Origin of the sequence: Exiguobacterium sp. s26 (genome assembly GCF_018618235.1) — a bacterium.
In the GTDB taxonomy this organism is placed as follows: Bacteria; Bacillota; Bacilli; order Exiguobacteriales; family Exiguobacteriaceae; genus Exiguobacterium; species Exiguobacterium chiriqhucha.
Genome location: NZ_JACSLS010000004.1, coordinates 284,208 through 365,861, shown reverse-complemented (window position 1 = coordinate 365,861; position 81,654 = coordinate 284,208). Strand labels below are relative to the sequence as shown.

Below are 81,654 nucleotides of genomic sequence, written 5' to 3'. Positions count from 1 at the left end.
AGACGATGAGGTAGATAGGTCATGGGTGGAAGCACGGCGACGTGTGGAGCTGAATGATACTAATCGGTCGAGGCTTTGATCTAGTCTAATGGTTTGTGTGAATTGATGAGTCTTCAGTTTTCAGGGAACAACCCTGAAATGGATTGACACGCCCTTGGGGCGATGTTAATATTCTTTTGTCTGGTGGCGATAGCGAAGCGGCCACACCCGTTCCCATGCCGAACACGGAAGTTAAGCGCTTCAGCGCCGAAAGTAGTTGGGGGTCTCCCCCTGTGAGGATAGGACGCTGCCAGGCAAGATCGTTCCGCAATAGCTCAGTGGTAGAGCAACCGGCTGTTAACCGGTAGGTCGTAGGTTCAAATCCTACTTGCGGAGCCAATTAAGGCCCGTTGGTCAAGCGGTTAAGACACCGCCCTTTCACGGCGGTAACACGGGTTCGAATCCCGTACGGGTCACCATTTGGAGGATTAGCTCAGCTGGGAGAGCACCTGCCTTACAAGCAGGGGGTCGGCGGTTCGATCCCGTCATCCTCCACCATCTTTTTAATAAACAATCAAACCATATATGCCGGTGTAGCTCAGTTGGTAGAGCATCTGACTTGTAATCAGAGGGTCGAGGGTTCGAATCCTTTCGCCGGCACTCCTTGGGGGGGTAGCGAAGTGGCTAAACGCGGCGGACTGTAAATCCGCTCCCTCGGGTTCGGCGGTTCGAATCCGCCCCCCCCCACCAGGTTTGAGCCATTAGCTCAGTTGGTAGAGCATCTGACTTTTAATCAGAGGGTCGCAGGTTCGAGCCCTGCATGGCTCATTTTTATGCGGAAGTAGTTCAGTGGTAGAATACGACCTTGCCAAGGTCGGGGTCGCGGGTTCGAATCCCGTCTTCCGCTCCATATTATTCCCTTGACGGGGCCTTAGCTCAGCTGGGAGAGCGCCTGCCTTGCACGCAGGAGGTCAGCGGTTCGATCCCGCTAGGCTCCACCATTTGTTTTTTTCTTAAGTTACTTATGACTTAAGTTTTTTTTTGCCTAAATCCATGAACCATTCACTTGAGAGTACAGAGAAAGGCAGCCTGCCACCATTCAGGCTGCCTTTTTGTATGTTTATTCATCATTGTGTGAAGTTGAACCACGCGTTTGGTAGCGTTTACAATGAAGCTATAAACGTTCAAGGGGGAATGGGGATGAATTGGTCATATATTGAAGTGCCGCTACGTTATGGACAGGGGAAACATGGCGTAGAACAAGGTCCATCAAAATTACGGACACTCGGATTGGAAACACTATTGCCAGCAGAAACGAAGCAACAGACGATCCGTGTCTTACCTGAATCTGAAATGATTAACAGTGAAGAGCATTTGAAGCGGGTAGATGGAGTCTTATACACGGTCCAAGAACTCGCGGAGGTCGTCGATGCAGACATTCAAGCGAAGCGATTCCCGTTGATCGTTGGGGGCGATCACAGCATGGCAATCGGAACGCTGGCGGGTCTTGCCAAAACGGGGCCATACGGTGTCATCTGGGTCGATGCGCACGCTGACCTGAACACGGGTGAGACCTCACCATCGGGCAATATTCATGGGATGCCACTTGCTGCGGCGATGGGGATGGGAGATATCCGCCTGACCGAGGTCGGTGGACGTGAACCGAAACTCGCGCCCGAACATTTGGTGTATATGGCGCTTCGGGATATCGACGAAGGTGAAATTCGAGAAATCAATCGACTCGGTATTAAAGTAATCACGGTCGAAGAGATTCGGACACGGGGCGTCGACGTCATGATGGACGAGGCACTCGCTTATTTGCGCGCACGTGTGGACCGGTTCTATCTTAGCTTCGATATGGATAGCTTGGATGCGAAACTTGTTCCAGGTACCGGCACGCCAGTCGATCAAGGACTGACCGCCGAAGAAGGCAAAGCCATCTTGGCCGAAGTAATGAAGGCTGACGATTTGATTGCGGTCGAACTCGTAGAATTAAATCCATCGCTCGATCATGATGACACAACGGCCCAGTTGGCGTTCGAGTTATGTAAGACGATTTTGAAATCCAAAGAAAACCTGTTATTGGAAAGTGAAACTGTCTGACGACCTTACAGTTTCCAAGTCTGTTTGCTACAATGGACTTGGAAACTTTTTTTATTGTCATGGGATTTTAATGAAACCTACATAGAGACAAATCCGTATAGAAGGATGACCGCATAGGTTGCGGAGAGGGGAAGTGGACTGATGGAACGGCTGACCACCCGTTTAGTCGACGAATTAAGGTCGGGGAATCATGATTCGTTTGCTGAGCTGGTAGAACTGTACAAGGATGGTGTCTTTGCTGTCGCTTATAAGATATTATATGATCGAGGCGAAGCGGAAGATGCTGCCCAGGAGACGTTTATTCGGGCGTATACCCGAATCGATACGTATGATCCCCAGTACAAGTTCAAGACGTGGATTTACCGGATTGCGACAAACGTGGCAATCGACCGTCTGAGAAAGCGAAAGCCGGAATATTCAATGGATGCCGAGATTGCGGGCACCGATGGCTTGACCTACCAGGACCACTTGGCTGATGAAGCACCCCAACCCGACGCCCAAGTCGTTCATCGCGAAATTCGAGGCGAGATGCATGAAGCGATTAAACAGCTGCCCGACAAGTATCGGATTCCATTGCTGTTGAAATACGTGGATGACTTATCGCTTAAGGAAATTAGCGTCATGATCGATATGCCGGTTGCTACGGTTAAAACAAGGATCTTCCGGGGAAGAGAAATGTTAAAAACAATCTTTCAAAACAGGGAGGGGTTCAATTGACTCCTGAAGAAAAAGTACAACAATATTTGGAAGATGGCATCCTGCCCGAAGAATCTGACGAACTACGTCAATTGTTGGAGGACGACGATTTATATGAAGCGTACCTCCACTACGAACGAATAGATGCCGAACTGAAGGCCTTACCACGGCCCAAACTATCCGATGATTTTACAGCCCGTGTCATGGCGTCCTTACCGGAAGCGAAAGCACGGGTCGAGGTCGCACCAGTGACTCGATTTGAAGAAAAAGTCCGGACGAAACAGAAACCACAATCTAAATGGATGACGTGGTTCCGTAAGCATCCAGGACTGATGGCGGCCGCTCTCTTCTTTAGTTTGATGTCGAGCGCGACACTTGGCTTATGGAATGAATCGACGGAGACGATGACATACACGAAAGTGCCGGGCATCGTTGTGACATCGAACGAGGTGGTCGTCCCACAAGGTGTAACTGTCGAACGGGACATCACGGTGCAAGGCGGTGACCTCCGGATTGAAGGGACGGTCAACGGGAACGCGACGGCCGTAAATGGTCGGGCTTATCTGGCTAGCGCTGGAGAAGTCACGGGAGAACTCGAACAAATTGATCGGATGTTTGAGTGGATGTGGTATTCGTTCAAACAAATCTTCTAAAAGAAGGCGCCGGAGACGGCGTCTTTTTGGTTCGTTTCAATCTGGTTTCGTTTTATCGTCTGGCGATGCGTGGTTTCAGAAATGTGATATAATGTAATTTGCACGAATTGGCTAGGTAGTTGAGGAGGGGAGCATTTGCCGCTACTTGAACAGGTTTCATTCTTATCATTCTTTAGTCTTTCAGAAAACGTACATTGGTACGATTATTTGAATGACGTTTTAGATATTGTCGTCGTCACGTATGTCATCTACAAATTGATGATGATTGTACGTGGGACAAAAGCGGTCCAATTGATTAAAGGGATTTCCATCATCCTTGTCAGCTGGTTCCTCAGCGGATTCTTTGGGTTGAAGACGTTACAGTTCTTATTGAACCAGGTCATCACCTACGGATTACTTGGGATTATCATCATCTTCCAACCGGAACTCCGACGTGGGCTCGAGCATCTAGGGCGAACGAGTAACTTGTTCGGTCGCACGAGCACAAGTGACGAGGATAAACAGCGTCAAATGATTGAAGCGATTGTCAGCTCGGCACAATATATGTCAAAACGTCGCATCGGTGCGCTGATTGCGATTGAACGCGATACGGGATTGAATGAATATGTCGAGACCGGGATTCGCATGGATTCACACATCACGTCACAACTGATTATCAACCTGTTCATTCCGAACACCCCGCTCCATGATGGGGCGATGATTATCCAAGATGGGAAAATTGCGGCAGCAGCCTGTTATTTACCATTGTCGGAAAGTCCACATATCGATAAAGCGCTAGGTACCCGACACCGGGCCGCCATCGGGGTTAGTGAAGTGACGGATAGCGTGACGCTCACCGTCTCTGAAGAAACAGGCGCCGTGTCGCTTGCGATCGCGGGACGTCTGTATCGAGAGTTGGATGAGGAGGGACTTCGCAATAAATTGATCCAAGAACTCGTTATTGAAGAAAAAGAGACGACACTCTCGTTCTTCAATAAAAAAGGGGGGGACAAGTAAGTGATTGATCAGTGGTTACAACATAAATGGTTTCTCCGCGTCATCGCACTTGCTTTAGCCATCCTACTTTATTTCATGGTCGCCGAGACGAGTTCGTCGACCAACTCCACAAACGCCCTCCCGATTGTCGGACAAAGTTCGATGACACTCGACGTTCCCGTCGAAGTGTTCTTCGATGAGGTGCAGTACGTGGCATATAACGTCCCAGAAGAAATGAGCGTCGAATTGCAAGGTCCGTCCAGCAGTTTGACGATGACCAAGTTGGTGAAAGATTATCAAGTCTTCGTCGATTTAACGAACCTTGGGACAGGCTTCCATCGCGTTCCGGTCGAGGCACGCGGCTTTGGCGGAGACGTCAACGTCGAACTCGAGCGGGATACGGTCGAAATCTATATTGACCGCAAACAGACGGTCGAAGTCCCGGTGTCGGTCAACTTATTGAATAAAGACCAATTGCCAGAAGGAAAAGTGGTCGGTGACGCCGACATCGAACCGACGACAGTGAAAGTGTCGGGCGGTGCCAGTCGGATTCAAAACGTTCAAGAAATCACGTTAAACGTCGATGTCGCCAATCAAAGTCAAACGTTCACGCGTGAATTGACGCCAACGATTTTAGATGCCAATGGCAATCCGCTCAATGTTACCGTCGAACCGAACATCATCAGTGTGTCGGTCCCGGTCTACGAACAAAGTGCCGTCTTCCCGATTGAGGCGGTGACGACCGGTGACGTGGCCGATGACTTCAGACTCGTCGACACGTTGCTAGAAGAAACGGAAGTCCGTGTCTTTGCGCCACCAGACGTGCTCGATGCAATCGACACCGTCGAGACGGAGCCAATCGATTTAGACGGCATCGACAAGACCGGAAAAGTGACCGCAACGCTCGCCGTGCCGGAGGGTGCCTCATCGCTTGAGATGAAGCAAGTGGAAGTCCAATTGCTCGTTCGAGCGGCGGATGAGTCGCGAGACGACACGGGTGAATTGACGGAACGAGTCCGATTGACAGTACCTGTGACCGTACGAGGATATGACCGAACGAACTTTACGCTCCAAGCCCCTGAAGTGATCGGGGTCACCTTGTCCGGGAAGCGGTCCCTCTTAGAGAGCATCACGTCGAACAGTGTGAGTGTGACCTTGGATTTGACGGGCCTCCCGAGCGGGTTACACGGGGTCGACGTCGACTATGAAGTACCAAAAGGTGTGACCGTCGTCTCACCGAAGACAATCGACATCGAGTTAACGAGCGTCGATGAACAAACCGAAACGTCCTCGATTCAATGAGGCGTTCAATCATACAAAAGTGAGGAATTGAATTTATGGGTAAATATTTTGGAACTGATGGAGTCCGCGGTGTCGCGAACTCAGAATTGACAGCAGAGTTAGCATATCGTTTAGGTCGTGCGGGCGGCTACGTGTTATCGAAACACTTGCCAGCCGGCGAACAGCCAAAAGTATTGATTGGCCGTGACACACGCATTTCAGGTCATATGCTTGAAGGTGCGCTCATCGCGGGTCTCCTATCAATCGGAGCCGAAGTGATGCGTCTCGGTGTCATCTCGACGCCAGGTGTCGCTTATTTGACGAAGTCGCTCGATGCGACGGCTGGTGTCATGATCTCGGCATCGCACAACCCGGTAGCCGATAACGGCATCAAGTTCTTCGGTAGCGACGGCTTCAAGCTCGACGACGCGACAGAAGCGGAAATCGAAGCGATTTTGGATGCGGCGGAAGACACGTTGCCACGCCCGGTCGGAAAAGACCTCGGCTTTGTCTCAGACTACTACGAGGGTGCACAGAAGTACCTTCAAATGTTGAAACAGACGGTTGACGAAGATTTCGACGGTCTCCATATTGCCCTTGACTGCGCCCATGGTGCGACGAGCGGATTGGCAGCACGTCTGTTTGCTGACCTCGAAGCGAACGTCTCGACGATTGGCAACTCGCCGAACGGCTTGAACATCAACGAAGGTGTCGGCTCGACACACCCTGAGCATTTGGCACAGTTCGTTCGTGAAAAAGGAGCGGACATGGGTCTTGCCTTTGACGGCGACGGCGACCGCTTGATTGCAATCGATGAGAACGGTGATATCGTCGACGGCGATAAAATCATGTACATCTGCGGGAAGTACTTGAGCGAGAAAGGCCGTCTCAAAGACAACACGATTGTCGCGACGGTCATGAGTAACCTTGGCTTCCATAAAGCGGTTGAAGATGCTGGCATGACGGCGCTTCAGACGGCGGTCGGTGACCGTTATGTCGTCGAAGAGATGAAGAAACACAACTACACACTCGGTGGCGAGCAGTCGGGTCACCTCATCTTCCTCGACCACTCGACGACGGGAGACGGCATGCTCTCTGGCGTTCAACTCGCTCAAATCGTGAAGACGACAGGCCGCAAGCTATCAGAACTCGCGGCTGAGATGCCGGTGTACCCACAAAAACTCGTCAACATCCGTGTCACGGACAAAAACGAGGCGATGAACGGCGACCGCGTTCTCGCGACGATTCAAGAAGCGGAAGCAGAAATGAACGGCAACGGCCGCATCCTCGTCCGCGCTTCTGGTACGGAACCGCTCGTGCGCGTCATGGCGGAAGCACCGACATCAGAAGAGTGTGACCGTTATGTCGAACGAATTGCACAAGTTGTCCGCGAAGATTACGGTGTAGAAGGATAATTTTGTCGAAATAGGGAATAAAACAAGGGAATCCGTCTGCGGGTTCCCTTTTTGTTTCCGTTTTGTCACTGTGAAATTATGTGATTTTCTTGACGAATGGAGGTGTGATTTGTACTATTAAGAGCGTGCCCTTAGAAACGGAAGGACACCCAGTACGAAACAAGCGCCAGAACTCTACGGAGTTGACGAGGTTGGAGGTTATCGAGTTTTCGGCGGATGCCTCCTAGTCGCCTGTCACGACTACAAGCAAACCCTCAAAACGCCCGGGCGACCGGACGGCCAAAGGGGAGCGCGTTGACAGCTCTTAGAAAAAGCCCGTTTCCTTTTTCGAGAAATCGAAAATAAAGGGAGATTTTTGTATGTGTGGAATTGTAGGAATGATTGGGAACACCGGAGCGAAGGAAATCCTTCTCAAAGGTCTTGAAAAACTTGAGTACCGTGGTTATGACTCGGCAGGTCTTGCTTTGATGCATGATAACGTGAACGTGCATAAAGAAGTCGGCCGAATCGCTGCGCTACGCGAAGTCGTCCCAGCAGAAGTAGATGGCACGATCGGAATCGGTCACACACGTTGGGCGACACACGGCGTGCCGAGCGTCCCGAACGCCCACCCGCACCAGAGCACGACGGGCCGCTTCACGCTCGTCCACAACGGTGTCATCGAGAACGACGAGCAGATCAAGGCGACGCTCGACGTCCCGTTCCTCTCGGAGACGGACACGGAAGTCATCGTCCAGTTGATGGAGAAGAACTTCGTCGAACTTGGCGACGTCGAGGCGGCGTTCCGCAAGACGTTGGCTGAGCTCCACGGCTCGTACGCAATCGCGATGATCGACTCAGAGGATCAAGAGCGCCTCTACATCGGTAAGAACAAGTCACCGCTCCTCGTCGGACTCGGCGACGGAACGTTCAACGTCGTGGCGTCTGACGCGATGGCGATGCTCCAAGTGACAGACCAGTACCTCGAGCTCCACGACGGCGAGATCGTCATCTTGACGCGCGAATCGGCGACGATCAAGACGCTCGACGGCGAGGTCCTCGAACGTGCCCCGTACACGGCCGAGATCGATGCGTCAGACATCGAGAAGGGCACGTACGCGCACTACATGTTGAAGGAGATGGACGAGCAACCGGCCGTCATCCGCAACATCATCCAACACTACCAGAACGAGAACGGTGACATCGAGCTGACGGAAGGCGTGCGCTCGCTCGTATCGGAAGCGGACCGCATCTATATCGTCGCTTGCGGTACGAGTTACCACGCTGGTCTTGTCGGCAAGCAATTGATTGAGCGCGTCGCAGGTGTGCCGACAGAAGTGCACGTCGCTTCTGAGTTCGGTTACAACATGCCACTCCTCACAGAGAAGCCGTTGTTCCTCTTTATCTCACAATCAGGTGAGACAGCGGACAGCCGTGCCGTCCTCGTCGAGGTGAAGAAGCGCGGCTACAAGGCGCTTACACTCACGAACGTTGCCGGTTCGACGCTCTCACGTGAAGCGAATGAGACGATGCTCCTCCACGCCGGCCCGGAAATTGCGGTCGCGTCGACGAAAGCATACACGGCCCAAATCGCCGTGCTCGCCATCCTCGCCTACGACATCGCTCGTGCGAACGGCAAGAAGCTTCCGTTTGACCTCATGACAGAGCTCGCGCGTATCGCGACGATCATGGACTCGGTCATGGCTCAAAAAGAAATCTTTGAGCAATTGGCAGACAAGTTCTTGAAAGAGTCACGCAACGCGTTCTTCCTCGGTCGCGGTATGGATTCATACGTCGGTCTCGAAGGTGCCCTCAAGCTCAAAGAGATCTCGTATATCCAAGCAGAAGGCTACCCAGGTGGTGAGCTCAAGCACGGACCAATCGCCTTGATTGAAGATGGCACACCGGTCATCACACTCGTCTCGCAACCGAACACGCACCTCAACATCCGCGGAAACATCAAGGAAGTTGTCGCTCGTGGCGCCATTGCTTGCACGATTTCGATGGAAGGCATGGAACACGAGAGTGATTCATTCGTCTTGCCGCGTGTCGAGCCACTGCTCACGCCGCTCGTGACGGTGTTACCGCTTCAACTCATTTCTTATTACGCGGCACTTGCGCGTGATTGCGATGTCGACAAGCCACGTAACTTGGCGAAATCAGTCACAGTCGAATAAATGATAGGCCAAGATCTTTCGGGATCTTGGCTTTTTTTGTTGTGATTTACGTCATGCGAACCGGCTTGTATACTGAAGGTATAACGACTAAGGAGAGAACGCCATGCAAATCCAACTATTTGACACATTCATCCTGCCGGAGGACGTGCGTTCATAAGTTGGCCACCTCCTCCGATGATTCACTGTATTGGAACAATCCTATCGGAGGAATATACAATTGAAGATTCAACAGCTGTATTATGCAGTATCGAGTTCGCGTTCGCTCATCATACAGATGGTGTTCACGTTGAACGCCATCTATTATGTGACGACCGCCGAGTTGAATGCGTTACAACTCGTCTTGATCGGAACGATATTAGAAGTATCAATTTTACTATTTGAGCTACCGACCGGTCTCGTCGCCGATTTATATGGGCGGAAGCGGTCGATGGTCATCGGTATCGGTTTGATTGGACTGGCCCATTTGCTAGAAGGGGGCATCCCTGAATTTTGGGCCATCGCGGTCGCGTCAGCGTTATGGGGTATCGGCTGGACGTTCATTAGCGGGGCCGAACAGGCATGGATTGCCGATGAGATGGGGAATGACGGCTTAGAACAAGTGTTTTTGCGAGGTGCACAGTATAGCTCGCTCGGCCGCTTCGTCGGGATTGGGTTCGCCGTCCTCCTCGCTGAAGTCACGTCTGTCCAAATGACAATCGTGCTTGCCGGGGGGATGTTGGTGACGCTCGCGATCATCGCATGGCGCGTCTTGCCAGAGACGCGGTTCGAACCGATCACGCGAGCCGATACGTCGAATCTCGTGCAAGCGAAACGGACGGTTCGGGACGGATACACTCATATCCGTGGCAATTCGATTCTCGTCGGCTTGGCTGCCATCACGCTCGTCTGGGGTCTCGCTAGTGAAGGATTCGACCGGTTTATGGGGCGCGCATTTGATTGAGACGTTCCAGTTGTCGGAACAGGCGGCCGTGTATTGGTTCGGCTTGTTCTATGCCGTCGCGTTTCAACTCAACATGTTGGTGTTGAAAGGTGTCGAGCTATACGTCAAAGGACGCTATGCGACGACCTTGTTTTGGTTCAACGTGCTGCTCATCATCGCGATGCTTGCTTTCGCCTCGGTCGGACAGTTTTGGTTGGCCGTGTTGCTGTATTGGACGATTGCGGCACTGCGTAACGTGCACTATCCGCTCATGAGCGTCATGACGAACGAGCGGCTCCCATCGAAAGGCCGGGCGACGATTTTGTCGATGTTCGGTCAGGTCGACGCGTTCGGTCAAGTCGCCGGGGGTCCGCTGATTGGATTGCTCGCCCTTTACACGTCGATTCAAGTAGGGCTTGGGGCAGCGGCGCTCTTGCTCCTCCCGATGTTGGTTATCTTGAGAAAAATCAAGCACCATTGAGGCACAGACCGTCCCGTGATTCGTTTGGGGACGGTCTTTTTGTGACGATGTGGAGAATTCGATTGGAAACCGCCAACTAGAAAGAGAGAACTCGTTTCATAGTTGAAAAAGTGGTCAATAGGATAGTAGGACACATAAAAGGGGATGAGCATCATGAACATTGTCCATGGAAGTCACCGGACGCATTGGGCAATCGGGTTGTTGATTGGTTTAGTGTCGTTCCTACTCAGCAGTTTCCTCTTCAGTCTCTTCATTGAAGCCGGTGTGCTCGTCACGTTCCTCACCGGTGTCGTCGGCAGCATCTTGTTGTTCTTATTGCTCGGTCACCGAGAACACTTGATTCGAAATGTCGGTTTGAGCACGATTGGCATGGTCGCCTCCATCTTGCTCGGGTTTGCGGTCGGTGAAACGTTCGCAGCCATCTTCCCGACGCTCGGTGACACGTACGGAAACACGGCATTCCTGATTATGTTGACGACGGCCTTCGGTACGATGCTCGGCGTCATCGTGTACGGGAAGAAGGCACTCGGCTTCTTCCTATTGGCCAGCTTCGTCACGGCACTCGTGTTGACCGTCTTGATTGAAGTCACGAACGTGATGCAAGGCCAGTTCTGGCAAGGGGTTGATTTGAATTACGTGCTCATCGTGACGACGATCGGAGCGGTGGCCGGGTTCGCGCTCGGCTTGTTCGAGGATGTGAAGCACGCGAATTAATTAGAAGATCGCCGCGAGGCGGTCTTTTAATGTATCAAAGCGATAACAAATCATCGCATCGGTCTCAAAAACGTCTCACCACCTCGATAGCAGGGTAACGTATAAAGATAAAGACGTAAGGGAGAGATTCGATGAGACAGAAAAAATGGATGACCGGTTTGAGCGTGATGTTGCTCGCGACGACTTTGGCAGCTTGTGGAGATGCCGAGGAGGAGCAGACGAGCGACTCGACAGAAGAACATTCGGACCATTCGATGATGGACCATTCGGGATCAGGAGAGGTGCCGAGCGGATTAAGTGAAGCGACAGATCCGACGTTCCAGGTCGGGTCGACCGCGATGATGACGGCCGACCATATGCCGGGCATGGATGGCACCGAGGCGACAATCGTCGGTGCATATGACACGACCGTCTATTCGGTCTCTTATACCCCGAGGGATGGGGGCAATCCGGTCGAGGATCACAAGTGGGTCATTCACGAAGAACTCGACAATCCAGGCGAGGCACCGTTAGAAGAAGGGACCGAAGCCACTCTGGCCACAGACCATATGGACGGGATGGACGGCGCCGAGGCGACGATTGATTCGGCCGAACAGACGACGGTGTATATGGTCGACTTCACGACAAACGACGGGGAAGACGTCACGAACCACAAATGGGTCACAGAGGATGAACTCGAAGCCCTAAAATAAAGATCAACCTCAGGATATCCTGAGGTTTTTATTTATTAACGACTATTATTTATTGATAAACGATAAAAAACAGATTATGATGAAGGTATCAAACGAGGTGAGGTGTCTGAATCATGAAACGAGAGACGGTTTTTTTACGGTTGGCCGTATTCGTTCTGGCTGTCCCGATTGTGGCGGCCTGCTTGTTTTTACTTCCGTACATTTGGCGCGAGGCGGTCGAGAGTGGGAGTTGGATTGAGGACTCGATTCGTCCGATTGTGATTGGTATGTATGTATCGGCCATCCCGTTCTTCATTGCGTTGTTCCAAGCGTTCATGCTGCTCCGGTTGATCGACCGCGACGAAGGGTTCTCGTATCGGGCTGTCCAATCACTCCGCACAATCAAGTATTGTGCGTTGGCAATCACGGCCGTCTATATCGGAACGCTCCCGTTCTTCTACTGGTTCGCCGAGCGAGATGATGCGCCTGGGTTCCTTCTCATCGGGCTCGTCTTTGTGTTTGCCGCGTTCGTCGTCGCCGTATTCGCGGAACTGTTACAGAAACTATTGAAGCGTGCCATCGACATGAAGCAAGAAAATGATTTGACGGTCTGAGGTGAGACATATGGCGATTATCGTAAATCTTGACGTAATGTTGGCGAAACGAAAGATGAGTGTGACCGAGCTGTCTGAAAAAGTGGGCATCACGATGGCGAACTTGTCGATTTTAAAGACCGGCAAAGCGAAAGCGATTCGTTTCTCGACGCTCGAAGCAATCTGTCAGGCGCTCGACTGTCAGCCGGGCGACATTTTAGAATATCGGGAAGATTGATGGACAGGGCGATTGCCCTGTTTTTTTGTGGAGTTTGAAACATTTTCCATCACGTTGCGTATAAGACAGGAAAGAAGAACGAAAAGGGGAAACAAGATGATTCAGACATGGAATGAACGGGCGCGCGCCGCAGTAAAAGGGAAGACGGGTACATTGATTATCTGGTCATTTGTGTGCTCGATTGTATTAGAGATTGGATTGATGATGGATCCGTATTATTTCGGGTTCGAATATGATTCATTGGCACTCACTCTGATCAGTCTAGCGGGTCTCATCTTGTACGCGGGACTGCTCCCGGTCATCATCGGTTACAACTGGTTGATGTTAGAAACGGTCCGCGGGAAGTCGTCGTCGTTACGCGATGTCTTTACGCCGTTCCGACATCGCTACGGTAAACATTTGCTTGCCGGATTGCTCGTCATGTTGTTCCAAGTGCTATGGTCATTGTTACTACTTGTACCGGGCATCGTGAAGTACTTCTCGTACGCCTTCACCTTCTTTATCTTGCGCGACGAGCCCGATTTGTCCATCACAGAGGCGATCACGAAATCACGGACGTTGATGCGCGGACGAAAGTGGGAAGCATTCAAGTTGATTTTGCCATTCATCCCGCTATTCTTGGTCGGATTAACGTTCTTTATCAGCATCGAATCCGTCATTCTCGGATCGTTGATTTACCTCGTTGCGATTGCACTAATCCGCCCGTTCATCGTCAGCCGTTTCGCCGTCATGTATGAAGACACGCGCTGTGAGTATGATGAGCAATGGAATCGATCGGCGTGAAGCGCATCGGTTCCGGCGACGGGTCCTCGGTCATGATACAATCTTCCTGACAGAAGGGGGAATGGACATGAACATTGGTATTATTGGTGCCGGACTGAGCGGGATTGTCGCAGCACGCGACCTCGCCCGTCACGGTCATACAGTTGAATTGATTGAAAAGAGTCGGAGCGTCGGGGGACGCTTGGCGACGAGACGGATCGGAGACGGCAAAGCCGATCACGGGGCTGTCTATTTCACCGTACGAGGGGAAGAACTCAAACAAGATGTCGCCGACTGGCAGACGAAAGGGTGGGTCAACGTGTGGTACGCCGACCCGTATCCGCGCTACGTCGCCGTCGACGGGATGAACGTCTTGGCCAAACGGTTGGCTGACGGATTGACCGTCCATTTGAACGAACGGGTCGAGACGGTCACGACACGAGATGGTCAGGTCAGCGTCCAGACGGATGTGACGACGCGACAGTATGACCGTCTCCTCATCACGTCGCCGCTCCCGCAGACGCTCGACTTGCTCGCAGATTTTCCGGTCGATGCGGCGTTACGTGAATTGACGTACGCCCCGACGTTTGTCGGTTTGTTCGAATTGGCAAGCGATACTCCCATCGGTCCGGACGGGATTCTCGATACAGACTTGGCGCCGGGTATCTTGAAAGTCATCAACAACCGCCAAAAAGGCATCTCGGCGACCGAACTCGTCAGCGTCTATATGGACGAGTCGTGGAGCGAGGAGTGGTATGAACGAGCGGACGAAGACACGCTTCGTGAGATTGAGCGCCTGTTGCAAACGGTGACAGGGTCGGCGGTGATTCAATCGAGGCAGTTGAAACGGTGGCGCTATGCGCAGGCGACCGACGTCTGGAACGAGCCTTACCATCGATTGCGTGACGAGCCGATTTTCTTGGCCGGTGACGTCTTCCTCGAGCCGGATGACGCTTCAGGCCGGACTCGGTTCGAGAGCGCGTACGTCTCAGGACTCCGTGTCGCGGAAGCGATGCGCTAAACCTTCTTCGGAAGGTTTTTTTCATGACCGTGCCGAATAGTCAGACATATGAATTGGAGAGGGGAATCAGACATGGGGATGGTTGGCGCATACATGCGGGTATCGGTCGAAGAGTTGACAGCACTGCTTCAAGAGCCGGAGCGTTTCGAGCAACTGTTAGAAGATGAGGAACGACAGACCGATATCGATAAGGCGTGGCACGGTCTTTACTTTTTATTGACCGGGGCGACCGATTTGAACGAGATCGACCGTCATTCGCTCGGGAAGGCAGTCTTCGGAGGGGATGTCATCGACGAAGAGACGGGCATCGCCTATTTGATGCCGGGAGAAGTCGAGGACTTGTCGACCCGACTTCAATACATCGAGCTGGAGGCGCTAGAAGCGCGCTACGACGTCGCGACGATGAACGAGCAGGAACTGTACCCATTTGAACGGGAGTGGGGACTCGAGGAAAAACAGTACTTATTGGACCAGTTCGATGAGTTGAAACGTGTCTTCGCCCAGGCGTCGAGACAGCGGGAGGCGCTCGTCACATGGATCGGGTAAGCGTAAAGGCGTTACGTCTTCAAGATGAGGCGTTGCTGTATGAGTTCGAGTGCGAGAATCGCACGTATTTCGAGCGTTCGGTTCCGAGCCGAGGCGACACCTACTATGAGCCGGAATCATTCCATCAGGCGTTGCAGCAACTATTGAGCGAGCAGGCGGACGGGGACGGATGCTATTACTTGATGTGGTACGACGATACAATCGTCGGGCGTCTGAACGTCCATCACACCGATACCGACACTGGTGAGGTCGGTTACCGGGTCGGGGCGGAGCATGGGGGCCGCGGGTATGCCACGGCGGCCCTGCGCCAATTGTTGACGTTCGAGTTGCCTGGATTCAATCGATTGAGAGCTGAGACGACGAGCGACAATGTGGCGTCCCAACACGTATTAAGGGGTGCCGGTTTTATCCGTGATGGCGAGGCACGACAGCTGGAATGGGAAGGACGAACGCTGACGTTTTATACATATGTGTATCCACTCGACCGGTGAAGGAACAACTTCATCGGTCGTTTTAGTTGACGGTTGATAGTTTAGGTCATAAACTATCCTTATCTAGTTTAGGGGGTAAACCAAAATGAAGGAATTGATGCGGGAAGCCGTCCAGTTGTTCGAAGAGGTCATGTTCCAAGGTGCGGAGCATGTCATCGAGGCAATGGACGGTGACGTCTGGCATGATTATTCGCGGGAACAACTGCAGCTACTCAAGCTGCTCGAACAGTTCGGTCCGATTCAAGCCGGGCAATTGGCCCAAAAACAAGGAGTTCATAAGAGCGCCGTCTCCAACCGGTTAAAAAAGCTCGTCGACAAAGAGCTCGTCGTCAGTCGACGCGGGCATGACCAGCGCGAGCGGTTGATTGAGTTGACGGAAGCCGGACATCGCATCGTCGAAGAAGCGGATGCGGCCGTCTACCGTTATGTCGAATCGTTGCTCGACGGAAACATCGAAGAGACAGAAATCGAACAGTTCGTCCGGACGTTCCGGAAAATTAAACAGCTGCTTCGAATTGGGGAGGAATAACACGTGCATAAAATCATCCAATGGCGCTGGGGCATCTTAATCGGTCTCATCGTCTTGACAGCCGCCTTGTTTGTGGCGGCCCCGAACTTGACGAAGCAGGCCGAACAAGCCGGCAGCTTCCAATTATCAGAGGATATGGACTCGCAGCGGGTGCAGGACATCTTGAACGCCGCCGGGAAGAGCGACAAGACAATTTCACTCGTCTATGAGTTCGAAACGCTCGGTGATGCCGAACGGGCCGATATTTCCCGGGTCATCGACGAGATGGAACAAAACGACACGGTCGTCAAAGACGTACTCGACCCGTTTGAAAGTGAAGAGACGGAAGCACAGCTCGTCTCGGAGGACGGCCGCATCGTGCTCGTCCCAATCACGGTCGAAGGGTCGATGGAAGACATCAACGCCTTCGCAGACGACGTGCGGGCGAACATTCTCCCGGAAGACGAGACGGTCTACATCACAGGTGAAGAAATCATCAACAACGATGTGAACTTGAGTGCGCAGGAAGGCTTGAAGAAGACGGAAATCATCACGGTCGTCCTCATTTTCGGACTGCTCCTACTCGTGTTCCGCTCAATCGTGACACCGTTCATCCCGCTCATTGCGGTCGGATTCACGTATTTATTGAGCCAATCGTTCGTCGCATTCTTTGTTGATTGGTTTGGTTTCCCGGTCTCGAACTATACGCAGATTTTCCTCGTGGCCATCTTGTTCGGGATTGGAACCGACTATTGTATTTTGCTGCTCAGCCGGTATAAAGAAGAGCTCGGCGCGGGTCACGCGATTGAAGATGCCATCGTCAACACGTACAAAACGGCAGGGCGGACAGTCCTCATCAGCGGTCTCGCCGTGTTCGTCGGCTTTGCGGCTATCGGTTTCGCCGATTTCCCAATCTTCAAATCAGCCGTCGCCGTCGCGGTCGGGATTGCTGTCTTACTGTTAATCTTGTTCACGGTCGTGCCGTTCTTTATGGCGACGCTCAAGCATCGTTTGTTCTGGCCCTCGAAAAAGGCGGGCGAACATCACGACAGCCGCCTCTGGGCCGGATTCAGCCGCATCTCGGTCAATCGGCCGTTCGTCTCGATTCTCGTCGTCGCGTTGATTACCGTACCGGTGTTGTTCACGTATGACGATGCCCGGTCATTCAATACGGTCGATGAGATCGGTGACGATTATGATTCCGTACGCGGCCTCAACTTGATTTCAGAAGGATTCGGGCAAGGGGAGTCGCTGCCGGTCCAAGTCATTTTGAAACAAGACGGCGACCTCTCCGAAGCGGAGATTCCGTATATCGAGAAGTTCTCGAGTGAACTTGAAAAAATCGATGGGGTGAGCGGCGTCCGTTCGGTGACGCGTCCGACCGGTGACGTCATCGATGACTTTTACGTGGACACCCAGCTCGAACAAGTGAGTGCAGGATTGACGGAAGCCGAGACTGGCCTCGGTGACGTCCAGGATGGACTCACGCAAGTGGAAGCTGGTCTTGACGCCGTCGTCAATCAATTGCCGGGCGGTTCAACGAACGCCGGTGCCCCGCTCGCGGAAGCGGCAGCGGGACTCGGTCAATTGAACGCTCAGCTCGGTCTGATTGGCCAAGGACTCACGGCGACGCAAAATATTCCTGCGACCGTAACGCAGCTCGGGCAAGTGTCGGCCGGTCTCGGTCAAATCGAGGCAGGCATTAACGAGGCAGCTACGGCATTGACAGCACAAGGCGCCCAAGCCGGGGAACTCGGAACGGGTCTCGGACAACTCGCTGCTGGTGTCGGTGAAGCGAACGCAGGGCTTGTTCAAATCGAGACAGGCATCAATGAAGTGGCAGCATTCCTATCAGACCTGAGTAGCTCGGACAGCCTGCGCGATACGGGCGTCTATCTACCGGAAGGGACGCTCACGTCAGAGGAGTTCGCTCCAGCTATCGAGCGCTACGTGTTTGACGACGGGACGGCGACACAGCTCGAGGTCATCCTCGAGATGAACCCATATTCGCCGGAAGCGATTGACACGGTCGAGACCGTGAAAGCGACGATGGACCGGGTCGTCACCGATACGCCGTTCGCGGAGGCAACGATTGGGTATGCCGGTATCTCGAGCATTAACAGCGACTTGAATGAGACGTCGACGAACGATTTCAATCGGACCGTCGCCATCATGCTCGTGACGCTGTTCATCGTTTTGACGGTGTTGTTCCGGTCGATGGTCATGCCGCTCTATATGATTGGCTCACTCTTATTGACGTATTACACGTCAGCAGCCATCACGGAGCTCATCTTCGTCGAAGGACTCGGCTATGACGGCATCAGTTGGGCTGTTCCGTTCTTCGGGTTCGTCATGTTGATCGCCCTTGGCATCGACTATTCGATTTTCCTGCTCGACCGGTTCCGCGAGGAGTCGATCAACGGGATGACGGTGCGCGACGCGCTCGTCCATTCGATGACGAAGATGGGGACGGTCATCATGACAGCGGCCGTCATTCTTGCCGGTACGTTCGGGGCGATGATCCCGTCTGGCGTACTCAGTCTCGTCCAGATTGCGACGATCGTCATCACCGGACTGTTGTTATACGGATTGATTGTGTTGCCACTGCTCATCCCAGCAATCACGGTATCGTTCGGGGACGGGGTATGGTGGCCGTTCAAACCGAAACACAAGAAATAATTGCAAGCGGGCGTCTCAATCGAGATGCCCGCTTTTGGGATAGATTCGTTTCGTTTAGGGAACAGATGAACGAACAGATGATTAAAAGGAGGAATCGCGTATGGAAATTACGATTACCGCTATTTTGAAGGCGCACCCGGGTAAAGAGGACGAGTTGCGACGAGCGCTCGATGAGGTCATTCCCCCGTCGAGACAAGAAGAAGGATGTTTGACGTATGTGCTCCATGAGTCAATCGACGCACCGGGCACGTTCGTGTTCTATGAGAAGTATCGAGACGAGACGGCGCTCAACGCGCACATCAACTCATCTCACTATCAGGCGTATCGGAAGGCGGCAGAGACGTTGCTCGCGGTTCGTGAGGTGTATCGTCTCCACGAAGTCTGAAAGGAGAAAAGACTATGATTACTCAACCGATTATCCCGTGCATTTGGTTCGAAGGTGACGTTGAGGCAATTGCGGAGTGGTATGTGTCGAAGTTTCCCGATTCATTCGTCGACTATACGACGAAACTGACGGATACGCCATCAGGTGAGACGACGATTGTGACCGTCTCGCTCGCAGGACAGTTCTTTCAGCTGCTCGGGGCTGGTCCGCTGAAGGAACGCAACCCGTCCATCTCGTATATGGTCACGTTCCCGACGTCGGAAGAAGTGGAGACACTGTGGAACGAACTTATGGATGGGGCAGAGGTGCTCATGCCGCTCGACACGTATGATTTCAGTGAGCGCTACGGCTGGTTGAAAGACAAGTACGGTGTCTCCTGGCAAATCATGCATAGCGGCGGGATGGACATCCAGACGGTGACCCCATGCTTTTTGTTCGTCGGGGACGTCTTCGGCCGCGCTGAGGCGGCGATGAATGACTGGATTTCTATCTTCCCGGATTCTTACGTGCTCGAAGACCATATGATTCGTTACGAGGCGACAGACGGTCCAGAGTTGGAAGGGAAGCTCAATTACGCCCGCTTCGTCTTGTCCGGACGCGAGTTCGTCGCCATGGACAGCGCGGAGAATCATCAATTCGCCTTCAATGAGATGCAGTCGCTGATCGCATTTTGTGAGACGCAAGCCGAGATTGACGAGTACTGGGCCAAGCTGTCGGCCGTCCCGGAAGCGGAACAGTGCGGCTGGCTCCAAGACCGGTATGGTGTCTCCTGGCAAATCGTGCCTTGGGAGATGGAAGAGATGCTGACGACCGGTACAAAGGAGCAGCTGGCGCGCGTGACGCAAGCGTTCTTACCGATGAAGAAAATCGATGTCGCCGCGTTACGAAACGTCTACTGACCAAAACAAGCCGTCCCGATTATTTCGGGGCGGCTTGTTTGTCGTTTGGTGTGAAGTCGGACAGGGCGTCCTTCTCAATCATTGTATCGGATAAGCGAAGCTGTTCGGCGGCCTCGTCAATGTATGGTTCACATGCTTGAAGCGGTAAGTCATCACCGGTCTCGACCGAATAACACATGCCGCCACCGACCGGCTCTGTCAAATCCGGGACAAAATAGAGGTCGTCGTAGCGGAACGAGCCGTTCCGGAACACGGTCAAATTGGGCTCGTCGTCGAGGAGCGAATTTCCAAGCATGTACGTCGGTGTCATCCCGAGCAAATCGAGGATGGTCGGGGCCAAATCGACTTGACCGCCGCTCACCTTCACCGTCTGACCTCGTTCAAGTCCGGCCGGTTTGATGAATAACGGGACGGAGCGGTCAAGCTGGAACAAATCGACCGTGGAGTCGGCATCTGCTTTTATAGCCATCTCGTCACCGGCAGCGGTCAATCCGCTGTCGTGGTCGCCATAAAAGACGACCAAGGCGTCATCCCACGTCCCGTTGGCTTTCAGTCGTTCAATCATGAGACCGACGGCGGCATCGGTGTAGTGGACGGTATGATAATAGTCTTGGAGGAGCGGGTCCTCGTATTCCGATAGATCCAACCGTTTCTCCTCGTCCGGAATCTCATACGGCGTATGGCTCGTCAACGCGACCATGAAGGAATAGAACGGCTCGTCCAACGTGTCCAAGTGGTCGACCGATGTCGTCAGGAACTCCTTGTCGCCGACGGCCATACCGATGACCGGATCGGCCGGATAATCGTCTTGGTGGAAGAAGTGATTGTAGCCAATCTGCTCATAGAAGTTGGCACGATTCCAAAACTCCTTGTCGAACGCATGCATCGCGGCCGTATCATAGCCGGCTCGTCGTAACTGCTCAGGCAAGGCGTCAAACGTGTTCGTCGCATACTGCGTATACACCGAACCTGATTTGACGGGATAGAGCGAGGCGTTGACGGTGAATTCCGCATCAGACGTCCGTCCCTCGTGCGTCTGATGATAAAAATTCGGGAAATACAGCATCTCGTCGCGGAGCGCATTCAGATTCGGTGTCAGTTCTTGACCGTTAACCGTCTGGCCGATTACGGAAGCTTGGAACGACTCGAGTTGGACGACGATGACGTTCGTATCGGCTGTGGTCTCAACTGGTTCGGTCGCTAACGCTTCGATTTGGTTGCGCTCCCGTTCTGTCAGGTCGTCACCGAGATGAAGGGCGTCCTGAATGCCGCGGAATGCATCGAGGCCGTGATAGCCCCAAAAGCCGAGCTGATAATACTCGCGCATGTTCGAAATCGAGCTTTTCCGGTGATCTGTTTCGGCGTAATGAACGACGGTAGGGACGGTAAAGACGATGAAGCCGACAAGAAAACCGGCGACCGCCAAACGGCGACCGAGACGTTTTGGTTCCGTGATGGGGTGTCGCTTCATATAGAGGAGGACAGCCGCGTAGACGAGCAAGTCCGTGAACAAGATGAAGTCGGGCGCTTGAATCAGTGTCAGAAAGCCGCCCCCGACGTCTCCCATCTGGCCGATATCAGACAGTAGGGCGGCCGACAGCAAGTTACCGAAATAGCGGTAGTACCAGACGTCCGAGATGAGGAGCGTGCTGTGCAGAAACAGCGACGCGAACAAAATCCAGCGGCGCGTCTGTTGTTTTATGAGTAGCGCCCAACTCGTCATCATCAAGATGGTCGCTAGATTGATGAACAAAAAGCGCAGGTCGAACGCGCTCGCCGTCAACAGACTGAATAGGAACAGCTTGGCGAGGGAGAGCGATAAGTAACTCCAATAATCGAGATATTTCATGAAAGACCTCCAAACGGTACGGACAAAGTGTGTTCTCTGTCATGTACCTGTTCGAAGACGGCGAAAAACATGAGGGTGTGCGATTTTGGCAATAAAAAAAGCGAGGCAGCGCCTCACTTGATTAAGAACGTGTCCCGGAGCTCGATAATCGTGCCTTCCGGAGCTTTTAATTTACTCAAATGACCGTCAACGACGAAGTAGATGTTCCCGCCGTGCTTTGGTAGGAACGTCACGCCAATGTCCTCAAGCCGCCTTACTTCCGCTTCGAGGTCATCGACATAAAGCGCGAAGTGGACCGGTCCGGCCACGTGCTTCGAATAAGGCGACAACGTCTCGTCGACTTTTGCCGTTTGAAGCTCGATATAAAAGTCACCGAGTTTGAGCCAGCTGTTGAACGATCGGGTGTGGAAGTCGGGTGACTCTTGGACGAGCTCGAAGCCGAGCGCCTCATAGAATCGTTTGGACGCCTCGTAATCGGGCGTTTGGATGCAGAGATGGTGGATTTGTTTCATGATGTCACTCCTTTCTTTTAGTTTATCCAATCAACGTTCTGAACGGAACTTTTCTTCACGTGAGACGTATAGGACACCGAGGAGGGAATGATGATGAAAATCCAATACGAATTGACAGAAGACGACTATATCCGGTTCAACTTGAGCCATATTAAACGTTCGAAGACAGGAAAGCGGATGATTCTCTTACAGCGAATCATCGGACCACTTATCTTTTTAGGCGCTGCTTTCGTGCTGGCGACGTGGCTCCAAGAGACGGACTGGTGGCTATATGGCATATACGGGGTCGCGAGTATTCTTTGGTTCCTGTATTATCCGAAATACTTTGAACGGCATGTCCGGAAGCAGACGCGGCGTCTCATCGACGAACGCAGCAACGAAGGCATGATTGGTCCCCACACGATGGATTTGGAGGAGACTGGTCTGCGCGATTTAAATGAGTTCGGCGAGACGCGTGTGTCATGGGCAGGAATCAAGGAAGTCGTCGAGGAGGACGATTATGTGTATCTATACAACTCCTCGGTCAGCGCCTATATCTTGCCGAAGCGCGGACTGGACATGGAAGAGGTACGCCGATGGCTGCCGATACGCTGACGATTCAACTTGTCGATGACACGAACCGGGAGGCTGTTGTCGCCTTGACCGTCGCTTCTGACCAAGCTCGCTTTATCGAAACAAACGCCGAATCGCTCCGCGAGATGGAAACCGATGTCAAATATGCGTGGCAGTGCTATGCACTTTGTCGCGATGATCATCCCGTCGGCTTCATGATGATTGGGGCCGAGAACAAGGTGGAGCGTTACATCTGGCTCGATCGATTTATGATCGATGTGACAGAGCAAGGGAAAGGTATCGGTTCAACATGTTTACAACTTGCGATTCAGTGGATGCAAGAACGCTTCGATGTCGATGACCTCATCCTCAGTTTGCATCCGATGAACGAACCGGCAAAACGGTTCTATGCGAAGGGGGGATTTGTCGACAGTGGCCTGATTGATGAGGCAAACGGGGAAGAGATTTGGGTGTATCACGTTAAGTAGGGACAGCCGTCATGAGTCGGCTGTCCCTGCTTTTGTGGACGTTGTATTTTGGACAGCACTGCCCGCTTTGAAAAAGAGGACGATTGCGGCCACCCCAAAAATCGAGATGAACACGTTTTGAAGCAACACATCGACGAACATCGGCTCGCTCGAGTACGTACCCGTCGCAATCTGGGCATTCCAGCGGGTGAACGTGGCGATCCGTTCGAGCGTGTACAAGAGACCGGACATGAACAGGCAAGCGGTGGCAGTAAGCAATAGCGTTAATCGATTCAAGAGATGACCTCCCTCTATATGTTATCCTTATTTTACCATTTCCTATCGATCGAAGGAAAGTATTTATCGCTTCACCGTGAGCGGTCGCAATTGCTTGACCCGAGCCAAAACAATCCAGCCGAGCACGGCCCCAGTCACACTCGAGGCAAGGAAGGCTGGGAAGAAGAACAGCGCCCCGAACTCGCTCCCCATCAACACCTTGGCGTACGGGACGGCGACGAGCGAAGCGATGAGGCCGGTCCCGATGACTTCACCAAATGCGGCGAAGGCTACGCGGTTCGTCTTCATATAGAAGACCCCGGCCAAAAGCGCCCCAATCATACCTCCGGGAAAGGCCAAGAGCGACCCAGTACCGGTCATGACACGGACGAGTCCGGTCACGAACGCGACGAGAACGGCCCCGATCGGTCCGACGGTGACGGCGGCGATGACGTTCACCATATGTTGAATCGGATAGGCACGGGCGACACCGGTCGGAATCGAGATGAACAGGGAACCGATGACGGCGATGGCGACGAGCATCGCCATCCAAGTGAGTTGTTGAATACGCATAGATAGTCTCCTTTCAAAATGAAAACGCCACTTCTCCAAGTGGAAAAGTGGCGTGGAAAAACAGACGAATCCCACACCACTTCCCTACGCTGGTATGAGCCAGATCAGGTTCGAAGGGTCCGGCGCATGCCGTCTCAGCCCGAAGGCTCCCCTAGTGGTCGTTTATTAACATGAGTATAGCATACCGTCATTTGACGCGGTCGAGCTTTCGTGGTCGGAACGTGACATAGATGATGCCGATGAATAGGCCGTACAACAAAAGGGAGAAGACGAGATTGATCAGCCACGGGAGTGTCCCCATGAACGCGGCGACGGACGCGTTTTGAAACCAGACGAGCGAGAGCGACAGCCCGACAAAGCTGAGAACGAGCGTTGTCCAAAAGCCGACAGCTCGGCGCTTGAACAGATGCCAAACGAGCAGCCCGATGGTGAGACTGACGACGGCCGTCGCCCCTAAGTACATATACAAGATGGCATCGACCGGGTATGAGTAATATACAACGTCCATATCGTTTCCTCCTAGGAGATGATGAAAGAAAGGGTGAACAGGATGAGACAGGCAATCCCATGGCGTGACCGATCGTTTCGTGAACGGTTCGAACGATGGATTGAGGCAAACGTGCAGAATGCGAGGTGGCACGTGATCAAAGATACCGATTTGACGTACTTGCTTGTTGGCGCGCTCAATGAGGAACGTTACTACGCCAAAGCGGTGACCGATATCAGCCGCGGCGAGGCCGGATTGTCGGCGTTTCTGGCCGAGCGGCATCCAAATCTCGTCCCCGACGTCATCGCCATCGATTCAGCTCAGAATTGGCTACTCATGCGAGACATCAGCGGAGAGGTGTTACGTGCACGGCCGGACGTGAGTCGATATGAAACCGCGTTGCGCCAATATGCACAGTTGCAGCGACAAGAGATCGACCAGATTGAGACCTACTTGTCTTACGGCATCCCGGACCGCCGACCGGCCACATTGAAGGATGAAATCCAAACATATTTGCCTGAGCTCTGTGTCGGGCTCGAGCAATACAAAGCCGAGGTCATGCTCGCGCTTCAAGACGAATTGATCGCCATGTGCGATGAGCTGGCGATTGGGATGCCGATGAGTCTCGAGCACGGTGATTTGCACGGCGGCAACATCTTCTGGCGGGAACGGACGAATGATTTGTGTATCCTCGACTGGGGCGACGCGACCGTCACGCATCCGTTTTTCAGCGTGCGCGTGTTTTGGAACGCGCTGTACGACTTATTGCCGGAAGAAGACGAGGTCGCCTGGTATGAACAGATTCAAACGATGCGTACGGTTTACTTGGAAGCGTGGAGCGGCGTCGCACCCAAGGACGTACTTTGGCGTCATCTACTGATCGCCGAGGAGCTCGGTTGCGTCTATCGTGCCTTGTCGTGGCATGTGTATGTGACGAGATACCGGTACGATGTAGCTGAGTCGAGCGATAAGCCGGCGCAATGGCTCAATTTGCTACTCGAGTACCGGGACTTGAAACGACGCTTCCGATAAGTCATTCATGTTTCTCGAGTAGGTTTTCATAATCCGTCTCGCTCCAAAACAGCGGAGCAATCGACTCCGGCCCTTTGAAGATCTCACCGTCCCGGTCATAGACGATGGCATAGCCACCCTCGACCTCAAAGACGATCAAATCGGCCTTCACTTCCTTGACCCCGTTCCCAGCGATGATGACGTTCTCGAGCGGGTCACGCGCGACTTGCACGCCCCATTCGTCGAGCTCGACGATGAGTGCGGACGTATAAGCGTGACGGTTATAGAGCGCCTGAAACTCGTCTTCGGTCAAAACGACGTCCGTCGGTGGGGCACTCGTCCCATATTTCCGTTTTTCAATCTCTTCGACGAATTGAAGGAACGATGCTTCTTGCCAAAACAGCGGGGCGACCGACTCGGGACCGTTAGCGATGTCCCCGTTCTCGCTCTCATAGACGGTGGCGTACGTGCCGTCATCGAGTTTGAACGGATGAATATCGGCGTATGTATGCTGGATGCCGTCGCCGGCGATGACGACGTGCTCGAACGTCTCGCGGAACGGTTTGAGACCATCGTTCTCGAGTGCCGTCAAGAGCGGCGCTACTTTTTCGTATTGGTCGAAGACGTCCTTAAAATCTTCTCGCGTCCAAGCGGTGATGTCTTCGGACGACGGCTCATTTGTATCGGCTGGGACGATGGGTTGCTCAACGGAATCGGTGCACCCGGTCAATAAAAACACACTGAATCCGAGTAGGCCTAGGCGTTTCATCAATCAAACCTCCTAAGAAAGTTACATTTTTTTCCTGTTATCAATGAGCGTAGCATGTTTGCCAGTCATTGAGAACCCGGGTACTTTCTCGCTCAGGGTTGCCGCTTCAAGTAGCGGTCGAGTGCCTCGTGAAAGCGTTGTTGCTGCTCGAACGGGATGTCATGATCGGATGCGGGACCATAGCGAATCAGATGATAGAGCGAGGCATCGATATCTGTCAGCTCGATGCGCTCGAACCAGTCGACGACCGTCTCATTCGTCCGAAGTTTTAACTCAGGGGCGAGCGACGCGTTGAACGTGATCAGCCAATCCCTCAGTTCGATATTCGTGAGCATCGGGAACGTCCGTGCCTCAATCGATGTGTCCGCGTTGAGAGACAGTGGCGCCAAGGCATTCTGTCTACTAGAAAACGTGAATCCTTTCCCCCGTCGACGACGCAGCCATCTACGCACGCCATAGACGGTCAACCCGATGGCGGCAAGGAAGGCGAACAATGTGCCGAGTCCGCCTGGGGCATCACCATTCCCGCTACTAAATTTGAATTTGAGCATGTCTTCCTTCACTTGCCGTTCTCCATCGTTTCCCTTCTCATCGGTAGAACCCAAATCAATACCACCTTTTGGCGGTGGTGCCTCTTCTGGCTTGCCCATTTCGATCACACTGATTGGAGCAGGTGTATTGATTGTTTGGAACCAACTGAACGTCTCCTTGCTGATAAAGACGAACATCACTACGAGACAAGCTGTCACAACAAGGAACCCTATAAATCGAGATGACCACTTCATCTTTTCCCTCCTTATCGGAATGTTCAGACTATTTATTGTCTATATTACCATAAACAGGTAAAATTCGAATAAGACATCTACCAACGGAGGGGAACGAAATGGGAATCGAAGCGGTCATCAAACAGTTGAATGAAGTGTATTTGGGGAAAGGTGAAGTCGTCCGGCTCTGCTGCACGGCGCTTCTCGCCGAAGGGCACATCTTGCTCGAGGACGTACCTGGAACGGGGAAGACGTTGCTCGCCAAAGCGATCGCCGGCAGTTTAGACGGGTCATTCTCGCGCATCCAATTTACGGCCGATTTGCTCCCGTCCGACGTCATAGGGACCGACTACTTCAATATGCAGACGCAAGGATTTGACCATCGGCAAGGTCCGATTTTCGCGAACATCGTCCTGATTGATGAAATCAATCGAGCCGTCCCGCGCACCCAGTCGGCGCTGTTAGAAGCGATGGAGGAACGACAAGTGTCAATCGGCGGGAAGACGTATCCGATGCCGAAGCCGTTCTTCGTCATCGCGACGCAAAACCCGATTGAATCGGCTGGGACGTTCCCTCTTCCGGACGCCCAACTCGACCGGTTCCTCATTTCGATTCCGGTCGGCTATCCGGACGCCGCCGAAGAACGGGAACTGTTGTTGCAAGTGTTGACCGAGACCCGCAAACAAATCGAGGCCGTGACGTCACTCGCCTCGCTGCAAGAAGCGCAGGCCGAGACGAGACAAGTCGCGATCCAAGACGATGTCCTCGACTATATGCTCGGTCTCGTCCATGCGACCCGTGGCCATGCGTCCGTCGAGGTCGGGGTCAGTCCACGCGGCGCAATCGCGTTGCTCCGTGCTTGTCAAAGCTATGCCTATTTGGCCGGCCGGCTGTATGTCATCCCGGAAGACGTCAAAGCCGTGGCACCGTATGTGCTCGCCCATCGCATCACGTTAACACTTGAAGGCGGCATCAAGTCGACGAAAGCGAACGTTGTCGCGCACATTTTAGACACCGTCCCTGTACCGGTCGAGGGCTGACGATGACACTCTCCACACACGTTTGGTTACAGCGACGGTTCCTGCCCGTATATATCGTGAGCGGAGTCATGCTCGTGTTCTTCCCGTACGTCTACGGATTCGGCTATCTATGTTTCATTGTCGCGAGTGCGATTTGGATGCTGGAGCGGACGCGGCAACAACTCGAGCGGCACATCGATCTCCAGTCCACGCAATACGAAGAACTGCTGTTTGTCGGGGACGAGAGTCGGCTCGTGTTGGTGGTTGATGGGGTGGGCGAGTTGGACCGGCTCGGCCTGCCACTTCGCATTCGTTTGAAGGCGAGCTCAGGAATAAGCTTTCCGGCGCATGAGCGCCTTCCGAACGTGCTCGACTATGAGGTCGATGTCGGTCGCGCCCGCCACGAATTGGTCGTGCGCGCCGAGTATCGCGGTCCAGCCATGTTCGAGGAGTGCGTCATCGCCGTCACGCTCCCGTTTCGCCTTGGGACGTATTTGTATGAACGACCGATCGATACAGAGTGGACCGTGCTTCCATCGCTCCTGTTGCATCCACCGGTCGGGACGAAGCGGCTAGCGCTCGGGGACCGGCCGCACTTGGCGTCACCGCTTCGAAATCCGTTGCAACTAATCGGGTCGAAACCGTATGAAGGGGAACCGGTGAAGGAAATCGATTGGTATGCGACCGCCAAACTCGGACGACTGCAGTCAAAAGTATTTCAACAGACGACGCTCGATACGTTCACGTTTGCCTTGGATTTGACCGGTCCGTCCGGTTATACGCTCCATCACGACTTCGAATCGCTCATCAGCCAAACCGCCTTCGTCACATCGCGCCTGTTAAAAGAGGACTGCAAAATCGAGCTATTCTTGAATCGATTCAACGAGGATGGGACGATGTTCCATGTCCCGTTGCAGGAAGGCGAGCGCGGCATTCGATTCATTTTGCTGCAGCTGGCGACGATTCACCCGGGCAATCGCTTCATCTCGACTGACGCGTTTACCCGGATGGTGGAGCGAAAACGATTGAAACAAAGTCACCTCGTCTCGTTCAATCAACACAATCTGTACGATTGAACAGGGGAATGTCGGATTTTGGCGAACTCTTTACGTATGAATTGGGTCAAAAGGAGAGAGACATATGCCAAAACGAAAATTTGCTAATCGCCGAGACTGGGAACGGATCTTGCAACATCGCTACGCGCAAATGGAGGTACATGATGACCGTTTCTCCGGTACCGTCGCCTTATTTCAAATCGATGCGGTGCGCGCACCGCAATATAAGATGCACAAGGGAGAGGAGTTCATCGTCGCCGACGCTGGCTACGCCTGGCTCCAATATTTCCCGGACGACGAGCCGTTCGGTGTGACTGTCATGTTCAATGACCAAGGCCACATCGTCCAATGGTACATCGATATCGTCGAAGCCATCGGACATGAGGATGGGATTCCGTACATGGACGACTTGTTGCTCGATATCCTCATCTTCCCGAATGGGGATGTCGTCCGTAAAGACGAGGACGAGTTCGAGGAAGCGACGGAGGCCGGAGAACTGACGCCGGAACTCGTCGAGCGGGGCTGGCGTGACTTCCATGCGACGCTCGACCGGATTGAACGTCGGGACTTCGTCTATTTCGACTTGGCGAACGAGCATTATACCGAATTGAAGCAAAAACTTTGAACGGCCTGTTCCCTTTGGTACAGTGAAAGAAAAAACAGGGGGACGAATCATGAAAATCATCAATACCGAGACGTGGTCGCGCAAGAAGCACTACGAATTCTTCAAGGCGTTTGACGCTCCACATTTCAACGTGACGGCGAGCGTTGATGTGACGAAGTTACATACGCACGCCAAACGGACCGGCCAGTCGTTCTTTAAACTGTTCTTGTACGGTGCTGTCAAGACGGCGAACGCCATCCCGGAGCTTCGCTACCGCATTCGCGGCGACGAGGTCATCGAGCACGACGTCGTACATCCATCGTTCACCGTCATGATGGACGATGACGTCTTCAACTTTTGCACGGCGACCTATAAAGACGCGTTCCCGGACTTCATGGAAGAAGTGACGGCCCGGATGAGCGGGGCGAAACGGGAAGTCGTTGTCGGCGACGATGAGCCGGACAGTCTGCTTTACATCACGAGCGTGCCTTGGGTCACGTTCACGAGCATCAGCCACCCAACTCACGATCAGCAGCATGATACGGTGCCGCGCATCGCCTGGGGCAAATTCACGGAGACCGGTGACCGGATGACGATGCCGCTCTCGGTCCAAGCCCACCATGCCCTCGTCGATGGCGTCCATGTCGGTCGCTATTACGAGTTGTTGCAAGCGTGGCTTGATGACTTGAGTGACTTGGAAGTTCAAACCCCAGAGGAGAAAGGGCTCGACGAAGCGATTCGTCTCCGCGAGAACGGAGAGCTCGAACGGGCAAAGCAGCTGTTGCTCATGTTGCTCCGACAAGACGAGAAGAACCCACGCCTGCATGCCCATTGCGCCTGGTGTTATGACTCGCTCGGAGAAGAACGGCAAGCCGTCCCGCATTATGAACGGGCAATCCGGCTCGGCCTCGCCGGCGAAGAGCTCCGGGAGACGTATATCGGACTCGGCAGCACGTATCGGGCGCTCGGCCGCTACGAGGACGCTGAGGCGTTGTTCGCCAAGGCGATTGAACAGTTCCCAGACATCGGGGCGCTCAAAGTATTTCAAGCGATGACCCATTATAATCTCGGGCGCCACACTGAAGCGACCGGTACGTTGCTCGAACTGCTCGCAAGCCCGGAGACGGATGACAGCATCAAACGGTATCGTCGCGCCATCGCGTTTTATGCGCGTAACTTGGACGAGACATACGATTAAGGAGAACCGGATGATCACACTTCAACCGATTACAGAACAGAACTGGTATACGTGCTGTCAGCTCACTCTGAGTGACGAGCAACAAGCGTATATGGAACCGAATGCGATTTCGCTGCTGCAAGCGATGTATAAACCGACGCTGCGGGCGTATGCGATTTACGAGGACGAGACGATGGTCGGGTTTCTCATGTACAATACGGTACTCGAAGAGTTGGACGCGCGCTGGGTGTATCGCATCATGATCGACCACGCGTACCAAGGAAAAGGGATTGGACGCATGGCGACCGAACTCATGCTGGAAGAAGTAGGGCAGCTCGGCACCGAACCGATCGTCGTCGGTTACCATCCCGATAATAGGGGCGCGCATCGATTATACGAAAGCTTAGGCTTTGTCGATGAAGGCAATCGCTTCGGGCGGGAGATGGCGGTCATTCGGCGCAGATGAAAAGACGAGGCAACTCGTCTTTTATTTTTTTGAGACAAATTGATTGACCCATCAAACTTACCGTGTTATATTTATCTCGAATTAAAGATAATGAAATTTAAAGTATTGTTTTCTCTCAGCAGAGGAGGGGAACACATGGAAGAACGACAAACGTTAAAAGCAATCACGGTGTTGCTTCGGGCCTCACAGTCGATTCAAGACGTGGTCAAGCAAGAGGTTGCCGAGTACGGGCTGAACCCGACCGAGTTCTCGGTGCTCGAACTGCTGTATCATAAAGGCGATCAACCGATTCAAACAATCGGCAAAAAGGTATTATTGACGAGCGGGAGCATGACGTACATCGTCGATCGGCTCGAAGCGAAAGGCTACTTGATTCGCAAAGCCTGTCCGAGCGATCGGCGCGTCACGTATGTGGCGCTTACTGAAGAAGGGCAGGCACTCATGTCGCGCATCTTTCCGGCCCATGAACAACGAATGGACGAGCTGTTCGACGGCCTCGATTTAGCAAATACAATTACTCAATTGAAGACAGTCGGCAAACGCGCCGAAGCGTCAAAAAAATTTAACTGATTATCTCGAAATCAAGATTTTAAGGAGCGATTCGAATGAACCATGTAAAAGGAATTCACCACGTGACGGCGATTACGAGTAGCGCCGAGAAGAACTATGACTTCTTTACGAACGTCCTCGGAATGCGCCTCGTCAAAAAGACGGTCAACCAAGACGACATTCAGACGTACCACTTATTTTTCGCCGATGACAAAGGCAGCGCTGGAACAGATATGACGTTCTTCGATTTCCCTGGCATCCCAAAAGGCGTGCATGGGACGAATGAAATCGCCAAGACGTCGTTCCGCGTCCCGACCGACGAGGCGCTCACGTATTGGGAACGTCGCTTCGACCGCCTCGGCGTGAAGCATGAAGGTATCACCGAGCAGTTCGGCAAGAAGACGCTCGCGTTCGTCGACTTCGACGAGCAGGCGTACCAGCTCATCTCAGATGAGTTCAACGTCGGTGTCGCGTCAGGCGAGCCGTGGCAAAACGGCCCGGTCCCGCTCGAGTACGCCATCACGGGTCTCGGTCCAATCTTTATCCGCATCGCGGATTTTACGTATTTCAAACAAGTGATGGAGCAAGTCATGTTGTTCGAAGAAATCGGACAAGAAGGCGATGCGCATCTCTTTGAAGGAGGTGAGGGTGGAAACGGGGCGCAAGTCGTCGTCATTCATGACGAGACGTCACCAGTCGCGCGCCAAGGGTTCGGAACCGTGCATCACGTCGCTTTCCGTGTCGATGACCGCAGTGTCCTCGATGAATGGACGGCACGATTGCAACAGTTCGGGTTACCGACATCAGGCTATGTCGACCGCTTCTTCTTCGAATCGTCTTACGCACGGGTCGCGCCGCAAATCCTGTTCGAATGGGCAACGGACGGACCAGGGTTCATGGGCGATGAACCGTATGAGACGGTCGGTGAGAAATTGTCACTCCCGCCGTTCTTAGAACCGAAGCGGGAACAGATTGAAGCGATGGTTCGACCGATTGATACGGTCAGAAGTACAAAAACGTTTGAGAAAGAATATGAGGGCATGAAATGAGCTTTTTAAATCGTTTGTTCGGTAAACAAGAAGAACCAACCAACTCACAAGGGGGAACTAACATGTTGAAAATTGGAATCGTACTCGGATCTACTCGTGAAGGACGCGTCAGCCCGCAAGTCGGAGAATGGGTGAAAGAAATCGCGAACAAACGCGGTGACGCTAACTATGAAATCATCGATATCGCAGACTACAGCCTCCCGCTTCTCGGCGAGCCAGGCGGCGACGCAACAGGTGCCGCGGCATGGTCTGAGAAAATCGCGGAGATGGACGGCTTCGTCTTCATCGTCCAAGAATACAACCACTCGATCACAGGTGCGCTCAAAAACGCCCTCGACTACTTACGCAACGAATGGCATAACAAAGCAGCCGGTATCGTCTCATATGGTTCGGTCGGCGGCGCACGTGCGACAGAACACTTGCGTGGTGTCTTGAGCGAGCTCTTGATCGCTCACGTCCGTGTCCACCCAGCGCTCTCGCTCTTCACAGACTTCGAGAATGGGACACATTTCGCACCGAAAGACGTTCAAGTCCAATCGGTCAACGACATGCTCGATCAGCTCGTCCCATGGACAGAAGCGATGCAGACGGTCCGTTCGAAAGCGGCAGAAGCTGCGAATAACTGATGACTCGACCAGCCTTTTCACGAGGCTGGTTTTTTTGTGCGCTTTTTAGTCGGGTCGTGTAGAGTGAGAGGGGAAGAGGAGGATGGACATGTGGACTAGAAAAATCATCGCGGCGTCACTTACGACCCCGGTTTATTCGTTCTTGTTGGCATGTTGGGTCGTCATCCCGCAATATCCGGATAGCGGAGGGATAGCGGACACGGTGAACGGGCTTCTCATGTTGACGGCCACCTATTTGTCAGTCAGTTTCCCGGTCATCGTCACGTATGGGGTGTTGACATCAGTGTTCAGCGACTGGGTGGCACGCCGAATGTCGATGCGGTTCGAGCCGCTCGTCTCGTTTGGCTTACATATCGGGTTCGGACTTGTTTTGCTCTGGCTTGGTGCAGGAGCGGCAGTTTTATATTGGATGATTGACCGCTACTTGTCGCATAAAGACTGTCGATTCGAAACGAGACAGGCTTGGTCGAGTCTCATCATCCCAGTCGGTGTCGTAGTGGCGGCTTTTGGCATCGTCTATTTGGGCGGTGTGATGCAAGACGTGATGCATCGTTTATAAGGGTGAAAGTTGGCAGGATAGGGAACAAAGAAAAGACATGTTTGCAGAGTTGAAGGAGGAATCGTGATGAAATGGATGATTTATGGGGCGAACGGATATACAGGCGAACTGATTGCCCGTCAAGCGGTGAAACAAGGGATGACACCGGTGCTCGCGGGTCGGCGTGCGGACGCGATCGCCAAGCTCGGGGAGGAGCTCGGGTGCGAGACGCGCGTCTTCAACTTGTCGCTTGATAAGGCGACACGCCAATTGGAAGACATCGACCTCGTGTTACACTGTGCCGGACCGTTCGCCGATACGAGTCGGCCGATGGTCGAGGCGTGTCTCGCCACGAAGACACATTACTTGGATATTACCGGGGAAATCGAGGTGTTCGAATACATCCACTCGAAGAAACGGGCTAAGCTCGCACAAGAAGCAGGCGTGTTGCTCTGTTCGGGTGTCGGATTCGACGTCATTCCGACCGACTGTGTGGCCCGGAAGCTGAAAGAGCTGATGCCGGACGCGACGAATCTCGCACTCGGTTTCTCGGCCGCCGCCGGTATCTCGCGCGGGACGCTGAAAACAGCAATCCGTGGGCTAGGGTCGAGCAGTGCCGAACGAAAAGATGGCGAATTGACACCGTTCCCGCTGGGCGAGAAACGTCGTCACATCGATTTCGGACGCGGCAAGAAAACGGCCATCGCCATTCCATGGGGAGACGTCTCGACCGCCTATTATACGACGGGCATTCCGAACATCACGACGTGGGTCCCGGTCCCTACGGCTTACGCTTACGGGGCGCGTCTTTTGTCTTGGTTCAGTCCGATTCTCGGCAGCGACGCGGTGCAAGGGAAACTGCTCCGTTATGTTGATGAACATGTGAGCGGACCGGACGAGTCAGAACGGGAACGCTCCTCGACGTATGTCTGGGGCGAAGCGACGAACGCCTCAGGACGTAAAGTGATCGTCCGCATCAAGACGGCGAGCACATATGCCTTTACCGTGTACGGGGCGCTTGAGGTCGTGTCACGACTTGTCAGTTCAGGCCGCGTCATCCCTGGCAGCTTCACACCGGCGATGCTGTTCGGATCACACTTCATCGAAGAGATTGAAGGGTCATCCTCGTTTGTCGTTGACGAGGTCCGGCTTTGAGTGAGCAATGGGATTTAGTCGACGGAGAGCGGCGTCCGCTCGGCAAAACGCACGTGCGCGGCGAACAGTTAGCAGTGGACACGTATCATACCGTCATCGAGGTGTTCACGTTTGATGTGAACGGAAACGTGTTGCTCTCGCAACGCCATCCAGGCAAGACGCACCCACTTCTTTGGGAAGGGACGGGTGGTTCCGTTCTTGCCGGTGAAACGAGCCGTGACGGTGCCATTCGTGAACTTGGTGAAGAGATTGGTCTCTGGATCGAACCTGACCAGTTGGAGTGGGTGGCGACGTTACGCCGCGAGACATATTTTCTAGACCTGTATCGCTATCAAACCGATACTCCGCTGCAACTTGATGACTTGGTGCTTCAGGAAGACGAAGTCGTAGCGGTTCGTCTCGTCGATTGGTCAGAATTGATGGCCCTGGATGATCTCGTCCCATCTGTCCGGGAACGGTTACTTCGATTTGAGTCAGACTTGCGTCTCGCCTTGTAACGGAATCACAATCTGTTCGCAATCGAAGTGTGGTAAACTCAGGGGAGATTAGTGGGGAGGGAACGAGATGAGACGCTTAGAACTAGCCAGGCGGATCGAACGCATCAAAGCGGAAGGGACGTCTGCCTATATTCGGCATCGGAAACAGTCCCCTCCCTATGAAGGTTCGGAATTGATTGTCGAAAACAAAGGCCACGTCTTTCGGATGGGCAATACGAGTTTTGCGGTCGGCTTCGGTTTGAATCGACCGACCAGTTTTTACGATTTGCACCAGATGGAGAAATGGGTACGCGGCAAGAACGTGTCCCGCCTACATATCGAGGTTTGTCCGCTCGCGGACATGTCACTCATTCGGTTGCTCCAAGAGCGAAACTATACGCTCGACCACTTCCTGGACGTGTGGTTGCTCGACGTGAACACGTTCGTATTCCCGGATATGGAGCATGCGGTCGAACGCGTGCACGCCGATAACGTGAACGAGTGGGCTCGAGCCATCGCGGCCGGCTTTGCCGAGACTGGGACGGTCATGCAAGAGACGATTGATACCGCGAAAGGCTTCTACGCGTTACCCGAAAACCAGGCGTTTCTCGTCCGCGAAGGTGAGATGGCCGTCGCCGGTGGGATTCTTGCCGTCCAGGACGGAATGGGCGAACTGTTTTTGACGAGCACGATTCCCGCTTATCGGGGCAGAGGCTATCAGACACAGCTCATCTTGGAACGGATTGCGGCCGCAAAAGCAGCCGGTTGCCAGTACGTGACCGTGACGACGAAAGTCGATACGGCCTCGGGACGGAACATGGAGCGCTTAGGATTCATTCCGTTTTACCAGAAAGCCGTCATGAAAAGCCCAATTCTCAAATAAACAGGTCGCCCCGCGGGGCGACCTGTTGTTGTTAAAGTAATGATTCGGCACCGTCGACGTACACCTCAGAGCCGGTGACGTGACTCGACATGTTGCTCGCGAAGAACAAGACGACGTCCGCGACTTGTTTGGCCGTGCCGGATTTCCCGGCCAACGGTTGATTTCCTTCCGGATACTCGATCGGGATGACGATTTCTTCGAGCAAGGCGTCATCGCGATTCGTCGAGTCATCGATGTTCGTGTCGATGGCCCCCGGGCAAATCGAGTTGACGCGAATGCCGAATTGGGCGAGCTCGGCTGCTGCCATTTTGGCGAATCCGGTCTGGCCGGCTTTCGTCGTCGCATAGCCGCTGAACCCAAAGTTTTTGAAGTAACGGTTTCCATTGATGGACGACGTGATGATGACACTGCCACCTCGTTCTTTTAAATGAGGGATGGCATGTTTCACCGTCAAGAACGTGCCCGTCAAGTTCGTCTCGACGACACCGTTCCAATCTTCGAGCGACAAGTGCTCGATTGGTGTGATCGTGCCGTTTCGTCCTGCGTTCGCGAAGACGATGTCGACGCGGCCGAAACGTTCAACCGTCTGCTCGTACGCTTGTTTCATCTCGTCTTCGTTCCCCACATCGGCACTGATGCCGATGGCACGCTCTTCTCCAATCAGAGTCGCAAGTTGTTCCGCGTCTTCTAAGTTCAAATCGACGATGGCGACTTTCGCCCCGGCTTGGACGAACCGGATGACGGTGGCACGTCCGATTCCAGATGCCGCGCCAGTGATGAAGGCGACCTTCCCCGATAACAATGTATTTGAAATCATTCAATTCGCTCCTTTCAGCTTCCTGTTCTCATATTCCACCGTTCTATGAAACCTAAGCCCGTTTTCTGAAAAAAGGTGAAACACTCAATCGGGTTGAACGTGAATCGATACCGCGATTTTCAACTTGGCGTCGCGATCGAGTTCGACCGTGACGACTTGTCCGACCTGGAGTTGTTGCACATCGCTCGCTTCTCCTGTCACTTTCGTTCGTTCGTTGATTAATATTGTCTGCAACGTTAACTCGTCGTCTGACAAGTCATGTGGTCCAATCATCAGCTGTGGGATGTCAATCTGTTCGATTCGACCCTCGATTTGATGGTCGTCCCATGTGCTGATCCAATAAACAGCAACTAAAAAAAGACCGATAAATGCCAGAGCAAAGATGAGTCGGGTTCTCATGGTGTTCCTCCTCTGTGCGATTCCGGTACGATGGTTTCCAATAGTTATTTACCCGGTTTGCAGGAATTCTATAGTGTCTTTTTGACAGGATTTTCAATTGTTGACGCGGAATAAAACAAGACAATTTGAAGAGTGGAGGCGCTGAGGATGGTTCTAATCGGAATGATTGGATTAATCGTTTTAGGATTGGTGGCATTCGGCTGGTGGACAATCGGGTTTCCACGGCGACGGATGTGGGGTGGCGTATTGCTACTAGGCGTGGCTTTGCTTTTTTCGCCACTGTTGCTCGTCGTGAGCGGGGAACGCTTCGGATTTGACGGCATCGTCGCGGGACTGGTCGGGTTGTCCTGTGTCATCGGAGGCGGTTTCTTCTTTCTCACACTTGGTTGGACCGGACGGCCGCAGAAAATCCGAAAAGCACGGACCCTTTCGGAAGACCCTGATTTGTTTTGAACTAGGTTGTCATCCGACTCTTGAAACTCGTACAGTGAAGGCATCGCACTTGATGGAGGGATGACTGTGTTAACGAAGAAGCACCCCCCGGCGCTACGACCGGGAGACACGATTGGAATCATCACACCGTCGTTCCCGGCACCGGCACGGTTCCCGGAACGATACACGCGCGGAATCGAACAACTGAAACGGATGGGATTCATCGTTCAGGAAGGCTCATGCACGCATCGTTCGGAAGGATATCGCTCGGCCTCGATTCAAGAACGGGCCGAAGAGGTCAACGCGCTATTGCGTGACCCGGACGTCAAAGCGATCATCAGTACGATTGGCGGGACGAACTCAAATTCGCTCTTACCGTATATCGATTATGAAGCGTTGCGACGTCAGCCGAAAATCATTATGGGCTATAGCGATGTCACGGCGCTCCTCCTCGCTTGTTATACGCAGACGGGAGTGACGACATTTTACGGTCCGGCCATCGTCCCGTCGTTCGGAGAGTACGAGACGATGTTCGCCGACGGGGAACGTTACGTGCGAGAGGTGCTCGGTTTAGAACGGACGGCACCGTATACGCTCGATGTGCCCCGAGAGTGGACCGAGGAGATGATCGATTGGTCGACCCAGGACCGGGAGAAGACGTTCCGTCCAAATGACGGATGGCTAACCCTTCGAGACGGACAGGCCCGCGGCAAGCTGATTGGTGGGAACATGAACACGATGACCGGCTTTTTGAAGTCTGATTATTTCCCTGATGTGACCGGTGCGATTCTCTTTTTAGAAGACTCGTTCAAGACGATGGCGGACGAGGAGCGTTCCCTCAGCATGCTCAAGCTCGCCGGGGTGTTCGACGTCATCAGCGGTCTCGTCATCGGAAAGCATGAACATTTCGATGCGGCCGGCGCGCCGTTTTCATTTGAGGACTTGTTGCTCGAAGTGCTCGGAGACGTCGACTTCCCGATTTTGACGAACGTCGATATCGGGCATACGTTCCCGTCCCATGTGTTTCCGATTGGCATCGAGGTTGAACTTGACGCGACGGCGGGAACGATCACATTTTTAGAGAACGGGGTGACGTCATGATCGAGTTCATTACAATCGTCGACCACCGTCGGAAGAAAATCGGATTGAAATCACGGGCAGACGTTCATCGGGACGGGGATTGGCATGAGACGTTCCACTGCTGGATGATGGATTACGACCGCCTCTTATTACAGCTTCGCAGCGATACGAAGGCGGACTTCCCCGCGTTGTTCGATATCACGGCCGCCGGGCACTTGACCGCTGGGGAGACCGTTCGTGACGGGGTGCGCGAGATTCAAGAAGAGTTAGGACTCGAATTGACGTTCGATCAACTGACCCCGCTCGGCGTCTTCGAAGACGTCATCGAGACGGATACGTTTTTAGACCGCGAGTTCGCCCATACGTATGTCTATGCGTATGATGGCGAAGCGTTCACGTTGGACGAAGCGGAAGTGGCCGATGTCGTCTCGGTCGAGATCACGGCGCTGCACGCACTTATTGACGGGACGCAGTCTGAGATGGAGACAACATCGGTCATCTCGGGAGAGACACGGGTCGTGACGAAACGCGATCTCGTACCACACCCGACCAACTATTGGGAGCAAGTGCTGGCGGGTGTAAAAACCGCTCAAGAGGAACGCCATGATTGAATTCCTATGGCAACTGCTTCACGTCGTGCTGGTGGTCGGGATGGGCGGCTTGCTCATTTGGTGTTTTCGTAAGTAAAGAGGGGGAAGAAAGATGGAGACAGGACCAGACACAATCCCGCTCGGCGTGGAGACGGCGCGTCTGTATTTACGGGCACCGCTCGCCGATACGGATGCGCGTGTCGTTAACGAGTCGATTCGGAGATCGCATGAAGAGTTGAAGCGATGGCTCCCGTTCGCGCAAGACGTACCGACGTTGTCTGAGACGGAAGCGAATTTACAACGGGCGCAAGAATTGTACGGAACAGGCGAAAGTTTCCGGTATCTCATCTTTTTACGGGAGACGGGGACGTTCGTGGGGACGGTCAGCCTGTTCGGGATTGATTGGGACGTCCCGAAAGCGGAAATCGGGTATTGGCTCGATTCGACGCATACCGGTCGTGGCTATATGACGGAAGCGGTCGAGGCGGTCGTCCGTTTCGGTTTCGCCCAGTTCGATTTCAAACGGATCAAGATTCGCTGCGAGTCGACAAACGAAGGCAGTCGCTTGATTCCGGAACGGCTCGGCTTTCAGCTAGAAGGCATGCTCCGGAACGAAGACTTGTCCGCTGATGGGATGCGACTGACGGACACGGCCGTGTATGGCCTGTTGCCAGGCGAACTTAGACCGTTAGCGACATGATGCGCTGCGGGCCGATGGGGCCGTCGATTCGGCGCTTCGTGTCGATGAAGCCGACCGTCTGATAAAGGGAAAAGGCGGCTTCGTTTTTCAGATTGACCGATAGCACGACCTCGTGTTTATGAGGGAAGTGGGCTCGTACATAGTTCGGCAACTGGTGGAGTGCCGCTTTGGCATGGCCGTTCCCTTGCGCCGAATGGTTGATCGAGAACATCGAGAGCAACAACGCGTCGTCTGCCTCTGTATACGAGGCGACCCGTTCCGTATCGTGGAGCAAAAAGAAGCCGACGGGTTCCTCGGCCACGATGACGATAGGATGAATCCCGTCTAAGAGGGGGGAATCGAGGTCAATCGGGAGTGTCGTATATTTTTCTTGATCGAGCGGTAACGTGAATGTGTTCAAGATGGGCCAATGGGCCTCTCGAAGTGGTTCGAGTCTCGTCGTCATGATGAATCCTCCTCCATGATTAGCTGTCTCCACCAGTATACCGAAATATAAGTGAAGGGAACGAACACGTGATGCATCCAGTGATTTCTTATGTCCAACATCCACCGCTCCAAGATTTGTATCGAGCCTTCATGGACGGCTTTTCCGATTACATGATTCGCTTTGACATGAATGAGGCCCAGTTCGAGGCCGTTTTCCTCGTCCGCGATCAAAACCAGCCGACGCGTTCCGTCGTCGCCTATACGGACGGTCGGCCTGTTGCCGTCATGTTGAGCGGCGTGGCGCACCTCGATACGGGATGGGTCACTCGTTGCGGCGGCTTGGCCGTCGCCCCTGATTACCGACATCTCGGCATCGCGCACGAATTGATGCGACAGTTCGATGAACAGGCGACGGGGAAGCGTCTGCTCGAGGTCATTCAAGGGAACGATCCCGCGCTCGCCCTCTATGACCGACTCGGGTACCGTGTCGTCCGAGAGATTATGTACTTTCAATCCGTACCGACCGAGACGAACGCGACACGGGAACCGGCACCGATCCTTGAACTGTTCGATACGTATTATCCGGCAGCGGGGCACACACCGATTTGGCAAGTCGATGTCCGCACAACGCAACAACAGACCGAGCTCGTGCGAGTGAGGGAAGGCGAGACGAGCGGAGCACTGCTCTTCCGGGGCAGTCTGTTGCTGGATGTGTTCGGTCGCGACGAGGACGCCGAATGGTTATTGCGTGCGGCCGCGGCTGAAGGACCGATTCGCCTGACGTTGACGTCGGATCGCCCGGCGTTGCTCTCGGCAGCGCGACAGCTCGGGTTCGTCCAGGACGAGATTGCTCAATTCGAGATGATCAAGCCCGGGATAGAGACGTAATGCGCGTCCTGTTGCCTGTCCTCATGCTCGGTCTGATCGTCGGGAACTTGTTCACGATTCTCGGTCTGACGACGAACCTGCCATCTGGCCTCGATCGACTCTTTTTGTTCGGCGGACCGGCGCTGACCATCCTGGCTGCCGTTAGTATCATCGTCATCGTCCTACAACGGAGGCGATGATGTGAAATTTCAATGAAGTTTATGGATGGCGAGTTCACTGTTTTGATATGTTCGACATACAAATGAAATGCTTCATATATTGAACTTTTCAGACGTGGATGCTATATTCGCACTTGTAGCTTTTTAATCAAGCTAGCGAATCATCCAATCTGGAGGTTTTATCAATATATGTGGAAACAACTACTCGTCACCGTCGGTACAGGCGTCCTGATTCTATCAGGGACTTCAGCTGTATCCGCGGATCAAATTACCCCGCAAGACCTCGTCAAGACGACGAAATCGCTTCAACAGACCGAACAACGGATTCAAACGTCGAAACAATCGGTCGCCAAAGCCAAACGTCACGTCGAAACGATCGATCAGAGCGCGAAAGCAATCGATCAGAAGATTGAGCAGACCAAATCAAAACTCGCGTCATTCGAGACGGCATTGAATCCGGAGACAGCTGACAAGTCTCTATTCAAACAAGTATTGTCAACCGTGCTCCCGAGCGCCAAGGCAGAGGCGGCGGAGTCTGAAGAGACGAAGCGTGATTTGCAAGCCAAACAAGCTGAGACGAAACAATCATTAAAAGCGCTTGAGAGCAAACGGGCGGACGTGAAAGCAGAGCGACAACAAGCCCGCTCGGCTCACGTGGCTGCCTATAAGCAGTTGAAAGGGCAAGCGGCCCAATTGAAAGACTTGAAGCAACAAACGGCGGCGCTTGCGCCTGACAAGTTTATGATGCCAGCGACCGGACGTCTGTCACAAGGTTACGGACCGGCAAGCGGCCAGTTCGGATATACGTTCCATAACGGGCTCGATATCGCGGCGAACGTCGGCACACCGATTTATGCGGCGGCGGCTGGGACGGTCACGGACGTCAAATCAGGCGGCCCGTATGGGAAACACGTCTTCATCGAGCATGAAATCGATGGTCAAAAGTGGACGACGGTCTACGCCCATATGCATAAAATCGAAGTGAAGACAGGCCAGACGTTGCTCCAAGGCGAAGGCATTGGCCAAATCGGCAACACGGGCAACTCGTCAGGTCCGCACCTCCATTTCGAAGTGCATCAAGGAGAATATGCTTATTCATCAAGTTCGGCCGGCAACACGGTCAACCCGATGGATGTCGCCGAAGTGCTCGGTGGCGCGTCGCCCATCAAAGCGACGTATTGACGCAACGATTCGTTGCGTCATTTTTTTGTGTCTCCCTTCTCATCATGGGTCGCGCGCAGTTCGATTAATTTCCGGAACGCCTCGTCACGGTCGAACGTACTGAACCAGCGGAAGTCGTCGTGGTCGAGAATCCGGTAATGTTGACTGACCATATTCTGTTGAATCCGGTATTTCCCTTGATGCTCAATCGTCGTCCACCAGACGTGTCCGCCCAACGTTTTCGTCGCCAGGCTCGGGTCGGTATGGGCGACGAGACGAATGAACTCGATTGGTTGATCCCCAATCAACGAATGGAGATATGGGCTTTGATTGAATAGAGCGCAGATGGCGACCGTCGTCGTCCAGTTCGCGTTCAGACGTCGCTTCTCGATTTGAATCAACGTTTTTTTCGAGATGCCGACGAGCGTACATAGTTCTTCTTGCGATAATCCTTGCTCGGTACGAATCAGTTTGAGCTTGCTTGAAATCAGTTCGGAAAACGTTTCTTTTGTATGCATACCTGCTCCTAAAGTGTATTTTTACACAGTGTATCACGCGGTATAGAAAGATGGAAGATATCGGATGAAGAAGGGCGTTTCCTCGAGCCATCAAAAAAGCGAAAGGAGAGGGACTCCTTTCGCTCGGTCACTGACTGATGTTATTCACGTGTCGGGTCATGATTGCCCTCGCTATCGGCAATCGTGTCCGAACTCCCGAAATCTTCGACTTGGCTGAACGCATCCGTGCTTTGACCTGGTTCGTCGGTCCCATCGAGTTGTTTCCGGGCAGCCGTCTCAGATGGATTGAGCACGTCCTCTTCGACCGGACGTTCGCGGTCGGTCAAGTGCTCGTTCTCTTCTTGCTCGCGCGCGTGCTGGATGCAGAGCGTCGCCTCAGGGATGATTTCAAGACGGTCCAACTCGATGTCTTCGCCGCACACCTCACATTTTCCATACGTCCCATTCTCGATGGCGAGCAACGCCTTGTCGACGTCACTCAAGAACTCTTCATCGAGCTCAGTTAGCGCTTGGTCGCGTTCGCGCAAGAATAATTCTTCTCCTGAGTCTGCCGGATGGTTATCGTAGTGGGACAGTTCCCCTTCGTCATATACTTCTTCCCGATTTTCCATATATCCTTCGGTCTTCGCTTTCTCTTTTAATAGACGTTCTTTGAACGTATCAATCTGCTGTTGTGTCAACATGCGGTCCACTCTCCAGTTCTGATTTCATTAATATTAGCATTTCCCATTTTGCGACGGTACAAACCTTTCGATTGGCGAAGGTGATTTCTAAACGATTTGAAAAACGGGTATGATGAAAGAGACGGAACGATTATTGTGAAGGAGGGAATGGACCATGAGAAAAGTAGAGGTCGTCCCGTATGATCCGATATGGGAGACGAAATTCAAGGAAGAGGCGTCCAAACTCGAACGCTTGTTTGAAGGGGAAATCGTCGCCATTCATCACATCGGAAGCACGTCGGTGCCGGGACTCGATGCGAAACCGATTATCGACATCATGCCGGTCGTACGAGAAATCGAGCGGATTGATGAATGGGTCGGGCACATGGAGGCACTCGGGTATCGAAGTTTCGGCGAGCATGGGATTCCGAGACGGCGCTTCTTCGCTAAAGGAGAAGACGTCCGGACGATTCACGTCCATATGTTCGAGGAAGGGGATGAAGGCGTGACCCGCCATCTCGCGTTCCGCGATTATTTGATGACGTTCCCAGACGTACGGGACGAGTATGCGGCGCTTAAACAACAATTGGCGAGCCAGCATCCGGAAGATATCGAGAGCTATATCCAAGGAAAACAAGACTGGGTATCCGCGACCGAGCAGGAGGCGACGTTGTGGTATATGTCTCGCCAACAAATTTGAAACATTTTACCGTTTCATCTCGTACAGAAAACTAATCAGTTGAGGGGGGTCATGAGATGAAACGATTTCTCGGGAAATGTATCGAGTACGCGTTTGTCGCACTGTTATTTGTCGGCTTATTTTTTGGATTGCGCTATGGCGTCAATCACTTCGTCGGAACAGACGAGATGCGTGCATACGCCTACCTGTTTCTAGGAACCGCCTTTATCATTTTCCCGGTCTCCTTGTTCGGCGGCTACTTCCTGGCCCGTCCGATTCAACACCGTTTGCACGGCAAAGAGCAGGAAACGACAAACCATACGTTGCGTGGGGATGAAAAGCCGCACGGGGTCACGGAGACGCGGGACTATAAAAATGAAGGTTCGTGGCCGTTATGATGCAGTTGATACGAACCGACGATGCGGCGTTGATTGCGACGTTGAACTGTCCAATCCATGAACATCATCTTCAGTTGGCGCCGGCGTTCTTTGCGCCTTACAATCACGCCTCGATGGAAGCGGCGTTTTCGGAGATGATGGCGCGAGACGATTATCATTTCTTCACGGCAGAGGTCGACGGAGACACAGTCGGCTACGTCTGTTTTCAAGAGCGAGTGAGTGAGGCGAACGCGTTTCGGAAAGCTGTCCGGACACTTTACGTGCATCAAATCAGCATTAACCCGGAGGCGAAGCGGCGAGGGTATGGACGCTTGGTCATGGAAGAAGTGGAACGCTATGCCATCGCACACGGATTTCCGTCAATCGAACTGGATTATTGGTCGGTGAACGAAGCGGCGGCCGCGTTTTATAGCGAAATTGGCTTTCAGCCGAAGCGACAGTTCGTCGTGAAGCATCTCTAAAGTAGAAGATTAGTCTTGGCGTACGATAATCACGCCATTTAAACACATACGAGATCGGGGAGGATTTGATGGAGACAGTCATTTTAGTCATCGGTGTCATCGGCACCATTTCGCTCATGTTATTCATGTCGAACCAATGGTTGGGCTATGGCAAAGGCAATATCGTCATGACGCTCGATGAGCATTACACGAACTTGAATGAATATGTGCCGGCGATTTTGACGAAGCTGTATGAAGACGGGAAGTCGGCCCATTATCTCGGCGACCGGAAGTTTGAAGTAGACGGTAAGCGCTATGTCCTCGTCGAACGGACCGTCCCGATCGGTCGCGTCCCGACGCAGCAGACCGTGCTCATGCCAGATAAAAAATAAGCCACGCCCTAGGCGCGGCTTATTTTATTTGACGGCCGGGGGACCGAAACCACCGGCATGGTAGTCGCGGAACGCCTGACGAATCTCCTCTTCGGTGTTCATGACGAACGGACCGTGGGCGATATAGTCTTCCCGAATCGGCTTACCTGAGTAGATGAGCAGTTTCGCACGTGACGTCGCTTTGAGGCGGACCACGCTCTCACCGTCACTCGTCTCATCGTACGTGAGCGTCGCCGCGTGCGTCTTCGCAAGCGGTGTCGCTGATGTTCCGAGTTCGAGGGAACCCGCGAGAACGTAGACGAAAGCGTTATGATTCGTCGGGATGATGTGCTCATAGGCGGCCCCACTCTGTAAGCTCACTTCGCTCATCGTGATGGGGACGAGACTGTCCATCGGTCCGGTCACTCCGGCGATGTCACCCGAATAGACACGCACGTGTCCTCCGTCAATCGGCACGAGCGGTGCCTCTTCGACATATACGTTTTGGTAAGATGTCGTCGTCGTTTTAAGTGTTTTCGGCAAGTTGAGCCATAGTTGAAGCGTATGAATCAAGTCGTCGTCGACGGCCTCCTCGGCATGACGTGCCGCCCAGCCCGCATTCATATATTGAACGTCACCCGCATCTAAAATCGAATGTCCGCCATGGTTGTCGATATGTTCAAGTCGTCCGTCAATCACGTAGGTAATGGTCTGGAAGCCGCGGTGAGGATGGTCAGAGAACGTTCCCCGCTTGAACCAGTCCTCGGCCATCAAGATGAACGGGTCGAACTCGTCTTTTCGTTCCGGAGGCAAGACCCAACCCTGCTGCACGTGCGGATATCCGTTTTGTTTATAGGCGACCGGCCAATGGCTGGCGACGTCGCGCTCGAATCGTTTCGTCATCACACTCTCTCCTTTGCACTGTTTGTTGTCATTGTCGCATAGCGAGCCAAGGAGGCTTTCCGATTTTGCCTATATAACGTGTAAAGCCAGACCGGTGAGCCAGTCTGGCTTGAAAAGTGTCGTCAGTTGTTTGCTTGTCCGATGGAAAGGTCGCGCCACCGTTCGGCATCGGCGCGGAGCAATTTGAAATGTGAGCCTGTCTTCGTGTTTGTCAAAATTACATCGTCTTCCGTGTAACTGAGATCGAACGTTTGAGCACAAATGCCCTCGAACACCGTCAAATAAGGGGTCGGCGCTGGGGTTCCGGCCGTGGCCACGGCTTTTGAGCGATCGATGGCTTGAAACACGAACTGGACGGTCTCGGCGTTGGCATGATGCAAGAACGGTGCATCTTTTGATTCTGTGCCGATTAGAGCCAGTTCATGGGCGACGACGTGACGTCGATTGGCGAATTGTTGCCGCATTTTTGTTTTCAAGCGGTCGCCGTGCAACAACGTCTCTTCTTTATAGGTGATAGAAACGACTTGTTTATAAGGTTTGCCATCGCGGATGAAGGAGAAACTGAACAGTGGATAGCGCTCGTTCGGAACGAGTTTGGTCGGGAGCGTGCTCGCCTGCCGCGTCCCGAGCATTCGATCGTAGGTGGCATCCTGCGGTCGCAGGACGTCCTCATATAACGTCTGATCGGATGACAGATGGAGCCCGTACTGTTGCGTGTCTTGAGACACTTCGGTCCCTAAGCCGAGGGACAGGAACGGTTGACGTGACGATTCGTTGATGGGCAACGTGATGGTCTCACGCGATTCGGGTGACTCGAACGTGAATTCGAACGAACCGTTGAACGGCATCGTCACGTGGACGAGCGTCTGTTCGAAACCGTGACGTTTTGGATAAGGCTCATTGCCGACCGGTTTTTTCATCTCTTCGGTGAAATGGACTTGCTCGTGCGGTTGCGCAACTCGAAGCTTCGACGTCGCGGATGATGAGACGGCTTGGTCGCGGTACGGAGTGAGACTATCCGGCAACGCATCGATTTGTTTCATATAGGTGATGGTGTCGCCTTGGCATTGGACGTAGGTTTGATTTTCCACTTCAAAAAATGTGGCGGTCGGAAAGACTTCGGTCGAGGCCGTGGTCGTAAGCGGTTGGCTCAATTTGACCGTGCCAATCAAGAGACGCTCTCCATCAGGCGCACGGGTGATGGCGTCCTCTGGGTAACAGGCATCAAGGACGTTCGTCCGGTCGGACTCGGTCATCTCGATTTGTTGACCAGAAGGCAGAGAGGCGCGACCTTGATAGTACTCTGGAGCCGTATGTAAACGAAATGCATGTTCTTCTTCGCATCCGAACAGGACGAACAACATGGCGAGCATACAAAGAATCAGGTACTTTTTCACAGGGTGCACTCCTTTAATGATTAACTTTCATCATTTTAGCACCATTTTTTTGTGACTATAGTCTTAGGAAAATTAATGCGATTTTTTTTAAAAAAATCAAAAAACCCGCTCCACTTGAACTGAACGGGCTTGTTTTACACTTATGGATATGAAATGGAATTTCTCCATTTGACACGTGTCGATTTTTGACGAATGAACGTTGTGATGTAGACGTTCTTGAAAATGACGAAAATCGTCGAAAATAACAAAATGGAATTAAAAAGGGGTTATTTGTTTATTTTTACCTTCAATCCACGTCGCGACCACGGGCCGCCTTCAAAATTTCGAACCATTCTTCTCGCGTCAGGTCAATCTGAAGCGCATCGACGGCGGTCCGAACTCGTTCAATTTTCCCAGATCCGACGATCGGCATGATCTTGGCCGGGTGCTTCAAGAGCCACGCGTAGACGACGGCGTCGATGCCGCCCGCTTGATGTCGATCGCTGATTTCCTCCAATTTTTCACGAAGCGGTGCGTAAGCGGCCTCGGTGAACAGTTGTCCGCCGGCGAGAGGGCTCCACGCCATGAGTGGCATCCGTTTCTCGTGGCATAGGTCGACAGTACCATCTTCAAAATGCTTCAGTTGCATCGGTGAGAGCTCAAGCTGGTTCGTCACGAGTTGGAACGGTAAACGTGACTGTAACAACTGTTGGGTTGCCGGCACATGGTTCGAGACCCCGAACGTACGCACTTTTCCGCTTCGTTGCAACGTGATGAACGCCTCGGCGACTTCGTCCGGGTCCATGAGCGGGTCGGGACGGTGAATCAAAAGCGTGTCAATCTGATCGATGGCGAGCTCCTGTAGCGAGCGCTCGGCTTGACGGATGATATGTTCTTTCGTCGTATCATAATGGTTGATGGATTGGCCAGGGTTGAAAGAGCCTGTCAGCTTGATGCCGGTCTTCGTCACAATCTCGATTTGATCGCGGAGTGATGGCTTGAGACGAAGCGCTTCGCCGAACAATCCTTCACACGTATAGCCACCGTATATATCAGCGTGATCGAACGTCGTGATGCCGAGTTCGATACATTGTTCGATGAAAGTGAGGCGTTCCTGCGGGCTCATGTCCCATTCGGCCAAACGCCACATGCCGTGAATGATTCGTGAGAATGATAAGTCTTCTGTCAGTTCGATGCGTTGCATGGTAAGTTCCTCCTCATTGTTTGTCGCTTTCATTATAAGGATAAAACAGGAGGGCGTCACTTTTGGGGCGTATTGGAAGGACATGAACCGAGTCAAACTAAAGCGATTTCAGTTATGATGAGACAGAGATGATTAGAAAAAGAGGAGTGACTTATGAATCATTACGAACAATATGCGAACGTCACGTTTGAGCAACAAGGTCAGGAAACATACGTGACCGCCGCTCATGCCGATCTCGAACTGCACGGGATTGGGCGCAGTGCCGCCGTGTTTCGCATAAAAGACACGCGACTCGTCATCAAAGTGTTCTTTCCGGATTATACGCATATCGCAGCTGAAGAGGCTGTGATTTATCGAACGCTCGAAGGGTTACCTCAATTCCCACGCTTGTATGAAGCAGGTGTGAATTATATCGTCATCGACTACATCGAGGGCAAGACGCTATTCGAATGTTTGACGGAAGGAATTTGGATTGATGCGTCGTACATTCAGCAAGTCGATGCAGCGCTCATCGCGGCACGAAACCTCGGGCTGACGCCATCGGACGTTCATTTGCGCAATTTGATTTTGACGCCGGAAGGCCGTATTTATTTAATCGACTTGGCCCGCTTCCGCCAAGGACAGCACGTCGATCACCAATGGGAAGACTTGAAGCGGATGTATCGGTTTTATCGGCTCCGTTTCATGCCGAAGCGCTATTCAGAGCGTTTGTTGAACGGAGTCGCCTATTTATACCGTACGTTTGTGAACGACCCGAGACACTAGTCGACGGTCGTTTTTCTTTTGAAGATTAGGGAACAAAGAGGATGTGACTGTCACTTCGTTTTGGAAAAGGAGGCTGATTGTATGCATCGGATTTATGCAAATGAACTGGAGACGTTACGTGATTGTGTGGAGACGTGTAATTACTGTCTCGAGTCGTGCCTGGAAGAACATGACGTTAAGATGATGGTTGACTGCATCCGGCTCGACCGGGAGTGCGCCGCCATCTGTTCGTTTCTCGCCGAGGCGATGACGCGAGATTCGGCGTTCGTGCCCGAACTCGCCCGGGCTTGTGCGGTCGTCTGTAAGGCGTGTGCCCAGGAATGCGAGAAACATAAGCATGCCCATTGCCAAGAATGTGCGCGCGTCTGTGTCGAGTGCGCCTCGATGTGCGATCGTTTGGCAGCATAATGTGAAAAAGTCAGTCAAAACGGCTGACTTTTTTATGTGGGAGCGAATCGCCAGGTGTATTTTGAAATCGAGATAAGTATAATGAAGAAAACGTATGAAAGTGGTGTTCTCATGATTCGCAATTGTCGTCGAGATGATCTTCAAGCTGTCTTACATATTTATAATGATGCCATCGTCAACAGTACCGCCGTCTATCACTACGAACCGGTGACGCTTCAAAATCGAATCGCTTGGTACGAGGAGAAAAAAGCGGCCGGACTTCCAATCATCGTATGGGAGGAAGGGGATGTCGTGATGGGCTTTGCCACGTTTGGACCGTTTCGTCCTTGGCCGGCCTATCATTATACGGTCGAACACTCGGTGTACGTCCATCCTGGATACCGCAGCAAAGGCATCGGCAACAAGCTGCTCCGAGAAATCATCCGCATCGGTGAAGAGCGGGATGTGAAGACGATGATTGGTGGCATCGATGCAGCCAATATCGCGAGCGTCAAAGCACATGAAAAGTTAGGGTTCGTCCATTCCGGTACGATTAAAAAAGCCGGCTACAAGTTCGGAAAGTGGCTCGACTTATCGTTTTATCAACTCGATTTGAAAGGCCCCGAGGCTCCGCAAGAAGGCTGACCGCTAGCTGTCGACGTTCCGAAAATACGGTATACTGGGGACAGTGAATCGAATGGAGGAATCAGCATGACAGAACTACCGAATTGTCCGAAGTGTCAATCGTCTTACGTGTATGAGGACGGGAGCTTGCTCGTCTGTCCAGAATGTGCGTACGAGTGGTCACCGAGTGAGTCGGCTGAAGCAGAAGCGGACGCGCAAATCAAAGACGCGAACGGAAACGTGCTCCAAGACGGGGACACGGTCACGGTCATCAAAGATTTAAAGGTGAAAGGGACGTCGCTCGTCGTCAAACAAGGCACGAAAGTGAAAGGCATCCGTCTCGTCGACGGGGACCATGACATCGACTGCAAGATTGACGGCTTCGGTGCGATGAAGCTCAAATCAGAATTCGTCAAGAAGGTATAAAAAAACTGTTTCGGTCCACGGACCGAAACAGTTTTTTGTGCTTATGAGAAAAATGGTTTGTATTCACGGCGTTCATGCATGACCGATACCCATTGGAGCGTCGTGAACTCCTCAAGCACCCATTCGCCGTTGAAACGGCCAAGACCAGAATCTTTCTCACCACCGAACGGCAAGTGCGGCTCATCGTTCACCGATTGGTCGTTGACGTGAATCATCCCCGTCTCGACTTGGCGGGCGAACTCGGTCGCGCGATAGATTGAACCGTGGACGGCACCGCTCAGTCCGTACGGGAGTTCGTTCGAGAGTTTCAGCGCCTCGGCGTCATCTTTGAACGACAGAATGACGGCGACCGGTCCGAAAATCTCATTTTTCGCGAGTGGCATGTCATTTGTGACACCGCTCACGACGGTCGGCTCGAGCACGTTCCCGTCAGCGTTGCCGCCGACCTGGAGCGTCGCACCGGCGTCGACCGTCTGCTTGATTTGATCGAGGATGCGGTCGACTTGATCGTGATCGATGAGCGGCCCGACTTGTGTATCCGATTCGTTCGGGTTGCCGAACTTCAAGGCGCGAACCCGCTCCACAAATTTTTCAAGGAACGCATCGTGAATCGACTCGGCGACGAGAATCCGGTTCGTCGACATACAGATTTGCCCTTGATGATAGAACTTCGAGTAGACGGCCGATTCGACGGCACGGTCGATGTCGGCGTCGTCTAACACGACGAAGACGTTATTCCCGCCGAGTTCGAGCGCTGTTTTCTTCAACAGGCGTCCGGCCTTCTCGGCGATGCCTTTGCCGACCTCGGTCGAACCAGTGAACGAAATGAGTTTTGGCACCGGATGCTCGACGATGGCGTCCCCAATTTCCGAACCGCGACCGACGACGACGTTCAAGACGCCTTTCGGAAGACCCGCCTCTTCAAATAACGAGGCGAACAGGAGACCACCTGTGACCGGTGTCGCTGTCGCCGGTTTGACGACGACGGTATTGCCCGTCGCGAGCGCGGAGACGATTGAGCGGACCGCGAGGTGGAACGGGAAGTTCCATGGGCTGATGACGCCGATGACACCGAGCGGTTTCCGGTAAACCCGGTTCTCTTTGTTCGGGACGATTGACGGCTTGATGAGTCCGTCCATGCGGAACGGGAACGTCGCCGCTTCTTTGATGATCGCCATCGATGCTAAAAATTCACCTTCTGCTTTGATACGTGTGCTACCCGATTCTTTGACGAGCCACTCGATGATGTCTTCTTTATGTTGTAACGTCACTTCGGCGAACTTCTCAATCAAGGCCCGTCGATTTTGTGGCAGCATCGTCGCCCATTCGGTTTGTGCTTCTTTCGCAACGGCATAAGCCTTGTCGAGATCAGACTCGTCGGCCGAACGAATCGAGAACAATGTCTCGTCCGTGAACGGGTTGGTGTTATCGATCGATTTGTCGCTTGATCCTTCGACCCATTGGCCATCAATGTACATCTTCGTAAAATCGGTATGCATGTTCAAACACTCCTTTATCTTTTTGCTTCACCTTAAGAAGTATTCACCTGATTTGAAAAATTAAACCTATCGATGCGCAACTAACTTGTTTTACAAAGTAGTTGCAAATGGTAGCTCCTTCCATTACTATTATGTATAACAAGTTAGTTTGGTGAAAGTGAGGATACGCCATGGCGATGAGTCAAATGTTAAAAGGATTGCTCGAAGGTTGCCTGTTGGCCATCATCGATAAAGGAGAGACGTACGGCTATGAGATGTCGGAGAAGTTGCAGGCGTACGGATTCACGATGGTGAGTGAGGGCAGTATTTACCCGGTCCTGTTACGGATGAAGAAAGAAGGGTGGGTCGAGACGGTCCAAAAAGCGTTACCATCAGGGGGACCGAAACGAAAATATTACATTTTGACGGAGGCGGGGCACCAAGAGTTGCTGGCCTTCAAACAACGTTGGGCGGAAGTGTCAAGCGGTGTCGACCGCGTACTCGGAGAGGGGAATGAAGATGGAACTTTCAAAAAAGAGTCGTGATTTTTTGGATGACTTGGCGGTATATCTCATGTCGAGCGGGAAATCGGAAGATGAAGTAAAAGAAGTTGTCGAGGAGTTAAAAGACCATCTCGAAGAAGCGGAACGAGCGGGAAAAGGTGTGGACGAGGTCGTCGGCCAGAGCCCGAAAGACTACATGCAACACCTCGGAAGCGAGATGACGTTTGACGTGAAGGGATTCGTCAAAATTGTTGCGATGATCATTCCGAACGTGTTCGCCTACATCATCATCGCTAATTTCATTCAAGGCGAGATGACATTCTCGACGGTCCAGTTGATTGGGTTCCCGCTCATCGCCGTCCTGTTCTTGCTGGCCGCCTCACAAGCGTTCCGCCACATGTCGGTCCGCTCAAAAGAAAGCAAATTTAAAAATGGGGCGACGTACATCACGCTCGCTGCGCTGCCGATGACATTGTTCCTCGGGCTGATGATACTCGACATCTTCGTCGAGACCCCGACGATCGTGTTCGGTCCAACCGGTCAACTCGTATTGTTCGGACTGGCCGTCGTCACGTTGCTCACCGTCTCGGTGTGGACGAAGACATGGATCAATCTGATCATTCCGATTCTCTTATTCGGACCACAATACGCGTTTGCCCAGACGAGTTTGCCGCTCGAGCAACAACTTATTTTCTCGATGCTGATTCTGTTCGTCGGGATGGGGGTCTTCTTGTTCGTCTGGTGGAAAAAGAATCAACAGGGACAAGCATGATGCTCGGACGAATCATTTTTGTCGCGATCTTGTGTCTGCCGTGGGGCTTTTTCGTGACAGCGGCAGACTTTCTATGGGGGAATGCGCTCGGTTATCTTCTGATTCCAGCGATCGTGTGGTCGAGTGTGTGGTGGTTTGGGCGGCGTGAGATGTTCCCGTGGCTCGCATGTGGGCTCATCGTATCGTATGTCATTTCCACGGCGATGGTTTGGCACGTCGATGGGGCGTGGGATTATTTCTTCAAGCCGATTGGCCAGTCTATCCTCGTGAATGTCTGGACCATTGTTTACGCGAGTGGTGTCGTTTTGGCGTATATGTATCGTCGTGCTTTGCAAAAAGCACGTGAATCTGCTTAAGGTCGGACGCGGCTGGGAATAGGCAACTGAACGCCTAAAAGAGAAAGAAGGGATTCCCATTGCCAGTCAATCCGACGATTCAATTTTATTTGAACCAGTTTCAAAATCAGCTCTCGACCACATATGACCAATTGGATCCGCTCGAATTAAGACGACAAGAAGACGCAATGATGACCCGATTTCAACATAGAGAACATGTGCTTGATGTCGAGGAGCGCTGGATCACGCTCCCGAATCGCTCACTTCCAATCCGCATCTATCGATCGAGTCGAACGCTTGCCCCTGCCCTCGTCTATTATCACGGGGGTGGCTATGTCACGGGGAGTCTCGACACGCATGATGCGATTTGCCGGACGATCGCGAATGAGGCCGACTGTACCGTCATCTCGGTCGGTTATCGACTCGCGCCGGAACATAAATTCCCGACAGCCGTCTACGACAGCTATGAGGCGCTCGTTTGGATTGCGGATCACGCCTCGGAACTCGAAATCGATGCCGAGCGCATCGCCGTCGGCGGTGACAGCGCTGGGGGGACGCTCGCCACGGTCAGCGCTTTGATGGCCATCGAGCAAGGCCGTCCCCTCGCCATGCATCAGCTGTTATTTTATCCGGTGACGGGGACCGAGGAGAATCTGCCGTTATCGTTAATCGAGTATGCGACCGGCTATTTGCTCGACGAGGCGTTGATTCGTTGGTTCCAACACCAATACTTTCATGACGAGACTGAATTGACCCACCCCTACGCCTCGCCGATCGTTTCGCCACATTTGGCGAAACTGCCGCCGACGACGCTGTTGACGGCAGAATATGACCCGCTCCGTGACCTCGGCCGAGCGTACGCCAATAAATTGATTAGTCTCGGTGTCCCGGTGACGTATCACAATTACGGAGGACTCATCCACGGCTTCGTCAACTACTACGCATACGTTCCGGAAGCGCGACGAGCCGTCAAAGAAGCGGCGCAGTCGCTCGGACATGCCTTTCATACGCAAAAAACTCGCCCCTAAGGCGAGTTTTTTTCATGCTTTCGATAAATAAGGAAAGCGACAACCTTCCGGGAAAAATTGTCCTTCGTTCATGCGAATCATCCATTGGCCTTCGCGGGACGGACGTTGCTCCACACCGTCCAGGTCCGGCGTGAATTTAAAGACGATTTCGGTGATGCCTTCAAAGGAGAGCCGGGCCACGACGTCACGCATATCGACAGGCCGCGGCGACAGCACGGCATACAAGTTTAAGCGCGAGCGCTCAATCATATAAATGACATGGACGTCATCGAAACGATACACGTCCTCGTCCATCCCTTGATAGTAATGGAACATCCAAATGTGCATGTCGTCTGTCGTATACAGACGCGGTGAAAACGGGAGTGACTCTAGTTTGAAACGACGCCACTGTTCGGCATCGACGTCAACATGTTCGAGTAGGGAAGCCGATCCCGAGACTGAAACGAATAGCTCCGGTTCGGGTTGGACGGAGAACCCCTGTTGCTCGTAAAATGGTGCAACCCCTTCGTCACAAGCCAAAAAATAAGGTAACCCATCCGTGTCATGCTGCTTGAACAAATGCTTAAAGATGCGGGTGGCGAGCCCTTGTCCTTGTCGGATCTCGTCCGTCATGACCGTTCCGATTTGATACGCTTCGCGCGCGGTTCCGTCCATCATCACTGTCATTCGGCTCATCCCGACGTTCGAGATGACATTCCGATAGAACGTCAATGAATAACAGCGATAGTGGTCAGTCCATTCGCCAGCTTTGTACCACTCGCGAAAATCGATGCCGAATGTCTCATCGGCAAAGTAAAAAAACGATTCGAGTTCTTTGTTCGAATACTCGAGGTTGGTGATTGGCTTTTTGGGCATAGGGCTCGCTCCTTTTTTGAACTTCTATGTCTGTTCCTGTACATTAGAGGCAGAGAGGGGTAATAGAGATTATGAAACGGTATGAAGCGATTTTATTCGATGTCGACGACACGTTGCTCGACTTTAAACAGAGCGAGCACGTCGCCTTGGAGCAGTTGCTCGCGGCACACAACGTTCGGATGACAGATGAATTGAAACAACAGTACGTGACGATCAATAACGGATTATGGCGCGCGTTCGAGCGTGGCGAGGTCGGACGGGAAGACGTCTTAATGGGCCGACACACGCAACTGTTCGATACGCTCGGCATCACAATCGACGCGCATGAAGTCGAACAGCGCTATCGCGACCATTTGCACGACGGGGTACACATCATCGATGGGGCACTCGAGCTCGTCCAAACGCTCAGTGAACAGTATCCGCTCTATATCGTCACGAACGGTGTGACGGAGACGCAGTTCAAGCGGCTCGAAGCGTCGGGACTGCTTCCTTATTTCAAGGATGTGTTCGTCTCGGATGCGACCGGATCGCAAAAGCCGATGGAACCGTTCTTCGATTACGTGTTCGACCGCGTGCCGAACGTGGCACCGCAACGTGGACTCATCGTCGGTGACTCGCTGACGGCAGATATCGCCGGCGGGCGCATGTATGGGCTCGACACGTGCTGGTACAATCCGCACGAGATTGCGGCGTCGGTCGAGACGACATATGAGATTCAAGACTTGCACGAGTTGAAGTCGATTCTATCAAGCTCAGCGATCGATAAAGTGGGGCGGCAGTGATTGCGGCAACGCATAGAGTGTCTCCGGGAAGAGTTTCAAGTCCCGGAGCGCGTCGAGCGGCTGCCAACGATAGATGAGGTGATCGCCTTCCGGTCCGTGGAAGTCTCCATGCCGGAGCGGGAGGTCACCCGATACATAAAAGTACATGCCGATCTCATGCACGGTGCGCTCCAAATACGTGAAGAAATTTTCGGAGACGAAAGCGAACGTCGTTCCCGTCAGTGTCGCTTCGAGTTCTTCTTGCAGCTCACGCGTCAAGGCGAGCTCGGCTTCTTCGCCGATGCCGACCCGGCCGCCCGGCAACGCCCAAAAGTCATCGTTCACGTTCCGATGAACGAGCAAATGACCGTCCTGGACCCAGATGCCGGCAACGCGATAATTGAACGTGCCGTGCTCGGTCGGAAATACGATATCCATTTTCATCACTCCATTCCTTAAGCTACATCAAGTATACGCCAAGGAGGCAGGTCATGTTTCAATCAAATGAGAGTTATAAAGGTGAGGACTTCCGCGACGAGACGCTCCGTGACATCCAACTTACGCAGACGACGTTCGAGAACTGTCGCTTCACCTATATCGATGCGACCGAGTTCGAGACCGAACAGTGTCGTTTCATCAACTGTGACTTCACCGATTCGAAGTGGAACGCCTCGCGCCACAGCGGCAGCTCGTTCTTGAACTGTCAGTTCAATGGGGCGAATCTGTTTTTGAGCGAGTTCGATCAGTGCAAGATGACAGGCTCGTCGTTCGAGTCATGCACGTTCGAAGGGGTCGTCGTGCGTGAAGGAGATTGGTCGTTCGTCAATCTGCGTCACGCCCCGCTCCGGAAGATGGATTGGTCCGGTGTCCGGTTGACCGAGGCCGATTTATACGGTGCGGATTTGAAAGAATCACGCTGGACGAACGCCGTCTTGTCCCGCGCCGTGTTGCAGCACGCGGATTGCACCGGTGCCGATTTTGTAGGGGCCGAGATGGACGGGGTCGATTTCTCGGACGTCATCCTGAAACAAGCGACGATCGATGTGATACAGGCCGTCCAAATCGCCCGCTCGCTCGGGGCGAACGTCATATGACCAATGAGCAAGTGCTCGAGCATTTGACGTCCGTGGCCGCGGAGCGGGAAGACGTCCGCGTCCTCGTCTTGAACGGGTCGCTCGTCAATCCGAACGTGCCGGTGGACTTCTTTCAAGACGTCGATGTCACTTGTTTCGTCGAAGACGTGACCACGTTCATCGAGGACCGTTCCTGGATGCTGCCGCTCGGGGACGTCTTGATCATGCAGATGCCGGACGAGGTGCCGGGAGGCGACGAATATGAGCGTTTCGCGTTTCTCGTCCAGTTTGCAGCCGGTCATCGCGTCGATTTGACCGTTCGCCCGCTGCGTGACGTGCAACAGGCGATTCAAGCGGACTCACTCAGTCTCGTCCTCGTCGATAAAGACGGGATTGCCGGTGAACCGATTCCATCTGATGACACGTACCGCATCCACCGACCGAGCCGATTTGACTATGAGCAGTGTTGGAACGAGTTTTGGTGGGTGTCGCTTTACGTCGTCAAAGGTATCAAGCGGGGTCAACTGTTATACGCTTTCGACCATGTGACGATCATGCGAACGATGCTCCGGCAGATGCTTGCATGGGACGTCGGCTTTGCGACAAACTTTACGGCGAACGGAGGAAAGTCTGGGGATGGGCTTGAGAAGCATCTGGCCCCTGAAGTATGGCAGGCTTATCTTGATACATACACTTTGGTCGAAGTGACAGCGATGGAAACGGCCCATGCGACGTTGGTGGAACAATTTGAATGTGTCAGTCGCCGCGTGGCCGACCAAGCCGGATATCCGTTTGCGGAGATGGAAGCCCGACGAATTCGTGACGCCTTTTCGACGCTTTGGTGTTCAAACGATTAGTTTTCGGTTGAGTCGGGAAAAGCCCCTCTATAGAAGGGGGAATGACGCTTGAATCCGTATACGACGTTCATCGCGCTCCTAGTGGGGAGTTTACTCTTATTTGTCGGCATCCGGACGAAAAAATGGCCGATTTTAGTCGTGGCCTTATTTCCGCTTGGACTTGTCGCCTTCAACATGTATTTGCTGATTACTGGACGTTAGAAGACTGTTTTCTTCAGTCTTCTTTTTTGTATATCGATTTTACAAAAAATGCTGTCGGCAACAAAATCCCGATGGCCGCTTCGAGCAAGGCGAACAACCGGGCCGGACCGATTGGCAGCAGGTCGCCGAATCCGATAGACAGCAACGTGACCCCGCTGAAGTAAAGCAGATTGCGCCAGTTCGGATCGACCGCGTTCATCGTCTCGAGTGACGTCACCAATATGACGCCATCGCGTGATAGCGCGTAGTAAATCAAGGCAAACCCGATCATGACGCCGAGTAGGCTGACGAACAAGTGGCTGAACAAGCGCATATCGAAGCCGGTCTGTCTATACGTTTGGCGCCGAAAGAAGGTAAACACGTTCAAGCCGACGAATAATAGGGCAATCGTCAATAAAATGGAATTCACGCCCATTTCTCCCTTCTGTGACAGTCTGTACTATGTTGTTTCCCTGATCGTTCACCGTCAAACGGACCGATTCACACCAAGACGGATTCATTCAACAAGGAGGTGTCCGAGTGCGACGATGTTTAGTGAGCGGCTTATTGTTCATCTTCTTTTTAGGAGGATGTACGACGAAAGAGCCGTTTGATTTTGATGAGATCCATTCCTATAAGATTTTTTATAACATGCCGACCGAGGCGATCATTGAAGACATGGCCCGATACGACCTCGTCATCATCGAACCGATTTGGTATACGCCGGAACAGATTGAGACGATCCGCTCGAACGGGACGAAAGTGCTCGGCTATATTAACGTGATGGAAGCAGATACGTGGAATCGTGCGCTCATCGGCCAAATGGACAAAGACGATTTCTTCTATCGGGACGGGGAACGCATCTATTTCCCGAAATGGGATTCGTATTTGACGGATATCAGCTCGTCCGACTTCCGTAAAATTTTAATCCGTGAAATTCAAAAACAAGTCATCAATAAACATCTGGACGGAATTTTTCTCGACACGGTCGGGGATATCGATGACGTCCACCTCGACTATCCGGACGACTTAGAAGAACAGTTGGCTGGGCTCGAGGCCTTTTTACAAGCGATTGAAAAGGCATATCCGGGCGTCCCAGTCGTCCAAAACTGGGGCATCGAGACGCTTGAACGAACGAGTGCGCCTTATGTGGAAGGCTTCATGTGGGAAGGTTTTAACTACACGGAAATCACGTCCGACTCTTGGTCGATGGAGATGCTCGATCGAATGAACGCGATTCAAGACGAATATGGAATCGCTGTCCTCACCGTCTCAGACCAAGAAGAGGCGACAAGTCGGGATATGGCCGAAGCGAACGGATTCATCCATTATCACGAACCGACATATTACAATACATGGGATTTTTAGGGGGTAATTAGGGTAAGGGAAGATAAGGACTATGTATACCTGTCCGAGGGCAGGGGACCATCCCGCATTAAAAACTGAAGAGATGTTATCCATGAGGAGGGGATTATCATTCTGTACGCTCAAGACCGTCCATGGCTCAAATGGGTCGAGATTCTTGTCGTGTTCGCACTATTGATCGGAATCGATTTATTCTTCAGCCTAGGCACGATTCAAAATGAACTGAACTTGTTTTACGTGGCCGCCATCCTGTTCGCGCTCAGGTATGGAACGATTTTTGGCTTAATCAGTTTCGGCATTTTGCTCCTCTATAAAGTGTTATACACCGGCTTAATGGGAGGAGACATCTTCCTGTTGTTCTACGATACAAACTCACTTCTTACACTGTTTTACTACTTCGCCATCACTGTCATCGTCGGGTTGTTCAGCACCTCATTTCGAGAGCGTTACGAAATCAGCCAGTTCCGCAACGAAGAACTGAAAGATGAAAACACGTATTTGAAAGAGACCGTCGATTTACTCAACACTTCGCAAACCACACTTCGTCAAAAACTACTTCAATCCGAGTACAGCTTGAACCAATTGTATGAACTGGCCGTATCGCTTGATTTACCGCATCCAGAATTGATTCGGAGCGAGACGATTCGCCTGTTGAAAAAAACGTTCCTCGCGAGTGACGTCGCCATCTACCACGTCGACCGTTCCCAGAAGTCGATGCGCCTCTTGATTCGCCAAACGGACAAGAAAGAGTTTCCGCAAACGATTTTTCTCGATGAGGCGTCGAGTATGTTCAAACGGTTCTTCCAAGTGCAAGAGACGACGCTCCGTCAACTCGACGACGAGGACACGGACCCGATGTTGCTCGCACCGATCATCGTGGACGGGATGACCCGAGAAGTCGTCGTCATCAAACGGTTGCCGCTTCGGAAATTGACGACCGATGACTTGCACGTTCTCAATATCCTCTTCTCGTGGATTGGCACACGCATTCAAAATGCCGAGAACCTGATTCGTAAAGAGCAGCACGAGAAGATGCATAAAGGCACCTCGTTTTATAAGAAAACAGCGTTCACAGAACTCGTCGCCATCCAAGAACAAAAGAAGATTCACCATGGACAGCCGTATATCGTCCTCGAATATCCGCTCGGCTATGAGCCTGTCTCACTCGAGAGTATCGAGGCCATCGTCCATTCTTATTTACGGGAGATCGATGTCGTCGGGTATGACCCGGATGAGAACAAGCTGTTGCTCTTACTCCCAGGAACGAGTGAAGAACACCGTCAACGGATCTATGACCGGATCGAAGGGATTTTGATCCAGAAGGGAGTGTGACGGGATGGAGTCTACCATTCGTCTCGTATTGATCGGGATTTATGTCGTTCATGCACTGCTCGCCTTCGGATTATTGATCGTGTTGAAACGAAGAATGAAAGCGCCGGATTATGGCGTCGCGGTGGCGGCGCTCAGCTTCGGTCTGTTCTTACCGTTTCTGGCCGAACTTGCCGTCTATGCGGTGTATCGTTTGGCTGAGCGCTTTGGCCGGAGCGGTCTGATTGAAGACTATGACGACTATATCGATTTCAAAGTCGTCAACTATGAACAGATTCGTCATGAAGCGAATAGTAGCGCGCACTTGTTACCGCTCACCGATGCCATCAATTCCAAAGATCCGGCCATCCGAAAACATTCGATTTTGACGCACGTCAACCAGTCGATTGACCAGCAAGGGAAATATTTGCAGATGGGTCTCGAGAGCAAGGACAGTGAGACCGTCCACTATGCGGCAGCGACGATGAATATCTTGATCGATCAGTATGAACAAGAACTGAAATTAGCGAAACGCGAGTATGATTTAGGGAATCCGGACACGATTCAACGGCTCGCGACAATCTATAAACGGATGATTCATAGCGAGCTCATCACTGAGGTCATGTTGAAGGACAAGCAGACCGCATGGCTTGAAGAATTGTTAAAAGTAAAGACGCTCTATCCGCCGGCACCATGGATTTATGAAGACTTGAACGAGATTTATCTCACGTTACAGCATCCGAAAGAGCAATTGAACATCCTGAAGGAGTACGTCCATCATTTCCCTGAACGAATCGAGGCCCACCTCATGCTCATCAACTTCTATTATGAGCGGGAGCGTTGGAACGAAGTGAAGGCGGTCATGTTTATGATGCAGACCCAGTTTTCGCTCGAGGATGTGCCGTATGAGTACCGACTGTTGTTTGAAGAATGGAGTGACACGACATCATGGAAAAACGAACTGTAATCTCATTCTCGCTCTTCATCGTCTTATTTCTAGTCATCGTCGGTGCGATTCAATACTTACGGATTCATTCGCTGCACACGTTACTGCCGAACGTCGCCGAGCAGCAGATGAATATCGATCAATTGAAGAGTGATGCGTCAGCGAAAGCGGGCGAACATCAACTTCAAATTTATCTCGTCCGGGATGAAGGAGATTTGGCGGTCGAGACGGCGGACAATCTGCGTCACGGCTTGCAGTACGCGAAGCTCGACGTGCGTGAAGTCAGTCCTGGTGTCGTCGGATCGATTGCGCCTTCTCCGTATACGATTATCATTTTTACCGGAGAAGATTCATCGAGATGGCCGTTCGTCGCGATGAAGCGTTACGTCGAACAGGGCGGCAACCTCGTGTTCGCGAACCGGTTCAAAGACCCCGCGTGGAACGCGTTGACCGGGATTGAAGAAATTGGTGAGTATGTGCCGGACGTATACGGCTTGAATTTCGAGGAGACGATTTTCCCGGGCTATGTCGACTTGAATCCGCCGGACGACCTGTTCGTTCATAGCGTCGTCGACTTTGCGATCGCGGATGACGCCAACGTCATGTTGTCAGCCGAAGGTTTCCCAATCCTGTGGGAATACGGAGTCGGCGAAGGGAACGTCCTATACTGGAACACGACCATCACGAACCAAAAGATGATTCGCGGGCTGTTCGTGCAGACGCTCGGCACGATGCCACCGGCGTTCGTCACGGCACAAGCGGCCATCAAACTCATGTACATTGATGATTTCCCGGCACCGGTCATGGATGGGAAGATGAAAGATGTCTCTGCCACCCCGCTTGATAAATCCGTCAAAGACTTCTTCGCCGAAGATTGGTGGGAAGACATGGTCGATTTAGCGAAAGACGACGATGTGATTTATACAGGTGCCATGATTGGGACGTATGAGGAAGAGATGGAACTTGTCGATGAGCAGTTGATTAAGCGCGGCGAGTTTCCGATGTTGTATTTCGGGCGAAAACTGATTGCCCACGGCGGTGAAATCGGCCTGCATGGCTATAATCATCAGTCGCTCGTCACGGCCGATGAACCGATTGATCCGACGTATGGATATATCCCGTGGAAAGATAAAGACGAGATGAAACGGTCGTTATTACAGGCCGAATCCGTATTTGCGAACTATTTCCCGGCCGAGACGCTCAAGTCATACGTCCCACCGTCGAACGCGCTCAACCGGACCGGGGTCGATGCGATTGCCGAGGCGTTGCCGGAACTTCGTACAATCGCCTCGCTCTACACCGGAGAACCGGAAAGCGGGGATTTCGTGCAAGAGTTCGAATTTGATGCGACGCACCCGAATCTCTATCATTTCCCGCGCGTGACGAGCGATTACGGGGAAGAGCGCGGCTCGATTTTTCAGATGGTCGATGCAATCGCCAACTTCGGCGTGTTTTCACACTTCATTCACCCGGATGATGTCATCGATCCAGACCGGGCCTTCGGACGGGACTGGGATACGATGTTCACGAGCCTGCGAAAAATCGTCCATGACGTGAGAGACCAATATCCGCATCTCGAAGCGTATACGCAACATTACGCGACCGAAAAGATGATCACCTACCAACAAGCTGATTTGAACGTCACGTTCGATGAGTCGACGGTCTATTTGGCCGGGGAAGGGCTCGTCAACCCGTCTCATTTTACGATTCGCCTGAAACCGGGCCAGTCACTCGAGACAGGAAAGTTTGATTTCGGGACGGTCGAGCAGTGGGAGGCCGACCGACCGCTCTATCTCGTCAAACTGACATCGGCGAACGCTGAGATCGACATCAAGGGGGAAGCGCAATGAAAATCGGACTTGTCTTAGAGGGCAGTTATCCGTACGTGAGCGGAGGCGTATCGAGCTGGACGCAGACGTTAATCGAGGCGATGCCCGAGGTGTCGTTTGAAATCATCTCGATTCAACCGACCGAGAAACGGCCAGAAGACATGAAATACGCGCTCCCTCCGAACGTCTCCGGCATCACCCATCTGTATTTGAACGACGTAGGTGAACGCGCGAGGGGACGATTGAAGTGGGGTGCCGACGACGAACAGAACGTGTCGGATTGGCTCATGTTAAGAAGCCCGAACCGGCAAGCGTTGCGACTACTCGGGAAAGAAGTGCCTTCGAGCGAGGCGTTTTTCGCGAGCGAGTTCTTTTGGCGCAACGTGAAGGCCGCCTACGCCGAAGAGATGAACGGCGGCTCGTTCATCGACTATTTCTGGATGTGGCAAAGCATGTACACCCCGATTTTGCGGGTGCTCCATCAGCCGCTCCCGAAAGTCGACCTCGTCCATTCCGTATCGACGGGTTATGCCGGGGTAGTCGCTTCCTACATGAAAGAGACGCAAGGGATCCCGTTCATCTTGACCGAGCATGGCATTTATTCCCGTGAACGCGAGGAAGAAATTTTACAGTCGTATTGGATTCCGGCGCCGTATAAGCCGAGATGGGTCCGGTTCTTCCACCACTTGTCCCGCGAGGCGTATAACGCGGCCGATGAAATTATCACCTTGTTCGAGCGGAATCGCGAATATCAGGAATGGATCGGCGCCCCGAGCGAGAAGACGAAAATTATCGCCAACGGGATTGCCGACCGACAAATCCAGGCGACGGTCAATCGTCCGGAGCACGACCTCTTTCAAATCGGTGCCATCGTCCGCCTCGTTCCCATCAAAGACTTGAAGACGATGATTTACGCCGCCAAGATTTTGCAGGAGCGGCATCGTCTGTTCAAACTGACAATCATGGGTCCACTCGACGAGGATGAAGAATATGCGGAAGAGTGCCGTCTGCTCATCGAACAGAGCGGATTGAGCGATTATGTCGAACTGGCCGGGAAAGTGGACGTCCAAACGTATTTGCCGACCTTTGATTTACTGCTCCTGACGAGCATCTCGGAAGGGCAGCCGCTCGCGATTCTCGAAGGCATGGCCGCCGGGATTCCGTGGGTCGCCACCGATGTCGGCGCCTGTTCCGAGCTTTTATACGGACGAGCGGATGACCCGTTTGGTCCGGCCGGTTTCATCGTGCCACCGGTTCATCCGGAAGCGGTCGCCGACAAAGTCGAATGGATGATGGATTACCCGCAGGAACGAATGCGGTTCGGCAAGAACGGACGGGAGCGGGTCCGCCAATATTATCGTCTCCAACAAGTCGTGGACCGCTATAAGGCTATCTATGAAGCGAGGAGGGAACAGTATGGCGGGCATCGGGTTTAAGTTACAGAAGTTGTTCCAAGAAGACTACTATTCGTCCCGGCTGAAGGCGTACACGTTCTCCGGCCTCGTCACATCCGGACCGTGGTTGATTGTCATCTTGGTCGTCGGTACGATTCAATGGTTGGCGTTCCAAATGCCGACGTTGTCGCTCGCCGAACGGACGCTCTTCATGATCTCGGTCTCGTACGCGTTCATCTTCTCGCAAATCTTGTTCAGTTTTCAACAGCTCGTCGTCACCCGATACGTGGCGGACTTGTTTTATGAGAAGAAGGCACATGAGATTTTCCCGGTGTTCACCGGGATGCTCAAAGTGACGATTCTCGCGGCAAGCTTGCTGTATAGTATCTTTTGGCTATTGTCGCCGCTCGATTTTCTGTACAAACTGACGTTGTTCGTTTTATTCATGACGATTAACGTCATCTGGGTCATGTTCTTGTTTTTAAGTGCCGCCAAGTATTATCAAGCGGTGGCCTATAGCTTCCTGCTCGGCGGACTTATCTCGGTCGGGAGCGTCTATGCGATTAGCCGTCTCATGGTCGACCCGTCGAGTCTCGAGCTGTTGCTCGGTTTCACGGTCGGGATGATTGTGACGTTGTTCGGGTTGTTCTTCGCGATGCTCCGGACGTTCCCGCTCCGTTACGCGGTGAAAGAGTTCTCGTACTTCAAGTACTTCGACCGCTATCCAGACTTGTTCGCCATCGGCGTGTTGTACGTGCTCGGGATTTGGGTCACGAATTTCATCATCTGGTTCGGTGAAGGACGTGTCATCATCGCGGACTCGTTCCTGTTCAACCCGTATTATGATACGGCCATCTTTTGGTCCTACTTGACGATTATCCCGACGCAACTGTTGTTCGTCGTTGCCGTCGAGACCCGGTTTTATGAGCGCTACCGTACGTTTTATGGATTGATCAACTACGGCGGGGCACTCCATCAAATCGAGAAGGCAAAACAGACGATGACGTCCGTATTGAAAAATGAGTTGATTCGACTCGCGCGGAGCCAAGGCGTCGTGACGCTGTTCGCCATCCTGATGGCGGGCGCGTTCGTCAGTTGGATTGGCGTCCCGGATGAGATTGGTCAAATCTTTCGGATGACGACGCTCGCGGCGTTCGCGAATGCGATGATTCTCATCTTGACGCTGTTGTTGCTCTATTTCGAGGACCGGCGCGGGGCGTTGTTCGTCAACATCTCGTTCTTCACGTTGAACGCGTTGTTCACGTTACTGCTCTTGCCGCGCGGCATCGATTGGTACGGTGTCGGCTTTGCCGTCAGCACAACGATCACGTTCTTCTTGGCCGGCCTGCGTTTGATTTATTATATGGGCAAAGTCGATTATTACGTGTTCGCCGCGTCGAACCGTCGCAAGCTCGGCACCGAGCGGTTCTCGCAAATGGGGACGTCGTTGAACCGGCGCTTTTCGCGATAAAGGGTTTTCAGTACAGGGAAAGACTGATATGATGTGGTCGTAGACGACCGAATTTCATAATGTTTACCACTAGGGGAGTCGCGTGACGCGGCTGAGATGGACGAGGTCCAGACCCTTTGAACCTGATCTAGTTCACGCTAGCGTAGGGAAGTGGGCGAACCGATTGTTTTCGTACACTTTGTGTAAATCCGACGCCGCTTCCGTTATGGGAGGCGGCGTCTTTTTTGATCACAAAGGAGGAGAAAACATGACATTCACCGCACATCTACGACAAGAGGCCGACACCTTGTTTCAAGCCAGCTTTGACCATCCGTTCGTCCGCGAGCTCGGAACGGGTGAACTCGACGAGGCGAAGTTTCGGCATTACGTCATGCAAGACTCGTATTATTTGAATCAGTTCTCGAAAGTACAGGCGAAAGGCGCGACCCTCGCCCCGAACATGGAAGTGGCGAGCCGCTTTTTGACGCACGCGCTCCATACCATCGAAGCAGAGCATGCGCTGCATCGTGAGTTTTTCACCTTGCTCAACGTGACGGACGCAGAGTGGGCGACGTTCGAGCCGGCTCCGACGGCTTACGCCTATGCGCTCCATATGCAACATGCCGGTCCAACGCTCGGTGATGTGCTCGCGTCGATTTTGCCGTGCTATTGGGTTTATTACGAGATTGGCGAACGCATGAAAGACGCGACACCCGATCATCCGATTTATGCGACGTGGATTGCGACGTACGGGTCGGAATGGTTCCGCGACCTCGTCGAGGAACAGATTGAACGACTCGACGTGCTCGCCGGACAAGCGACAGCGGAAGAACGCTTTCGGTATCAACAGTTGTTCTTGAAGAGTTGTTATTATGAACATGCGTTTTGGGAGATGGCATGGACGCTCGAGTCGTGGGATTTACCGGCGGGGGTGACACGATGAAGCGCGACTTATGGGACAAAGTCAGAGCCGAACGGCCACTCATCCACAACATCACGAATATCGTCGTCGCCAACTTTTCAGCGAACGGGTTGCTCGCCATCGGGGCGGCCCCGGTCATGGCGTCCGCGGTCGAAGAAGTGGCCGAGATGGCGTCTTTAAGCGATGCGCTCGTGCTCAATATCGGTACACTCGATGCAATGACGGAACGTACGATGATTCGAGCCGGACAGGCGGCGAATCAAGCAGGTAGTCCGATCGTCTTCGATCCGGTTGGTGTCGGGGCGACCTCATTTCGGCGCGACGTCGCCCAGGCGATTCTGCAATCTGTCCGTGCGACGGTCATCCGTGGGAATGCCGGAGAAATCGCGACATTGATTGGTCTCGACGCGGCGGCGCGCGGCGTTGACGCTGGGGAAACGCGGGATGATTTGAATCACATCGCGCGTGAAGCGGCTAAGCGCTACAACTGTGTCGTTGCCGTGACCGGAGAGACGGATATCGTCAGTGACGGGGACGTGACGATTGAAATTAAAGGCGGCACCGAAGCGATGGCTCGGACGACAGGGACCGGTTGTTTACTGAGTGCGGTCGTCGGTGCGTTCCTTGCGGTCGAACGGGATGCGGTTACGGCCACGGCGACAGCGCTAGCCGGTTATGCCCGGTGCGGGGAACTCGCTACCGCTTTGACCGACGGGCCGGGTGACTTCCCCGTTCACTTCTTGAATGAGCTCGGCAAGATGACGGCGGTCGAGTTGCCGAGTGACCGCATCGAGGTGGTGTCATGATACGGCAGCAAGTGTTGACGATTGCCGGTTCGGATTCGGGCGGTGGCGCTGGCATTCAAGCTGATTTGAAGACGTTTCAAGAGCTCGGTGTGTTCGGGACGAGTGTTTTGACGGCCGTCACGGCCCAAAATACTCGTGGGGTGCATGGGGTCGAGGCGGTGTCACCGGAACTCGTGACGCAACAACTCGATGCAATCGGTTCAGACTTTACGATTGCGGCGTGCAAGACCGGGATGTTGTTCGATGCGGCGCGCATCGAGGTGGTCGCTGATGGGGTGCGGCGTCACACATTCAATCGGCTCGTCGTTGACCCGGTCATGATTGCAAAAGGCGGGGCCTCGTTGCTTCAGGATTCGTCGGTCCAGGCGCTCAAGACATCCCTCTTGCCGCTCGCGACCGTCGTCACGCCGAACGTGCCGGAAGCGGAAGTGTTGACGGGGATGACGATTCGGACGTTTGAAGACCGGATTAAAGCAGCAGAGCAGATGTTAGCGTACGGTGTCCGTGCCGTCATTTTAAAAGGCGGACATCTCGATGGCGCAACTGCGGACGATTTGGTCATGACGGCGTCAGAGACGTTCCTCCTGTCGGCCCCGCGCATCCAGACGAGTGACACGCATGGGACCGGTTGTACGTTCTCGGCAGCGCTCACGGCGGAACTGGCCAAAGGCCATTCCATCCTCGAGGCGACGGTGACCGCCAAGCGATTCATTCAAAGCGCGATCACGCATGGACTCGATATCGGTGCCGGACATGGACCGACGAATCACTGGGCGTATGCGACACATGGAGAGGCAGGTGTGACGCTTGAATCCATCACAACGAACCATCGCTGAGCAGTTGCGGCTTTATTTTATTTGCGGAACCGCAAACGCGGAAGACATGCTCCAGACGGTGGAAACGGCACTTCAATGTGGCGTGACATGTTTTCAATTTCGCGAAAAAGGTAAACATGCACTGTATGGGGATAAAAAAGAAGCGATGGCGAGAGCGTTGCAAACACTCTGCCGCTCATACGATGTTCCGTTCATCATCAATGATGACGTCGAACTAGCAGAGCGCATCGATGCCGACGGCGTGCATATCGGACAGGATGATGCCGAGGCCGCACGCGTTCGTAAGCGAATCGGCCCGAACAAATGGCTTGGTGTCTCGGTGCACACGCTCGAAGAAGTAGCGGCGGCCATCGAGCATGCGGATTATGTGGGCATCGGTCCGGTCTACCCGACGAATTCGAAAGAAGACGCCGGGGCAGTGAACGGGACGGTGCTCATCCGCCAAGTTCGAGCCTTGTATCGAGAGCTGCCAATCGTGGGGATTGGCGGCATCTCACCGGAACACGTTTCGATGATTCGGAACGACGGGGCGGACGGCGTCGCCGTCATCTCGGCCATCGCTTCTGCACCGGATGTGGCCATGGCCACACGGCGTTTCGCTTGTCTCTGAATTCAACTTGAGGAGGAAGACAGATGAACGTATTTGTAATAGGCGCGAATGGACAGATTGGAAAACAGCTCGTCGAACGATTGCACGAGGAAGGGAAGCATCAAGTCACGGCGATGGTGCGGAAACAAGAGCAACTCGACGACTTTACATCAAAAGGCTATCAAGCCGTATTAGGTGATTTAGAAGGGGACGTCTCGTCACTGGAACAGGCGATGTCTGGCATGGACGTTGTCGTCTTCGCAGCCGGTTCGGGTGGTAGCACCGGAGCCGATAAGACACTCTTGATCGACCTGGACGGTGCAGCGAAAAGTATCGAGGCGGCTCAGGCGAACGGGAATGTAAAGCAGTTCGTCATGGTCAGCGCCTTGAAGGCTGAAGATCGTTCGGCATGGCCGGAAGAGATGAAACCGTACTACGTCGCGAAACACCATGCGGACCGTCTGCTTGAAGCGAGCGGGCTCACATACACGATTGTCCGCCCGGGTGCACTGACAGATGATGCCGGTACGGGCAAGGTGAAGACAGGCGACGTCTCGACCGGTGAAATTCCACGTGCGGACGTGGCAGCCTTCTTGGCACACGTCATCGGGCATGACGCAGCCCATAATCAAGCAATCGACCTTGTCAAAGGTGACACGGCAATCGAAGACACGTTTTGAACTACCCCCACCTACGCTTCACTTGGAGGTGGAGGATTCCTGGGTGATCCGGCCTAACGACCGGAACCTGATCAGGCTAGCCCCGTCGTCCCGACGGTTGAAGAGGCCAGGATGCGCTCGGCCTCTCGTTTCAAGTTCAGTCCCGCGTTCACATCGCGGTCGTGGTGGGTCCCACAACCCGGGCATGTCCATATGCGCAGACCGAGATGCTTCACGTCTTTGTGTCGATGGCCGCAACTCGAACAGAGCTGGCTCGAGGCGAACGTCTTGCCGACCTTGACGACGGTCTTGCCGTACCAGCCGGCCTTGTATTCGAGCATACGGAAGAACTCCGACCAGCTGACATCGGAGATCGCTTTGCTGAGCTTGCGGTCCTGCTGCATGTCCTTCACCTGCAGGGTCTCGATGCCGATGACGTCGTGGTTTTTGACGATCTCGGTCGACACCTTGTGCAGGAAGTCGGTACGCTTGTTCGCGATCTTCTCATGGATGCGGGCGACCTTGCGCTTCTGCTTCTGGTAGTTCTTTGCCTCCGACAGCTTGATGTTCCGGTTCAGGGCGATGAGCCGACGCCGCGACAGCTTGCGCTGCTCGCGGGCGAGCTTCTCCTCGAGCGAACGGAAGTAACGGTCGTTTTGGTACACCGTGCCGTCGGACAGGATGGCGAAGTTTTTGAGTCCGACGTCGACGCCGACCGAGGAGCCGGTCTTCGGCAGCTCGTCGATCTCCTGCTCGACGAGGAGGGAGACGAAGTGTTTACCCGTCGCGTTCCGTCGGATCGTGGCGTTCAAGATGCGGCCCTCGACCTGTTTCGAGTTGGCGAAACGCACCCACTTCAACTTCGGCAGCTTGAGCCGGTCGCCGACGATCGACACCTCGGGAAGTTGGGACTTGCCCTGGATGTTCGTCTTGTAGGACTGGACGGGGTTCCGCTTCGACTTGAACCGGGGCCGTTCGTTCTGCCTCTTGAGGAAACGGTCATATGCATCGGCCAGGTGTTTGACGCTATTTTGCACAGAGGTGCTATCGACCTCCATCAGCCAGTCGAACGCTTGCTTCAAGAAAGGGATTTCTTTCGAGCAGGAGCCGTAGGACAGTCCTTTTCCCGTCGCCTCGTAGGTCTCTTCCCACTTCGCCAAGAAGTGGTTGAAGACGAAGCGTGAACAGCCGATCGTCTTGGCGATCAGGATCTCCTGCTCTCTTGTCGGATAAATCCGAAATCGATATGCTTTATGCTTCAACATGATGCTCACCTCCTTTAGGTATTTATACCCAAAAGAGAGGTCGGCGATTCATCGCCCACTTTCACTTGGGCTTCGCCCTTAACGTTTAGAAGTGGGCGTATTCTCGCCTATTTTTGATAAACGAGATGACGACAGCGAGCGGACTTGGTTCCGCTCGCTTTTTGTATGGATGTGTCCGCGCACTCGAGAAAGGATTCGCTTCGACCGATAGAGAAAGTAAGAGATGGATTTGTTTGAAGAAAGGGGTCTATCCGTGACCACACTATTTCTCTATATGGCCGTTTATTTACTTCCGGCTTTCTTATTGAGCCACCTTGCCCTTGATGTTTTGCTCCGGAACCCTCGCCAAGTCGAGCATCGACTGCTCAGCCTGTTCGTATTTGGCTACGCGATGTTGTTCTTGGCCGAGTTTGGACGACATCTGTCCCCAATTGAAGCCAGTCCCGCCTTCGTCACCTATTGGTTCGGCAACGCTGGCATTTTGATTTTTGTGTGTTCCGTCCACTTCATCGTCAAAGTGACGGGAGTCGGGGCGAAACTGCCGAAATGGATGTATCCGTATGTCATCTATTTGCCGCTCGTGCCGGTCGCGTTGACGTTCATCCGCCAAGAGAACATTTTGAACAGTCAGCGGTTCGACCAAGTCGGCGTCTGGATTTATCCTGAGTTCAACGCATCGTATTTGACGACGATGACCGTCGGCAACGTGTTCCATTTTCTCATCATCCTGTTACTCGTCTATGCACTCAAACGCGCCGATCGGACCGAGCATCAACGTGTCCTGCGCATGCTCATTTGGACCGCTGTCGCCGTCCTCATCTGGGACATCGTCTTCGGCTATTTCCAGTTCCGTGGCATCATGCCACCGTATGCGTATATGTATGGGGGCCTCGTCTGGACGGTCGCCCTCGTCGTGGCGATGAACCGACTCGATTTCCTCGCGTCTTATGCGAAACGATACGGTACCCTCTACAACTTGAATCCATCGGCAATTCTCCTCGTCGACGACACCGGTCGCATCGAGAGTGCGAACCCGGCTGCGCGTATGTTGTTCCATACCGTCCGAGTCGTCAATGAGCGTTTCATCGATTTATTGCCCGAGAAAAAGCGGGACGAATGGTGTGAACACTACGCTCAACATTTTAATGCGCAAAAGAAGTTTCTCGAGTTCGAGACGAAGATTCAGACAAAATCAGGACAAGAGCGGTACGTCGTCATCGACGGGGACTTCGTCTATATCGACCAGAAGATTCATGGCATGATTTTGATTCGGGACGTCCATACGTTCAAAGAAGCCGAGCAATCGATTCGCTTCTTCGCCTATCACGACCCGCTCACGAAACTCGCGAACCGTCGCGCGTTTTATGAACAGGCCGATCAGGCGTTACTGCAAGCGGATACGCTCGCGCTCGTCATTCTCGACCTCGATGGTTTTAAAGGTATCAATGATACGTACGGCCACCAGGTCGGTGATGATTTCCTCGTTCATCTCGGTGTCCTGCTCGAAACGGTGACGCCGGAAACGGGTCTCGCCTCGCGGGTCGGCGGTGATGAGTTTTATATGTATTTGACGGATGTCGAAGCAGACGAGATCGTCGCGTTCGTCGAACGATTGCAATCCGAATTGGCCGAGCGGCCGTTCCGACTCGGACGGGAGACGATTCCGATTCGAACGAGCATTGGGGTCAGCGTCGCACCGGATCAAGGGTCAGATTTAGACACGCTTATTCACAAAGCCGATCAGGCGATGTATCAAATCAAGCAACACGGTAAAAACGACTATGCGATTTATGACGAGGTGTTACACGGACCGAAATAACGGGAACGAGAATGAAGATGGTACCTTGATAGAGGAGGAGACGATATGACTGAAAAACCGTTAGTGATGATGCGCGCCGAAGGGGAAGCGACGAGTGTGAAGACGACGGTGCACGTGCGTGACCTCGAGCCGTTCGTCGTCGATGAGCCGGAACGTCTCGGCGGAACGGACGCCGGTCCGAATCCGCTCGAATATTTGCTCGGTGCATTGTCGTCGTGTACGACAATCATGATTGCCTATGTGGCGCAAGATCAAGATTTCAACTACGACGGAGTGACGTTCGTAACTGAAGGAACGCTCGACCCGCGCGGCTTCCAAGGCGTTGAAGGAGTACGGACGTATTTTGAGAAAGTACACGTCAATATCGTCCTCGATACGACCGAATCGGATGAACGGATTGCGGCGCTCCAGAAAGGTGTCGAGGCTCGTTGTCCAATCCATAATTTGATGCATGCGGCCGACGTCGACATCACGGCGACGTGGACACGGAAGTGAGGATGGGGCGACCCATCCTTTTTTTGATGTAGACAGGAATGTTTGCCGACGAGCACGAACAAAAAGAGACATGAGAAAGGAGGCTGTCATGGACATTCGCTCGATGACGCGACAAGACGCCCACGCGATTCAAGCGTGGACGTATGAGTCGCCATATGACTTTTATAATCAAGAAGCTTCAGCGGAAGGGCTGGATGAACTGATGGCCTATCAGGCCGTCCATGACGGTACACTGATCGGTTTTTACTGTCTCGGCCGATACGCACAAGTGCCGAACGATACATATGTCTACGATGACACATACATCGACCTCGGGCTCGGCATGCATCCGGACCGAACGGGGCAGGGAAACGGCCGTGCGTTCGTCCAGTTGGTGATGCAAGAAGCGGCGCGCGAAGGCAAACCGCTCCGGTTGACGGTGGCCGCGTTCAACGAGCGGGCGATCCATCTCTATGAGCGGCTGGGATTTCAACAGGTCACTTCGTTTGAAAAAGGGTCGACCCGTTTTCTCGTCATGACCCGGTAATCATCCGTACTGTTTCTGGTGGGCTTTCTTTCGCTTCAAATAGTCTTCATCTGCTCGAAGTTGGTCCCATCGTTCCTTAAAGATGCGGGCCGATTCCGCCTTTTCTTCATCGATTTGTCGGTCGTGGATGTCGCCGTCGTCCTTATATTTTCGTCCGCCTTTATAGTTGGCGTAACGTCTCGCCCGGGTATAGCCCATCTGGATGAATTTGCGGGCCATATCCATTCCGACGAAATCATCGTTGGCCCGGTATTTTTCGAACAGCTCCATAATCTCATCAGCGGACTGTTTGGCGATGTCTGGCGTCTTGAAACGCCAATGGGGGAGAATCTCACTTTTATACGGTTCGACGAGTAGGACGCCTTGTTCACCTCGTCCGACCCGATACAGCTCCGGTTGTTTACGGAAATCAATCGTTTCAAAATCTAAATCATAATCAAACGGCATCGTCATCCCTCCTCATGGACTCATTCCCGGAACGAATCCGAGGGAAACGACAGAAAGGAAGAACAAGATGATTCAACTTGATACAGACCGGCTCCAGTTGCGGGCGTTTCAACTCGAGGACGCTGAACAGATGTTTCGATACGCGCAAGACGAGCGGGTCGGACCAAAAGCAGGATGGGCGCCGCACCAATCGGTCGAAGAGACGCGTGACGTCATCCGGCTGTTCCAACAAGACCAAGACGTCTGGGCCATCACGTTAAAAGAGACGGGTGAAGTCATCGGCAGTCTTGGGTTGCACGACCGCCGGCCGGACCCTGAGATTCAGCATGACCGGCAACGCGAGATCGGGTATGTCCTCAGCCCGGACCATTGGGGGCAAGGGTACATCCCGGAGGCCGTTCATGAAGTGATGCGTCACGGTTTTGACGACCTCGACCTCGAGCGCATCTGGTGCGGTCATTTCGACTTCAACGACCAGTCGCGCCGTGTCGTCGAAAAGACAGGATTCACATACGTGTTCACGACATCCCAACAGTTGACGCGCTTAGATGGGCGCACTGTGCAGAGCCTCATCTACGTCGTGACGAAAGACGAGTATGAGGAACGCCGGGCTCAATGATGAGCCCGACGTTTTTTTGATGCCGGAAAATTAACACTTGATATGTAACCGGTTACACATTATGATGTGTTTGTAAGCGTTACCAAAAGGAGGGGACGAGATGGCAACAATCAAACAAGTGGCCAAACGGGCGAACGTTTCTGTCGCAACCGTGTCTCGTGTCATGAACAATAACGGCTATGTGAGCGCTGAAGCGAGGGAAGCCGTGGAACGGGCCATCGCCGAGCTCGAATACGCCCCAAACCGGGTGGCTCGTTCGTTATTCACCAAAACGTCCGGGCTAATCGGATTGATTATGCCAGACATCACCAACCCGTTCTTCCCGCAGTTGGCCCGCGCGATTGAAGACGTGGCCAATCAACACGGCTATCAAGTCGTCTTGTGCAACACGGACGAGCAACTGGCGAAAGAACAGTCGTACTTGGTCGCGCTTCAGACGATGCATGTCGACGGTCTGATCATCACGACGAACCATTCAGACAACCCGAACTACGAAAAGTTAGAGTTGCCGATGGTCGCGCTCGACCGAATCGTCAAGTCTGGCATTGACGCCGTCATCTCAGACGGGTATGAAGGCGGTCGCCTGGCGGCGGAGACGCTGTTGAATTGTGGTGCGACAAGGCTCGCTCATATCGGCGGACCTGAACAGCTGCAGACGGTGAAGCGACGGACGGATGGGTTCCTTGACGTCGCGGGAGATCGTCTCGTCGGCATGACGCATTCGAGTTTCACGTTCAAAGAAGCGCTCACGGCGGCGCAAACGCTGTTTGATGAGCATTGGCCGTTCGATGGATTGTTCGCCGCCAATGACGTCATCGCGGCCGCGGTGTTGCAGGAAGCGGTGCGTCGGAATGTGCGTGTGCCGCAAGACTTGCAAGTCATCGGTTACGACGGCATCGAGCTCGGTGAGATGACATCGCCGCCGCTCACGACGATCTCGCAACCCATCTATGAGATGGGACGACGTGCGACCGAGCGACTCCTCGACTTGATTGAGAAGAAGGAGTCCGTTACGAAAGAAATCTTGTTGCCTGTCACGTTGACGGAGCGACAGACGACGATCCGAAAGGGGCATGACACATGAAGCGAATTGTGGTCATCGGTAGTGTATCGATGGATTTAGTGGTCACGACAGACAAACGTCCGCAGGCAGGAGAGACCGTCATCGGACAGGCGTTTCAGACGGTGCCCGGAGGAAAGGGCGCCAACCAAGCGGTCGCCGCCGCTCGACTCGGAGGAAGAGTCGAGATGGTCGGATGCGTCGGTTCCGATGAGTTCGGGCAACATATCCGCCAAAACTTTGAACAGAATGAAGTCGGGACCCAACACCTGCGGACCATTGACGGTGAAGTGACCGGGACGGCGCATATCGTGCTCGCCGAAGGCGACAACTCGATTGTCGTCGTCCAATCGGCGAACAAACAGGTCGTCTTCACGGAAGCCGAGCTCGAACAGTTGATTGATGACGAGACGCTCGTCTTGCTCCAGCTCGAGATTCCGATTGCGACGGTCGAACACGTGAGTGCATACTGTCGCGCCCGCCAAATCCCGGTGCTGTTAAATCCGGCTCCGTCACAACCGCTCACGGATGAACTGCTCGAGCATGTGACCTACGTGACGCCCAACGAGCATGAGTGCCGAGATTTGTTCGGAGATGTCTCGCTTGATGAGGTACTGCGCCGCTATCCGAACAAACTGATTGTGACCGAAGGGGTCAACGGTGTCCGCTTCTTTGATGGCGAGACGATTCAGCACGTTCCAGCCATTCAAGCCGATGTCGTCGATACGACGGGGGCAGGGGATACGTTCAACGGGGCCCTCGCAGCCGCCCTGATGGAAGGAAGCGAGTTACGTGAAGCGGTACGTTTCGCTGTCGTCGCTTCAGGATTGAGCGTGGAAGGGTTCGGTGCCCAAGGCGGCATGCCGAACCGAAATGACGTCATGAGACGATTGGAGCGAGTGTGATGAAGAAACATGGGATTTTGAATAGCCATTTGACCAAAATCTTTGCGGACTTGGGTCATACGGACACGGTCGTCATCGCGGACTGTGGACTACCGATTCCAAACGGCGTGGCGCGAGTCGATTTGGCGCTTCGTCTCGGTGAACCGTCGTTCCTCGATGTATTAGATGCGGTCGAGGCGGACATGGTAATCGAACAGATTACCGTAGCCGATGAGGTGTTCACGGAGAACGAGCCGATCGCAAAAGCGTTGACCGATCGATTTGACACGGTTAAAACTTGTTCACATGAAGCGTTCAAGCGTGAGGTCGAACAGGCGAAAGTCGTCATCCGGACAGGGGAAGCGACTCCGTATGCGAACGTCATTTTACATGCCGGCGTCATATTTTAAGGAGGGGTTCGATGCACATCCAGTTGAAGCGCATCCATAAGTCGTTTGGTCCGGTCAGTGTATTGAAAGGCGTCGACTTCGAATTGTTACCCGGCGAAATTCATGCGTTGATGGGAGAAAACGGGGCCGGTAAATCGACACTCATGAAAGTGATGACCGGGCTGCATCCGCTCGATGAAGGGGAAGTCGTCATCGATGGAGCTGTTCGGCAGTTCAAACATCCAAAAGAAGCCGAGCGAGCCGGTATCGCGTTCATCCATCAAGAGTTGAACATACTACCGGAGCTGACCGTGATGGAAAACTTGTTTCTCGGACGGGAATTGACCGGTCCGTTCGGTGTCATCAAGCAGCAAGAGATGAAGCGTCGGGCGAGGGAGTATTTGGCCGAGTTGAACGTGTTCATGGAAGTCGATCAGCTTGCCAAACAATTATCTGTCGGACAACAGCAGATGATTGAGATCGCCAAAGCGCTCATGACGGATGCGAAAGTCATCGTCATGGACGAACCGACCGCCGCACTCACCGACCGTGAGATTCGAGCGCTGTTCTCGGTATCTCGGGCATTACGTGACCAAGGCGTGTCGATCATCTATATCTCGCACCGGATGGAAGAGATTTTTGAACTATGCGACCGCATCACGGTCCTCCGCGACGGCGTGTCGATTGGGACACACCGCATCAATGAGACATCGTTCGAAGAAATCGTTAAAGAGATGGTCGGGCGAGAGATTGGGGAACGCTATCCGGATCGGAACGCTACGATTGGTGACGTCGTACTTGAAGTCGATGGATTGATAGGTAACCGGTTCCACAATGTCTCGTTTGATGTCCGGGCCGGTGAAATTGTCGGTTTCTCGGGACTCATGGGAGCTGGACGCACCGAAGTGATGCGTGCCTTATTCGGAGCCGACCGAGCCAAAGCAGGCATCGTCAAGCTGAACGGAACCGAAATCCGAATCAAGCAACCGGCCGACGCCATCCGACACGGCATCGCCTTCTTGACGGAAGACCGGAAAGGCGAGGGATTGCTCCTCGATTTCTCATTGCGCGAAAACCTGTCGTTGCCGACGCTCGATAAACGGGCGAAAGGAACAATCATCTCACGCCAAGCAGAGGAGCAGTTCGCGGACGGTTATTTGAAAAAACTGCGCGTCAAGCACCATTCGATGGAACAAAAAGTGAAGTCGCTCTCGGGCGGGAACCAACAAAAAGTCGTTCTTGGGAAATGGCTCGGCGCCGAGCCCGACGTGCTCATTCTTGACGAGCCGACACGGGGCGTTGATGTCGGGGCGAAGAAAGAAATCTATACGATCATGAGTGAGCTGGCCGAATCGGGTGTCGCCATCATCATGGTCTCATCCGATTTACCCGAAGTGCTCGGGATGAGTGATCGGATTGTCGTCATGCGAGAAGGCGTCGTCACGGGGACGTTAACGAAAGACGAGGCGACGCAAGAAAAAGTCATGACATATGCGACAGGAGGACAATGATATGGAATTGAAAGCAGCGACTGCATTAGGGCGACCGCAAAAGCTCGGTTGGGGGCAAAAACTTGGGCCGTTGTTCGGTCTGCTCGCCATCATCGTTGTGGTGACGGCGCTCGAGCCAGGTTTTCTCTCATTGAACAACATCTTTAACGTATTACGCCAAGTCTCGATCAATGCGTTGATCGCGTTCGGGATGACGTTCGTCATTTTGACAGGCGGCATCGACTTGTCGGTCGGTTCGATTCTGGCGCTCTCGTCAGCTTTCGTTGC

General features: G+C 53.1%; 100 protein-coding genes, 8 tRNA genes, 2 rRNA genes and 2 riboswitches (1 of these 112 cut by a window edge). Of the genes, 89 read left to right on the top strand and 21 right to left on the bottom strand.

What is annotated here, in order from left to right:
• The 31 genes from KNP82_RS09065 to KNP82_RS08920 all read left to right on the top strand — a co-directional run.
• Nucleotides 1-83 (top strand): 23S ribosomal RNA (locus tag KNP82_RS09065); the annotation flags it as partial.
• 96 nt (nucleotides 84-179) lie between these two features.
• A 5S ribosomal RNA gene (rrf, locus tag KNP82_RS09060) occupies nucleotides 180-295 on the top strand.
• Nucleotides 296-303: 8 nt separating this feature from the next.
• Nucleotides 304-378, top strand: a tRNA-Asn gene (locus tag KNP82_RS09055).
• Nucleotides 379-383: 5 nt separating this feature from the next.
• Nucleotides 384-458 (top strand) — tRNA-Glu (locus KNP82_RS09050).
• A 3-nt stretch (nucleotides 459-461) separates the two neighbouring features.
• Nucleotides 462-537, top strand: a tRNA-Val gene (locus tag KNP82_RS09045).
• 29 nt (nucleotides 538-566) lie between these two features.
• A tRNA-Thr gene (locus tag KNP82_RS09040) sits at nucleotides 567-639 on the top strand.
• A 6-nt stretch (nucleotides 640-645) separates the two neighbouring features.
• Nucleotides 646-729, top strand: a tRNA-Tyr gene (locus tag KNP82_RS09035).
• A 5-nt stretch (nucleotides 730-734) separates the two neighbouring features.
• Nucleotides 735-807: transfer RNA gene (locus KNP82_RS09030), tRNA-Lys, on the top strand.
• A gap of 7 nt (nucleotides 808-814) precedes the next feature.
• A tRNA-Gly gene (locus KNP82_RS09025) sits at nucleotides 815-889 on the top strand.
• Between the two features lie 15 nt (nucleotides 890-904).
• Nucleotides 905-980 (top strand) — tRNA-Ala (locus KNP82_RS09020).
• A 199-nt stretch (nucleotides 981-1,179) separates the two neighbouring features.
• A complete protein-coding gene (gene rocF / locus KNP82_RS09015; RefSeq protein ID WP_021065188.1) occupies nucleotides 1,180-2,082 on the top strand; it encodes an arginase in 903 nt (300 codons plus the stop codon).
• Nucleotides 2,083-2,223: 141 nt separating this feature from the next.
• Nucleotides 2,224-2,799 (top strand): RNA polymerase sigma factor SigW, encoded by a 576-nt coding sequence (sigW, locus tag KNP82_RS09010; RefSeq protein WP_021065187.1) that lies wholly within the window; start codon nucleotides 2,224-2,226, stop codon nucleotides 2,797-2,799.
• Entirely contained in the window at nucleotides 2,796-3,431 is a 636-nt protein-coding gene (locus tag KNP82_RS09005) for a polymer-forming cytoskeletal protein (protein ID WP_029594435.1), read from the top strand. Before sigW ends, KNP82_RS09005 begins: the two co-directional genes overlap by 4 nt.
• 135 nt (nucleotides 3,432-3,566) lie before the next feature.
• A complete protein-coding gene (gene cdaA, locus KNP82_RS09000) occupies nucleotides 3,567-4,427 on the top strand; it encodes a diadenylate cyclase CdaA (protein ID WP_021065185.1) in 861 nt (286 codons plus the stop codon).
• Nucleotides 4,428-5,708, top strand: coding sequence for a CdaR family protein (locus tag KNP82_RS08995; protein ID WP_029594436.1), 1,281 nt, complete (start codon nucleotides 4,428-4,430; stop codon nucleotides 5,706-5,708).
• Between the two features lie 35 nt (nucleotides 5,709-5,743).
• Nucleotides 5,744-7,102, top strand: coding sequence for a phosphoglucosamine mutase (gene glmM, locus KNP82_RS08990; RefSeq protein ID WP_021065183.1), 1,359 nt, complete (start codon nucleotides 5,744-5,746; stop codon nucleotides 7,100-7,102).
• Nucleotides 7,103-7,461: 359 nt separating this feature from the next.
• The gene (glmS, locus tag KNP82_RS08985) at nucleotides 7,462-9,258 is read left to right on the top strand and encodes a glutamine--fructose-6-phosphate transaminase (isomerizing) (protein WP_029594437.1); all 1,797 of its coding nucleotides are present in this window, start codon (nucleotides 7,462-7,464) and stop codon (nucleotides 9,256-9,258) included.
• Between the two features lie 217 nt (nucleotides 9,259-9,475).
• A complete protein-coding gene (locus KNP82_RS15535; protein WP_241764559.1) occupies nucleotides 9,476-10,198 on the top strand; it encodes an MFS transporter in 723 nt (240 codons plus the stop codon).
• Nucleotides 10,158-10,658, top strand: coding sequence for an MFS transporter (locus KNP82_RS15530; protein WP_241764560.1), 501 nt, complete (start codon nucleotides 10,158-10,160; stop codon nucleotides 10,656-10,658). Before KNP82_RS15535 ends, KNP82_RS15530 begins: the two co-directional genes overlap by 41 nt.
• A 153-nt stretch (nucleotides 10,659-10,811) precedes the next feature.
• Nucleotides 10,812-11,372: a hypothetical protein gene (locus tag KNP82_RS08975; protein WP_029594438.1), complete on the top strand. Its 561-nt coding sequence runs from the start codon at nucleotides 10,812-10,814 to the stop codon at nucleotides 11,370-11,372.
• Nucleotides 11,373-11,503: 131 nt separating this feature from the next.
• Entirely contained in the window at nucleotides 11,504-12,064 is a 561-nt protein-coding gene (locus KNP82_RS08970; RefSeq protein ID WP_029594439.1) for a YdhK family protein, read from the top strand.
• Nucleotides 12,065-12,177: 113 nt separating this feature from the next.
• Nucleotides 12,178-12,657 carry a DUF2975 domain-containing protein gene (locus KNP82_RS08965; RefSeq protein ID WP_029594440.1) on the top strand — a complete coding sequence of 160 codons (480 nt, stop codon included), beginning with the start codon at nucleotides 12,178-12,180 and terminating at the stop codon, nucleotides 12,655-12,657.
• Between the two features lie 10 nt (nucleotides 12,658-12,667).
• Complete coding sequence (locus tag KNP82_RS08960; protein WP_029594441.1) at nucleotides 12,668-12,874, top strand: helix-turn-helix domain-containing protein; 207 nt, start codon at nucleotides 12,668-12,670, stop codon at nucleotides 12,872-12,874.
• A gap of 96 nt (nucleotides 12,875-12,970) precedes the next feature.
• Nucleotides 12,971-13,657 (top strand): DUF975 family protein, encoded by a 687-nt coding sequence (locus KNP82_RS08955; protein WP_029594442.1) that lies wholly within the window; start codon nucleotides 12,971-12,973, stop codon nucleotides 13,655-13,657.
• Between the two features lie 67 nt (nucleotides 13,658-13,724).
• Nucleotides 13,725-14,657 carry an NAD(P)/FAD-dependent oxidoreductase gene (locus KNP82_RS08950; RefSeq protein ID WP_251128690.1) on the top strand — a complete coding sequence of 311 codons (933 nt, stop codon included), beginning with the start codon at nucleotides 13,725-13,727 and terminating at the stop codon, nucleotides 14,655-14,657.
• Nucleotides 14,658-14,729: 72 nt separating this feature from the next.
• Nucleotides 14,730-15,203, top strand: a complete 474-nt coding sequence (locus tag KNP82_RS08945) for a YfbM family protein (protein WP_214827645.1) — start codon at nucleotides 14,730-14,732, stop codon at nucleotides 15,201-15,203.
• Entirely contained in the window at nucleotides 15,191-15,694 is a 504-nt protein-coding gene (locus KNP82_RS08940) for a GNAT family N-acetyltransferase (RefSeq protein ID WP_214827642.1), read from the top strand. The genes KNP82_RS08945 and KNP82_RS08940 overlap by 13 nt, the downstream gene beginning before the upstream one ends.
• Before the next feature lie 85 nt (nucleotides 15,695-15,779).
• Nucleotides 15,780-16,223, top strand: a complete 444-nt coding sequence (locus KNP82_RS08935; RefSeq protein ID WP_021065862.1) for a MarR family winged helix-turn-helix transcriptional regulator — start codon at nucleotides 15,780-15,782, stop codon at nucleotides 16,221-16,223.
• Nucleotides 16,224-16,226: 3 nt separating this feature from the next.
• A complete protein-coding gene (locus KNP82_RS08930; RefSeq protein WP_214827637.1) occupies nucleotides 16,227-18,881 on the top strand; it encodes an MMPL family transporter in 2,655 nt (884 codons plus the stop codon).
• Between the two features lie 100 nt (nucleotides 18,882-18,981).
• Nucleotides 18,982-19,266, top strand: a complete 285-nt coding sequence (locus KNP82_RS08925; protein ID WP_021065864.1) for a putative quinol monooxygenase — start codon at nucleotides 18,982-18,984, stop codon at nucleotides 19,264-19,266.
• Nucleotides 19,267-19,280: 14 nt separating this feature from the next.
• On the top strand, nucleotides 19,281-20,165 hold the full coding sequence (locus tag KNP82_RS08920; RefSeq protein WP_214827634.1) for a VOC family protein: 885 nt from the start codon (nucleotides 19,281-19,283) through the stop codon (nucleotides 20,163-20,165).
• Between the two features lie 19 nt (nucleotides 20,166-20,184).
• Here KNP82_RS08920 and KNP82_RS08915 read toward each other — a convergent pair whose 3' ends face one another.
• Together KNP82_RS08915 and KNP82_RS08910 are read right to left on the bottom strand one after the other, a co-directional pair.
• Nucleotides 20,185-22,014, bottom strand: a complete 1,830-nt coding sequence (locus KNP82_RS08915; protein WP_021065866.1) for an LTA synthase family protein — start codon at nucleotides 22,012-22,014, stop codon at nucleotides 20,185-20,187.
• A gap of 113 nt (nucleotides 22,015-22,127) precedes the next feature.
• Nucleotides 22,128-22,526: a VOC family protein gene (locus KNP82_RS08910; protein WP_214827632.1), complete on the bottom strand. Its 399-nt coding sequence runs from the start codon at nucleotides 22,524-22,526 to the stop codon at nucleotides 22,128-22,130.
• 93 nt (nucleotides 22,527-22,619) lie between these two features.
• Between KNP82_RS08910 and KNP82_RS08905 the strand changes: the two genes are divergently transcribed.
• Both KNP82_RS08905 and KNP82_RS08900 read left to right on the top strand, forming a co-directional pair.
• Nucleotides 22,620-23,120 (top strand): YcxB family protein, encoded by a 501-nt coding sequence (locus KNP82_RS08905; protein WP_165569440.1) that lies wholly within the window; start codon nucleotides 22,620-22,622, stop codon nucleotides 23,118-23,120.
• On the top strand, nucleotides 23,102-23,566 hold the full coding sequence (locus KNP82_RS08900) for a GNAT family N-acetyltransferase (RefSeq protein WP_214827631.1): 465 nt from the start codon (nucleotides 23,102-23,104) through the stop codon (nucleotides 23,564-23,566). Before KNP82_RS08905 ends, KNP82_RS08900 begins: the two co-directional genes overlap by 19 nt.
• Before the next feature lie 9 nt (nucleotides 23,567-23,575).
• Here the strand turns inward: KNP82_RS08900 and KNP82_RS08895 are convergent, their stop codons facing one another.
• The 3 genes from KNP82_RS08895 to KNP82_RS08885 form a co-directional block, all read right to left on the bottom strand.
• A complete protein-coding gene (locus KNP82_RS08895; RefSeq protein WP_214827630.1) occupies nucleotides 23,576-23,842 on the bottom strand; it encodes a hypothetical protein in 267 nt (88 codons plus the stop codon).
• A 63-nt stretch (nucleotides 23,843-23,905) separates the two neighbouring features.
• Nucleotides 23,906-24,394: an energy coupling factor transporter S component ThiW gene (thiW, locus tag KNP82_RS08890; protein ID WP_214827629.1), complete on the bottom strand. Its 489-nt coding sequence runs from the start codon at nucleotides 24,392-24,394 to the stop codon at nucleotides 23,906-23,908.
• Between the two features lie 64 nt (nucleotides 24,395-24,458).
• Nucleotides 24,459-24,557: riboswitch (TPP riboswitch) on the bottom strand.
• Between the two features lie 24 nt (nucleotides 24,558-24,581).
• A complete protein-coding gene (locus KNP82_RS08885; protein ID WP_131472139.1) occupies nucleotides 24,582-24,902 on the bottom strand; it encodes a hypothetical protein in 321 nt (106 codons plus the stop codon).
• Between the two features lie 42 nt (nucleotides 24,903-24,944).
• Between KNP82_RS08885 and KNP82_RS08880 the strand changes: the two genes are divergently transcribed.
• Nucleotides 24,945-25,913 carry an aminoglycoside phosphotransferase family protein gene (locus KNP82_RS08880; RefSeq protein ID WP_131472141.1) on the top strand — a complete coding sequence of 323 codons (969 nt, stop codon included), beginning with the start codon at nucleotides 24,945-24,947 and terminating at the stop codon, nucleotides 25,911-25,913.
• Nucleotide 25,914: 1 nt separating this feature from the next.
• Here the strand turns inward: KNP82_RS08880 and KNP82_RS08875 are convergent, their stop codons facing one another.
• Entirely contained in the window at nucleotides 25,915-26,661 is a 747-nt protein-coding gene (locus KNP82_RS08875) for a hypothetical protein (protein WP_214755962.1), read from the bottom strand.
• Nucleotides 26,662-26,753: 92 nt separating this feature from the next.
• Nucleotides 26,754-27,446: a hypothetical protein gene (locus KNP82_RS08870; RefSeq protein ID WP_214827627.1), complete on the bottom strand. Its 693-nt coding sequence runs from the start codon at nucleotides 27,444-27,446 to the stop codon at nucleotides 26,754-26,756.
• A gap of 98 nt (nucleotides 27,447-27,544) precedes the next feature.
• Between KNP82_RS08870 and KNP82_RS08865 the strand changes: the two genes are divergently transcribed.
• The 12 genes from KNP82_RS08865 to KNP82_RS08810 all read left to right on the top strand — a co-directional run bounded on the left by KNP82_RS08865 (nucleotide 27,545) and on the right by KNP82_RS08810 (nucleotide 37,022).
• Nucleotides 27,545-28,465, top strand: coding sequence for an AAA family ATPase (locus KNP82_RS08865; protein ID WP_214827625.1), 921 nt, complete (start codon nucleotides 27,545-27,547; stop codon nucleotides 28,463-28,465).
• Nucleotides 28,466-28,467: 2 nt separating this feature from the next.
• A complete protein-coding gene (locus KNP82_RS08860; RefSeq protein ID WP_214827623.1) occupies nucleotides 28,468-29,520 on the top strand; it encodes a DUF58 domain-containing protein in 1,053 nt (350 codons plus the stop codon).
• Nucleotides 29,521-29,584: 64 nt separating this feature from the next.
• A complete protein-coding gene (locus KNP82_RS08855) occupies nucleotides 29,585-30,124 on the top strand; it encodes a ribonuclease FAU-1 family protein (RefSeq protein WP_214827621.1) in 540 nt (179 codons plus the stop codon).
• A 49-nt stretch (nucleotides 30,125-30,173) separates the two neighbouring features.
• Complete coding sequence (locus KNP82_RS08850) at nucleotides 30,174-31,301, top strand: tetratricopeptide repeat protein (protein ID WP_214827619.1); 1,128 nt, start codon at nucleotides 30,174-30,176, stop codon at nucleotides 31,299-31,301.
• 10 nt (nucleotides 31,302-31,311) lie between these two features.
• Nucleotides 31,312-31,746: a GNAT family N-acetyltransferase gene (locus KNP82_RS08845; RefSeq protein WP_214715805.1), complete on the top strand. Its 435-nt coding sequence runs from the start codon at nucleotides 31,312-31,314 to the stop codon at nucleotides 31,744-31,746.
• A gap of 135 nt (nucleotides 31,747-31,881) precedes the next feature.
• The gene (locus KNP82_RS08840) at nucleotides 31,882-32,316 is read left to right on the top strand and encodes a MarR family winged helix-turn-helix transcriptional regulator (RefSeq protein WP_251128689.1); all 435 of its coding nucleotides are present in this window, start codon (nucleotides 31,882-31,884) and stop codon (nucleotides 32,314-32,316) included.
• Between the two features lie 35 nt (nucleotides 32,317-32,351).
• Complete coding sequence (locus KNP82_RS08835; protein WP_131472159.1) at nucleotides 32,352-33,344, top strand: ring-cleaving dioxygenase; 993 nt, start codon at nucleotides 32,352-32,354, stop codon at nucleotides 33,342-33,344.
• A complete protein-coding gene (locus KNP82_RS08830) occupies nucleotides 33,341-33,970 on the top strand; it encodes an NADPH-dependent FMN reductase (RefSeq protein ID WP_029594468.1) in 630 nt (209 codons plus the stop codon). Before KNP82_RS08835 ends, KNP82_RS08830 begins: the two co-directional genes overlap by 4 nt.
• 88 nt (nucleotides 33,971-34,058) lie before the next feature.
• Nucleotides 34,059-34,529 (top strand): hypothetical protein, encoded by a 471-nt coding sequence (locus KNP82_RS08825; RefSeq protein WP_131472161.1) that lies wholly within the window; start codon nucleotides 34,059-34,061, stop codon nucleotides 34,527-34,529.
• Nucleotides 34,530-34,595: 66 nt separating this feature from the next.
• Nucleotides 34,596-35,663 (top strand): saccharopine dehydrogenase family protein, encoded by a 1,068-nt coding sequence (locus tag KNP82_RS08820; protein ID WP_131472163.1) that lies wholly within the window; start codon nucleotides 34,596-34,598, stop codon nucleotides 35,661-35,663.
• A complete protein-coding gene (locus KNP82_RS08815; protein ID WP_035385626.1) occupies nucleotides 35,660-36,160 on the top strand; it encodes an NUDIX hydrolase in 501 nt (166 codons plus the stop codon). Before KNP82_RS08820 ends, KNP82_RS08815 begins: the two co-directional genes overlap by 4 nt.
• Before the next feature lie 67 nt (nucleotides 36,161-36,227).
• Nucleotides 36,228-37,022 (top strand): GNAT family N-acetyltransferase, encoded by a 795-nt coding sequence (locus tag KNP82_RS08810; RefSeq protein ID WP_131472165.1) that lies wholly within the window; start codon nucleotides 36,228-36,230, stop codon nucleotides 37,020-37,022.
• Nucleotides 37,023-37,053: 31 nt separating this feature from the next.
• Here the strand turns inward: KNP82_RS08810 and KNP82_RS08805 are convergent, their stop codons facing one another.
• The gene (locus KNP82_RS08805; protein ID WP_214827615.1) at nucleotides 37,054-37,839 is read right to left on the bottom strand and encodes an SDR family oxidoreductase; all 786 of its coding nucleotides are present in this window, start codon (nucleotides 37,837-37,839) and stop codon (nucleotides 37,054-37,056) included.
• An 84-nt stretch (nucleotides 37,840-37,923) separates the two neighbouring features.
• On the bottom strand, nucleotides 37,924-38,238 hold the full coding sequence (locus KNP82_RS08800; protein WP_214827613.1) for a hypothetical protein: 315 nt from the start codon (nucleotides 38,236-38,238) through the stop codon (nucleotides 37,924-37,926).
• A 147-nt stretch (nucleotides 38,239-38,385) separates the two neighbouring features.
• On the opposite strand from KNP82_RS08800, the gene KNP82_RS08795 reads away from it, so the two are divergent.
• The 4 genes from KNP82_RS08795 (at nucleotide 38,386) to KNP82_RS08780 (ending at nucleotide 41,040) form a co-directional block, all read left to right on the top strand.
• Nucleotides 38,386-38,691 carry a hypothetical protein gene (locus tag KNP82_RS08795; protein WP_214715791.1) on the top strand — a complete coding sequence of 102 codons (306 nt, stop codon included), beginning with the start codon at nucleotides 38,386-38,388 and terminating at the stop codon, nucleotides 38,689-38,691.
• A 66-nt stretch (nucleotides 38,692-38,757) separates the two neighbouring features.
• Nucleotides 38,758-39,771: a S66 family peptidase gene (locus KNP82_RS08790; protein WP_353048052.1), complete on the top strand. Its 1,014-nt coding sequence runs from the start codon at nucleotides 38,758-38,760 to the stop codon at nucleotides 39,769-39,771.
• Nucleotides 39,768-40,361 (top strand): NUDIX hydrolase, encoded by a 594-nt coding sequence (locus KNP82_RS08785; RefSeq protein ID WP_131472173.1) that lies wholly within the window; start codon nucleotides 39,768-39,770, stop codon nucleotides 40,359-40,361. Before KNP82_RS08790 ends, KNP82_RS08785 begins: the two co-directional genes overlap by 4 nt.
• Nucleotides 40,362-40,452: 91 nt before the next feature.
• A complete protein-coding gene (locus KNP82_RS08780) occupies nucleotides 40,453-41,040 on the top strand; it encodes a GNAT family N-acetyltransferase (protein ID WP_214827611.1) in 588 nt (195 codons plus the stop codon).
• Here KNP82_RS08780 and KNP82_RS08775 read toward each other — a convergent pair.
• Nucleotides 41,021-41,485 carry a GNAT family N-acetyltransferase gene (locus tag KNP82_RS08775; protein ID WP_214827609.1) on the bottom strand — a complete coding sequence of 155 codons (465 nt, stop codon included), beginning with the start codon at nucleotides 41,483-41,485 and terminating at the stop codon, nucleotides 41,021-41,023. The two genes, KNP82_RS08780 and KNP82_RS08775, sit on opposite strands and share 20 nt — an antisense overlap.
• A 71-nt stretch (nucleotides 41,486-41,556) precedes the next feature.
• Here KNP82_RS08775 and KNP82_RS08770 point away from each other — a divergent pair, with 71 nt between their 5' ends.
• The 3 genes from KNP82_RS08770 to KNP82_RS08760 all read left to right on the top strand — a co-directional run bounded on the left by KNP82_RS08770 (nucleotide 41,557) and on the right by KNP82_RS08760 (nucleotide 43,694).
• Nucleotides 41,557-42,354 (top strand): GNAT family N-acetyltransferase, encoded by a 798-nt coding sequence (locus KNP82_RS08770; protein ID WP_131472177.1) that lies wholly within the window; start codon nucleotides 41,557-41,559, stop codon nucleotides 42,352-42,354.
• Nucleotides 42,354-42,533 (top strand): hypothetical protein, encoded by a 180-nt coding sequence (locus tag KNP82_RS08765; protein ID WP_029594480.1) that lies wholly within the window; start codon nucleotides 42,354-42,356, stop codon nucleotides 42,531-42,533. The genes KNP82_RS08770 and KNP82_RS08765 overlap by 1 nt, the downstream gene beginning before the upstream one ends.
• A 168-nt stretch (nucleotides 42,534-42,701) precedes the next feature.
• Nucleotides 42,702-43,694: a M23 family metallopeptidase gene (locus KNP82_RS08760; RefSeq protein WP_214755972.1), complete on the top strand. Its 993-nt coding sequence runs from the start codon at nucleotides 42,702-42,704 to the stop codon at nucleotides 43,692-43,694.
• A 17-nt stretch (nucleotides 43,695-43,711) separates the two neighbouring features.
• On the opposite strand, the gene KNP82_RS08755 is transcribed toward KNP82_RS08760, so the two are convergent.
• Both KNP82_RS08755 and KNP82_RS08750 read right to left on the bottom strand, forming a co-directional pair.
• On the bottom strand, nucleotides 43,712-44,191 hold the full coding sequence (locus KNP82_RS08755; RefSeq protein ID WP_029594482.1) for a helix-turn-helix transcriptional regulator: 480 nt from the start codon (nucleotides 44,189-44,191) through the stop codon (nucleotides 43,712-43,714).
• Nucleotides 44,192-44,331: 140 nt separating this feature from the next.
• On the bottom strand, nucleotides 44,332-44,874 hold the full coding sequence (locus KNP82_RS08750; protein ID WP_021065899.1) for a TraR/DksA C4-type zinc finger protein: 543 nt from the start codon (nucleotides 44,872-44,874) through the stop codon (nucleotides 44,332-44,334).
• A 154-nt stretch (nucleotides 44,875-45,028) separates the two neighbouring features.
• Here KNP82_RS08750 and KNP82_RS08745 point away from each other — a divergent pair, with 154 nt between their 5' ends.
• The 4 genes from KNP82_RS08745 (at nucleotide 45,029) to KNP82_RS08730 (ending at nucleotide 46,762) form a co-directional block, all read left to right on the top strand.
• Nucleotides 45,029-45,553, top strand: a complete 525-nt coding sequence (locus KNP82_RS08745) for a GrpB family protein (protein ID WP_021065900.1) — start codon at nucleotides 45,029-45,031, stop codon at nucleotides 45,551-45,553.
• Nucleotides 45,554-45,609: 56 nt separating this feature from the next.
• Nucleotides 45,610-45,930, top strand: coding sequence for a hypothetical protein (locus KNP82_RS08740; protein ID WP_029594483.1), 321 nt, complete (start codon nucleotides 45,610-45,612; stop codon nucleotides 45,928-45,930).
• Nucleotides 45,930-46,391: a GNAT family N-acetyltransferase gene (locus tag KNP82_RS08735; protein ID WP_165569441.1), complete on the top strand. Its 462-nt coding sequence runs from the start codon at nucleotides 45,930-45,932 to the stop codon at nucleotides 46,389-46,391. Before KNP82_RS08740 ends, KNP82_RS08735 begins: the two co-directional genes overlap by 1 nt.
• A 68-nt stretch (nucleotides 46,392-46,459) precedes the next feature.
• Entirely contained in the window at nucleotides 46,460-46,762 is a 303-nt protein-coding gene (locus KNP82_RS08730; protein WP_029594486.1) for a hypothetical protein, read from the top strand.
• Between the two features lie 24 nt (nucleotides 46,763-46,786).
• Here KNP82_RS08730 and KNP82_RS08725 read toward each other — a convergent pair whose 3' ends face one another.
• The 3 genes from KNP82_RS08725 to KNP82_RS08715 all read right to left on the bottom strand — a co-directional run bounded on the left by KNP82_RS08725 (nucleotide 46,787) and on the right by KNP82_RS08715 (nucleotide 50,224).
• Nucleotides 46,787-47,644 (bottom strand): pirin family protein, encoded by an 858-nt coding sequence (locus KNP82_RS08725; RefSeq protein ID WP_021065904.1) that lies wholly within the window; start codon nucleotides 47,642-47,644, stop codon nucleotides 46,787-46,789.
• A gap of 122 nt (nucleotides 47,645-47,766) precedes the next feature.
• Nucleotides 47,767-49,041 (bottom strand): hypothetical protein, encoded by a 1,275-nt coding sequence (locus KNP82_RS08720; protein WP_353049059.1) that lies wholly within the window; start codon nucleotides 49,039-49,041, stop codon nucleotides 47,767-47,769.
• Between the two features lie 286 nt (nucleotides 49,042-49,327).
• Nucleotides 49,328-50,224: an aldo/keto reductase gene (locus KNP82_RS08715; RefSeq protein WP_021065906.1), complete on the bottom strand. Its 897-nt coding sequence runs from the start codon at nucleotides 50,222-50,224 to the stop codon at nucleotides 49,328-49,330.
• A 153-nt stretch (nucleotides 50,225-50,377) separates the two neighbouring features.
• Between KNP82_RS08715 and KNP82_RS08710 the strand changes: the two genes are divergently transcribed.
• The 4 genes from KNP82_RS08710 (at nucleotide 50,378) to KNP82_RS08695 (ending at nucleotide 52,426) form a co-directional block, all read left to right on the top strand.
• Nucleotides 50,378-50,989, top strand: a complete 612-nt coding sequence (locus KNP82_RS08710; RefSeq protein ID WP_029594488.1) for a serine/threonine protein kinase — start codon at nucleotides 50,378-50,380, stop codon at nucleotides 50,987-50,989.
• 81 nt (nucleotides 50,990-51,070) lie between these two features.
• Nucleotides 51,071-51,397: a four-helix bundle copper-binding protein gene (locus KNP82_RS08705; RefSeq protein ID WP_021065908.1), complete on the top strand. Its 327-nt coding sequence runs from the start codon at nucleotides 51,071-51,073 to the stop codon at nucleotides 51,395-51,397.
• Between the two features lie 111 nt (nucleotides 51,398-51,508).
• Nucleotides 51,509-52,021, top strand: a complete 513-nt coding sequence (locus KNP82_RS08700; protein ID WP_029594490.1) for a GNAT family N-acetyltransferase — start codon at nucleotides 51,509-51,511, stop codon at nucleotides 52,019-52,021.
• A gap of 66 nt (nucleotides 52,022-52,087) precedes the next feature.
• A complete protein-coding gene (locus KNP82_RS08695; RefSeq protein ID WP_214798559.1) occupies nucleotides 52,088-52,426 on the top strand; it encodes a zinc ribbon domain-containing protein YjdM in 339 nt (112 codons plus the stop codon).
• 41 nt (nucleotides 52,427-52,467) lie between these two features.
• On the opposite strand, the gene KNP82_RS08690 is transcribed toward KNP82_RS08695, so the two are convergent.
• Nucleotides 52,468-53,925, bottom strand: a complete 1,458-nt coding sequence (locus tag KNP82_RS08690; protein WP_029594491.1) for an aldehyde dehydrogenase family protein — start codon at nucleotides 53,923-53,925, stop codon at nucleotides 52,468-52,470.
• A gap of 170 nt (nucleotides 53,926-54,095) precedes the next feature.
• Here KNP82_RS08690 and KNP82_RS08685 point away from each other — a divergent pair, with 170 nt between their 5' ends.
• From KNP82_RS08685 to KNP82_RS08670, 4 genes are read left to right on the top strand one after another with little or no spacing between them, the layout of a single operon-like run.
• Entirely contained in the window at nucleotides 54,096-54,449 is a 354-nt protein-coding gene (locus tag KNP82_RS08685) for a PadR family transcriptional regulator (protein WP_128123661.1), read from the top strand.
• Entirely contained in the window at nucleotides 54,424-55,179 is a 756-nt protein-coding gene (locus KNP82_RS08680; RefSeq protein WP_021065913.1) for an HAAS domain-containing protein, read from the top strand. The genes KNP82_RS08685 and KNP82_RS08680 overlap by 26 nt, the downstream gene beginning before the upstream one ends.
• The gene (locus KNP82_RS08675) at nucleotides 55,176-55,535 is read left to right on the top strand and encodes a hypothetical protein (protein WP_214827606.1); all 360 of its coding nucleotides are present in this window, start codon (nucleotides 55,176-55,178) and stop codon (nucleotides 55,533-55,535) included. The genes KNP82_RS08680 and KNP82_RS08675 overlap by 4 nt, the downstream gene beginning before the upstream one ends.
• Nucleotides 55,536-55,594: 59 nt before the next feature.
• The gene (locus tag KNP82_RS08670; RefSeq protein ID WP_029594495.1) at nucleotides 55,595-56,542 is read left to right on the top strand and encodes an alpha/beta hydrolase; all 948 of its coding nucleotides are present in this window, start codon (nucleotides 55,595-55,597) and stop codon (nucleotides 56,540-56,542) included.
• Between the two features lie 12 nt (nucleotides 56,543-56,554).
• Here the strand turns inward: KNP82_RS08670 and KNP82_RS08665 are convergent, their stop codons facing one another.
• On the bottom strand, nucleotides 56,555-57,397 hold the full coding sequence (locus KNP82_RS08665) for a GNAT family N-acetyltransferase (RefSeq protein ID WP_214798565.1): 843 nt from the start codon (nucleotides 57,395-57,397) through the stop codon (nucleotides 56,555-56,557).
• 71 nt (nucleotides 57,398-57,468) lie between these two features.
• Here KNP82_RS08665 and KNP82_RS08660 point away from each other — a divergent pair, with 71 nt between their 5' ends.
• Nucleotides 57,469-58,179, top strand: a complete 711-nt coding sequence (locus KNP82_RS08660) for a YjjG family noncanonical pyrimidine nucleotidase (RefSeq protein WP_214827603.1) — start codon at nucleotides 57,469-57,471, stop codon at nucleotides 58,177-58,179.
• On the opposite strand, the gene KNP82_RS08655 is transcribed toward KNP82_RS08660, so the two are convergent.
• The gene (locus tag KNP82_RS08655; protein ID WP_021065918.1) at nucleotides 58,150-58,596 is read right to left on the bottom strand and encodes an NUDIX hydrolase; all 447 of its coding nucleotides are present in this window, start codon (nucleotides 58,594-58,596) and stop codon (nucleotides 58,150-58,152) included. The two genes, KNP82_RS08660 and KNP82_RS08655, sit on opposite strands and share 30 nt — an antisense overlap.
• A 53-nt stretch (nucleotides 58,597-58,649) precedes the next feature.
• Here KNP82_RS08655 and KNP82_RS08650 point away from each other — a divergent pair, with 53 nt between their 5' ends.
• Genes KNP82_RS08650 through KNP82_RS08640 form a run of 3 tightly spaced genes read left to right on the top strand, consistent with a single transcriptional unit; the run spans nucleotide 58,650 to nucleotide 60,289 of the window.
• Entirely contained in the window at nucleotides 58,650-59,252 is a 603-nt protein-coding gene (locus tag KNP82_RS08650; RefSeq protein WP_058765043.1) for a pentapeptide repeat-containing protein, read from the top strand.
• The gene (locus KNP82_RS08645; RefSeq protein WP_214798568.1) at nucleotides 59,249-60,088 is read left to right on the top strand and encodes an aminoglycoside 6-adenylyltransferase; all 840 of its coding nucleotides are present in this window, start codon (nucleotides 59,249-59,251) and stop codon (nucleotides 60,086-60,088) included. The genes KNP82_RS08650 and KNP82_RS08645 overlap by 4 nt, the downstream gene beginning before the upstream one ends.
• Nucleotides 60,089-60,136: 48 nt before the next feature.
• The gene (locus tag KNP82_RS08640) at nucleotides 60,137-60,289 is read left to right on the top strand and encodes a hypothetical protein (protein WP_034779628.1); all 153 of its coding nucleotides are present in this window, start codon (nucleotides 60,137-60,139) and stop codon (nucleotides 60,287-60,289) included.
• Nucleotides 60,290-60,302: 13 nt separating this feature from the next.
• Here KNP82_RS08640 and KNP82_RS08635 read toward each other — a convergent pair whose 3' ends face one another.
• Nucleotides 60,303-60,704, bottom strand: coding sequence for an ion channel (locus tag KNP82_RS08635; RefSeq protein ID WP_138858627.1), 402 nt, complete (start codon nucleotides 60,702-60,704; stop codon nucleotides 60,303-60,305).
• A 104-nt stretch (nucleotides 60,705-60,808) separates the two neighbouring features.
• Here KNP82_RS08635 and KNP82_RS08630 point away from each other — a divergent pair, with 104 nt between their 5' ends.
• From KNP82_RS08630 to KNP82_RS08580, 11 genes are all read left to right on the top strand, one after another.
• Nucleotides 60,809-61,636, top strand: a complete 828-nt coding sequence (locus KNP82_RS08630) for a glycoside hydrolase family 191 protein (RefSeq protein ID WP_240731278.1) — start codon at nucleotides 60,809-60,811, stop codon at nucleotides 61,634-61,636.
• A gap of 159 nt (nucleotides 61,637-61,795) precedes the next feature.
• A complete protein-coding gene (locus tag KNP82_RS08625) occupies nucleotides 61,796-62,965 on the top strand; it encodes a GAF domain-containing protein (RefSeq protein WP_214798571.1) in 1,170 nt (389 codons plus the stop codon).
• 4 nt (nucleotides 62,966-62,969) lie between these two features.
• On the top strand, nucleotides 62,970-63,908 hold the full coding sequence (locus tag KNP82_RS08620) for a tetratricopeptide repeat protein (protein WP_214827600.1): 939 nt from the start codon (nucleotides 62,970-62,972) through the stop codon (nucleotides 63,906-63,908).
• On the top strand, nucleotides 63,890-65,737 hold the full coding sequence (locus KNP82_RS08615) for a DUF2194 domain-containing protein (RefSeq protein ID WP_029594503.1): 1,848 nt from the start codon (nucleotides 63,890-63,892) through the stop codon (nucleotides 65,735-65,737). Before KNP82_RS08620 ends, KNP82_RS08615 begins: the two co-directional genes overlap by 19 nt.
• A complete protein-coding gene (gene pelF, locus KNP82_RS08610) occupies nucleotides 65,734-67,152 on the top strand; it encodes a GT4 family glycosyltransferase PelF (protein WP_021065926.1) in 1,419 nt (472 codons plus the stop codon). The genes KNP82_RS08615 and pelF overlap by 4 nt, the downstream gene beginning before the upstream one ends.
• A complete protein-coding gene (gene pelG, locus KNP82_RS08605; RefSeq protein WP_029594504.1) occupies nucleotides 67,133-68,581 on the top strand; it encodes an exopolysaccharide Pel transporter PelG in 1,449 nt (482 codons plus the stop codon). The genes pelF and pelG overlap by 20 nt, the downstream gene beginning before the upstream one ends.
• Before the next feature lie 61 nt (nucleotides 68,582-68,642).
• Nucleotides 68,643-68,747: riboswitch (TPP riboswitch) on the top strand.
• An 81-nt stretch (nucleotides 68,748-68,828) separates the two neighbouring features.
• Nucleotides 68,829-69,503, top strand: coding sequence for a thiaminase II (tenA, locus tag KNP82_RS08600; protein WP_029594505.1), 675 nt, complete (start codon nucleotides 68,829-68,831; stop codon nucleotides 69,501-69,503).
• Nucleotides 69,500-70,288: a hydroxyethylthiazole kinase gene (thiM, locus tag KNP82_RS08595; RefSeq protein ID WP_029594507.1), complete on the top strand. Its 789-nt coding sequence runs from the start codon at nucleotides 69,500-69,502 to the stop codon at nucleotides 70,286-70,288. Before tenA ends, thiM begins: the two co-directional genes overlap by 4 nt.
• Nucleotides 70,288-71,124, top strand: coding sequence for a bifunctional hydroxymethylpyrimidine kinase/phosphomethylpyrimidine kinase (gene thiD, locus KNP82_RS08590; protein WP_035385705.1), 837 nt, complete (start codon nucleotides 70,288-70,290; stop codon nucleotides 71,122-71,124). Before thiM ends, thiD begins: the two co-directional genes overlap by 1 nt.
• Nucleotides 71,096-71,734 carry a thiamine phosphate synthase gene (gene thiE / locus KNP82_RS08585; protein ID WP_029594509.1) on the top strand — a complete coding sequence of 213 codons (639 nt, stop codon included), beginning with the start codon at nucleotides 71,096-71,098 and terminating at the stop codon, nucleotides 71,732-71,734. The genes thiD and thiE overlap by 29 nt, the downstream gene beginning before the upstream one ends.
• A gap of 23 nt (nucleotides 71,735-71,757) precedes the next feature.
• Nucleotides 71,758-72,393 carry an SDR family oxidoreductase gene (locus KNP82_RS08580; protein WP_029594510.1) on the top strand — a complete coding sequence of 212 codons (636 nt, stop codon included), beginning with the start codon at nucleotides 71,758-71,760 and terminating at the stop codon, nucleotides 72,391-72,393.
• Nucleotides 72,394-72,464: 71 nt separating this feature from the next.
• Here the strand turns inward: KNP82_RS08580 and tnpB are convergent, their stop codons facing one another.
• Nucleotides 72,465-73,637 carry an IS200/IS605 family element RNA-guided endonuclease TnpB gene (gene tnpB, locus KNP82_RS08575; RefSeq protein WP_029594511.1) on the bottom strand — a complete coding sequence of 391 codons (1,173 nt, stop codon included), beginning with the start codon at nucleotides 73,635-73,637 and terminating at the stop codon, nucleotides 72,465-72,467.
• Nucleotides 73,638-73,890: 253 nt separating this feature from the next.
• Between tnpB and KNP82_RS08570 the strand changes: the two genes are divergently transcribed.
• The 3 genes from KNP82_RS08570 to KNP82_RS08560 all read left to right on the top strand — a co-directional run bounded on the left by KNP82_RS08570 (nucleotide 73,891) and on the right by KNP82_RS08560 (nucleotide 76,477).
• Complete coding sequence (locus KNP82_RS08570; RefSeq protein WP_029594512.1) at nucleotides 73,891-75,456, top strand: diguanylate cyclase domain-containing protein; 1,566 nt, start codon at nucleotides 73,891-73,893, stop codon at nucleotides 75,454-75,456.
• Nucleotides 75,457-75,501: 45 nt separating this feature from the next.
• On the top strand, nucleotides 75,502-75,951 hold the full coding sequence (locus KNP82_RS08565) for an OsmC family protein (RefSeq protein WP_029594514.1): 450 nt from the start codon (nucleotides 75,502-75,504) through the stop codon (nucleotides 75,949-75,951).
• 88 nt (nucleotides 75,952-76,039) lie between these two features.
• Entirely contained in the window at nucleotides 76,040-76,477 is a 438-nt protein-coding gene (locus tag KNP82_RS08560; RefSeq protein ID WP_035385628.1) for a GNAT family N-acetyltransferase, read from the top strand.
• On the opposite strand, the gene KNP82_RS08555 is transcribed toward KNP82_RS08560, so the two are convergent.
• Nucleotides 76,478-76,924, bottom strand: a complete 447-nt coding sequence (locus KNP82_RS08555) for a DUF4385 domain-containing protein (protein WP_021065936.1) — start codon at nucleotides 76,922-76,924, stop codon at nucleotides 76,478-76,480.
• A gap of 67 nt (nucleotides 76,925-76,991) precedes the next feature.
• Between KNP82_RS08555 and KNP82_RS08550 the strand changes: the two genes are divergently transcribed.
• From KNP82_RS08550 to KNP82_RS08525, 6 genes are all read left to right on the top strand, one after another.
• Complete coding sequence (locus tag KNP82_RS08550) at nucleotides 76,992-77,543, top strand: GNAT family N-acetyltransferase (RefSeq protein ID WP_029594516.1); 552 nt, start codon at nucleotides 76,992-76,994, stop codon at nucleotides 77,541-77,543.
• A gap of 100 nt (nucleotides 77,544-77,643) precedes the next feature.
• Nucleotides 77,644-78,627 carry a LacI family DNA-binding transcriptional regulator gene (locus tag KNP82_RS08545; RefSeq protein ID WP_029594517.1) on the top strand — a complete coding sequence of 328 codons (984 nt, stop codon included), beginning with the start codon at nucleotides 77,644-77,646 and terminating at the stop codon, nucleotides 78,625-78,627.
• Complete coding sequence (gene rbsK / locus KNP82_RS08540; protein WP_029594518.1) at nucleotides 78,624-79,508, top strand: ribokinase; 885 nt, start codon at nucleotides 78,624-78,626, stop codon at nucleotides 79,506-79,508. Before KNP82_RS08545 ends, rbsK begins: the two co-directional genes overlap by 4 nt.
• Nucleotides 79,508-79,897 (top strand): D-ribose pyranase, encoded by a 390-nt coding sequence (gene rbsD, locus KNP82_RS08535; protein ID WP_021065940.1) that lies wholly within the window; start codon nucleotides 79,508-79,510, stop codon nucleotides 79,895-79,897. The genes rbsK and rbsD overlap by 1 nt, the downstream gene beginning before the upstream one ends.
• An 11-nt stretch (nucleotides 79,898-79,908) precedes the next feature.
• On the top strand, nucleotides 79,909-81,387 hold the full coding sequence (locus KNP82_RS08530) for a sugar ABC transporter ATP-binding protein (RefSeq protein ID WP_029594520.1): 1,479 nt from the start codon (nucleotides 79,909-79,911) through the stop codon (nucleotides 81,385-81,387).
• Nucleotide 81,388: 1 nt separating this feature from the next.
• On the top strand, nucleotides 81,389-81,654 hold the start of the coding sequence (locus KNP82_RS08525; RefSeq protein ID WP_029594521.1) for an ABC transporter permease subunit. It continues 691 nt past the right edge of the window; only the first 266 of its 957 coding nucleotides appear in the window; it begins with the start codon at nucleotides 81,389-81,391; the stop codon falls past the right edge of the window.

Excerpts from the sequence above, each read along its gene's own strand:
- KNP82_RS08935 (WP_021065862.1), top strand. The coding sequence starts at position 15,780 with ATGAAGGAATTGATGCGGGAAGCCGTCCAGTTGTTCGAAGAGGTCATG.
- KNP82_RS08915 (WP_021065866.1), bottom strand. The coding sequence starts at position 22,014 with ATGAAATATCTCGATTATTGGAGTTACTTATCGCTCTCCCTCGCCAAG.
- KNP82_RS08645 (WP_214798568.1), top strand. The coding sequence starts at position 59,249 with ATGACCAATGAGCAAGTGCTCGAGCATTTGACGTCCGTGGCCGCGGAG.
- KNP82_RS08810 (WP_131472165.1), top strand. The coding sequence starts at position 36,228 with ATGAGACGCTTAGAACTAGCCAGGCGGATCGAACGCATCAAAGCGGAA.
- KNP82_RS08860 (WP_214827623.1), top strand. The coding sequence starts at position 28,468 with ATGACACTCTCCACACACGTTTGGTTACAGCGACGGTTCCTGCCCGTA.
- KNP82_RS08760 (WP_214755972.1), top strand. The coding sequence starts at position 42,702 with ATGTGGAAACAACTACTCGTCACCGTCGGTACAGGCGTCCTGATTCTA.
- KNP82_RS08550 (WP_029594516.1), top strand. The coding sequence starts at position 76,992 with ATGATTCAACTTGATACAGACCGGCTCCAGTTGCGGGCGTTTCAACTC.
- KNP82_RS08675 (WP_214827606.1), top strand. The coding sequence starts at position 55,176 with ATGATGCTCGGACGAATCATTTTTGTCGCGATCTTGTGTCTGCCGTGG.
- rbsK (WP_029594518.1), top strand. The coding sequence starts at position 78,624 with ATGAAGCGAATTGTGGTCATCGGTAGTGTATCGATGGATTTAGTGGTC.
- KNP82_RS08565 (WP_029594514.1), top strand. The coding sequence starts at position 75,502 with ATGACTGAAAAACCGTTAGTGATGATGCGCGCCGAAGGGGAAGCGACG.
- KNP82_RS08900 (WP_214827631.1), top strand. The coding sequence starts at position 23,102 with ATGGCTGCCGATACGCTGACGATTCAACTTGTCGATGACACGAACCGG.
- KNP82_RS08710 (WP_029594488.1), top strand. The coding sequence starts at position 50,378 with ATGAATCATTACGAACAATATGCGAACGTCACGTTTGAGCAACAAGGT.
- KNP82_RS08620 (WP_214827600.1), top strand. The coding sequence starts at position 62,970 with ATGGAGTCTACCATTCGTCTCGTATTGATCGGGATTTATGTCGTTCAT.
- KNP82_RS08750 (WP_021065899.1), bottom strand. The coding sequence starts at position 44,874 with ATGTTGACACAACAGCAGATTGATACGTTCAAAGAACGTCTATTAAAA.
- KNP82_RS08920 (WP_214827634.1), top strand. The coding sequence starts at position 19,281 with ATGATTACTCAACCGATTATCCCGTGCATTTGGTTCGAAGGTGACGTT.
- thiW (WP_214827629.1), bottom strand. The coding sequence starts at position 24,394 with ATGCGTATTCAACAACTCACTTGGATGGCGATGCTCGTCGCCATCGCC.
- KNP82_RS08680 (WP_021065913.1), top strand. The coding sequence starts at position 54,424 with ATGGAACTTTCAAAAAAGAGTCGTGATTTTTTGGATGACTTGGCGGTA.
- KNP82_RS08700 (WP_029594490.1), top strand. The coding sequence starts at position 51,509 with ATGATTCGCAATTGTCGTCGAGATGATCTTCAAGCTGTCTTACATATT.
- rocF (WP_021065188.1), top strand. The coding sequence starts at position 1,180 with ATGAATTGGTCATATATTGAAGTGCCGCTACGTTATGGACAGGGGAAA.
- KNP82_RS08825 (WP_131472161.1), top strand. The coding sequence starts at position 34,059 with ATGTGGACTAGAAAAATCATCGCGGCGTCACTTACGACCCCGGTTTAT.
- KNP82_RS08800 (WP_214827613.1), bottom strand. The coding sequence starts at position 38,238 with ATGAGAACCCGACTCATCTTTGCTCTGGCATTTATCGGTCTTTTTTTA.
- KNP82_RS08555 (WP_021065936.1), bottom strand. The coding sequence starts at position 76,924 with ATGCCGTTTGATTATGATTTAGATTTTGAAACGATTGATTTCCGTAAA.
- KNP82_RS08635 (WP_138858627.1), bottom strand. The coding sequence starts at position 60,704 with ATGGGCGTGAATTCCATTTTATTGACGATTGCCCTATTATTCGTCGGC.
- KNP82_RS08660 (WP_214827603.1), top strand. The coding sequence starts at position 57,469 with ATGAAACGGTATGAAGCGATTTTATTCGATGTCGACGACACGTTGCTC.
- KNP82_RS08705 (WP_021065908.1), top strand. The coding sequence starts at position 51,071 with ATGCATCGGATTTATGCAAATGAACTGGAGACGTTACGTGATTGTGTG.
- KNP82_RS08965 (WP_029594440.1), top strand. The coding sequence starts at position 12,178 with ATGAAACGAGAGACGGTTTTTTTACGGTTGGCCGTATTCGTTCTGGCT.
- KNP82_RS08770 (WP_131472177.1), top strand. The coding sequence starts at position 41,557 with ATGCATCCAGTGATTTCTTATGTCCAACATCCACCGCTCCAAGATTTG.
- KNP82_RS08960 (WP_029594441.1), top strand. The coding sequence starts at position 12,668 with ATGGCGATTATCGTAAATCTTGACGTAATGTTGGCGAAACGAAAGATG.
- KNP82_RS08955 (WP_029594442.1), top strand. The coding sequence starts at position 12,971 with ATGATTCAGACATGGAATGAACGGGCGCGCGCCGCAGTAAAAGGGAAG.
- KNP82_RS08855 (WP_214827621.1), top strand. The coding sequence starts at position 29,585 with ATGCCAAAACGAAAATTTGCTAATCGCCGAGACTGGGAACGGATCTTG.
- KNP82_RS08740 (WP_029594483.1), top strand. The coding sequence starts at position 45,610 with ATGAAACGATTTCTCGGGAAATGTATCGAGTACGCGTTTGTCGCACTG.
- KNP82_RS08940 (WP_214827642.1), top strand. The coding sequence starts at position 15,191 with ATGGATCGGGTAAGCGTAAAGGCGTTACGTCTTCAAGATGAGGCGTTG.
- KNP82_RS08655 (WP_021065918.1), bottom strand. The coding sequence starts at position 58,596 with ATGGATATCGTATTTCCGACCGAGCACGGCACGTTCAATTATCGCGTT.
- KNP82_RS08795 (WP_214715791.1), top strand. The coding sequence starts at position 38,386 with ATGGTTCTAATCGGAATGATTGGATTAATCGTTTTAGGATTGGTGGCA.
- KNP82_RS08845 (WP_214715805.1), top strand. The coding sequence starts at position 31,312 with ATGATCACACTTCAACCGATTACAGAACAGAACTGGTATACGTGCTGT.
- KNP82_RS08925 (WP_021065864.1), top strand. The coding sequence starts at position 18,982 with ATGGAAATTACGATTACCGCTATTTTGAAGGCGCACCCGGGTAAAGAG.
- KNP82_RS08715 (WP_021065906.1), bottom strand. The coding sequence starts at position 50,224 with ATGCAACGCATCGAACTGACAGAAGACTTATCATTCTCACGAATCATT.
- KNP82_RS08870 (WP_214827627.1), bottom strand. The coding sequence starts at position 27,446 with ATGAAGTGGTCATCTCGATTTATAGGGTTCCTTGTTGTGACAGCTTGT.
- KNP82_RS08805 (WP_214827615.1), bottom strand. The coding sequence starts at position 37,839 with ATGATTTCAAATACATTGTTATCGGGGAAGGTCGCCTTCATCACTGGC.
- KNP82_RS08820 (WP_131472163.1), top strand. The coding sequence starts at position 34,596 with ATGAAATGGATGATTTATGGGGCGAACGGATATACAGGCGAACTGATT.
- KNP82_RS08970 (WP_029594439.1), top strand. The coding sequence starts at position 11,504 with ATGAGACAGAAAAAATGGATGACCGGTTTGAGCGTGATGTTGCTCGCG.
- KNP82_RS08755 (WP_029594482.1), bottom strand. The coding sequence starts at position 44,191 with ATGCATACAAAAGAAACGTTTTCCGAACTGATTTCAAGCAAGCTCAAA.
- KNP82_RS08735 (WP_165569441.1), top strand. The coding sequence starts at position 45,930 with ATGCAGTTGATACGAACCGACGATGCGGCGTTGATTGCGACGTTGAAC.
- KNP82_RS08725 (WP_021065904.1), bottom strand. The coding sequence starts at position 47,644 with ATGACGAAACGATTCGAGCGCGACGTCGCCAGCCATTGGCCGGTCGCC.
- KNP82_RS08975 (WP_029594438.1), top strand. The coding sequence starts at position 10,812 with ATGAACATTGTCCATGGAAGTCACCGGACGCATTGGGCAATCGGGTTG.
- glmM (WP_021065183.1), top strand. The coding sequence starts at position 5,744 with ATGGGTAAATATTTTGGAACTGATGGAGTCCGCGGTGTCGCGAACTCA.
- KNP82_RS08685 (WP_128123661.1), top strand. The coding sequence starts at position 54,096 with ATGGCGATGAGTCAAATGTTAAAAGGATTGCTCGAAGGTTGCCTGTTG.
- KNP82_RS08850 (WP_214827619.1), top strand. The coding sequence starts at position 30,174 with ATGAAAATCATCAATACCGAGACGTGGTCGCGCAAGAAGCACTACGAA.
- KNP82_RS08730 (WP_029594486.1), top strand. The coding sequence starts at position 46,460 with ATGGAGACAGTCATTTTAGTCATCGGTGTCATCGGCACCATTTCGCTC.
- rbsD (WP_021065940.1), top strand. The coding sequence starts at position 79,508 with ATGAAGAAACATGGGATTTTGAATAGCCATTTGACCAAAATCTTTGCG.
- KNP82_RS08865 (WP_214827625.1), top strand. The coding sequence starts at position 27,545 with ATGGGAATCGAAGCGGTCATCAAACAGTTGAATGAAGTGTATTTGGGG.
- glmS (WP_029594437.1), top strand. The coding sequence starts at position 7,462 with ATGTGTGGAATTGTAGGAATGATTGGGAACACCGGAGCGAAGGAAATC.
- KNP82_RS08910 (WP_214827632.1), bottom strand. The coding sequence starts at position 22,526 with ATGAAACAAATCCACCATCTCTGCATCCAAACGCCCGATTACGAGGCG.
- KNP82_RS08905 (WP_165569440.1), top strand. The coding sequence starts at position 22,620 with ATGAAAATCCAATACGAATTGACAGAAGACGACTATATCCGGTTCAAC.
- KNP82_RS08695 (WP_214798559.1), top strand. The coding sequence starts at position 52,088 with ATGACAGAACTACCGAATTGTCCGAAGTGTCAATCGTCTTACGTGTAT.
- thiM (WP_029594507.1), top strand. The coding sequence starts at position 69,500 with ATGAAGCGCGACTTATGGGACAAAGTCAGAGCCGAACGGCCACTCATC.
- pelG (WP_029594504.1), top strand. The coding sequence starts at position 67,133 with ATGGCGGGCATCGGGTTTAAGTTACAGAAGTTGTTCCAAGAAGACTAC.
- KNP82_RS08580 (WP_029594510.1), top strand. The coding sequence starts at position 71,758 with ATGAACGTATTTGTAATAGGCGCGAATGGACAGATTGGAAAACAGCTC.
- tenA (WP_029594505.1), top strand. The coding sequence starts at position 68,829 with ATGACATTCACCGCACATCTACGACAAGAGGCCGACACCTTGTTTCAA.
- KNP82_RS08560 (WP_035385628.1), top strand. The coding sequence starts at position 76,040 with ATGGACATTCGCTCGATGACGCGACAAGACGCCCACGCGATTCAAGCG.
- KNP82_RS08875 (WP_214755962.1), bottom strand. The coding sequence starts at position 26,661 with ATGAAACGCCTAGGCCTACTCGGATTCAGTGTGTTTTTATTGACCGGG.
- KNP82_RS08780 (WP_214827611.1), top strand. The coding sequence starts at position 40,453 with ATGGAGACAGGACCAGACACAATCCCGCTCGGCGTGGAGACGGCGCGT.
- KNP82_RS08880 (WP_131472141.1), top strand. The coding sequence starts at position 24,945 with ATGAGACAGGCAATCCCATGGCGTGACCGATCGTTTCGTGAACGGTTC.
- KNP82_RS08745 (WP_021065900.1), top strand. The coding sequence starts at position 45,029 with ATGAGAAAAGTAGAGGTCGTCCCGTATGATCCGATATGGGAGACGAAA.
- KNP82_RS08650 (WP_058765043.1), top strand. The coding sequence starts at position 58,650 with ATGTTTCAATCAAATGAGAGTTATAAAGGTGAGGACTTCCGCGACGAG.
- KNP82_RS08775 (WP_214827609.1), bottom strand. The coding sequence starts at position 41,485 with ATGACGACGAGACTCGAACCACTTCGAGAGGCCCATTGGCCCATCTTG.
- KNP82_RS08545 (WP_029594517.1), top strand. The coding sequence starts at position 77,644 with ATGGCAACAATCAAACAAGTGGCCAAACGGGCGAACGTTTCTGTCGCA.
- KNP82_RS08950 (WP_251128690.1), top strand. The coding sequence starts at position 13,725 with ATGAACATTGGTATTATTGGTGCCGGACTGAGCGGGATTGTCGCAGCA.
- KNP82_RS08830 (WP_029594468.1), top strand. The coding sequence starts at position 33,341 with ATGAGCTTTTTAAATCGTTTGTTCGGTAAACAAGAAGAACCAACCAAC.
- KNP82_RS08690 (WP_029594491.1), bottom strand. The coding sequence starts at position 53,925 with ATGCATACCGATTTTACGAAGATGTACATTGATGGCCAATGGGTCGAA.
- KNP82_RS08785 (WP_131472173.1), top strand. The coding sequence starts at position 39,768 with ATGATCGAGTTCATTACAATCGTCGACCACCGTCGGAAGAAAATCGGA.
- KNP82_RS08665 (WP_214798565.1), bottom strand. The coding sequence starts at position 57,397 with ATGCCCAAAAAGCCAATCACCAACCTCGAGTATTCGAACAAAGAACTC.
- KNP82_RS08945 (WP_214827645.1), top strand. The coding sequence starts at position 14,730 with ATGGGGATGGTTGGCGCATACATGCGGGTATCGGTCGAAGAGTTGACA.
- tnpB (WP_029594511.1), bottom strand. The coding sequence starts at position 73,637 with ATGTTGAAGCATAAAGCATATCGATTTCGGATTTATCCGACAAGAGAG.
- sigW (WP_021065187.1), top strand. The coding sequence starts at position 2,224 with ATGGAACGGCTGACCACCCGTTTAGTCGACGAATTAAGGTCGGGGAAT.
- KNP82_RS08885 (WP_131472139.1), bottom strand. The coding sequence starts at position 24,902 with ATGGACGTTGTATATTACTCATACCCGGTCGATGCCATCTTGTATATG.
- KNP82_RS08615 (WP_029594503.1), top strand. The coding sequence starts at position 63,890 with ATGGAAAAACGAACTGTAATCTCATTCTCGCTCTTCATCGTCTTATTT.
- KNP82_RS08840 (WP_251128689.1), top strand. The coding sequence starts at position 31,882 with ATGGAAGAACGACAAACGTTAAAAGCAATCACGGTGTTGCTTCGGGCC.
- KNP82_RS08835 (WP_131472159.1), top strand. The coding sequence starts at position 32,352 with ATGAACCATGTAAAAGGAATTCACCACGTGACGGCGATTACGAGTAGC.
- KNP82_RS08765 (WP_029594480.1), top strand. The coding sequence starts at position 42,354 with ATGCGCGTCCTGTTGCCTGTCCTCATGCTCGGTCTGATCGTCGGGAAC.
- pelF (WP_021065926.1), top strand. The coding sequence starts at position 65,734 with ATGAAAATCGGACTTGTCTTAGAGGGCAGTTATCCGTACGTGAGCGGA.
- KNP82_RS08530 (WP_029594520.1), top strand. The coding sequence starts at position 79,909 with ATGCACATCCAGTTGAAGCGCATCCATAAGTCGTTTGGTCCGGTCAGT.